Annotated in this window: 115 protein-coding genes and 1 pseudogene (2 of these 116 running past the window's edge); 46 read left to right on the plus strand and 70 right to left on the minus strand. The window is 68.7% G+C overall.

Annotation, left to right across the window (positions count from 1 at the left end; translation table 11 throughout):
• Positions 1–480: the 3' portion of a DNA (cytosine-5-)-methyltransferase gene (gene dcm / locus LI334_RS09450; protein ID WP_227260461.1), read on the plus strand. Its footprint begins 894 nt before the window's first position; 480 of the gene's 1,374 nt are visible here — the last part of the coding sequence; its start codon lies beyond the left edge, outside the window; its stop codon occupies positions 478–480.
• 43 nt (positions 481–523) lie between these two features.
• Here dcm and LI334_RS09455 read toward each other — a convergent pair whose 3' ends face one another.
• Together LI334_RS09455 and LI334_RS09460 are read right to left on the minus strand one after the other, a co-directional pair.
• A complete protein-coding gene (locus LI334_RS09455) occupies positions 524–2,437 on the minus strand; it encodes a beta-CASP ribonuclease aCPSF1 (protein WP_227260463.1) in 1,914 nt (637 codons plus the stop codon).
• A 228-nt stretch (positions 2,438–2,665) separates the two neighbouring features.
• A complete protein-coding gene (locus tag LI334_RS09460) occupies positions 2,666–2,806 on the minus strand; it encodes a hypothetical protein (protein WP_227260465.1) in 141 nt (46 codons plus the stop codon).
• 118 nt (positions 2,807–2,924) lie between these two features.
• Between LI334_RS09460 and proS the strand changes: the two genes are divergently transcribed.
• From proS to LI334_RS09480, 4 genes are all read left to right on the plus strand, one after another.
• Entirely contained in the window at positions 2,925–4,388 is a 1,464-nt protein-coding gene (proS, locus tag LI334_RS09465; protein ID WP_227260466.1) for a proline--tRNA ligase, read from the plus strand.
• A 90-nt stretch (positions 4,389–4,478) separates the two neighbouring features.
• Positions 4,479–8,903, plus strand: a complete 4,425-nt coding sequence (gene gltB, locus LI334_RS09470) for a glutamate synthase large subunit (RefSeq protein WP_227260468.1) — start codon at positions 4,479–4,481, stop codon at positions 8,901–8,903.
• Positions 8,904–8,964: 61 nt separating this feature from the next.
• The gene (locus tag LI334_RS09475) at positions 8,965–9,954 is read left to right on the plus strand and encodes an NAD-dependent epimerase/dehydratase family protein (protein ID WP_227260470.1); all 990 of its coding nucleotides are present in this window, start codon (positions 8,965–8,967) and stop codon (positions 9,952–9,954) included.
• A 36-nt stretch (positions 9,955–9,990) separates the two neighbouring features.
• Entirely contained in the window at positions 9,991–11,049 is a 1,059-nt protein-coding gene (locus LI334_RS09480) for an NAD(P)-dependent glycerol-1-phosphate dehydrogenase (RefSeq protein WP_227260472.1), read from the plus strand.
• Here the strand turns inward: LI334_RS09480 and LI334_RS09485 are convergent.
• Positions 11,042–12,052: a flippase-like domain-containing protein gene (locus tag LI334_RS09485; protein ID WP_227260474.1), complete on the minus strand. Its 1,011-nt coding sequence runs from the start codon at positions 12,050–12,052 to the stop codon at positions 11,042–11,044. The two genes, LI334_RS09480 and LI334_RS09485, sit on opposite strands and share 8 nt — an antisense overlap.
• Before the next feature lie 38 nt (positions 12,053–12,090).
• Entirely contained in the window at positions 12,091–13,878 is a 1,788-nt protein-coding gene (locus LI334_RS09490; protein WP_227260476.1) for a S9 family peptidase, read from the minus strand.
• Positions 13,879–13,968: 90 nt separating this feature from the next.
• On the opposite strand from LI334_RS09490, the gene LI334_RS09495 reads away from it, so the two are divergent.
• Positions 13,969–15,021: a glycosyltransferase gene (locus tag LI334_RS09495; RefSeq protein WP_227260478.1), complete on the plus strand. Its 1,053-nt coding sequence runs from the start codon at positions 13,969–13,971 to the stop codon at positions 15,019–15,021.
• Here the strand turns inward: LI334_RS09495 and LI334_RS09500 are convergent.
• The 3 genes from LI334_RS09500 to purH form a co-directional block, all read right to left on the minus strand.
• Positions 15,012–15,626 carry a class I SAM-dependent methyltransferase gene (locus LI334_RS09500; RefSeq protein ID WP_227260481.1) on the minus strand — a complete coding sequence of 205 codons (615 nt, stop codon included), beginning with the start codon at positions 15,624–15,626 and terminating at the stop codon, positions 15,012–15,014. The two genes, LI334_RS09495 and LI334_RS09500, sit on opposite strands and share 10 nt — an antisense overlap.
• Positions 15,619–18,018: a dihydropteroate synthase gene (gene folP, locus LI334_RS09505; RefSeq protein ID WP_227260483.1), complete on the minus strand. Its 2,400-nt coding sequence runs from the start codon at positions 18,016–18,018 to the stop codon at positions 15,619–15,621. Before folP ends, LI334_RS09500 begins: the two co-directional genes overlap by 8 nt.
• Positions 18,019–18,185: 167 nt before the next feature.
• Positions 18,186–19,760, minus strand: coding sequence for a bifunctional phosphoribosylaminoimidazolecarboxamide formyltransferase/IMP cyclohydrolase (gene purH / locus LI334_RS09510; RefSeq protein WP_227260485.1), 1,575 nt, complete (start codon positions 19,758–19,760; stop codon positions 18,186–18,188).
• Positions 19,761–19,922: 162 nt separating this feature from the next.
• Here purH and purB point away from each other — a divergent pair, with 162 nt between their 5' ends.
• Positions 19,923–21,293, plus strand: a complete 1,371-nt coding sequence (purB, locus tag LI334_RS09515) for an adenylosuccinate lyase (RefSeq protein WP_227260487.1) — start codon at positions 19,923–19,925, stop codon at positions 21,291–21,293.
• Positions 21,294–21,395: 102 nt separating this feature from the next.
• Entirely contained in the window at positions 21,396–22,550 is a 1,155-nt protein-coding gene (locus LI334_RS09520; protein WP_227260489.1) for an acyl-CoA dehydrogenase family protein, read from the plus strand.
• Here the strand turns inward: LI334_RS09520 and LI334_RS09525 are convergent.
• Both LI334_RS09525 and LI334_RS09530 read right to left on the minus strand, forming a co-directional pair.
• On the minus strand, positions 22,547–22,738 hold the full coding sequence (locus LI334_RS09525) for a helix-turn-helix transcriptional regulator (RefSeq protein WP_227260491.1): 192 nt from the start codon (positions 22,736–22,738) through the stop codon (positions 22,547–22,549). The two genes, LI334_RS09520 and LI334_RS09525, sit on opposite strands and share 4 nt — an antisense overlap.
• Positions 22,735–23,148, minus strand: a complete 414-nt coding sequence (locus LI334_RS09530) for a DUF2178 domain-containing protein (RefSeq protein ID WP_227260493.1) — start codon at positions 23,146–23,148, stop codon at positions 22,735–22,737. The genes LI334_RS09525 and LI334_RS09530 overlap by 4 nt, the downstream gene beginning before the upstream one ends.
• 98 nt (positions 23,149–23,246) lie before the next feature.
• Between LI334_RS09530 and LI334_RS09535 the strand changes: the two genes are divergently transcribed.
• Positions 23,247–24,722, plus strand: coding sequence for an SLC13 family permease (locus LI334_RS09535; RefSeq protein WP_227260495.1), 1,476 nt, complete (start codon positions 23,247–23,249; stop codon positions 24,720–24,722).
• Here the strand turns inward: LI334_RS09535 and LI334_RS09540 are convergent.
• The 7 genes from LI334_RS09540 to dapA are packed head-to-tail and all read right to left on the minus strand — an operon-like array spanning position 24,719 to position 30,800.
• Complete coding sequence (locus tag LI334_RS09540; RefSeq protein ID WP_227260497.1) at positions 24,719–25,243, minus strand: VIT1/CCC1 transporter family protein; 525 nt, start codon at positions 25,241–25,243, stop codon at positions 24,719–24,721. The genes LI334_RS09535 and LI334_RS09540 overlap by 4 nt on opposite strands.
• A gap of 30 nt (positions 25,244–25,273) precedes the next feature.
• The gene (locus LI334_RS09545; protein WP_227260499.1) at positions 25,274–26,317 is read right to left on the minus strand and encodes a M20 family metallopeptidase; all 1,044 of its coding nucleotides are present in this window, start codon (positions 26,315–26,317) and stop codon (positions 25,274–25,276) included.
• Complete coding sequence (gene dapF / locus LI334_RS09550) at positions 26,314–27,138, minus strand: diaminopimelate epimerase (RefSeq protein ID WP_227260501.1); 825 nt, start codon at positions 27,136–27,138, stop codon at positions 26,314–26,316. The genes LI334_RS09545 and dapF overlap by 4 nt, the downstream gene beginning before the upstream one ends.
• On the minus strand, positions 27,135–28,355 hold the full coding sequence (gene lysA, locus LI334_RS09555; RefSeq protein ID WP_227260503.1) for a diaminopimelate decarboxylase: 1,221 nt from the start codon (positions 28,353–28,355) through the stop codon (positions 27,135–27,137). Before lysA ends, dapF begins: the two co-directional genes overlap by 4 nt.
• Complete coding sequence (locus LI334_RS09560) at positions 28,352–29,170, minus strand: 2,3,4,5-tetrahydropyridine-2,6-dicarboxylate N-succinyltransferase (protein WP_227260505.1); 819 nt, start codon at positions 29,168–29,170, stop codon at positions 28,352–28,354. Before LI334_RS09560 ends, lysA begins: the two co-directional genes overlap by 4 nt.
• Complete coding sequence (dapB, locus tag LI334_RS09565; RefSeq protein ID WP_227260506.1) at positions 29,167–29,928, minus strand: 4-hydroxy-tetrahydrodipicolinate reductase; 762 nt, start codon at positions 29,926–29,928, stop codon at positions 29,167–29,169. The genes LI334_RS09560 and dapB overlap by 4 nt, the downstream gene beginning before the upstream one ends.
• A complete protein-coding gene (gene dapA, locus LI334_RS09570) occupies positions 29,925–30,800 on the minus strand; it encodes a 4-hydroxy-tetrahydrodipicolinate synthase (RefSeq protein WP_227260508.1) in 876 nt (291 codons plus the stop codon). Before dapA ends, dapB begins: the two co-directional genes overlap by 4 nt.
• Positions 30,801–31,079: 279 nt before the next feature.
• Here dapA and LI334_RS09575 point away from each other — a divergent pair, with 279 nt between their 5' ends.
• Positions 31,080–31,721 (plus strand): metallophosphoesterase family protein, encoded by a 642-nt coding sequence (locus LI334_RS09575; protein WP_227260510.1) that lies wholly within the window; start codon positions 31,080–31,082, stop codon positions 31,719–31,721.
• Between the two features lie 29 nt (positions 31,722–31,750).
• Positions 31,751–32,248 (plus strand): LabA-like NYN domain-containing protein, encoded by a 498-nt coding sequence (locus tag LI334_RS09580; RefSeq protein WP_227260512.1) that lies wholly within the window; start codon positions 31,751–31,753, stop codon positions 32,246–32,248.
• Here LI334_RS09580 and LI334_RS09585 read toward each other — a convergent pair.
• The gene (locus LI334_RS09585; RefSeq protein ID WP_227260514.1) at positions 32,245–32,427 is read right to left on the minus strand and encodes a hypothetical protein; all 183 of its coding nucleotides are present in this window, start codon (positions 32,425–32,427) and stop codon (positions 32,245–32,247) included. The two genes, LI334_RS09580 and LI334_RS09585, sit on opposite strands and share 4 nt — an antisense overlap.
• An 85-nt stretch (positions 32,428–32,512) precedes the next feature.
• On the opposite strand from LI334_RS09585, the gene LI334_RS09590 reads away from it, so the two are divergent.
• The 3 genes from LI334_RS09590 (at position 32,513) to LI334_RS09600 (ending at position 34,175) form a co-directional block, all read left to right on the plus strand.
• Positions 32,513–32,974 carry a PUA domain-containing protein gene (locus LI334_RS09590; protein WP_227260516.1) on the plus strand — a complete coding sequence of 154 codons (462 nt, stop codon included), beginning with the start codon at positions 32,513–32,515 and terminating at the stop codon, positions 32,972–32,974.
• A 104-nt stretch (positions 32,975–33,078) separates the two neighbouring features.
• Positions 33,079–33,459, plus strand: coding sequence for a nascent polypeptide-associated complex protein (locus LI334_RS09595; RefSeq protein ID WP_227260518.1), 381 nt, complete (start codon positions 33,079–33,081; stop codon positions 33,457–33,459).
• Entirely contained in the window at positions 33,456–34,175 is a 720-nt protein-coding gene (locus tag LI334_RS09600) for a tRNA (adenine-N1)-methyltransferase (RefSeq protein WP_343750067.1), read from the plus strand. Before LI334_RS09595 ends, LI334_RS09600 begins: the two co-directional genes overlap by 4 nt.
• A 217-nt stretch (positions 34,176–34,392) precedes the next feature.
• Here the strand turns inward: LI334_RS09600 and LI334_RS09605 are convergent, their stop codons facing one another.
• From LI334_RS09605 to LI334_RS09620, 4 genes are all read right to left on the minus strand, one after another.
• Complete coding sequence (locus tag LI334_RS09605; protein WP_227260520.1) at positions 34,393–36,099, minus strand: acyl-CoA carboxylase subunit beta; 1,707 nt, start codon at positions 36,097–36,099, stop codon at positions 34,393–34,395.
• Between the two features lie 39 nt (positions 36,100–36,138).
• Positions 36,139–36,693 (minus strand): GAF domain-containing protein, encoded by a 555-nt coding sequence (locus tag LI334_RS09610; RefSeq protein WP_227260522.1) that lies wholly within the window; start codon positions 36,691–36,693, stop codon positions 36,139–36,141.
• 236 nt (positions 36,694–36,929) lie between these two features.
• A complete protein-coding gene (locus tag LI334_RS09615) occupies positions 36,930–37,751 on the minus strand; it encodes a class 1 fructose-bisphosphatase (protein WP_227260524.1) in 822 nt (273 codons plus the stop codon).
• On the minus strand, positions 37,751–38,539 hold the full coding sequence (locus tag LI334_RS09620) for a class I fructose-bisphosphate aldolase (protein ID WP_227260526.1): 789 nt from the start codon (positions 38,537–38,539) through the stop codon (positions 37,751–37,753). The genes LI334_RS09615 and LI334_RS09620 overlap by 1 nt, the downstream gene beginning before the upstream one ends.
• A gap of 90 nt (positions 38,540–38,629) precedes the next feature.
• On the opposite strand from LI334_RS09620, the gene LI334_RS09625 reads away from it, so the two are divergent.
• Together LI334_RS09625 and LI334_RS09630 are read left to right on the plus strand one after the other, a co-directional pair.
• Positions 38,630–39,490 carry a 3-hydroxyacyl-CoA dehydrogenase family protein gene (locus LI334_RS09625; protein ID WP_227260528.1) on the plus strand — a complete coding sequence of 287 codons (861 nt, stop codon included), beginning with the start codon at positions 38,630–38,632 and terminating at the stop codon, positions 39,488–39,490.
• Between the two features lie 30 nt (positions 39,491–39,520).
• Positions 39,521–39,697 carry a hypothetical protein gene (locus tag LI334_RS09630; RefSeq protein WP_227260530.1) on the plus strand — a complete coding sequence of 59 codons (177 nt, stop codon included), beginning with the start codon at positions 39,521–39,523 and terminating at the stop codon, positions 39,695–39,697.
• 16 nt (positions 39,698–39,713) lie between these two features.
• On the opposite strand, the gene LI334_RS09635 is transcribed toward LI334_RS09630, so the two are convergent.
• Entirely contained in the window at positions 39,714–40,754 is a 1,041-nt protein-coding gene (locus LI334_RS09635; RefSeq protein ID WP_227260531.1) for a phytoene/squalene synthase family protein, read from the minus strand.
• 89 nt (positions 40,755–40,843) lie between these two features.
• On the opposite strand from LI334_RS09635, the gene LI334_RS09640 reads away from it, so the two are divergent.
• The 4 genes from LI334_RS09640 to LI334_RS09655 all read left to right on the plus strand — a co-directional run bounded on the left by LI334_RS09640 (position 40,844) and on the right by LI334_RS09655 (position 44,196).
• Entirely contained in the window at positions 40,844–41,974 is a 1,131-nt protein-coding gene (locus LI334_RS09640) for an acyl-CoA dehydrogenase family protein (protein ID WP_227260533.1), read from the plus strand.
• Positions 41,975–42,174: 200 nt separating this feature from the next.
• A complete protein-coding gene (locus LI334_RS09645) occupies positions 42,175–42,447 on the plus strand; it encodes a DUF7111 family protein (RefSeq protein WP_227260535.1) in 273 nt (90 codons plus the stop codon).
• 223 nt (positions 42,448–42,670) lie between these two features.
• Positions 42,671–43,837 (plus strand): thiolase domain-containing protein, encoded by a 1,167-nt coding sequence (locus tag LI334_RS09650; RefSeq protein ID WP_227260537.1) that lies wholly within the window; start codon positions 42,671–42,673, stop codon positions 43,835–43,837.
• Positions 43,834–44,196, plus strand: a complete 363-nt coding sequence (locus LI334_RS09655; RefSeq protein WP_227260539.1) for a Zn-ribbon domain-containing OB-fold protein — start codon at positions 43,834–43,836, stop codon at positions 44,194–44,196. The genes LI334_RS09650 and LI334_RS09655 overlap by 4 nt, the downstream gene beginning before the upstream one ends.
• Here the strand turns inward: LI334_RS09655 and LI334_RS09660 are convergent.
• From LI334_RS09660 to LI334_RS09670, 3 genes are read right to left on the minus strand one after another with little or no spacing between them, the layout of a single operon-like run.
• Complete coding sequence (locus LI334_RS09660) at positions 44,173–45,108, minus strand: alpha/beta fold hydrolase (protein ID WP_227260541.1); 936 nt, start codon at positions 45,106–45,108, stop codon at positions 44,173–44,175. The genes LI334_RS09655 and LI334_RS09660 overlap by 24 nt on opposite strands.
• A gap of 25 nt (positions 45,109–45,133) precedes the next feature.
• The gene (meaB, locus tag LI334_RS09665) at positions 45,134–46,102 is read right to left on the minus strand and encodes a methylmalonyl Co-A mutase-associated GTPase MeaB (protein WP_227260543.1); all 969 of its coding nucleotides are present in this window, start codon (positions 46,100–46,102) and stop codon (positions 45,134–45,136) included.
• Complete coding sequence (locus tag LI334_RS09670; protein ID WP_227260545.1) at positions 46,103–46,516, minus strand: cobalamin B12-binding domain-containing protein; 414 nt, start codon at positions 46,514–46,516, stop codon at positions 46,103–46,105.
• Between the two features lie 126 nt (positions 46,517–46,642).
• Here LI334_RS09670 and LI334_RS09675 point away from each other — a divergent pair, with 126 nt between their 5' ends.
• Positions 46,643–47,242 (plus strand): DUF420 domain-containing protein, encoded by a 600-nt coding sequence (locus tag LI334_RS09675; RefSeq protein WP_227260547.1) that lies wholly within the window; start codon positions 46,643–46,645, stop codon positions 47,240–47,242.
• Between the two features lie 134 nt (positions 47,243–47,376).
• Here LI334_RS09675 and LI334_RS09680 read toward each other — a convergent pair whose 3' ends face one another.
• Genes LI334_RS09680 through cyoE form a run of 3 tightly spaced genes read right to left on the minus strand, consistent with a single transcriptional unit; the run spans position 47,377 to position 50,467 of the window.
• The gene (locus LI334_RS09680) at positions 47,377–48,123 is read right to left on the minus strand and encodes an ABC transporter permease (RefSeq protein WP_227260549.1); all 747 of its coding nucleotides are present in this window, start codon (positions 48,121–48,123) and stop codon (positions 47,377–47,379) included.
• Entirely contained in the window at positions 48,120–49,040 is a 921-nt protein-coding gene (locus LI334_RS09685; RefSeq protein WP_227260551.1) for an ABC transporter ATP-binding protein, read from the minus strand. Before LI334_RS09685 ends, LI334_RS09680 begins: the two co-directional genes overlap by 4 nt.
• Before the next feature lie 38 nt (positions 49,041–49,078).
• Positions 49,079–50,467, minus strand: coding sequence for a heme o synthase (gene cyoE / locus LI334_RS09690; RefSeq protein WP_406675857.1), 1,389 nt, complete (start codon positions 50,465–50,467; stop codon positions 49,079–49,081).
• Between the two features lie 107 nt (positions 50,468–50,574).
• Here cyoE and coxB point away from each other — a divergent pair, with 107 nt between their 5' ends.
• Both coxB and LI334_RS09700 read left to right on the plus strand, forming a co-directional pair.
• The gene (gene coxB / locus LI334_RS09695) at positions 50,575–51,357 is read left to right on the plus strand and encodes a cytochrome c oxidase subunit II (RefSeq protein WP_227260553.1); all 783 of its coding nucleotides are present in this window, start codon (positions 50,575–50,577) and stop codon (positions 51,355–51,357) included.
• 79 nt (positions 51,358–51,436) lie between these two features.
• Positions 51,437–52,078, plus strand: a complete 642-nt coding sequence (locus tag LI334_RS09700; protein ID WP_227260555.1) for an SDR family oxidoreductase — start codon at positions 51,437–51,439, stop codon at positions 52,076–52,078.
• A 129-nt stretch (positions 52,079–52,207) separates the two neighbouring features.
• Here the strand turns inward: LI334_RS09700 and LI334_RS09705 are convergent, their stop codons facing one another.
• Entirely contained in the window at positions 52,208–53,080 is an 873-nt protein-coding gene (locus LI334_RS09705) for a cytochrome c oxidase subunit 3 (RefSeq protein WP_227260557.1), read from the minus strand.
• 86 nt (positions 53,081–53,166) lie between these two features.
• Between LI334_RS09705 and LI334_RS09710 the strand changes: the two genes are divergently transcribed.
• The 6 genes from LI334_RS09710 (at position 53,167) to LI334_RS09735 (ending at position 57,761) form a co-directional block, all read left to right on the plus strand.
• Positions 53,167–54,537 (plus strand): hypothetical protein, encoded by a 1,371-nt coding sequence (locus tag LI334_RS09710; protein ID WP_227260559.1) that lies wholly within the window; start codon positions 53,167–53,169, stop codon positions 54,535–54,537.
• Positions 54,534–54,791, plus strand: coding sequence for a DUF7410 domain-containing protein (locus tag LI334_RS09715; RefSeq protein ID WP_227260561.1), 258 nt, complete (start codon positions 54,534–54,536; stop codon positions 54,789–54,791). Before LI334_RS09710 ends, LI334_RS09715 begins: the two co-directional genes overlap by 4 nt.
• Before the next feature lie 39 nt (positions 54,792–54,830).
• Positions 54,831–55,187 carry a DUF7541 family protein gene (locus LI334_RS09720; RefSeq protein WP_227260562.1) on the plus strand — a complete coding sequence of 119 codons (357 nt, stop codon included), beginning with the start codon at positions 54,831–54,833 and terminating at the stop codon, positions 55,185–55,187.
• Positions 55,188–55,223: 36 nt separating this feature from the next.
• Entirely contained in the window at positions 55,224–55,442 is a 219-nt protein-coding gene (locus LI334_RS09725; protein ID WP_227260564.1) for a DUF6684 family protein, read from the plus strand.
• Between the two features lie 58 nt (positions 55,443–55,500).
• Entirely contained in the window at positions 55,501–57,336 is a 1,836-nt protein-coding gene (locus tag LI334_RS09730; RefSeq protein ID WP_227260566.1) for a cbb3-type cytochrome c oxidase subunit I, read from the plus strand.
• A 164-nt stretch (positions 57,337–57,500) separates the two neighbouring features.
• Positions 57,501–57,761, plus strand: coding sequence for a DUF7520 family protein (locus LI334_RS09735; protein ID WP_227260568.1), 261 nt, complete (start codon positions 57,501–57,503; stop codon positions 57,759–57,761).
• On the opposite strand, the gene LI334_RS09740 is transcribed toward LI334_RS09735, so the two are convergent.
• Complete coding sequence (locus tag LI334_RS09740; RefSeq protein ID WP_227260569.1) at positions 57,758–58,423, minus strand: haloacid dehalogenase type II; 666 nt, start codon at positions 58,421–58,423, stop codon at positions 57,758–57,760. The two genes, LI334_RS09735 and LI334_RS09740, sit on opposite strands and share 4 nt — an antisense overlap.
• Positions 58,424–58,499: 76 nt before the next feature.
• Here LI334_RS09740 and LI334_RS09745 point away from each other — a divergent pair, with 76 nt between their 5' ends.
• Entirely contained in the window at positions 58,500–59,252 is a 753-nt protein-coding gene (locus LI334_RS09745; RefSeq protein ID WP_227260571.1) for a GNAT family N-acetyltransferase, read from the plus strand.
• Here LI334_RS09745 and LI334_RS09750 read toward each other — a convergent pair.
• The 19 genes from LI334_RS09750 to LI334_RS09840 all read right to left on the minus strand — a co-directional run bounded on the left by LI334_RS09750 (position 59,249) and on the right by LI334_RS09840 (position 78,916).
• Positions 59,249–60,952, minus strand: a complete 1,704-nt coding sequence (locus tag LI334_RS09750) for an acyl-CoA mutase large subunit family protein (protein WP_227260573.1) — start codon at positions 60,950–60,952, stop codon at positions 59,249–59,251. The two genes, LI334_RS09745 and LI334_RS09750, sit on opposite strands and share 4 nt — an antisense overlap.
• Positions 60,953–60,998: 46 nt before the next feature.
• On the minus strand, positions 60,999–61,790 hold the full coding sequence (locus tag LI334_RS09755) for an ABC transporter permease (RefSeq protein WP_227260575.1): 792 nt from the start codon (positions 61,788–61,790) through the stop codon (positions 60,999–61,001).
• On the minus strand, positions 61,787–62,773 hold the full coding sequence (locus LI334_RS09760) for an ABC transporter ATP-binding protein (RefSeq protein ID WP_227260577.1): 987 nt from the start codon (positions 62,771–62,773) through the stop codon (positions 61,787–61,789). The genes LI334_RS09755 and LI334_RS09760 overlap by 4 nt, the downstream gene beginning before the upstream one ends.
• A 48-nt stretch (positions 62,774–62,821) precedes the next feature.
• Positions 62,822–63,625, minus strand: a complete 804-nt coding sequence (locus LI334_RS09765) for a CBS pair associated ParBc domain-containing protein (protein ID WP_227260579.1) — start codon at positions 63,623–63,625, stop codon at positions 62,822–62,824.
• A gap of 34 nt (positions 63,626–63,659) precedes the next feature.
• A complete protein-coding gene (locus tag LI334_RS09770; protein WP_227260581.1) occupies positions 63,660–65,063 on the minus strand; it encodes a DHH family phosphoesterase in 1,404 nt (467 codons plus the stop codon).
• 50 nt (positions 65,064–65,113) lie between these two features.
• A complete protein-coding gene (locus tag LI334_RS09775; protein ID WP_227260583.1) occupies positions 65,114–66,580 on the minus strand; it encodes an NADH-quinone oxidoreductase subunit N in 1,467 nt (488 codons plus the stop codon).
• Complete coding sequence (locus tag LI334_RS09780) at positions 66,581–68,098, minus strand: complex I subunit 4 family protein (RefSeq protein ID WP_227260585.1); 1,518 nt, start codon at positions 68,096–68,098, stop codon at positions 66,581–66,583.
• Entirely contained in the window at positions 68,099–70,108 is a 2,010-nt protein-coding gene (gene nuoL / locus LI334_RS09785; RefSeq protein ID WP_227260587.1) for an NADH-quinone oxidoreductase subunit L, read from the minus strand.
• A gap of 1 nt (position 70,109) precedes the next feature.
• Positions 70,110–70,412, minus strand: coding sequence for an NADH-quinone oxidoreductase subunit NuoK (gene nuoK, locus LI334_RS09790; RefSeq protein ID WP_145843822.1), 303 nt, complete (start codon positions 70,410–70,412; stop codon positions 70,110–70,112).
• Positions 70,409–70,729, minus strand: coding sequence for an NADH-quinone oxidoreductase subunit J family protein (locus tag LI334_RS09795; RefSeq protein ID WP_227260589.1), 321 nt, complete (start codon positions 70,727–70,729; stop codon positions 70,409–70,411). Before LI334_RS09795 ends, nuoK begins: the two co-directional genes overlap by 4 nt.
• The gene (locus LI334_RS09800; protein ID WP_227260591.1) at positions 70,729–71,001 is read right to left on the minus strand and encodes an NADH-quinone oxidoreductase subunit J; all 273 of its coding nucleotides are present in this window, start codon (positions 70,999–71,001) and stop codon (positions 70,729–70,731) included. The genes LI334_RS09795 and LI334_RS09800 overlap by 1 nt, the downstream gene beginning before the upstream one ends.
• The gene (locus tag LI334_RS09805) at positions 70,998–71,459 is read right to left on the minus strand and encodes a NuoI/complex I 23 kDa subunit family protein (protein WP_227260593.1); all 462 of its coding nucleotides are present in this window, start codon (positions 71,457–71,459) and stop codon (positions 70,998–71,000) included. Before LI334_RS09805 ends, LI334_RS09800 begins: the two co-directional genes overlap by 4 nt.
• Positions 71,456–72,505, minus strand: coding sequence for a complex I subunit 1/NuoH family protein (locus LI334_RS09810; RefSeq protein ID WP_227260595.1), 1,050 nt, complete (start codon positions 72,503–72,505; stop codon positions 71,456–71,458). Before LI334_RS09810 ends, LI334_RS09805 begins: the two co-directional genes overlap by 4 nt.
• Positions 72,502–74,127 carry an NADH-quinone oxidoreductase subunit D gene (locus tag LI334_RS09815; RefSeq protein WP_343750116.1) on the minus strand — a complete coding sequence of 542 codons (1,626 nt, stop codon included), beginning with the start codon at positions 74,125–74,127 and terminating at the stop codon, positions 72,502–72,504. Before LI334_RS09815 ends, LI334_RS09810 begins: the two co-directional genes overlap by 4 nt.
• 67 nt (positions 74,128–74,194) lie before the next feature.
• Positions 74,195–74,902, minus strand: a complete 708-nt coding sequence (locus LI334_RS09820) for an NADH-quinone oxidoreductase subunit B (protein WP_227260599.1) — start codon at positions 74,900–74,902, stop codon at positions 74,195–74,197.
• Positions 74,895–75,293 (minus strand): NADH-quinone oxidoreductase subunit A, encoded by a 399-nt coding sequence (locus LI334_RS09825; protein WP_227260601.1) that lies wholly within the window; start codon positions 75,291–75,293, stop codon positions 74,895–74,897. The genes LI334_RS09820 and LI334_RS09825 overlap by 8 nt, the downstream gene beginning before the upstream one ends.
• 115 nt (positions 75,294–75,408) lie before the next feature.
• On the minus strand, positions 75,409–76,014 hold the full coding sequence (gene purE, locus LI334_RS09830) for a 5-(carboxyamino)imidazole ribonucleotide mutase (protein WP_227260603.1): 606 nt from the start codon (positions 76,012–76,014) through the stop codon (positions 75,409–75,411).
• Positions 76,011–77,135 carry a 5-(carboxyamino)imidazole ribonucleotide synthase gene (locus tag LI334_RS09835; protein ID WP_227260605.1) on the minus strand — a complete coding sequence of 375 codons (1,125 nt, stop codon included), beginning with the start codon at positions 77,133–77,135 and terminating at the stop codon, positions 76,011–76,013. The genes purE and LI334_RS09835 overlap by 4 nt, the downstream gene beginning before the upstream one ends.
• A 53-nt stretch (positions 77,136–77,188) precedes the next feature.
• Positions 77,189–78,916, minus strand: coding sequence for a flippase activity-associated protein Agl23 (locus LI334_RS09840; protein ID WP_227260607.1), 1,728 nt, complete (start codon positions 78,914–78,916; stop codon positions 77,189–77,191).
• A gap of 77 nt (positions 78,917–78,993) precedes the next feature.
• On the opposite strand from LI334_RS09840, the gene ribH reads away from it, so the two are divergent.
• The 3 genes from ribH to LI334_RS09855 all read left to right on the plus strand — a co-directional run bounded on the left by ribH (position 78,994) and on the right by LI334_RS09855 (position 81,521).
• Entirely contained in the window at positions 78,994–79,398 is a 405-nt protein-coding gene (ribH, locus tag LI334_RS09845; RefSeq protein ID WP_227260610.1) for a 6,7-dimethyl-8-ribityllumazine synthase, read from the plus strand.
• Positions 79,395–80,540 carry a pyridoxal phosphate-dependent aminotransferase gene (locus tag LI334_RS09850; RefSeq protein ID WP_227260613.1) on the plus strand — a complete coding sequence of 382 codons (1,146 nt, stop codon included), beginning with the start codon at positions 79,395–79,397 and terminating at the stop codon, positions 80,538–80,540. Before ribH ends, LI334_RS09850 begins: the two co-directional genes overlap by 4 nt.
• 78 nt (positions 80,541–80,618) lie before the next feature.
• Positions 80,619–81,521 carry a lysine exporter LysO family protein gene (locus tag LI334_RS09855; protein WP_227260615.1) on the plus strand — a complete coding sequence of 301 codons (903 nt, stop codon included), beginning with the start codon at positions 80,619–80,621 and terminating at the stop codon, positions 81,519–81,521.
• Here LI334_RS09855 and LI334_RS09860 read toward each other — a convergent pair.
• Complete coding sequence (locus LI334_RS09860) at positions 81,518–82,318, minus strand: endonuclease III domain-containing protein (protein ID WP_227260617.1); 801 nt, start codon at positions 82,316–82,318, stop codon at positions 81,518–81,520. The genes LI334_RS09855 and LI334_RS09860 overlap by 4 nt on opposite strands.
• A 326-nt stretch (positions 82,319–82,644) precedes the next feature.
• Positions 82,645–83,427 (minus strand): helix-turn-helix transcriptional regulator, encoded by a 783-nt coding sequence (locus tag LI334_RS09865; RefSeq protein ID WP_227260619.1) that lies wholly within the window; start codon positions 83,425–83,427, stop codon positions 82,645–82,647.
• A 177-nt stretch (positions 83,428–83,604) separates the two neighbouring features.
• Between LI334_RS09865 and LI334_RS09870 the strand changes: the two genes are divergently transcribed.
• Complete coding sequence (locus LI334_RS09870; protein ID WP_227260620.1) at positions 83,605–83,859, plus strand: hypothetical protein; 255 nt, start codon at positions 83,605–83,607, stop codon at positions 83,857–83,859.
• A 151-nt stretch (positions 83,860–84,010) separates the two neighbouring features.
• Here the strand turns inward: LI334_RS09870 and LI334_RS09875 are convergent, their stop codons facing one another.
• Positions 84,011–84,424, minus strand: a complete 414-nt coding sequence (locus LI334_RS09875; RefSeq protein WP_227260622.1) for a DUF371 domain-containing protein — start codon at positions 84,422–84,424, stop codon at positions 84,011–84,013.
• Positions 84,425–84,706: 282 nt separating this feature from the next.
• On the opposite strand from LI334_RS09875, the gene LI334_RS09880 reads away from it, so the two are divergent.
• From LI334_RS09880 to LI334_RS09895, 4 genes are all read left to right on the plus strand, one after another.
• On the plus strand, positions 84,707–85,606 hold the full coding sequence (locus LI334_RS09880) for a coiled-coil protein (protein WP_227260625.1): 900 nt from the start codon (positions 84,707–84,709) through the stop codon (positions 85,604–85,606).
• A gap of 101 nt (positions 85,607–85,707) precedes the next feature.
• Positions 85,708–86,706, plus strand: coding sequence for a signal peptide peptidase SppA (gene sppA / locus LI334_RS09885; RefSeq protein WP_227260626.1), 999 nt, complete (start codon positions 85,708–85,710; stop codon positions 86,704–86,706).
• 45 nt (positions 86,707–86,751) lie between these two features.
• On the plus strand, positions 86,752–87,870 hold the full coding sequence (locus LI334_RS09890; protein ID WP_227260629.1) for a DUF373 family protein: 1,119 nt from the start codon (positions 86,752–86,754) through the stop codon (positions 87,868–87,870).
• 44 nt (positions 87,871–87,914) lie between these two features.
• Positions 87,915–88,634 carry a diphthine--ammonia ligase gene (locus LI334_RS09895; RefSeq protein ID WP_227260631.1) on the plus strand — a complete coding sequence of 240 codons (720 nt, stop codon included), beginning with the start codon at positions 87,915–87,917 and terminating at the stop codon, positions 88,632–88,634.
• A 14-nt stretch (positions 88,635–88,648) separates the two neighbouring features.
• Here the strand turns inward: LI334_RS09895 and LI334_RS09900 are convergent, their stop codons facing one another.
• Complete coding sequence (locus LI334_RS09900) at positions 88,649–89,617, minus strand: sugar phosphate nucleotidyltransferase (RefSeq protein ID WP_227260632.1); 969 nt, start codon at positions 89,615–89,617, stop codon at positions 88,649–88,651.
• A 206-nt stretch (positions 89,618–89,823) separates the two neighbouring features.
• On the minus strand, positions 89,824–90,108 hold the full coding sequence (locus LI334_RS09905; RefSeq protein WP_227260634.1) for a transcriptional regulator: 285 nt from the start codon (positions 90,106–90,108) through the stop codon (positions 89,824–89,826).
• Between the two features lie 70 nt (positions 90,109–90,178).
• Between LI334_RS09905 and LI334_RS09910 the strand changes: the two genes are divergently transcribed.
• Positions 90,179–90,592, plus strand: coding sequence for a Rieske (2Fe-2S) protein (locus LI334_RS09910; protein WP_227260636.1), 414 nt, complete (start codon positions 90,179–90,181; stop codon positions 90,590–90,592).
• On the opposite strand, the gene LI334_RS09915 is transcribed toward LI334_RS09910, so the two are convergent.
• Genes LI334_RS09915 through LI334_RS09940 form a run of 6 tightly spaced genes read right to left on the minus strand, consistent with a single transcriptional unit; the run spans position 90,570 to position 96,070 of the window.
• A complete protein-coding gene (locus LI334_RS09915) occupies positions 90,570–91,403 on the minus strand; it encodes an aminotransferase class IV (RefSeq protein WP_227260638.1) in 834 nt (277 codons plus the stop codon). The two genes, LI334_RS09910 and LI334_RS09915, sit on opposite strands and share 23 nt — an antisense overlap.
• Positions 91,388–91,981: an anthranilate synthase component II gene (locus tag LI334_RS09920; protein ID WP_227260640.1), complete on the minus strand. Its 594-nt coding sequence runs from the start codon at positions 91,979–91,981 to the stop codon at positions 91,388–91,390. The genes LI334_RS09915 and LI334_RS09920 overlap by 16 nt, the downstream gene beginning before the upstream one ends.
• On the minus strand, positions 91,978–93,384 hold the full coding sequence (pabB, locus tag LI334_RS09925; RefSeq protein WP_227260642.1) for an aminodeoxychorismate synthase, component I: 1,407 nt from the start codon (positions 93,382–93,384) through the stop codon (positions 91,978–91,980). The genes LI334_RS09920 and pabB overlap by 4 nt, the downstream gene beginning before the upstream one ends.
• Before the next feature lie 24 nt (positions 93,385–93,408).
• On the minus strand, positions 93,409–94,086 hold the full coding sequence (locus LI334_RS09930; protein ID WP_227260644.1) for a helix-hairpin-helix domain-containing protein: 678 nt from the start codon (positions 94,084–94,086) through the stop codon (positions 93,409–93,411).
• Positions 94,087–94,112: 26 nt separating this feature from the next.
• A complete protein-coding gene (locus LI334_RS09935) occupies positions 94,113–94,916 on the minus strand; it encodes a shikimate dehydrogenase (RefSeq protein ID WP_227260647.1) in 804 nt (267 codons plus the stop codon).
• Positions 94,916–96,070 carry a sodium:calcium antiporter gene (locus LI334_RS09940; RefSeq protein ID WP_227260648.1) on the minus strand — a complete coding sequence of 385 codons (1,155 nt, stop codon included), beginning with the start codon at positions 96,068–96,070 and terminating at the stop codon, positions 94,916–94,918. Before LI334_RS09940 ends, LI334_RS09935 begins: the two co-directional genes overlap by 1 nt.
• 81 nt (positions 96,071–96,151) lie before the next feature.
• Between LI334_RS09940 and LI334_RS09945 the strand changes: the two genes are divergently transcribed.
• The 4 genes from LI334_RS09945 to LI334_RS09960 all read left to right on the plus strand — a co-directional run bounded on the left by LI334_RS09945 (position 96,152) and on the right by LI334_RS09960 (position 99,322).
• A complete protein-coding gene (locus LI334_RS09945) occupies positions 96,152–97,435 on the plus strand; it encodes a D-aminoacyl-tRNA deacylase (RefSeq protein WP_227260649.1) in 1,284 nt (427 codons plus the stop codon).
• Between the two features lie 61 nt (positions 97,436–97,496).
• Positions 97,497–98,648, plus strand: coding sequence for a cell division protein FtsZ (gene ftsZ / locus LI334_RS09950; protein WP_227260651.1), 1,152 nt, complete (start codon positions 97,497–97,499; stop codon positions 98,646–98,648).
• A gap of 64 nt (positions 98,649–98,712) precedes the next feature.
• On the plus strand, positions 98,713–98,883 hold the full coding sequence (locus tag LI334_RS09955; RefSeq protein ID WP_227260652.1) for a protein translocase SEC61 complex subunit gamma: 171 nt from the start codon (positions 98,713–98,715) through the stop codon (positions 98,881–98,883).
• Position 98,884: 1 nt separating this feature from the next.
• A complete protein-coding gene (locus tag LI334_RS09960) occupies positions 98,885–99,322 on the plus strand; it encodes a transcription elongation factor Spt5 (RefSeq protein ID WP_227260654.1) in 438 nt (145 codons plus the stop codon).
• A 277-nt stretch (positions 99,323–99,599) separates the two neighbouring features.
• Here LI334_RS09960 and LI334_RS09965 read toward each other — a convergent pair whose 3' ends face one another.
• The 4 genes from LI334_RS09965 to LI334_RS09980 all read right to left on the minus strand — a co-directional run bounded on the left by LI334_RS09965 (position 99,600) and on the right by LI334_RS09980 (position 103,403).
• Positions 99,600–99,857, minus strand: a complete 258-nt coding sequence (locus LI334_RS09965; protein ID WP_227260656.1) for a hypothetical protein — start codon at positions 99,855–99,857, stop codon at positions 99,600–99,602.
• Positions 99,858–99,900: 43 nt separating this feature from the next.
• Entirely contained in the window at positions 99,901–100,191 is a 291-nt protein-coding gene (locus LI334_RS09970; protein ID WP_227260658.1) for a DUF7565 family protein, read from the minus strand.
• A gap of 161 nt (positions 100,192–100,352) precedes the next feature.
• Positions 100,353–101,504 carry an acyl-CoA dehydrogenase family protein gene (locus LI334_RS09975; protein ID WP_227260660.1) on the minus strand — a complete coding sequence of 384 codons (1,152 nt, stop codon included), beginning with the start codon at positions 101,502–101,504 and terminating at the stop codon, positions 100,353–100,355.
• A gap of 30 nt (positions 101,505–101,534) precedes the next feature.
• Entirely contained in the window at positions 101,535–103,403 is a 1,869-nt protein-coding gene (locus tag LI334_RS09980) for an ABC transporter ATP-binding protein (RefSeq protein ID WP_227260662.1), read from the minus strand.
• 94 nt (positions 103,404–103,497) lie between these two features.
• Between LI334_RS09980 and LI334_RS09985 the strand changes: the two genes are divergently transcribed.
• Positions 103,498–104,253, plus strand: a complete 756-nt coding sequence (locus LI334_RS09985) for a PHP-associated domain-containing protein (RefSeq protein WP_227260663.1) — start codon at positions 103,498–103,500, stop codon at positions 104,251–104,253.
• Here the strand turns inward: LI334_RS09985 and LI334_RS09990 are convergent.
• Both LI334_RS09990 and LI334_RS09995 read right to left on the minus strand, forming a co-directional pair.
• Positions 104,250–104,738, minus strand: a complete 489-nt coding sequence (locus tag LI334_RS09990; protein WP_227260665.1) for a metal-dependent hydrolase — start codon at positions 104,736–104,738, stop codon at positions 104,250–104,252. The two genes, LI334_RS09985 and LI334_RS09990, sit on opposite strands and share 4 nt — an antisense overlap.
• Positions 104,735–105,241 (minus strand): CinA family protein, encoded by a 507-nt coding sequence (locus LI334_RS09995; protein ID WP_227260667.1) that lies wholly within the window; start codon positions 105,239–105,241, stop codon positions 104,735–104,737. The genes LI334_RS09990 and LI334_RS09995 overlap by 4 nt, the downstream gene beginning before the upstream one ends.
• Positions 105,242–105,335: 94 nt before the next feature.
• On the opposite strand from LI334_RS09995, the gene LI334_RS10000 reads away from it, so the two are divergent.
• Positions 105,336–106,436 (plus strand): pyridoxal phosphate-dependent aminotransferase, encoded by a 1,101-nt coding sequence (locus LI334_RS10000; RefSeq protein ID WP_227260670.1) that lies wholly within the window; start codon positions 105,336–105,338, stop codon positions 106,434–106,436.
• On the opposite strand, the gene sfnG is transcribed toward LI334_RS10000, so the two are convergent.
• From sfnG to LI334_RS10020, 4 genes and pseudogenes are all read right to left on the minus strand, one after another.
• A complete protein-coding gene (gene sfnG / locus LI334_RS10005; RefSeq protein WP_227260672.1) occupies positions 106,433–107,530 on the minus strand; it encodes a dimethylsulfone monooxygenase SfnG in 1,098 nt (365 codons plus the stop codon). The two genes, LI334_RS10000 and sfnG, sit on opposite strands and share 4 nt — an antisense overlap.
• Positions 107,531–107,614: 84 nt before the next feature.
• Positions 107,615–108,199 carry an NADPH-dependent FMN reductase gene (locus tag LI334_RS10010; RefSeq protein ID WP_227260674.1) on the minus strand — a complete coding sequence of 195 codons (585 nt, stop codon included), beginning with the start codon at positions 108,197–108,199 and terminating at the stop codon, positions 107,615–107,617.
• A gap of 106 nt (positions 108,200–108,305) precedes the next feature.
• Positions 108,306–109,193, minus strand: a pseudogene (locus tag LI334_RS10015) (formate/nitrite transporter family protein); the annotation flags it as partial.
• 47 nt (positions 109,194–109,240) lie between these two features.
• Positions 109,241–109,423: a hypothetical protein gene (locus tag LI334_RS10020; protein ID WP_227260678.1), complete on the minus strand. Its 183-nt coding sequence runs from the start codon at positions 109,421–109,423 to the stop codon at positions 109,241–109,243.
• Between the two features lie 85 nt (positions 109,424–109,508).
• On the opposite strand from LI334_RS10020, the gene LI334_RS10025 reads away from it, so the two are divergent.
• Positions 109,509–109,731: the 5' end (the start) of an ArsA family ATPase gene (locus LI334_RS10025; RefSeq protein ID WP_227260680.1), read on the plus strand. 797 nt of this gene lie beyond the right edge of the window; 223 of the gene's 1,020 nt are visible here — the first part of the coding sequence; the start codon lies at positions 109,509–109,511; its stop codon lies beyond the right edge, outside the window.

The raw sequence follows: 109,731 nt of genomic DNA on the forward strand, positions 1-109,731 counted from the left end.
CACCGCTCCCGGAAGGACTTCCGGATGAACGGGAAGTCCGTCGGCGCGGTCCCCGACCACCTCATCGCCGACCACCTCGAACACGACGACGACAGCGTGTACGACGCCCTCAAACGACTGCACGCGGACGGCTGGATTCGCACCGACGAGGAGGACGGCACGCTCGGCTACGACCTGAACACGAAGTCGGGCATCCGCCCGCGGTACATGCGCCTCACGCCCGACGGCCAGTCGAACACGATTCTCACCACCGACTTCAACCCCCGCGACAAGCTCCACCCGACCGAGAACCGCGGACTCTCCCTCCGGGAGGGCGCGCGCATCCAGAGCTTCCCGGACTCCTTCCGGTTCACGGGGTCGTTCGACGACATCGCCACCCAGATCGGGAACGCGGTGCCGCCGCTGATGGCGCAACGCCTCGCGGAACACCTCCTCGACGTGCACGAACACGGAAACCCGCACGTCACGGCGAGCGACTGAACGCAGGAATCGGATCGCGTCGGGTTCGCGCCCCGGAGTCGGCTCAGAGGAAGCGGAAGGTTTCGAGGTTCTTCGGCGCGAACGTCCGCATGTTGTAGTCGTGGTAGAGCGCGCTGGAGAGGTCTTGCGCGGAGCGCTCGTCGCCGTGCACGCACAGCACTTTCTCGGGCCGCGGGTTCATGGTGCGCACGAAGTCTTCGAGGCCCTGGCGGTCGGCGTGCCCGGAGAACCCGTCCACGGTGTCCACGTCCATCCGGAGTTTGAGGCGGTCGTTCCGCCCGCGGTCGCCGGGCATCGCGATTTCGTCCCGTCCGGACTGGATGCGTCGGCCCATGGTTCCCTGCGCCTGGTAGCCGACGAACACGAGTCGGTTGTCGGGGTCGGGCGCGAGGTGTTCGAGCCAGCTCATGATGGGGCCACCGGTGACCATGCCGGACGTGGAGAGAATGATGCACTGGTCGCCGTCCGCGACCTCCTGACGTTCGTCCTCGCCGGCGTCGATGTGGTTGAACTGGTCGGCGAGGAAGGGGTTCGCGTCCTCGTGGAAGATTCTGTCACGGAGTTCGTCCCGGAGGTACTCGGGGTAGGTGGTGTGGATGGCGGTCGCCTCCCAGATCATGCCGTCCAAGTGGATGGGCATCTCGGGGATGTCGCCCTCCCGCATCGCCTCCTCCAGGACGAGCATGATCTCCTGACTGCGGCCGACCGCGAACGCCGGAATCACGACCTTCCCGCCGCGCTCGTACGTGTCGTTGATGACGCGCTTGAGTTTCTCCTCGGAGTCCTCCTGGTCGGTCTGGTAGTCGTTCCGCCCGCCGTACGTGGACTCCATGACGAGCGTTTCGACGCGCGGGAAGTCGTTCACCGCGCCGTTGAACAGCCGCGTGGGTTCGTAGTGGATGTCGCCGGAGAACGCGACGTTGTAGAGGCCGTCACCGATGTGGAAGTGGGAGACGGCGCTTCCGAGGATGTGGCCGGCGTTGTGGAGCGTGAGCTTCACGTCCGGCGCGATGTCGGTCACGTCGCCGTATTCGAGGGGGATGCAGTGCTTGATGGCCTCCCGCACCATCTCGGACTCGTAGGGCGGGTTCCGGCCCTCCTTCGCCGCCACGTCGAGGTAGTCGAGCGTCAGCAGACCCATCAGGTCCCGGGTGGGTTCGGTGCAGTAGATGGGGCCGTCGTAGCCGTACTTGAACAGGAGCGGGATGAACGCGGAGTGGTCGAGGTGGGCGTGCGTCAGCACCACCGCGTCGATGGAGTTCAGCGGCACGGCCTCGGGAGCCTGCAGGTAGGGCACTTCTCCCTCGGCACCGGGCTTGTCGCCGCAGTCGATGAGGATGCGGGTGTCGGGCGTCGAGAGGATGAAGCTCGCGCGTCCGACCTCCCGGCAGCAGCCGAGCGTCGTGATGCGGACGTACTCGTCGTCGGAGAGTTCCTCGCGGTGGATCTGGCGGCCGACCTTTTCGAGGATGTCGCGTCGCTCCTCGCGCTCGTGCTTGAGGAAGTTCCGGACGTTCGACACCGTCGAGGACTCGATGGGAGGCGTGCGAACGACCTCGGGCGTCCACCCGGAGGTCTGCGTGATTTCGCGGAGCGTGCTCCCGTGGCGGCCGATGACCATCCCGGGTTTCTCGGCTTCGATGACGACCTCGCCGGTGTCCTCGTGGAAGTCGAGGTTGGTGACGCCGGCGTCGTCGGGAATCACGCCCATCACGTCGTCGCGGGCTTTCTCCGGGCGCGTGAGCACGTCCGGGTCGGGGCGGACGGTGATGCGCTTTCGGAGCTTGCTCGCGAGGTTCCGGATGAGGTCGCCGTTCTGCGCGAACTTCTTCGGGTCGCGCGTGTAGACGACGAGCTCGGGGCCCTCGTACTTGACTTCCGTGACGGTGATGTCCGGCGGAATCTCGTTCGTTATCGTTTCGTGCAGGTCTTCGAGTTGCTGGTCTACCGTACTCATGGTGCGCGAACTGCGGGTTCCGGATCCCGGCCACCCCACGGTACTGCGCCCGAATCGGCGCGATACTGACGTGGGGTCACTGACCGGAGGTGTGGTATCATCGTGAGAGAGCGGTGCGTCCGGCCGATCCGGCGCGTCCGCGGGAACAGTGTCTGGAAAACCCGCTTGCTATCTTCTATTCGACGCTGATTATAAAAGACTTCGCAATAGGTGTTCGCTGAGTAATAGTTACTCGCCGATGCGGAGCTCCTCGTCCTCCATCGACGGCGGTTCGTCGTTCGCTTCGAGTTCGCGCTCCTCGATGCGGAGGCGGCGCTGGGTCTGCTTGTTCATGCCTTTCCGCTCGCGACCACGTTTCGTGTCGCCCATACTGTGCGAGACGTTCTCATACCACATAAGTTTTCCCGCCGGGTCGCTGACGCGTTCGCGCCGCCCGGGCCGGCGGGCTTCACGGGATTTAAGGCTGCAAGCGGCGACTCTTCGCGTAATGAGCGACAACGAGCAGGAGCTCGGCATCACCGAGAGCAAGGAGCACAGCCCCGGGGAGTGGTACTCGGAGGTCGTGCGGAAGGCGGGTCTCGCGAGCTACGGCCCCGACTCGATGGGCGGGTTCATCGTCACCCGCCCCCGCGGGTACGCGCTCTGGGAGAAGGTGCAGGAGAACCTCGACGAGTGGTTCAAGGGGACGGGCGTGGACAACGCCTACTTCCCGATGTTCATCCCTGAGTCCTACCTCGATAAGGAGTCCGAGTTCGTGGAGGGCTTCGACCCCGAGGTGGCGTGGGTGACCGAGGGCGGGAATCAGGAGCTCGAAGAGCGCCTCGCCGTCCGCCCCACGTCGGAGTCCATCATCACGCCGTACATGAGCCAGTGGACGCGGAGCCACCGCGACCTCCCGCTTCGACTGAACCAGTGGTGTTCGGTGGTTCGGTGGGAGGCGACGGAGACGAAGCCGTTCTTCCGGACGAAGGAGTTCCTCTGGCAGGAGGGGCACACGGCCCACGAGTCCGCGGAGGAGGCGTGGGACGAGACGGTGACGCGGCTCGGGCAGTACGAGAAACTGTACGAGGACGTGCTGGCGATTCCGGTGATGCGCGGCCGGAAGCCCGAGCACGATAAGTTCCCGGGCGGCGAGACGACGACGACGGTGGAGGCGCTGATGCCGGACGGGAAGAGCCTGCAGGGCGCGACGAGCCACGACCTCGGGCAGTCGTTCGCGGAGGCGTACGACCTGACGTACGTGGACGAAGAGGAGGAGGAGCAGGTCGCGCACACGACCTCGTGGGGGCTGTCGTGGCGCGCGCTCGGCGGTCTCATCATGACGCACTCGGACGACCAGGGGCTCGTGCTCCCGCCGACGGTCGCGCCCGAGCAGGTCGTCATCGTCCCCATCTGGCAGGAGGACACGCGGGAGGACGTGCTCCAGTACTCGACGGAGGTCGCGGCGGAACTGGAGGAGGCGGGCGTGCGCGTCCACCTCGACGACCGCGACGAGCGCAACCCCGGGTTCAAGTTCAACGAGTGGGAGCTGAAGGGCGTGCCGCTCCGCATCGAAATCGGCCCGAACGAGGTCGAGGACGAGGAGCTGACGTTCGCGCACCGTCCGGACGGCGAGCAGTCCGTCGTCTCCCGGGACGGGCTCGTGGACTCGGTGGATGCGCACCTCGACGCCGTGCAGGAGAAGCTGTACGAGTCCGCGGAAGAGCGCCTCGAAGAGAACGTCCGGGAGGCCGATTCGCCCGAGGAGATTCTGGGCACCATCGGGAAGCACGGCGGGTACGTGAAGACGCCGTGGTGCGGCGACGAGGCGTGCGAGCAGGTCATCAAGGAGAAAATTGCCGCGGAAATCGTGATGGTTCCGTTCGACGAAGAACACGAGCCAGACGCGGACGAATGTACACTTTGTGGCGATGAGGCTACGAAAACCGCGTACTTCGCCAAGACATATTAGGCCATAATACGTCCTTCTACAGGTCTAATATAGCGTAATACTATCAGGGGTGGGTTTTTCCCTGCTCGTGGCAACTGATGGCATACACCTATGGGGAACAATGAGCTTCTCGCAGACCCCTCTGACGCCAGCGCGAACTGCGGCGTCGGGGTAGTAATGGACCTCGACGGAGGGCGAAGCCACGACGTACTCGCGGACGGCATCGACCTCCTCGAAAACCTCGAACACCGCGGCACCACCGGCGCAGAGGAGAACACCGGCGACGGCGCGGGCGTCCTCCTCCAGACCCCCACCGCGTTCTTCGACGACGAACTCGACCTCCCCGACGACTACGCGGTCGGCCAGTTCTTCCTCCCCCAGGACGAGGCCGAGCGCGAGTCCGTCGTCGAGACCGTCGAATCCGTCTTCTCCGACTACGGCCTCGACACCGTCGCGTGGCGGGACGTCCCGACCGACAACAGCGACCTCGGCGCGACCGCCCTCGACTCCGAACCCCACGTCGCGCAGGCGTTCGTCGCCGGCGACGCGAACCTCTACGTCGCCCGGAACGCCGTCGAGGACGCCGTTGACCACGAGCGCTTCTACGTCTGCTCGCTCGACGAGGACACGCTCGTCTACAAGGGCCTCCTCAAGAGCACCCAGCTCCGCGACTACTACCCCGACCTCCGCGACGACCGCATGAAGACGACGTTCGCGATGGTGCACGCGCGATTCTCCACGAACACGCTCGGCGCGTGGCACCTCGCCCACCCCTACCGGAACATCATCCACAACGGCGAGTTCAACACCATCAAGGGCAACGTCAACTGGATGCGCGCCCGGGAGGCCGACCTCGAATCCGACGCGCTCAGCGACGAGGAACTCGACACGATTCGCCCCATCATCGACGACCCCGAGCAGTCCGACACGGCGAGCGTGGACAACGCGCTCGAACTCCTCACCGAGACGGGCCGCAGTCTCCCGCACGCGCTCCGGATGCTGATTCCGGAGGCGTGGCAGGGCGACGACGCGATGGACGACGCTCGCGAGGAGTTCTACGACTTCCACGCCTCGCTCGTCGAACCCTGGGACGGCCCCGCGCTCGTCGTGGGGACGGACGGGGAGCGCATCGCGGCGGCGCTCGACCGGAACGGCCTGCGGCCGTGCCGGTACGAGGTGACGGAGGACAACCGGCTCGTGATGGGGAGCGAGGCCGGCGCGCTCGACACCCCGGCGAGCGAAGTCGAGGAGCGCGGCCGCCTCACCCCCGGACAGCTGTTCGTCGCCGACCCCGAGGAGGGCCGCGTGATCCCCGACGACGAGGTGTTCGCCGACCTCACGGACGAGAAGTACGGCGAGTGGGTGGACGCCGAACAGGAGCACGTCGCCGGCGACGACCCGCTCCCCCAGGAGCCCGTGGAGAAACTGCGGGCGCGCCAGGCGGCGTTCGGGTACACGCACGACGAACTCGACGAACTCGTGGAGCCGATGGCGGTGGACGGCGAAGACCCGGTCGGCTCGATGGGTGACGACACGCCGCTCGCGGCGCTCTCCGAGTTCAACCGTCCGTTCTTCACGTACTTCCGGCAGCTGTTCGCGCAGGTGACGAACCCGCCCATCGACTACCTCCGCGAGGATCTCGTGACGAGCACGGAGACCCGGCTCGGCCGCCAGCGAAACCTCCTCTCGGAGTCGAAGGCGCACGCCCGCCAGGTAGTACTCGACTCGCCCGTGCTCACGGACGACGACCTCGCGGGCGTCCGGGACAGCCGGCGGGAGGTCCGCACTCTCGACACGACGTTCGACATGGACGGCAGTCTCGACGACGCAATCACGCGTCTCCGCGAGGACGCCGAGGACGCCATCGCCGACGGCGCGGACGTGCTCGTGCTCTCCGACCGCGAACTGGGGCCGAACCGCCTGCACGTCCCGAGCCTGTTGGCGACGGGCGCGGTCCACCACCACCTCGTCCGCGAGGGCCTGCGCTCGCGCGTCGGATTGGTCGTGGAGTCCGGGGACCCGCGGACGGTCCACCACCTCGCGACGCTCGTCGGGTACGGCGCGGGCGCGGTGAACCCCTACCTCGCCATCCAGTCCGTCACCGACCTGATGGACGAGGACGCGGACATGAACCGCGCCATCGAGTCCTACGTCTCCGCGATGGAGAAGGGCCTGCGGAAGGTGATGGCGCGGATGGGTATCTCGACGGTCGCGTCCTACCAGGGCGCGCAGATTTTCGAGGTCGTCGGGCTCGACTCCGCCCTCGTGGAGGACTGCTTCACGGGGACGCCGAACCGCACCGAGGGCGTCGGCGTGGACGAAATCGAGGCCGACCTCCGGAAGCGGCACGCGACCGCGTACGACGACGACGTAGACCTCGACCGGCAGGGCGAGTTCACGAACCGCTCGAACGGCATCTTCCACCAGTGGAACCCGGAGACCGTGCACACGCTCCAGGGCGCGGTGCGCTCCGGCGATTACGAGCAGTTCGAGGAGTACGCGGAACTCATCAACACCCAGAACGAGCAACTGCAGACGCTCCGCGGCCTCCTCGACTTCGACTCCGACCGGGAGTCGATTCCGGTGGAGGACGTGGAGCCAGTAGCGGACATCGTGAAGCGGTTCTCGACGGCGGCGATGAGCCTCGGGAGTCTGAGCCCGGAAGCCCACGAGAACAACGCTCGCGCGATGAACGAAATCGGCGCGAAGGCGAATACGGGCGAGGGCGGCGAACCCCCGGAGCGCTTCGGCACCGACCGCGAGTGCCGCATCAAGCAGGTAGCGTCGGGCCGGTTCGGCGTGACGTCCGAGTACCTGTCGTCGGCGGACGACCTCCAGATCAAGATGGCGCAGGGGTCGAAGCCCGGTGAGGGCGGCCACCTTCCGGGGAAGAAGGTGAACGAGATGATTGCTGACGTTCGGTGTTCGACGCCGGGCGTCGGCCTCATCAGCCCGCCGCCACAGCACGACATCTACAGCATCGAGGACCTCAAGCAGCTCATCTTCGACCTGAACGCGAGCAACCCGGACGCCCGCGTGCACGTGAAACTCGTCTCCGAGGCGGGTATCGGCACGGTCGCCGCGGGCTGTGCGAAGGCCAAGGCTGACTGCATCCACATCTCCGGGCACTCGGGCGGAACGGGTGCGTCCCCGAAGACGTCCATCAAGCACGCGGGCCTGCCGTGGGAGCTCGGGCTGGCGGAGGCGAACCAGCTCCTCCGCGAGACGGGGCTCCGGTCGCGCGTGACGCTCCGCGCGGACGGCGGTCTGAAGACGGGGCGGGACGTGGCCATCGCGGCCCTGCTCGGCGCGGAGGAGTTCGCGTTCGGCACGGGGTCGCTCGTCACGTCGGGCTGCGTGATGGCGCGGCAGTGCCACAACAACACGTGCCCGGTCGGTATCGCGACCCAGGACCCCGACCTCCGCGAGCGGTTCGCGGGCGAACCCCAGCACGTCGTGAACTACATGTGCTTCATCGCGCGCGAGCTCCGCGAACTCATGGCCGACCTCGGGTTCGAGACGGTGGACGAGATGGTCGGGCAGGTGGACGTGCTCGAACAGACCGAGACCGACCACCCGAAGGCGAAGCACATGGATCTCTCCCAGGTGCTCGCCGAGCCGTCCGGGGACGACCGGTACAAGACGATGGAGCAGGACGTGTCGTTCGACGACCACCTCGACACCGCCATCGCCGCGGAGGCCGAGGAGGCGCTCGCGGGCGGCGAGCCGACCACGGTTTCGACCGAGGTGACGAACGAGGACCGAACCGTCGGCGGGCGGCTGTCCCACGAGGTGTCGAGCCGGCACGGCGGCGACGGCCTGCCGGACGACAGCGTTCACGTCGACTTGACGGGAACCGCGGGCCAGTCGTTCGGCGCGTGGCTCGCGTCCGGGCTGACGCTCGACCTGGACGGCGCGGCGAACGACTACGTTGGGAAGGGCCTGTCGGGCGGCCGCGTCGTCGTCTCGACGCCCGCGGACGCCGGGTTCGACCCCGCGGAGAACACGCTCGTCGGGAACGTCGTGCTGTACGGCGCGACCGACGGCGAACTCTACGTGAACGGCGTCGCCGGCGAGCGCTTCGGCGTCCGGAACTCGGGCGCGAAGGCCGTCGTGGAGGGCGTCGGCGACCACGGCTGTGAGTACATGACGGGCGGATTAGTCGCCGTGCTCGGGGACACGGGGAAGAACTTCGCCGCGGGAATGAGCGGCGGCGTGGCGTACGTCTTCGACCCCGACGACGACCTCGAAGCGCAGACGAACACGGGCATGGTGAGCCTCGAATCCGAATTGGACGACCGCGACCGGACGGTGCTCCGGCGGCTCGTGGAGAACCACGCCGCGCACACGGACTCGGAGCGCGCCCGCGAACTCCTCGACGACTGGGACGCGGCGCTCGCCGGGTTCACGAAGGTGATGCCGGACGCGTACCGGGCGGCCATCGAGGAGCGCCCGGAGGCGGACGCCCGCACCGACCTGCCGGCGTCCGTGGAGAGCCTGGACGGCCACCTCGGCGCGGCGGGGAGCGCGGACTGACCGAGCCATCAGCTCATTGCGGGCCACCCACACTTAACTCGCGTCCGCTGGTTTTTCAGGTATGGATTCGGCGCTCGTCGTCGGCGGCACGCGGTTCATCGGCCGCCACACGGTGGAGGAGCTCGTAGAGCACGACTACCACGTGACGCTGTTCAACCGCGGGAGTCACGAGAACCCGTTCGTGGACTACGCGGACGTCCACCACGTCCGCGGAGATAGAGGAAACGACGAGGAACTGCTGTCCGCGAAGCGCGAGGTCGAACCGGACGTGGTGTTCGACTTCGCGGCGTACCACCCCGAGGAGGTGCGGTCGGCGGTCGAAATCTTCGCCGACGTGGACGCCTACGTGTACGTGTCGTCGGGCGCGGCGTACGACCGCGACGACATCCCGAAACGCGAGGACGAAACCCCGATTAAGGAGTGCACGCCCGACCAGGCCGTGGACGACTCCTACGACACGTACGGAAACCGGAAGGCGGAGGGCGACCGCGCGGTGTTCGAGGCCGCCGACCGCGGCGTGAACGCGATGAGCGTCCGCCCGACCGTGGTGTACGGGCCGTTCGACTACACGGAACGCCTCGACTACTGGGTCTCCCGGGTCGAAGAACACGACCGGGTGGTGGTGCCGGGCGACGGGACGAACGTCTGGCAGCGCGTCTACGTCGAGGACGTGGCGAGCCTCCTCCGACTGGTCGCGGAGAACGGCACACCAGGAAACGCGTACAACGCGGGCGACCAGAACTCGCTCACGCTCGAACGCACCATCGAGGAAGTGGCGAGCGCGCTCGACACGGACGTTGAGGTCGTGCACGCGAGCGAACGCGAACTCTCCACGGTCAACCTCGACCTCGCGGACTTCCCGCTCTATCGGCCGTACCCGCACGTCCTCGACACCCACCGCGCGGAGAGCGTCGGCTGGGAGTCCACGCCGGTGTCGGAGGCGATGGAGCGCACGGTCGGCGAGAGCGCGGAGAGCGACCGCGACGGCGCGGACGTGGGGCCGGCGCGCGAGACGGAGGAGCGCCTGCTGGACGTGCTGGACACGGTCTAGGAAAAGGCGTATAGGGGTTCGTGGTGACTGGCCGGTATGTTCGAGAAATCGTCGTGGATTCGTCTCCCGCGGAACGTCGTCATCGGGCACGGCGTGCTCGGGGAGACGCGCGCGGTGCTCGACGACGTGCACCTCACGGGCGACCCGCTGGTGGTGACGAGTCCGACGCCGCGCGAGGTGGCGGGCGAGCGAATCGTCGCGCAGTTGGAGGACGCGGGGCGAAGCCCGTCCATCGTGACGGTGTCGGAGGCGTCGTTCGACGCCGTCCAGCGCGTCATCGAGCGCGCGGAGGACACCGACGCGGACTTCCTGATGGGGGTCGGCGGCGGGAAGGCCATCGACATCGCGAAGATGGCGAGCGACACGCTCGACCTCGGGTTCGTCTCCGTACCGACGGCGGCGAGCCACGACGGCATCGTCTCCGGGCGGGGGAGCGTGCCAGAGGGCGACACCCGACACTCAGTGTCGGCGGACCCGCCGCTCGCGGTCGTCGCGGACACCGGCATCGTCGCGGACGCGCCATGGGAGCTCACGACCGCGGGCTGCGCGGACATCATCTCGAACTACACCGCGGTGAAGGACTGGCGGCTCGCCAACCGATTGCGGAACGTCGAGTACTCGGAGTACGCGGCGTCGCTCTCGGAGATGACGGCGGAGATGCTCGTGGACAACGCGGCCTCCATCAAGCCCGGGCTGGAGGAGTCCGCGTGGGTGGTGGTGAAGGCGCTCGTCTCTTCCGGGGTCGCGATGAGCATCGCGGGGTCGTCGCGGCCCGCGAGCGGCGCGGAGCACCTGTTCAGCCACCAGCTCGACCGCATCGCGCCCGGGAAGGCCCTGCACGGCCACCAGGTCGGCGTCGGCGCGATTCTCTGCGAGTTCCTGCACTCGGGCGAGCGCGGGGATTGGGTGGCGGTGCGGGACGCGCTCGCGTCCATCGACGCGCCGACGACGGCGGAGGAACTCGGCGTGAGCGACGAGGAGGTCATCGCGGCGCTCACGTCCGCCCACGAGATCCGCGACCGGTACACGATTCTCGGCGCGGGCATCAGCGAGGACGCGGCGCTCGAAGTCGCGGCGAAGACCGAGGTCATCTGACCGTCAGGGGTACCGGCGCGAACGCGACGGAGACGGCGGAGAGCGCGAAGTGCAGCCAGAACCCGACGAGTCGGTAGAGGAGCGCGGCGGCCGCCGCGACCGGAGTGGGTGCGCCCGTGGTGAGTGCGAGCAGGCCGAGGAGCGCGGCGTCCACGCTCCCGATGCCGCCGGGGAGCGGGACGATGGCGGCGAGGCCGGCGAGCGGGACGACGGCGAGCGCGACGGAGACGGGCACCGAGAGCGCGACCGCGGCGGCGGCGTAGTGGAGCGTGGCGGCGAGCGCGCCCCAGCCGAGCAGGCCGAACCCGACCATCGCGGCGAGGCGGCTGCGGTCGGCGGCGATGGCGCGGAGCGTGCGGTCGAACCCGGTGAGGCGCGCGGAGACGTTCTCGGCGTCGAGCGCGGCCGCGGCGCGCGGGCTGACGCGGGCGGCGAGGCGCTGGAGGCGGTCGGTGACGGCGGTGACGGCGGTGAGGAGACGGCGGGGGCGGGCGCGCGCGACGGCGACGACGAGCGCGGCGACGAGCAGGCCGGCGACCGCAACGGCGGCGGCGACCGCGGCGAGGTCGCCCGTGCCGCCGGTGACGGCGAACCCGGCTCCGACCGCGACGGCGACGAACGAGGTGGCGGTGGCGACGTACTCGTCGGCGGCGACGGCGGCGAGCGCGCGCTCGTAGCCGGTGCCTGCGTCCCGCGCGATGGCGTACGTGACGAACGTGGCGCTCGCGACGTTCCCCCAGGGGAGGAGGTTACGCGCGAACGACCCGGCGAGGTAGGTGGCGCGGGCGCGCATCCGGCGGGTTTCGACGACGGCGACGGCGCGCACGAACGTCTCCACGAAGCACGCGAGCGAGACCAGTGAGGTCGCGACGGCGAGCGCGACGTACCACGGGTCGGTGCCGGCGAGGGCGTCCAGGACGCGTCCGCCGCCGGCGGCGTACGCGACGGCGGCGAGCGCGAGGAGCGAGAGCGCGAACCGGACGCCGACCCGTCGCGTGTCCATGCTCGGTGTGAACGCGGACGCGTAAGAAAAGTATCGCCCTACACGTGCTCGTCGAGGAACTCGACGGTCGTCCGGTAGGCCGTGATGCGGTTCTCCAGCTTGCTGAAGCCGTGGCCCTCGTCCTCGAAGACGAGTTTCTCGACGGGGACGTGTTCGCTCGCCTCGTCGGCGACCTGTTCGGCCTCGCCGACGGGGACGCGAGGGTCGTTCGCGCCGTGCATGACGAGCAGGGGCGCGCGAATCGACGAGATGTTGTTGATCGGACTGATGGATTCGAGGAACTCGCGGTCGTGTTCGAGACTGCCGTACTCGGCTTCGCGGTGTTCGCGACGCCACTCGCCCGTGTTTTCGAGGAAGGTCACGAAGTTCGCGATGCCGACCACGTCCACGCCGGCCGCCCAGAGGTCGGGGTACTCGGTGAGCGCGGCGAGCACCATGAACCCGCCGTAGGAGCCGCCGTAGGCGACGACCCGGTCGGAATCGACGTCGCCGCGGCCGGTGAGCCACTCGACGCCCGCGGCGATGTCCTTCACGGAGTCCATCCGCTTCTCGACGTTGTCGAGGTTCATGTACTCCGCGCCGTACCCGGAGCTTCCGCGGACGTTCGGTTCGAAGACGGCGTAGCCGTTGTCCACGAAGTACTGGCGGAGGGAGAGGAAGTAGGGGCGGCGCTGGGCTTCGGGGCCGCCGTGGATGTCCACGATGACGGGGTGCGGGCCGGGTTCGTCCGGGAGGGTGAGGAACGCGGGAACCTCCAGGCCGTCGAAGGACTCGAAGTGCACGAGGTCGGGCGTCGTGAACGAGTCCTTGGGGATGCCGGCGGTGGCGGCGTCCGTCCACCGCGTGCTCTCGCCGGTGTCGGTGTCGAAGACGTGGACGTTCGTGTTCTCGGTCGGCGCGGAGACGGCGACCGCGACCTCGTCTGCGCCGGGGCCGAAGCTCAACCCCATCACGACGCCGTTCGGGAGGTCGGGGCTCGCGTGCTCGGTCCAGTCGGGGAGGTCGTAGAGGGTGAGTTCGCTGTAGCCGTCCACGTTCCGAATCGCCGCGAGCGTCCCGGAATCGTGGTCGACGGCGAGCGATTCGACGTTCCAGCCGTCGCCCTCGACGCGGGTGTCGAGGTCGAGGGTGTCGAGGTCGAGTTCGGCGAGGTAGCGCGTGTCCGCGCCGTGGTCGGTGGAGACGAGGAGTGAGTCGCCGCTCGGGTGCCAGGCGACGCTCCCGTACCGCACGTCGCCGTCGTGGGGCGTGACGTGCTCGTAGTCGCCGGTGTCGAGGTCGAGGACGTAGAGGTCGTGGTCGCGGTTCGAGTGCATCTCGTGGACGACGAGGCGGTCGTCCGAGGGGCTCCAGCCGGCGACGGTGAGCCAGTCCATGCCGCGGCCGTCGAACACCAGCTCGGCGTCCTCGCCGGTCTCGTCGCGGCGCTGGACGTACGCGTCGAAGTCGGCTTCCTCGCGGCGGTTCGCGGTGAACGCGAACCGGTCGCCGTCGTGGCTCCAGCCGCCCCACTGGTGGATGCTCTCCGGGTCGTCCGTGAGGGGAACGTCCTCGCTGCCGTCCGCGCTCAGTCGGAACAGCTGGGTCTTCTCGTTTCCGCCCTCGTCCATCCCGTAGACGAGTTCCGCGCGGGTGGGCGAGTAGGAGGCGAAGGAGACGGACTCCTCGTGGAAGGAGAGCTGGTCGGGCCACGATTCGGGGTCGTCGAGTTGCCAGACCTGGTTCGTTCCCGTGGTGTCCATCAGGAACGCGAGTCGGCCGTCCGGGCCGAAGGAGGGGCCGCCGGCGCTCCGGATGTTGAGGTAGCGTTCGATGTCGTACGCCATACCGGTGGGTGCGGACCGAGGGGGAAAGCCGTTCGGGTGGCGGAACCCGAACCGTGAAACCTTTTATGCGCACCTCGAATCCTCTCCTGTATGCGCGTGGCGTTCGTCGCGGACCACACCGTCCACCACGACAGCCGTCCGGAGTCCGCCGAACGCCTCGACCGCCTCGCCGGCCTGCTCACCGAGCGCGGCCACGACGTGTCCGTTCTCTGCAGTCAGTGGTGGGAGGGCGACGTAGACGAGTTCGAACACGACGACATCGACTACGTCGCCGTCACCGACGACCCCGGCGACTGGAAGTTCCCCGTGCGGGTGCCGGGCGCACTCCACGAGGTCGCCCCGGAGGTCGTGCACGCGTTCGGGCCGCCGAGCCACCTCGCCGCCGCCCGCGTCGGCGCGCTCGGCGACACCGCGTTCGTGAGCGACGTGTTCGACGCGCCCGACCGGGGCGTGCTCGCCGACCGCTGTCTACGAGTTGCGGCGGGCGGCGGCCCCGTCGTCGTCCCCGCGCGCACCGTCGCCACCGCGCTCCGCGAGGCCGGCGTCCCCGCCGCGGCGCTCACGACGCTCGGGAACCCCATCGAGATGGAGCGCATCCGAACCACCGACCCCGAGCCGTGCGGCGACATCGTCTACTCGCGGCGGCTGGACGAGGACGCGAACCTCGAAAGCCTCCTGCTCGCGCTCGCGGAGTTCCGCGAGTACGACTGGGGCGCGACGATCGTCGGGGACGGCCCCGAGCGCGCGAACTACGAGCGCCAGGCGCGCGACCTCCGCATCGACGACCGCGTCGAGTTCGTCGGCGAGAAGGACGTATCGGAGCGAATTGCGCTGTTCAAGGACGCGCACGTCTACGTGCACACGGCGCGCCGGACGACGTTCGCGACCGACCTCCTGCGCGCGCTCGCCTGCGGCTGCGTCGGTATCGTGGAGTACCACGCGCAGTCGAGCGCGCACGAACTCGTCGAACAGGAACCCCGGGGGTTCCTCGCGACGAACGACGAGGAGATAACGGAACGCCTCGCGGAAGCCGCGGACATCCCCCGCGAGGACGTGTCGGAGCGGTTCGCCGACCACGACGAGACGACCTTCGCGGAGACCTACCTCGACTTCTACCGCGCGGGCGGCGCGGGCTACGACTGACGCAGGCGGAGGTGGCGGAACTCCCCGCCGAGCGAGTCGCCAACGTCTTCTTCCGCCCGGATTTCGAGTCCGGCGTCCCGAACCAGGTCTCGCGTGTCTTCGAGGTCGGGCCAGCTCCACGCCATCTCGACGCCCGCGTCGAGCCAGTCCGCGTTCGCGCCCGTCCACGCGTCGTGGCCGGTGACGACGACGGCGTCGCCGCCGGGGCGGAGGACGCGCGCGAGCTCCGCGTAGAACTGTCCGTGGTCGCTCGCGGGGACGTGAATCACCGAGTACATCGCGGTGGCGGCGTCGAACGCGGACGAGGGGAACGGCAGACGAGTCATGTCGGCGCGAGCGACGGCGGCGTGCTCGCGCGCCCGCTCGACCTGCTCGCGGGAGATGTCGATGCCGACGCCCGTCGCGCCCGCGGGAAGCGAGTCGAGGACGAGGTCGCCCGCGCCGCAGCCGGCGTCGAGGACGCGCGCGCCCTCGGGGAGGTCGGAGAGCAGGCGGGCGAGCAAGTCCGGGTCGTCCGCGCCGGCGTCGCGCTGGGCGGCGTACGCGTCGGCGAGGCCGTCGTAGCCGTCCATCACGCGCCGCCGGAGGTCGTCTTCCTCAGGCATCGTCGCTCCCCCGGCGAACCGCGTCCGCGACCCGGACGGCGGCGACGTTCTCGGCGGCGTCGTGGACGCGAACGATGTCCGCGCCGCGGTCGGCCGCGAGCGCCGTCGCGGCGACGGTCGCGTACCCGCCCTCGTCGGGATACCGGTTCACGCGGTCGAACATGGACTTGTGGCTGTGCCCGACGAGGACGGGACAGCCGAGCGCGCGGAACTCCGCGGTGCGGTCGAGAATCTCGAAGTTCTCGCCGACGGACTTCCCGAACCCGATGCCGGGGTCGACGATGATTTTCTCCCGCGGCAGACCGGCCTTCTCCGCGAGCAGGACGCGCTCGCGGAGTTCGTCGAGCACGTCGTCCACCACGTCGTCGTACGCGACGGATTCGCCCGGCTCGACCGGCGCGTGCAGCGAGTGCATCACGACCAGCGGCGCGCCGTACTCGGCGGCGACGAACCGCATCTCGGGGTCGCCCAACCCGGTCACGTCGTTGAGGATGTCCGCGCCCGCCTCCAGGGCGGCGCGGCCGACTTCGGCCTTCATCGTGTCCACGCTCACGAGCGCGTCGAGGTCGCTGATGCGCTCGATGACGGGGACGATGCGGTCGATTTCCTCCGCGGCGGGCACGGGCTCCGCGCCGGGCCGCGTGGACTCGCCGCCCACGTCGATGACGTCCACGCCGGCGGCCACGAGTTCCTCGGCGCGCTCGACGGCGTCCGCGACGGCCTCGTACTCCCCGCCGTCGTGGAAGGAGTCCGGGGTGACGTTCAGGATGCCCATCACGGCCGTGCCGTCGCCCCAGGGATACCCCGAGAGTTCGTTCTCGAAGGAGTCCCGGAGGTCGTCGGCGACCGCGGGCAGGCCGTCGCCGGCCGATTCGAGGCGCTCGCAGAGCGCGTCGAACGTCGCACGCGACCCGGAGAGCGTCACGGCGAGGTAGTTCCCGGGCTGGCTGCGGAGCGCGGACACCGAGCAAGAGCCGCCGACAGCGGTCATCTCGGTCTCGACGCGCGCCGCCCGCTCCTCGCGGAGCCGAACCGTTCGGGTGGCCGCGACGTGGTCGTCCGGAGTTCCGTGCGGGGCGTCGCCGGCGTCGAGCGCGCGGCGGGCGTCCCCTCGGTCGCGGACGACGCGGGGCGTGGCGGTGCGCGTCCAGCGCCGCCGCGCCTCCGCGACGGCGTACAGCGACCCCGTGAGGAGCACGAGGTCGGCGGCGTCGGCGGCGTCGAGTCCCGTTTCGAGCGCGGCTTCGACGTTCTCCACGACCCGCACGTCCTCGCTTCGGGACTCGAAAACGCGGGCGAGCACGTCCGGGTCTTCCGCGCGCGGCGTCGCGGGTTCGCACGCGACGACGGTGGCGGGGTCGGGGAGCGCGTCCGCCATCCCCGCGTGGTCTTTGTCGTTCATCGCGCCCACCACGAGCACGAGGTCGTCGTAGTCGTACTCCGCGAGAACGTCGGCGAGCGCGTCGCACGCGCCGGGGTTGTGCGCGCCGTCGAGCACGGTCAGGGGCGCGTCGTCCAGCACCTCGAACCGCCCCGGCCAGTGCGCGCCCCGGACGCCGCGCGCGATGGTCGCGGAGTCGGCGTCCGCGAGCTGGCGCGCGAGCACCGCCGCGACGCCCGCGTTCTCCGCCTGATGGCGACCCGGGTGGGGGAGGCGCGCCGACACCGACCAGTCCCGCCCCTGGATGTCCACGGCGGCCTCCGCGAGACCGACCCGACCGCCGTAGGAGACGGTCACGTCCTCGCCCACGACGACCGTCTCGCCCGCCTGGTCGCGAACCGCGCGCAGGGCGTCCCCGGTGGCCGCGGTGACGAGCGCGCGGTCGGCGGGCGCGACGTGCGCCTTGTCCCGCGCTATCTCCTCGACGGTGTCCCCGAGCACGCTCTGGTGTTCGAGCGTCACGCTCGTCACCGCCGACGCCGCGGGGTCGACGACGCTCGTCGCGTCGTACTTCCCGCCGATACCGACTTCGAGCACCGCCACGTCCACGTCCTCGCGTCCGAAGTGCCAGAGCCCCATCGCGGTCACCGCCTCGAAGAACGTCGCCGGGTCGTCGGCGGCCGCGCGCTCCACGAGATGGGGTTTCGCCGCCTCCACGAACGCCGCGACCGCCGACTTCGGCATCTTCCGGCCGTTCACGCGAACGCGCTCCCGCACGCTGTCGAAGTGCGGGGACGTGTACAAGCCCACGTCCAGGCCCGCCTCCCGGAGGACGGACTCAAGCATCCGCGCCGTGCTCCCCTTCCCGTTCGACCCCGCGATCTGGACGTACGCCGGCCCCTCGTGCGGGCTATCGAGCGCGTCCAGGAGGTCGGCCGTCGAGTCCGTCCCCGCGCGCGGCCGATACCGCTGGAGGTCGAGCAGGAAGTCCGCAGCCTCGTCGTAACGCATACACCGAGACCTCACCGGGCGGCCGCAAAGGCCTGTCGAACCACGCCCTCAGCGACCACCGAAACGCAAGAACTAGTCGTGGCGGAACGCCCGGTTGCCCGTGAACACCCAAGCCCTCGCTCCCGCTGGTCGCTCGCCCTTGGAGAGTCCGCCAGGCCGCCAGAGCGCTAGTCGTGGCGGAACACCCGGTTGCCCGTGAAGACCATCGCGATGTCGTGGTCGTCGGCGGCCTCGATGACGTCGTCGTCGTTCACGCTACCGCCGGGCTGAATCACCGCTTCGATGCCGGCGTCTGCGGCTTCCTCGATGCCGTCCGGGAACGGGAAGAAGGCGTCGGACGCCATCACCGCGCCGTCGGCGGACTTGCCCTCGGCGTGTTCGTCGGCCTTCATCGCGGCCAACCGGACGGCGTCCACGCGGGAGACCTGGCCCATGCCGATGCCGACGGTTTCGGTTCCCTGCGCGAACAGGATGGCGTTCGACTTCACGTGCTTGATGGTCTGCCACGCGAACAGCATCGACTCGATCTGGTCGTCCGTGGGTTCGCGGTCGGTGACGATGTCGAGGTCGTCGGCGGTGAGGGACTGGCGGTCGCGTTCCTGGACGAGTCGGCCGCCCGTCAGGGGTTTCTCGGTGAAGCGCTCGCTGTAGCCGTCCAGACTCCCGACGTCGAGCACGCGGAGGTTCTTCTTCCCCGTGAGCACGTCGAGCGCCCCGTCAGTGTAGCCGGGCGCGACGACGACTTCCTTGAAGGAGTCCACGATCTGTTCCGCGGTGTCGGCGTCGCACTCGCGGTTGAGCGCGACGATGCCGCCGAAGGCGCTCATCGGGTCGGTGGAGAGCGCGTCGGCGTACGCGTCGCTGAGGGTGTCGGCGGTCGCGCAGCCGGCGGGATTGGTGTGTTTGATGACGGCGGCCGCCGGTTCCTCGAACTCCTTGATGAGGTCGAGCGCGCCGTCCGCGTCGTTGTAGTTGTTGTAGGAGAGCGCTTTCGCGCCCTCGTTCAGCTGGGGTGCGCCGACGACGCTCGCCTCGCTGGTGGTGCGGTCGCGGTAGACGGCGGCGTCCTGGTGGGGGTTCTCGCCGTACCGGAGTTCGCTGTAGCGGTCGTCGGAGGCGAGTCGGCGCACGGGGAAGTCGCCGTCGGCGTCCGCGGGGATGCTGACCTCGCCGTTCTCGACGGTGAGGTCGCCGTCGTGGAACCACTGCACGGCGCGCGGGTACGCCTCGAACTCGGCCTCGTGGAGTACGCGCTCCTTCAGGGCGTGCGCGTCGTCGTCGTCGAAGACGGGGACGGGTTCCTGGGTGACGATTGGGCCGCCGTCCACCTCCTCGGTGACGACGTGGACGGTGCAGCCGGTGACGCGGACGCCCGCGTCGAGCACTTGCTGGTGGGCGTTCATGCCGTCGAAGGCGGGGAGGAGGCTCGGGTGGACGTTCAGCGTCAGGGGCGCGGCGTCGAGGAAGGTGTCGGTGAGGACGCGCATGTAGCCGTCGAGGCAGACGAGGTCGAAGTCGTAGTCAGAGAGCGCGTCGAGCACGCGTTCCTCGTGGGATTCGCGGGACTCGCCGTCGTCGCGTTCGACGACTTCGGTGGGGATGCCGCGGTCGGCGGCGGCGTCGAGGATGGGCGCGTCGGCGCGGTTCGTGAGGACGACGCCGAGTTCCACGTCGTCGAGGGTGTCCGCGATGTTCCGGAGGTTGCGGCCGCGGTTCCCGGCGAGACCGGCGATGGTGGTCATGGGTGAGTCCGGGCGCGCGCGCCGCAAAGTAATTGCGATTCCCCGCCGGCGAGTATGCAGGGACGCGGATAGAAACACCGCCACTTCCGCGCTTTCGCGCCCGGTGTATGCACTCCCGTGATGTTTCGACACGCCTTTGGCGGGCGGGCGTCACCCTCCGCCATGAACCCGCTGTACGCCGTCAGTCCCCTGGACGGCCGCTACGCCGGCCGAACCCGCCCGCTCGCCCGGTACGCGAGCGAAGCCGCGCTGATGCGCGCCCGCGTCGAAGTCGAAGTCGAGTACCTGCTCGCGCTCGCCGACCTCGACGCGGTGCCGCTCGACTTCGCGGACGACGAGACGGCGGCGCTCCGCGACCTGTACGACGCGTTCGACGAATCGGACGCGGAGCTCGTGAAGCAGATCGAGACCGAGGGCTACGGCGAGTATTCGGCGACGAACCACGACGTGAAGGCCGTCGAGTACTTCGTCCGCGAGGGCGCGCCGGAGCGCGCGCACGCCTGGATTCACTTCGGCCTCACGAGCGAGGACGTGAACAACCTCGCGTACCGCATCCTGGTGCGGCCCGCGGTCGAGGACGTCCTCCTCCCCGAACTCCGCGACGTGCGGGACGAACTCGTGGAGATGGCGCACGAGCACGGGGACGTGCCGATGCTCGCGCGGACGCACGGCCAGCCGGCGACGCCGACGACGTTCGGGAAGGAGATGGCGGTGTACGCGAGCCGGCTCGGGCGCGCGCTCGGCCGCGTCGCCGACGCGCTCGAAGGACTGGAAGGCAAGCTCGCTGGCGCGTCCGGAACCTACGCCGCGCACCGCGCCGCCTACCCCGACGTGGATTGGCGGGCGTTCAGCAGGGAGTTCGTGCACGAACTCGGCCTCCAGCACGCGAGCCACGTGACGCAGGTGAACCCGAGCGACGACCTCTCAGAGCTGTTCGACGCGCTCAGTAGTGTGAACGACGTGCTCCTCGACCTCGACCGGGACGCCTGGCGCTACGTCTCCGATACGTACCTCGGGCAGGACGCCGCCGAGGGCGAGACCGGGAGTTCGACGATGCCGCACAAGGTCAACCCCATCGACTTCGAGAACTCCGAGGGCAACCTCTCGAAGGCGAACTCCGACCTCGACTTCCTCGGGGACTACCTGACGAAGAGCCGCCTCCAGCGCGACCTCTCCGACTCCACGGCGAAGCGGAACATCGGGGCCGCGTTCGCGCACTGCCTCATCGGCTACCTCAAGCTCTCTGACGGCCTCGGAAAGGTCGTGCCGAACCCCGACGTGATGCGCGCCGACCTCGATGACACGCCCGAGGTCATCGGTGAGGCCGTCCAGACGATTCTCCGCCGGGAGGGCCACAGCGACGCCTACGAGCGCGTGAAGGCGCTGACGCGCGGCCGCCGCGTGACCATCGAGGACTTCCACGAGCTGTTCCGCGACCTCGACGTCTCCGAGCCCGTGCGGGAGGAACTGCTCGCGCTCACGCCCGCCTCGTACACGGGGTACGGCGCGGAGCTGGCGCGCGACGTGGAGTAGGCGACCGCACGCGAGCGGCCGTGAACCCGCCGGGGAATGAACTCCGTGTCCGTTTCCGGTAGTTCCGGAGCGCCTAAGCCCGCGTGTGGGAAGAACTCTCGTATGGATTTCGAGCTATCCGACGAGCAGGAAGCGATTCGGGAGGAGGTTCGGCGGTTCGCGGAGAACGAAATCGCGCCCGTCGCCACCGAGTACGACGTGGAGGAGAAGTACCCCCACGAGGTCATGGAGAAGGCCGCGGAGATGGGGCTGACGGGCTCCGGCATCCCCATCGAGTACGGCGGCGCGGGCTACACGCCCCTGGAGAACGCCATCATCATCGAGGAACTGTTCAGTTACGACCCCGGTATCGCGCTCTCCATCACGAGCGCGGCGTTCGGCGCGGACGCCATCCGCGAATTTGGTACTGAAGCACAGAAAGAGGAGTACCTCACGCCGATTGCGGAGGGCGACGCCGTGATGGGAACCGCGATTTCGGAGCCCGATACGGGCAGTGACGTGTCCGCCGTCTCCACGCGCGCGGAGAAGGACGGGGACGAGTACGTCCTCAACGGCAACAAGATGTGGATCACGAACGGCTCCGTCGGGGACTACTTCGTCGTGATGTGCAAGACGAACCCGGAGGCCGACGACCGGTACGCGGGCTTCAGCCAGATTATCGTGGAGTCCGACCGCGACGGCTTCAGCGCGGAGAAAATCACGGGCAAACTCGGGATTCGCGCGAGCGACACCGCGGAACTCATCTTCGACGACGTGCGCGTCCCCGAGGAGAACCTCGTCGGCACGGAGGGCATGGGCTTCCTCCAGTTGATGCAGTTCTTCGACGAGACGCGGACGATGGTCGCCGCGCAGGCGGTCGGCATCGCGAAGGGCGCGTGCGAGCGCGCGCTCGACTACGCGCAGGAGCGCGAGCAGTTCGGGAAGTCCATCGGCGAGTTCCAGGCAATCCAGCACAAGCTCTCCGAGATGCACACGAAGACCGAGGCCGCGCGCAACCTCACGTACAAGTCCGCGTGGAGCGTGGACAACGCGGACGACCAGCTCACCGCGCTCGCGTCGATGGCGAAGGAGTTCGCGTCGAAGACCGCGGTCGAGTGCGCGGACGAGGCCGTTCAGATTCACGGCGGCGCGGGCTACGTCAACGACTTCGACGTGGAGCGCCTCTACCGCGACGCGAAAATCACCCAGATTTACGAGGGAACCACGGAAATTCAGAAGAACATCATCGCCCGCGAACTGATGGGGAAGGGCTTCTAGTCGGGCGTGAAGATGTCCTCTATCCGGCAGTCGAAGTGGGCGGCGAGTTCGAACGCGAGGTCGAGCGACGGGTCGTAGCGGTCGCGCTCGATGGCGTTGATGGTCTGACGGGTGACGCCGACCGCCTCGGCGAGGTCGGCCTGACTCAGGCCCGCGCGCTCGCGTCGGTCGGGGAGGTCGTTTTTCATCGGCGGCGTTGGACGACGCCGAAGCAGACGCCGTAGAGCAGGAAGAGCGCCGACGCGACCCAGACGCCGCCCCAGACGGTGGCGGTGAGTTCGACGTAGCCGCCGGCGTCGAGGACGTACAGCGCGGGGATGACGCTGATTCCGACCAGCATCGCGATGCGCATGGTGAGGCCGCTCGCGTGGTTGTGTAGGTCGTTGTCGCGTTCGTCCTGGAGAGTCGCGTCGGTGAACTTCGGCGCGAGGACGGCGATAGCGCCGCCGACCCAGCAGCCGACCAGGTAGACGGCGGTGCCGGCCACCTGCTGGTCGAGCAGGAGGCCGGCGAGGAGGCCGAATATTCCGACGCCGACGACGGCGTAGACGGTTCGTTCGTAGGTTTGACGGGTGAATCCCGTTTGTGACACCGACATTGTGTAAAGCACCCTTTACAGTAAAGCGTACTTTACACTTCGTGGTAAGTCTTTCGCCGCCACGGGGTTTTTCCCGATACCCGGAGACGAGGGAGGTGATGAATCAGCGGAACGCGCTCACCGTCCTGGGGGCGCTCGCGCTCACGGGACTGGTGGCGTTCGGCCTGTCGCCCGAGGGGTTGTCCACGACCGGCCGGTACGCGCTCGCGACGGGCGTGTTCGCCGCGGTGCTCTGGGTGACCGGCGCGCTCCCGCTGTCCGTGACGGCGCTCTGCGTCCCGGTGCTCCTCGCCGGACTCGGCGTGTCCTCGCTTGAGGGCGCGCTCTCCGGGTTCGCAGACCCCGTCGTCTTCCTCTTCCTCGGGACGTTCGTGCTCGCCGGCGCGCTCCGCGAGCACGGCATCGACCGCGTCGTCGCGTTCGCGCTCCTCCGACGGGTCGGCTCCACGCCCCGCCGCACCGTGTTCGGCGTGATGCTCGCCACCGGCGTGCTGTCGATGGTCATCTCGAACACGGCGACGGCGGCGCTGATGGCTCCCGTCGCGCTCGGCATCGCGGAGTCCGCGGGCGGCGGGCGGAACTTCCGCGTCGGCCTCCTGCTCGGCGTCGCGTACGCCGCGTCCGTCGGCGGCGTCGCCACCCTCATCGGCACGCCGCCGAACGCCATCGTCGTCGGCCAACTCGACGAACTGCTCGGCGTCTCCGTGTCGTTCGCGGACTGGCTCCTCGTCGGCGTCCCGCTCGCCGCCGTGAGCCTCCCCGTCGTCTGCGTCGTCCTGCTCGCCGTCTTCCCGCCCGACCTCGACGCGGACGCGCTCGCCCCCGCCGACCACCCCGAAGCGCCCGCACTCGACAGCGAGGGGCGGCGGGTCGCCGCCGTGTTCGCGCTCGTCGCCGGCCTCTGGGTCGTCGGCGGCCTCGGATTCCTCCTCGACGGCGTGCTCCCCGCGGCGTGGCTCGTCACCGTCTTCGGCGGAACCGGCGAATCCGTCCTGGAGACGCTCGGCCACCAGGGACTGCTGTACTACGCGCTCGTCGGCCTGCTCGCCGTGCCGCTCCTCGTGCTCGCGGGCGCGGCGGACGAGGGAAGCCTCCGGAACGTGGACTGGCCGACGCTCCTCCTGTTCGGCGGCGGTATCAGCCTCGCGGACGCGCTCGGAGAGACCGGCGCGACCGAGTGGCTCGCCGGCGCGCTGTTCGGCGACCTCGCGCTCCCCTCCATCGTCCTCCTGCTAGCCGTCGTCGCGCTCGTCACGGTCGCGCTCTCCGAACTCGCGTCCAACACCGCGACCGCGGCCGTGATGGCTCCCCTCCTCATCGGCGTCGGGCTCGCCGTCGGCCCCGCGTTCGGCATGCCCGGCCCCGAGGCCGCGACCTATCTCGCGGTCGGGAGCGCCGCCGCCGCGAGCTTCGGGTTCGCGCTCCCCGTCGCCACCCCGCCGAACGCCATCGTGTACGGCACGGGCGAGGTCACTCGCGCGGAGATGCTTCGCGCGGGCGTCGTCCTCGACCTCGCGCTCGTTCCCGTGCTCACCGCCGTCCTCACGCTCGTCTTCGGCGTCGTCGCGTTCTAGGCGACGCCCCGGAGGAGTTCCCCGACGGCGAACGCGACCGCCGCGGCCGTCATCCCGACCGCGAACATCTCCGCGCCCGCCCAGTACCACCGGCGGTCGGTGACGAGCGCGCGCGCCGCGCCGACCGCGAAGAAGGCGACCGCGGTGAGCGCGACCGACACCGAGAACGACCCCGCGAACCCGAGGAGGTAGGGGATGAGCGGCGCGGTTCCGGCGACGACGAACGCGCCGAACGTCGCGAGCGCCGTCCGCGCCGGCGACTTCGCGTTCGAGACCGTGTGGCCGAGCGCGTGCTCGTAGTCGCGCTCGGAGCGCTCGCTCAGGAAGTTACTCATCCCCATCGAGAAGCCGTCCGCGAGCAGGTTCGCGACGCCGAGCACGACCACGATTCCGGGGTCGAGCGCGGCCCCGGTGACGCCCGCGACCACCGCGAACGTCGTGACGATGCCGTCGTTCGCGCCGTACACGAACTCCGGGAGGTACGACCCCACGTCGTTCACGTCGTCCAGGGCGTCGAGCATACGGGAGAATCAGCCGACCGCGCCTTAACGCTATCCGACGAGTTCAGAGAGCGCGCCTTCGAGGATGTCGGCGGCGCGTTCCACGTCCGGGAGTTCGACGTGTTCGTCGCTTGCGTGGGCGACGGCGAGGTCGCCGGGGCCGAAGACGACGGTCGGCGCGTCCGCGGCGAAGTAGGAGGCCTCGGTGGCCGCGCCGAACGGCCGCGGACTACCCGCGCCGGCCGCGACGAGCGCCCGAACGACGCTCGCGTCGCTCGGGGTGTGGAAGGCTTCGAGGAACGGCGTGTCGCGCTCGGCGCGCGCGACGGTCGCGGTCACGTCGTCGGGGACGGCGACGCCGACGCGGTCTGCGAACCCGGCGAAGAACTCGGCCTCGGTCTCGGGCGGGACGCTCCGCCGGTCGAACGTCACGGTGGCCTCGCTCGGGACGCGGTTCGTCGCCTCGCCGCCCCGAATCTTGGTGGCGACGAGCGTCGGCGGCCCCAGTTCGTCGTGTCTGCTCGGCCCGCGCTCGGCGTCGTAGGCGTCGATGGCGTCGAGGACGGGCGCGGCGGCCCGAATCGCGTTCACGCCCTCGTTCGGTTGGGCGGCGTGCGCGCCCTCGCCGTCGAGTTCGACGGTGCCCTGGAAGCGGCCGCGGGCGCTCGTGCAGGCGTTCAGGCTCGTGGGTTCGCCGACGATGTATCCGTCCACGTCGTCGAGTTCGAGGGCGTGCGCGCCGGTGGAGTCCGTCTCCTCGTCGGGCGTGACCGCGAGCGTCACCCGGCCCGAGTCGGGCTGGACGCGGTCGAACGCCGCGACCAATGCGGCGAGCGGCCCTTTCGCGTCGCACGACCCCCGTCCGTGGAGGGTGTCGCCGTCGCGATTGGCGGGAACGTGCGGCGGCACGGTGTCGATGTGGGTGTTCAGGACGACGTGCGGCCGGCCCGACCCCCGGGAGGCGAGCACGTTCCCGGCGTCGTCCACCGCGGGGTCGTGGTCGACGAGTTCGTCCAGGAGGAGGTCGCGCATCGCGTCCACGCTCTCGTGGGAGGGCGTGCGAACCGCGCGTTCGAGGAAGTCGATAGGTGTCACGTGTCCACCTGTCGGGCGGGCGTCGCGTCGGCCTCGCCGTCCCCGACGACGGTCGTGGGGCCGTGGAGCACGGCGGTGTCGCCGTCCAGTTCGATGGTGAGCGTGCCGCCGGGCGGGGAGACGCTGACGGTTGCGTTCTCGGGGACGCGGCCCTCGCGGGCGGCGACGACCGCGACCGCGACCGCGCCCGTGCCGCAGGACTGGGTTTCGCCCTCGACGCCGCGCTCGAACGTCCGCTGGCGGAATCCCGTCTCGGTTTCCTCCGCGAACGTCGCGTTCGCGCCCTCGGGGAAGCGGTCGTGGTGGCGAATCGGGGGCGCGTCCGCGGCGATGTCGATGGCGTCCACGTCGTCCACGAACGCGACGGCGTGCGGGACGCCGGTGTTCACGGCGGTGACGGTGTAGCCCGCGATGTCCTCGCGAACCAGCGGGCTGTCGCCAGTAACGGGGACGGCCGCGGGGTCGAACGCGGGCGCGCCCATCTCGACGGCCACGTCGTCGCCGTCCACGACGGTGCGGCGGGTGCCGGCCTGGGTGTCGAGCATCACCTCGTCGGCGTCGGTGCGCGCGGCGACCCAGCGCGCGGCGCAGCGCGCGCCGTTCCCGCACATCGCGGCCGTACCGCCGTCCGGCTGGACGAGCGTCATCACCGCGCGCGGCGGGCGGGTGGCGTCGTTTATCGCGAGGAAGAGCACGCCGTCGATGCCGAGGTCGGCGCACAGCGACGCCGCGAACGCGCTGCGGTCGGGGACGTGGTGTGCGTTCGCGTCGACGATGGCGAAGTCGTTGCTGGTGCCGTGGTAGAGGTCGTAGGGAATCATGCTTCGTGAGTGGTGAGGTCGGCGAGGGTCTCGCGCCGACGGACGAGGCGTTCGTCGTCGCCGGCCAGCGCGACGACCGCGGGCCGGGGTCGGGAGTTGTACGTGCTCGCCATCTCGACGCCGTACGCGCCGGCGTTCCCGACGGCGAGCAGGTCGCCGCGCTCGACGCGCGGAATGTCGCGGCCCTCGGCGAGCACGTCGGCGCTCTCGCAGACGGGGCCGACCACGGAGGTCGGTACAGGAACGCGGTCGGCGGCGTCGGGCGCGAGGCTGCGGACGGCGTGGTAGGCGTCGTAGAGCGCGGGTCGAATCAGCGTCGTCATCCCGGCGTCCACGCCGGCGAGCAGGTCGCCGTCGGTCTCCTTCGTGGTGTTGACGGTGGCGAGGAGGACGCCGGCGTCCGCGACGAGGTAGCGGCCGGGTTCGATGGCGAGCTCGACGTCGAGGCCGGCGAGGGCGTCCCGTGTCGCGGTCGCGACGGCGTCGAGGTCGAGCGGGGGTTCGGACTCGCGGTAGGGGACGCCGAACCCGCCGCCCACGTCCACGCGGTCGAGCGCGACGGGGCTCTCGGCGACGAGTTCGGCGAGCGTCTCGACGACGGTGCGGTGGTCGTCGCGGTCGCTCGCGGTCAGGAGGCCGCTTCCCGTGTGGGCGTGGAGGCCGCGCACGTCGAACCCGCGGTCGTCGGCGTCCGCGAGGACGCCGTGCACGCGGTCGCGGGGGACGCCGAACTTGGCGTCCGCGCCGGTGGCGACTTCGGCGGAGTGGCCCGCGCCGACGCCGGGGTGGACGCGCACCAGCACGCGGCCCGTGAAGCCGCGCGATTCGAGGCGGTCGAGCGTGTCCGCGGAGCCCACGGTGACCGTGGCGTCCGTACCGGCGAGGCGATCGCCCGCGTAGTCGAGGTCGCGCGCCGGCGGATTGACGGGCGTGTAGTGAACGTCCTCCGGGGCGAAGCCGGCGTCGAGCGCGCGCTTCAGTTCGCCGGCGCTCGCGCACTCCGCGCCCGCCCCCGCCTCGCGGAGCGTGTCGAGGACGTGGCGGCCGGCGTTCGCCTTCACGGCGTACAGCACGTCCGCGTCCGGGAACGCCCCCGTGAGCCGCCGGTAGTTCTCGCGGACGCGGTCGTGGTCGTGGACGTAGAGCGGCGTGCCGTACTCGTCGGCGAGCCGGCGGAGCCGGGTGTCCGACCAGTCCGCGAGCCGGCGGACGCTCACCGGAGTTCGTCCTCCCGCTGGCTGGCCTCCAGCGTCTCGTTCTCCAGTTCGGTCGCGACGACGGCGGGCTTGTACGCCGCGCCCGGGATGAGGTCGTTGTCGCTCACCGAGGACTCCACGAACCGCGCGAACGCCCGTCGCTCCGGCGGGAGTTCGCCGTACAGCACCTCGTCCTCCACGAGGTCGTAGACCGGGATTCGGGGGGAGAGCAGGGTGTTCTCGCCGACGACGGAGTTCTCGCCGACGACGAACCCGGATGTGACGCGACAGCCCGCGCCGAGGCTGACGCCGTCCTCGACGACGACGGGCGCGCTCTCGACGGGTTCGAGGACGCCGCCGATGAGCGTGTTCGCGCCGAGCTTCACGTCGCTCCCGATTTGCGCGCAGGAGCCGACGGTGTCCGAGGAGTCGACGAGCGTGCCGTCGCCGACGTACGCGCCGATGTTCACGAACGAGGGCGACATCATGATGGCGTTCGCGCCGACGTGCGCGCCGCGGCGGATGACGGTACCATCAGGGGTGTTCCGGGTGCCGCGGTCGCCGAGGTCGGCGGTGTCGCGGAGCGGGAGCACGTCGTGGTAGGTGACGCCGCCGTACTCGCGGGCCTCGGTCGCGCGCAGGCCGAAGTTCAGGAGGATTCCCTGCTTCACCCACTCGTTCGCCTCCCACGACCCATCGGTCTTCTCGGCGGCCCGAACCTCGCCGGCTTCGAGCGCGTCGAGGAAGGCGTCGAGCGTCTCCTCGGCCTCACCGAAGGACGCGTCGTCGGTCTGGTGGCGCTGCCACAGGTCGGAAATCTCTGTTTCGAGTGTCATAGGTCGGCTGCGATGTCGGAGAATCGGTAGTAGGCTGGTTCCGCGTTCTGTACGAAGCGGGCGGCGTCGAGCGCGCCGGCGGCGAACACGCCGCGGTCGCCCGCGCGGTGCGTGAGCGAGAGCGACTCGTCGTTGCCGGCGAGCAGGAGTTCGTGTTCGCCCGTGATGTCGCCCGCGCGGCGGGCGTGCACGCCGATTTCGCCGGGCTGTCGGGGCGCGTCGCCCTCGCGGCCGTGCACGCGCTCGCCGGCGTCCTCGCGCTCGGACTCGACGGCGTCGAGGATGCGCTTCGCGGTGCCGCTGGGGGCGTCTCGCTTCCCGTTGTGGTGGGTTTCGGTGAGTTCCACGTCGTACTCGGGGAGCGCCGCGACGGCCGTGCGGGCGACGGAGAGGAGCGCCTGCACGCCCCGGGAGAAGTTCGCGCCGCGCACGACCGGAATCGCGTCGGCGGCGTCCCGGAGCGCGGCCTCGTCGGCCTCGCTGAATCCGGTGGTGCCGGTGACGATTGGAACGCCCGCGTCCGCCGCCGTCTCGACGTACTCGACCGCCGCGTCGGGGACGGTGAAGTCCACGACGGCGTCCGGGTCGTGTTCGGCGAGCGCGTCCGCGAACTCCGCGGGCGCGACGACGGGCGCGTCGGTGTCGGCGTCGTCGGGCGTGCGGGAGACGGCGAACGCCACCTCGACCTGGCGGTCGCGGGCGGCGGCGAGGACTTCGCGGCCCATGCGGCCGGTCGCGCCGGTGACGCCGACTCTCATAGCTCGGCGAGGACGGATTCGAGTCGGTCGATGGTCTCCTCGCTCGCGGGGGAGAGCGGGTCGCGGAAGGTCGCGGTGCCGTGGCCGCGGAGTTCGAGTGCGTGCTTTACGGGCACAGGGTTGGTCTCCGCGAACAGCGCGCGGAAGAGCGGGCCGAGTTCGTGGTGCACGTCGCGGGCGGCCGCGTACTCGTCGTCGCGGGCGCGCTCGACCATCTCGACGACGCGCTCGGGTTCGACGTTCGCGGCGACGCTGATGACGCCAGTGCCGCCGGCGGCCATCGTCGGGAGCGTCATGGCGTCGTCGCCGGAGAGCACGTCGAACGCCTCGTCTCGGGTGCGTTCGGCGACTTCGCCGATGCGGCCGAGGTCGCCGCTCGCGGCCTTGTACCCGACGATGTTCTCGTGTTCCGCGAGCGACACCGCGGTCTCCACGGCGATGTTTCGCCCGGTGCGCCCGGGGACGTTGTAGATGATCTGGGGGATGTCGACTTCGTCCGCGATGCGTCGGTAGTGCGCCTCCATGCCCGCGGGTTCGGGGCGGTTGTAGTACGGCGAGATGAGGAGGAGGGCGTCCGCGCCCGCGTCGGCCGCGCGCCGGGAGAGCGAGACGGCTTCGTGGGTCGCGTTACTCCCCGCGCCCGCGATGACGGGCACATCCACCGCGTCGACGACGGTCTCGATGACGTCGATGTGTTCGTCGTGCGTGAGCGTCGCGGACTCGCCCGTCGAGCCGACGGGAACGAGGCCGTCGACGCCCGCGTCCGCGAGTCGGCGGGCGTCCGCCGCGAGTTGGTCGTGGTCGATACTGCCGTCCGCGTCGAAGGGCGTCACCATCGCCGGGAAGACGCCGGATGTGAGGGTTCGTGTCATGTGTCTCGGGAGTCTGTGGTTGGAGCGTGGTTCAGGTCGGGAACGGCCCGGCACGAAATGTCAGTCCGCGCGGAGCCACTACTGCGCGCGTTTGCGTTTCGTACCCGAGGAGAAGACGACGCCGGCGCTCCCCGCCGCGGACGACCGAGTGGAGCGCGCCTGGCACATACTCCACGTTGGGAGAGCGCGTCGTAAAGCGTTGTCGCCGTGCGCAACCTCTGCCGTCCGCGGAACGCTGCCGCCCAGGTTTATGTGAACCGCGGCCCGACGGTGACGTGAATGCTCGTTCTCGGAGACGCACACGCGAACACACCCGACCGCCGGACGGCCCTCCTCGCCGCGTACCGCGCGAGCGACGCGGACGTGGCGCTCCAGGCCGGCGACATCTTCTACTACCGCCTCCCGATACCGACCTACTTCATCGCCGGAAACAACGAGGACTTCGACGTCATCGACGCGCTCCGCCACGGCCGCATCGAGAGCGACCGCGTGAAGAACGCCCGCCTGCTCGCGAGCGACGCCGCGGACGTGCAGGGACTCCGCGTCGCCGGGCTCTCGGGGAACTACGCGCCCTCCCGGTACAACTACGCGCGCCGCGACCTCCGCGACGACCGCCGCCGTCACTTCGTCCGCGAGGACGTGGCGGCCGCGAAGGAACTGGAGGACGTGGACGTCCTGTTGACGCACGAAGCCCCGCACGGCACGCCCGTCGAGGAGGACTACGAGGTCGGCTGTCAGTACATCGACGAACTGCTCGACGCGCTCGAACCCGACCTCTGCCTCGTCGGCCACCACCACCAGCACACGAAATCGACGTACGGTTCGACGCGGGTCGTCACGCTCGCGCCCGCCTGGGAGTCTTACTACGACCTCGACCCCGACACGCTCTCCCTCACTCGGTTCGAGACGCCGGACGCGTAGTTTTTAGGACTGGACGGCACAGACCCGGTATGACGGACATCCACGCCGACCAGCGCGTCGCCGTGCTGGCGGACGCGCAGAACCTCTATCACTCCGCGCACAGCCGGTACTCGCGGAACGTCGACTACGCCAGCCTCCTCTCCGAAGCCGTGCAGAACCGCCGGCTCACGCGCGCCATCGCGTACGTCATCCGCGCCGACAGCCCGAACGAGGAGTCGTTCTTCGAGGCGCTCGTCGACATCGGGTTCGAGACGAAAATCAAGGACATCAAGACGTTCGGCGACGGGTCGAAGAAGGCCGACTGGGACGTGGGGATGAGCCTCGACGCCGTCACGCTCGCCGACCACGTGGACACCGTCGTGCTCTGCACGGGCGACGGCGACTTCTCTCGATTGTGCAGTCACCTCCGCCACGAGGGCGTCCGCATCGAAGTGATGGGGTTCGCGTCCAGCACGGCGGACGAACTCAAGGAGAGCGCGGACACCTTCGTCGACCTCGGCGACCGCGAGGACACATTCCTGCTCTAGACGGAGCGCCCGCCCTCGCTCGTGCCCATGAGGAGGCTGCCGGCCGCGAGGAGCATGGTGGAGAGCGCGGCGATGCCGAGCGAGACAGCGCCGCCGTTCCAGTTGATGCCGGTCCAGAGGATGAGGACGGTTCCGACCGCGAGGAGCGCGCCGCCGGAGAGGACTTTCTGGTTTGCCATCTTACCCTCGGGTTCTCCCGCGGGCCATATAAGCCATTCTCCATCGGTTCGACGGGGTTTTGCGGGTCGCGGCCCCTGGACGGGTATGGACGAGTTCGCGGTATTGCGGCGGATGGCGGTCTACCAGTTCGGTCGCGGAGCGGACGACGCGCTGTTCCCGGACGGCGAGGAGTTCCACGTGGAGCGCTCGGCGTCCGGACGGCCGCGCCAGGTCGTGAGCGACGACGGCCGCCTCGTCTCCGTCGGGATGGACGGCCGGTTCACGCTCGGCCTCGCGGGCGGCCGCCGGCTCTACGACGCCATCGACGGCTACCGCGTCACCGTCGGCGACGAGAGCGAGCCGTTCGTCCGCGACGGCCGGAACGTCTTCGCGAAGTTCGTCGCCGACGCGGACGACGCAATCCGGCCCGAGGACGAGGTCGTCGTCGAACACGAACGCGGCGAGGTCATCGCCGTCGGCCGCGCGGAACTCGACGCGCAGGGCATGCTGGACTTCGACTCCGGTATGGCCGTGAAAGTCAGAGAGGGCGCGAGCGACGGCGACTGAGCGGCCGCGGGGAGGTACGTGAGGGCGCAGGTGGCGGGAGAGTGGGCGCGTGTTCTGCGGTTCGACCCGCCATGTTTTTTGCCGCGCGGCGTAACTCTCCGGGTATGTTTGGAGGAGGCGGCGGGATGAATCCGCGTAAGATGAAGCAGATGATGGAACAGATGGGGATCGACGTGGACGAACTCGACGCCACGGAGGTCGTAATTCGGCTCGAAGACGGATCCGAGCTCGTGTTCGACGACGCGGACGTGACGCGGATGGACGCGCGCGGCCAGGAGACCTACCAGGTCATCGGCGAACCCGAGGAGCGCGAGAGCACCGCGGGCGAAGTCGAAGCCGGCGAAACGGACGGCGAGTCCGGCGGGATTCCCGAGGACGACGTGGAACTCGTCGCGGCGCGCGCGGGCGTGAGCGCCGAGGAAGCGCGCGAGGCGCTCGAAGCGACCGGCGGCGACCTCGCGGCCGCTATCGACCGCGTAGAGTGATACTGGTCGTTCGAGGCGACCGCGAGTTCCTCTGCGAACCCGGGGAGGAAGTCCACACGGACCTCGGCGTCATCAATCTCCCCGAGGACGTGGAACCCGGTGACACCGTCGAGACGCACCTCGGCGAGGAGTTCCGGGTGCGCGCCCTGCGCGGCCCCGACCTCTTCGACCACCTCGAACGCACGGGCGCGCCGATGATGCCGAAGGACATCGGCCTCGTCGTCGGCCACACGGGCGCGGCGCGCGGCGACCGCGTGCTCGACGCCGGCACGGGCACGGGCGTCTTGGCGGCCTACCTCGGCCGCCTCGGCGCGACCGTCACCACGTTCGAGCGGAAGCCGGAGTTCGCCGAGGTCGCCCGCGAGAACATGGAACTCGCGGACGTAGCCGACACCGTGGACGTTCGAACCGGCGACCTCACCGACGAACTCGACGACCTCGGCGAGTTCGACCTCGTCACCCTCGACACCCCGAACGCGCCCGAACTCGTCGAACGAATCCCCGACCACCTCGCCGGCGGCGGGTTCCTCGCCGTCTACTCGCCATTCGTCGAGAACGCCCGCGAGTCCGAACTCGCCGCCCGCGACGCCGGCCTCGTGGAAGTCGAAACCCGCGAGACCATCCAGCGCTACATGGACTTCGACGACCGCGGCAGCCGCCCAAGCACGGGCGGCGTCGGCCACACCGGCTACCTCCTGTTCGCCCGGAAAGAGTAGGACTCCGGTATCAATAGACGTTCGCGCGGACGAGCGGCTCGGAGCGCCCGGTAGTCCGCGCGATTCGCTCGCGGCTTCGCCGCGAGTCTTTTTCGTCCAGGTTTTTCCTCCGAGCGGTTTGGTTCGAGAGGGCCTCGCTCTCTCGTCATCACGAAAGAGCGCAAAGCGCTCTTTCGAATGACGCCAGCGGCGAATCCGAGGTGGAAAAACGTGGGTTCTAGATGATGGTGCCGTGTTTCTTATCGGGGATGTCCTTCTCGACGGTTTCGTAGAAGTCGAAGCGGTTGGTGAGTTCGTCGCGGAGCGTGCTCGGTGGGACGATGTCGTCGATGACCACGTCGCTCGCCATGCGGTGGACATCGATGTCTTCTCTGTACTCCTCGCGGAGTTCCTGTTCGCGCCGTTTGCGTTCTTCGGGGTCGTCGATGTCGTTGAGTTTGTTGGCGTAGACGGCGTTGATGGCGGCTTCGGGGCCCATGATGGCGATTTCGCCGGAGGGGAGGGCGATGGTGGATTCGGGGTCGTAGGCGGGGCCGCTCATGGCGTAGATGCCCGCGCCGTAGGCCTTCCGGACGACGACGCACTGCTTGGGGACGGTGGCGGCGGAGGTGGCGTAAATCATCTTCTTGCCCTTCTCCAGGATGGCGTCCTTCTCGACGCCGGAGCCGGCCATGAACCCGGGAGTGTCGGCGAGGTAGAGGAGGGGGATGTTGTAGGCGTCACAGGTCCAGACGAACTCGGCGGCCTTCTCGGCGGCGTCCGGGAAGATCGCGCCCGCGCGCTCGTCGGGCTGGTTCGCGACGATGCCGACGGGACGGCCGTCAACGCGCCCGAATCCGGTGAGGATTTCCTTCCCGTAGGACGCCTTGAGTTCGAAGAAGCTCCCCGAATCGACGACGCGCTCGATGACGTCGTGCATGTCGTAGGCGCGGTTCGGGGCGTCGGGGATGACCGCGTCGATGCCCTTCGGGGACTTCGCGGGCGGTGTGCCGTCCGTCTGCGGGGGTTTCTCGTCGCTGTTGTTCGGGAGGTAGCTCGTGAGTTGCGCGACGAGTTCGCGGGCGTGCTCCTCGTCGGTGGCGACGAGGTCGGCGCTCCCGGACTCCTCGGCGTGCATGCGCGCGCCGCCGAGTTCCTGCATGTCGATGTCTTCGCCGGTCACCATCTGCACCATCCGCGGGCTGGCGATGGCCATCGCGCTCATCCCTTCGACCATCACGGTGAAGTCCGCGAACACGGGCGTGTAGGCCGCACCGGCGATACACGGCCCGTACAGCACGCATATCTGGGGGACGCGGCCCGACAGCTGGGAGTGGTTGTAGTAGTACTTCCCGATGCCCTCGCGGTTCGCGAAGAACCCGGACTGCTGGTCGATGCGCCCACCGGAGGAGTCCATCAGGTAGAGCACGGGCTTCCCGGTCTTGAGCGCGCGCTGCTGCATCCGGAGGAACTTCTCCACGCCCTTCTCCGCCATCGACCCCGCCTTCACGGTGAAGTCGTTCGCCATGAAGTGGAGGTCGCGGCCCTCGAACTCGGCCGCGCCCGTGATGAGCCCGTCCGCGGGGAGCTGGTCGTCGGAGTCCCACTCGGCGAACCGGCCGTCCTCGAACTTCAGTCCATCTTCACCGAACCAGAGGTCGAGGCGGTCGCGGACGAACAGTTTCCCCTGCTCGGAGAGGCGTTCTTTGTACTTCTCGGGGCCGCCGTCGAGGATTTCCTCGATTTCGTCCCACAGGTCGTCCTCGCGCTCGGTGGGTTCGTACTCCTGTTCTGGTTCCGACTCGTCGGGCCCGTCGCGGGTCGCGGCGGGCGCGTCGCTCTCCCCGACGAAGACCTCGACGTCGTCCCGGTAGTGTTCGGCGAGCGCGGCGGCCACCGCCTCCGCCTCCTCGGCGGTAGCGTTTGCACCGATGCGAACCTTCATACTGGCCCGTTCGGCGAACCGGCTTGAAACAGTTTCCCCTTACGCGCCCCGGCGTTCGACGTGCGAGACGACTTGGTCGGCGAACCAGGAGAGCGCGCGTTCGTCGTCCGCGTCGAACTCGCGGGTGTCGGCGTCCAGCACGCACACCATCCCGAGCCGGTGGCCGTCAGAGGTGGTGAGGGGCGCGCCGGCGTACGCCGCGGGGTCGAACCCGTCGAGGGGGTTGTTGGGGAAGCGAACGTCCCGGGAGAGGTCGGGGATGCAGACGGGAGCGTCGGCGAGCAGGCCGTGCGCGCAGACCGCGTCGGCGCGCGGGATGTCGGCGAAGTCCGCGCCGGCGACGCTGAGGAAGCGCTCGGTGTCGGCGTCGAGCACGCCGACGAACCCCACGTCGGCGTCGAGCGATTCGCGGACGGCGGTGGCGAGCGCGTCGAGGTGCGCGGAGAGCGTTGGCCGGGAGAAGTCGTAGCGGGCGAGCGCGCGGAGGCGCTCGGACTCGGCGACGGGAACCGGGTACGGACGGGGTGTGTGACCGGCGGCGTCGTGGAGCGCGGCCGCGAGGCGCGCGTACCGGTCGGGGCGGTCGGCGTCCACGACGGCGGTCGCGCTGGCGGGTTCGACGCCGTAGCCGACGACGGGCGCGGACGCGTCGCTCGCGGCGCGGTCACCGGTGGCGACCGCGTCCGGGGCGTCCTCGACGAGCGTGAACGCGGCGTTCCGGGAGAGCCACGCGCGCGCGTCCTCGTGGAGCGCGGCCGCTCGAACGCGCGTCGTCGGAGATGGAGATGAGATATCGGGTCTTCGGCGGGGTCGCTAAAGAAAATACCGGCCTACAGGGACTGCACGCGCGAGACGTACTCGTCGTTCCCGACGAACACGGGCGTGCGCTGGTGGAGTTCCGTGCAGGGCGCGTCGAGGAGGCTCCGCTCGCCGTCGGTGGACGCGCCGCCCGCGGCTTCGACGACGTACGCGATGGGCGCGCCCTCGAAGAGGAGGCGGAGTTTGCCCTCGGGGCGGTCGCGGAGGCCCGGGTAGCCGAAGACGCCGCCGTACGTGAGCACCTGGCTCACGTCGGCTATCATCGCGCCGCCGTACCGGAGTTTCAGTTCGCCCTCGACCTCGCGGACGAACGCCTCGAACTCCGGCGTCCAGTCGGGGACGCGGCCGCCGAACCCGTACACCGTCGGGTCGTCGGGGAGTTCGACGGGCCCCACGTCGCGCGGCGTCCCGTCCTCCACGACGTACTCGGTCGCCTCGCCGCCCTCGGCGACCACCATCGTCGTGATGGGGCCGTAGAGCACGAACCCGGCCGCGACGAGGTCGGTGCCGGGCGCGGGGAGCGGCGCGTCGTACACGCCGACGACGGTTCCCATCGGATTGTTCGACTTGAGGTTCGAGGAGCCGTCGAGCGGGTCGACCGCGACGGAGACGCCGTCGCCGGCGTCCACCACGCCGTCGCGTTCCTCGCTCGCGTACGCGCCGACGGCGTCGAGAGCGGTGAGGCGTTCTTCGAGCAACTCGTCCGCCCACACGTCCGCCGCGAGCTGGGTCTCCCCGCTCGCGTTCTCCGCGTCGGTCTTCCGGCGGCGACCCGGGAGGCCCGCGCGGATGTCGGGCGCGGCCGCCGCGACCGTCTCGAAGACCTCGTGCATCAGAGGTAGTCGAGCGCGTCCTCGACGCTCGCTTCCTCGAAGATGACGGCTTCGAGCGCGTCCAGCATCTCGCGGGGGTTCTCGCGCTGGAAGACGTTCCGCCCGACCGCGAGCCCGACGGCACCGGCGTCGATGGCGTCGGAGACGGTGGTGAGGAAGTCCTCGTCGCTCGTCTTCGAGCCGCCGGACATCACGACCTTCGTCGGGCCGGCGGCCTCGACGGCGTGCTCCATCGCTTCCTTGCTCCCGGGGTACTTGACCTTCGCCACGTCAGCGCCGAGTTCGAGCGCCTGGCGCGCCGCGTACGCGATGGTGCCCGGCGACGTGTCGTTCTTCAGGCCCTGGCCGCGCGGGTACGACCACATCACGACGGGGAGGTCGTGTTCGCGCGCCGTCTCCTGGGCGTCTCGGAACTCCTCGGCCATCTCGATTTCGTTGTTCGACCCGCCGTACAGCGTGAAACCGACGGAGGACGCGCCGAGTTCGGCGGCGTAGTCCACGCTGCAGTTCACGGCGGAGTCGGGTTCGCCCATCCAGAGGTTCGACGTGCCGTTGAGCTTCAGGAGGAGGTTCACGTCGTCGTACTGGTCGGCGTAGGCCTCCGCGACGCCCTTCTGCACCGCGAACCCCGTAACGGCGTCGTGGGTCGCCACGTCCCAGACCGTCTCGGGGTCCATCGTTTCGGGAACGTCCTCGAAGTCCACGGGGCCGTGTTCGAGGCCGTGGTCGTACGCGAGGATGAGCACTTTGCCGTCACGCGAGAGGGGAGTGTCGTCGAACGGTCGCATACGCGACTGTCCGGCGCGCCCGACTATAAAACCAGTCAAGACGCGTCGGAGTCCGCTACCTTTAGGCACGACTCGCGTCGAGAACGCGGTATGCGTGGATTCGACGAGATAGAGACCGTCGGCGTGGTCGGCGCGGGAACGATGGGGAGCGGTATCGCGCAGGTCGCGGCGACCCACGGCTACGACGTGGTGATGCGGGACGTGGAGGAGGAGTTCGTGGAGTCCGGCTTCGACACCATCCGGGACAGCCTCGCGCGGTTCGTGAAGAAGGAGAAACTCACCGAGGACGAGAGCGACGGAATCGTGGAGCGCATCACGGGAACGACGGCGCTCTCCGACCTCGCGGACGCCGACCTCGTGGTCGAGGCCGCGGTGGAGAACATGGACGTCAAGCAGGACATCTTCGCCGACCTCGACGCGACCGTGGACGAGGACGTGGTGCTCGCGACGAACACCAGCACGCTCTCCATCACCACCATCGCGTCCGCGACCGACCGCCCGAGCCAGGTGGTCGGCCTGCACTTCATGAACCCCGTGCCAGTGATGACGGGCGTCGAGGTCGTCGCGGGCGAGAAGACCGACGACGACGTGACCGCGCTGGCGCACGAGTTCGCGGAGTCCCTGGAGAAGGAGACCTGGGAGTCCGACGACAAGCCCGGATTCGTCTCGAACCGCATCCTGATGCCGTGGATAAACGAGGGCGTCCGCGCGTTCGACGAGGGCGTCGCCACGAAGGAGGACATCGACACGGGCATGAAACTCGGCACGAACGTCCCGATGGGTCCGCTGGAACTCGCCGACCACATCGGCCTCGACGTCTGCCTCGACGCCACCCAAACCCTCCACGAGGAACTCGGCGACCGCTACAAGCCCGCCTACCTCCTCAAGCGCAAGGTGGACGCGGGCGACCTCGGGAAGAAGACCGGCAAGGGGTTCTACGAGTACGACTAGGTTTTTCGGCGTCGAGCGACGATACCGCGTATGGAGAACACGGCCTCCGTCCTCACGACCGCGGTCGCCGTCGCGTGCTTCGCGTTCGGCCTCTACGCCTACCTCGTGCTCGGCTGGCGGTTCGGCGGCGACGGGAACACGGCGGGAACAGTCATCGGCGCGGCGGTCGCGGTCGGCGCGGTCGCGCTCACCCTGCTACGGCGATAGGCGTCGCCGACGAGTATCAGTACGTGTAGGGGTTGTCGGCGATTTCGTCCCGGAGCTGGTCGATGTCGTCGCGGCGGACGCCGTCGCTGAACCGCTGGAGGAGCGAGAACACTTCCGTCTTCGAGACCTTCGCGTCGCCGGTGCGGAGCACGTCTCGGGGGCGTTCGCGGAGTTCGCGCATCGTCCCGACCGCGAGCAGGTAGGGGATGGCCCACGCGGCGAGCGTGTTCCCGTACTTGAGCGGGAGGTGTTCGAGGTAGGTCTGCGCGCCGTCCGCGTAGCCGTCCGCGTGCCCGACGAGGCGTTCGATGACGGCCGCGACCTCGGCCTCGTTCGCGGGGTCGTTCACGGCGTCCTGGTCGATTCCGGCTTCCGCGAGCCACTCCGCGGGGAGGTAGACGTTGTCCTCGCTCTCGTAGTCGTCCCGGACGTCCTTCGCGACGTTCACGAGCTGGAGGAGGAGCGCGAAGTCCTCGGCGTTCTCGCGGAGCACGCGTTCGCGCTCGGGGGACGTGTGGCGGACGAGGAGGTTCGTCACGAGGTCGCCGACGGTGCCGGCGGCGTACCAGCAGTACTCTTCGAGTTCCTCGACGGAGTGGATGCGGAGGCCGCCGGTGCCGGCGTGGCGCGCGACGAACTCCGCCATCCCCTCGACGAGTTCGCGGACGGGCGGCAGCATCGCCTCGCGGTCGCTCGCGGGGAGGCTCTCGAACGCGGCGGCGGCGCGGTCGGCGTTCGCGACCACGTCCCAGTCCGCGTTCCGGTCGTCGGGAATCCAGGGATGGACGGCGACCGCGAAGTCCGCGACGGTCGTGTCGCTCTCGGGGTCGAGCGCGTCGGCGTACGTCCGCAGAACCGCGGCCTTCTCGCTCGCGGGGATGTGTCCCGCGTCCTCCACGGTGTCCGCGACCCGACAGAGGAGGTAGCCGACGCAGATTCGGGACGCCATCGGCTCCTCCAGTACGTCGACGGTGATGGCGAAGGTTCTCGAAACACCGTCGACTGCGTCGAAACACCACGCCACGTCGGCGGTTCGGCCGCTCGCACGCTCGCGCATTACCCCCATAGACGGGCCGCACGACCGAAAAGCCACCGGGCGAGACCCGCGAACGGAACCCCTAAGGATTGACACTCGAAGCCTAGCGTATGGATTTCAGCCCGAGCGCGGAACAACAGCAGATTCGGGAGATGGTCGCGGAGTTCGTGGACGAGGAAGTGAAACCGCGCGCGGCGGAGATAGACGAGACCGACGAGGTTCCCTGGGACCTCATCGAGGAGATGGGCGAACTCGGCCTGATGGGGATGCCGTTCCCCGAGGAGTACGACGGCGCGGGCCTCGACTACCACTCGTACGCGCTCGCGCTGGAGGAAATCGCGCGAGGGAGCGGCGGTCTCGGCACCGTGGTCGCGGCGCACACGAGCCTCGCGGGGAACGTCGTCTACCACTACGGCGACGACGACCAGGTCGAAGCGTACCTGCCGGCGATGAACCGCGGGGAGGACATCGGCGCGTTCGCGCTCTCCGAACCCGGCGCGGGGAGCGACGTGCCCGCGATGCAGACCACCGCCGAGAAGGAGGGCGACGAGTACGTAGTGAACGGCGGGAAGCTCTGGATATCGAACGGCTCCGTGGCGGACACCGTGACGCTGTTCGCGAAGACCGGCGACGAGGAGATTTCGACGTTCGTCGTCCGGCCCGAGGCGGACGACGGCTTCATCGTCGAGGGCACGGAGGACAAACTCGGCGACAAGGGCTGTCCGACCGCCGAACTCCGGTTCGACGACATGCGCCTCCCCGAAGACCGCCTGCTCGGCGAGGAAGGCGACGGGTTCCGGCACGCGCTCGAAACCCTGAACGGCGGCCGCATCACCATCGCCGCGCGCTCCATCGGCATCGCGCGCGCCGCCCTCGAAGACTCGCTCGCGTACGCCCAAGACCGCGAGCAGTTCGACCAGCCCATCAGCGAGTTCCAGGCCATCCAGCACAAACTCGCGGACATGGACACGAAAGTCGAGTCCGCCCGGATGCTCATGCACAAGGCCGCGGACAAGAAAATCCGGGGCGAAGACTACATCAAGGACGCCGCACAGGCGAAACTCTACGCGAGCGAAATATCTCGTGAAGTGGCGAACGAAGCCATCCAGATCCACGGCGGCTACGGCTACACCAAGGACTTCGACGTGGAGCGCTACTACCGCGACGCCAAACTCAACGAAATCTACGAGGGCACGAGCGAAATCCTCCGGAACACGATTGCACGGCGGATGCTGAAGTAGTGGCGTTCCTGGCGGACACGAAAAGGGCGACGAGCGCCCCGGCGCGAGGAGGGCTTTCCGGAACACGATTGTGCGGCGGCTGCAGTAGACGGAGCGGCGCGGTGCTGTGCGGTGGTGGGGCATTGAAAGGGGCGAGCGAGCGAAGCGAGCGCGGGGCGTTCGACCAAAACACCCGTAATCGTTCGGGGAGTGGTCGGGGTATGACCGACACCGCCGAGGCGAACGGCATCACCGCCCGGTACTACGAGACCGACGAGGAGCGCGTCCTCGAATTCGAGAAGGACGGCCACACGGCCGCCATCGCCCAGAACATCGAGGGGTACGCGATGCTGAAAGTCCGTCCAACCCCGGAGGGCGACGAACTCGAACGCTACTACGGCTTCGACATGGCGCTCGACCACGCCGCCGAACTCCTCCACGCCGACCCCACCGACCTCCCCGTCCCCGAGCGCGCGGACGACATGGGAATGTGAACGCACCTTTTTTCGCTTCGGGTCGCGCTTCGCGCGACCGCTCAGCCAAAAAATCTGCACCAAAAAACACCGCGAGCGCCGCCGGCGCTCGCGGTTCAAGTCAGTTCCGCACTGCCAGCCGCCGGATACGCAACTCCGCCACCGCGAACCCGTGTTTCGTCAATCGTCGAGTTTCTTCGCCGGTTTCGCGCGGTTTTTACAGGCGGTATCTGTATGATTAGGCATGATAGACCCCCGGGTCGCGGGTGTGGGACTCACTCACTTCGGGTCGCATCCCGCGCGGACGAGTCGTGACCTCTTCGCGGAGGCCGGGTTGGCGGCGCTGGACGACGCCGGCGTCGACCCCGCGGACGTGGAGGGCGTGTTCTACGGGAATTTCATGGGCGAAATCGCCGAACACCAGGGCCACCAGGGGCCGCTGATGGCGGAGGCTATCGGCGTGGACGCCCCGGCGACGCGCTACGAGTCGGCGTGCGCGTCCAGCGGCGCGGCGCTCCGGCAGGCCGTGCAGAACGTCCGGAACGGCGAGGCGGACGTGCTCGTCGTCGGCGGCGCGGAACGCATGACCAACCTCGACACCGCGGAGACGACGGAGGCGCTCGCCATCGCGGCGGACGACCTCTACGAGGTTCGCGCGGGCCTGACGTTCCCGGGCGCGTACGCGCTGATGGCGGCCGCGTACTTCGACGAGTACGGCGGAGAGCGCGAGGATCTCGCGGAAATAGCGGTGAAGAACCACGCGAACGCCGTGGGGAACGAGCACGCGCAGTTCCAGCGCGAAATCACGGTCGAGGACGCGCTGGACGCGCCGATGGTCGCAGACCCGCTCGGACTGTACGACGCCTGCCCCATCACGGACGGCGCGAGCGCCGCGGTGCTCGTGAGCGAGTCCTACGCGGACGAGCACGACCTTGACGCGGGCGTCGCCGTCACCGGGACGGGCCAGGGCGGCGACAAGATGGCGCTCCACGACCGGGACGCGCTCGCGCACACGCCGGCCGCGAGCGACGCCGCCGACGAGGCGTTCGCGGACGCCGGCATCGGCACCGAGGACGTGGACGTGGCGGAGGTGCACGACTGCTTCACCATCGCCGAGGTTCTCGCGCTCGAAGGCATGGGCTTCTTCGACGCTGGCGAGGGCATCCGGGCGGCCGCAGAGGGCGTCACCACCCGGGACGGCGACCTTCCGGTGAACCTCTCCGGCGGCCTGAAGGCGAAGGGACATCCGGTGGGCGCGACGGGCGTCAGCCAGCTCGCGGAGCTCACGAAGCTGCTCCGCGGCGACCACCACAACAGCGAGCACGTCTCCGACGCCCGCGTGGGCGTCGCGCACAACGCCGGCGGCACGGTCGCATCGGCGACTGTTCACGTTCTGGAGATCCAAGAATGAACGACGGACACGACGAGTTCCTCGACGCGCTAGAATCGGGCGACGGCTACTACCTCGAATGCACGGACGGCCACGGGAGCCTGCCGCCGCGCGTGGTCTGCCCGCACTGCGGCGACCGCGACCTCACCGAGACCGCACTCCCCGACACGGGCAGCATCGACTCCTACACGGTGGTTCACGTGCCGACGCCGGCGTTCGCGGACGAAGCGCCGTACGTGACCGCTGTCGCGGACTTCGGGCCGGTGCGGCTGACGGGACGCGTGCTCGCGGACGAAGAATCGGTGGAAATCGGCGACGAGGTGTCGGCGTCGGTCGGCGGCGCGGACGAGTCGCGGTCAGTCGTCTTCGAGCCGCGGTAGTTCGCGCGAGAGCGCGTCGAGGAACACGTCGGGGTGTTCCGCGTGCGGCGTGAGGCGGGCTTCGTTCACGACGACGAGGCGCGTGTCGCCTTCTTCTGCGAGCCGCCGGCCCTCGGTGAGCGTGGTGAGTTCCGCTTCGCGCCCCCAGACGAGCGTGACGGGCGCGTCGAGGGCGGCGAGTTGGCTCCCCAGATCGACGACGGGGTCGAGGTAGCCGCCGAGGAACGACGCGGGCGCGAACCGCGCGTTCGCCTGGTGGCTCGTCCGCCACTGGTAGTCTACGGTCGCGGAATCGACGTTCTGCGGGTGGTAGTAGGCGTCGCGCTGGTCGAAGTACTCGATGCCGGGCTTGGAGGCGAGGAGGTTGAACAGGCCGGTGCCGACGACGGGCGCGCGGACGAGCGCGCGCAACCACGGGCGCTCGACAGTGGTGTCGGCGGCCGGGCAGACGAGGACGAGGCGGTCGAAGTCAGCGGCGTCGGCGGCGATGGCGGCGTGCGCACCCGTGAGCGAGGACGCGAGGCAAACCGCGTCCGTGGTCTGGTCGCGCGCGAAGTCGCGGACGAACGACTCGTAGAGGTCGGTCGTGTACGCGACGGCGGGCCGGTCGCTCCGCCCGAACCCGGGGAGGTCGGGCGCGAGCACGTGGTACTCCTCGGCGAGCCGGTTCGCGATGCCGCGGAACTCGCGAGTGCTCGCAGCCGCGTGAATCCCGTGGAGGAGGAGCACGTCGGGGTCGCTCGGGTCGCCGCGTTCGGTGTACGCGATGTCGAACCCGCGCCAGCGGTACGTGCGCTGGTCGCCGTCCAGGCCGGGGTGGAGGGTACCGGCGCGCGCGGTGAGCAGTCGGTTCACGGCCGCCGTGCCGGCGAGACCGCCGGCCGCGCCGGCGAGGAGTCTGCGGAGACGCATACGGAAAACGGGGGTCGCGAGTCGCTTAGTCGTTGTGTCGGACGGCGTCCCGGAACGGTTCGAGCACGTCGTCCGCGACCGAGTACGGGTCGGTCTCCCGTCGGACGACGCGCTCCACGAGGTCGTCCATGCCGCCGCGCCGCTCGACTTCGTCCTCCACGAGCGCGCCGGCGTCGTTCCGGAGGAGCGTCCGAATCTCCTCCGCGTACCGCTTTCGCTCCAGTTCGTCGCGCTTACCCGTTCTGTCCAGCCAGTCGGCGTGCGCGTCGAACACGGAGAGGAGTTCCTCGACGCCCTCGCCCGTGTTCGCGACCGTCTCCACGATATCGGCCTCCCAGTCGTCCGGGTCGCGCTCGCGCATCTCCAGCATCCCCCGGAGCTCCTGTACCGTCTTGTCGCTCCCGGCGAGGTCGGCCTTGTTCACGACGAACACGTCCCCGATTTCGAGGATGCCGGCCTTGAGCATCTGCACGTCGTCGCCGCTGCTCGGCGGCACCAGGACGGCGACCGTGTCCGCGGTCTTCACGATATCGACCTCGTTCTGGCCCGCGCCCACGGTCTCGATGAGGATTTTGTCCTTCCCGAACGCGTCGAGCGCCTTCACGGCGTCCGAGGTGGCGGTGGAGAGGCCGCCGAGGGTGCCGCGCGCGCTCATCGACCGGAAGAACACGTCCATGTCGCCGACGTTCGACCCCATGCGGATGCGGTCGCCGAGCACCGCGCCGCCCGAGAAGGGACTGGACGGGTCGACCGCGATGATGCCGACGGTGAGGCCGCGCTCGCGGTACTCGGCCGCGAGCTTGTCCACGAGCGTGGACTTGCCCGCGCCGGGACTGCCGGTGATACCGACGACGTCGGCGTGCCCGGTGTGTTCGTGGAGCGCGGCGACGATGTCGCGGTAGCCCTCGCTCCGGTTCTCGATTTTGGTGATGGCGCGCGCGAGCGCTCGGTGCTTCCCGTCGAGGAGGTCCGCGACCAGTTCTGGGGGAGCCATCTAGCGTTCGGGCGCGTGTTCGCGGATGAACTGGATAGTCTCTTCCATCGGCGTGCCGGGGCCGAAAATCGCATCGACGCCGGCGTCTTCGAGTTCGGGGCGGTCTTCGTCGGGGATGATACCGCCGACGAGCACGAGCGTGTCCTCGAACGCGCCGTACGCTTCGAGGCCCTCGATGACCTTCGGGACGAGCGTGTTGTGCGCGCCGGAGAGGATGCTGATGCCGACGACGTCCACGTCCTCCTGCACCGCGGCCTGCACGATGTCCTCGGGTGCCTGGTGGAGGCCGGAGTAGATGACCTCGAACCCGGCGTCGCGGAAGGCGCGCGCGATGACGTGCGCGCCGCGGTCGTGGCCGTCGAGGCCGACCTTCGCGACGAGGCAACGGATCTTGCGTTCCGAACTCTCGCTCATGCCCGGAGAATCACCGGTAGTGGGTTTCACTCTAACGGAACCCTATTACACCTTAATTGTACTTTGGCAACCAGAGTTGTAGACGGGAAGCGAAACACCGTAGACGCCGCCGGACGAACCCCGGGTATGGCAGGCTTCCGCGACTGGGCCCGGGAGAACCCGCGCACGCTCACCATCGCCCTCTCGATTCTGGGGTACGCGCTCGTGTTCGGCGCGTTCGGCGGCGTCCTCCCCGTCCCCACCATCGGCAAGGAGACGGTCGACCTGTTCAGCCACCTCATCGCCGTCGTGAACACGCTCGCGCTGAGCGCGCTCCTCCTCGGCGTCTACCTCGTGAAACAGCGCCGTCTCCGCCAGCACCGCGCCGCGATGCTCACCGCGTTCACGCTCATCATGGTCTTCCTCGTCCTCTACCTCTGGAAGGTCGGGGGCGGCTACGAGAAGGAGATCGTCATCCGGCAGGGCCAGTTCCTCGCGGACTACGAGTCCATCGTGTACGGCGCGTACCTCCTGATGCTCGCCGTCCACATCTTCCTCTCCGCGGTGTCGGTGCCGGTCGTCCTGCACGCGGTCGTGCTCGGCCTCACCCAGCCCATCGACCGCCTCGGCGACACCCTCCACCCGCGCGTGGGCCGCATCGCCGCCGCGGCGTGGTCGCTCAGCCTCTTCCTCGGCGTCGTCACGTACTGGATGCTGAACCACGTCTACTCCGCGGTTCCGCGGTAGCTGTCGCTCGCGAGTAGTTAGAGTAGACGGGGTAGGTCGGCCGGTGCGTGACCCGCGAGGCGGGCTGAAAGGTGACCGACAGACCGTGCCGTCTACTCCATGCTGAGAGTGTGGGACGGATAACCCCTCCGATGCTAGGTCTCGCGCCAGGGGAGCGCGTACACGCCGACGGCGAACGCGACGGCGGCGAGCGCGAGCACGGCGGCGAACGCCGGAACGGGACTCCCGCCGGCGTAGGTGGCGGTGCGGACGCCGCGCGCGAAGTACGTGAGCGGGCTGAGGTTGAGGAGGGGGACGAACCACTCGGGGAGCGCCGCGGGCGAGACGAACGTGTCGGAGAGGAAGAGGAGGGGGAGCGCGACGCCGTTGGACAGCGAAATCGCGCCGTCCTGCGAGTCCGCGAGACTCCCGAGCACCGCGCCGACGCCGCAGAACAGCACCGACGCGGTGGGGACGAACGCCGCGAGCCACGGGCTGAGCGCGAAGTCCGCGCCGGTGGCGGCGAGCGCGCCGACGAGCACGGCGCACGCGGCGGCGATGAGCGCGACGTTCACGAGCGTGTGCGCCGCGAGCCACTCCCAGGAGCGCAGGGGCGTCGTGGAGAGCTTCTCGAAGCGCGCGCCCTCGCGGTGCCGGGCGACCGTGCTCCCCACCCGGGAGAGCGGCGTGAACAGGACGACGGTGGCGAGGTAGGCGGGGACGTAGTAGCCCGGCGGCTGGGAGAACAAGCCCGTTCCGCCGCCTCCGGTTCGCACCAGGCCGGCGAAGATGACGATGAGGAGGACGGGGAAGAAGAACGTGAAGAACACCGCCGTCCGCCGCCGCAGGAACGACTTCAGGGAGGCGCGCGCCTCCGCGCGGACGCGGGCGAGCGAACTCACCGAACCACCTCCGCGTCGCCCGCATCCGCGGGACTGGCGTCGTCGGCGAGCGCGAGGTAGACGTCTTCGAGGTCGGGGTCGCGCCACTCCACCGCGCCGAACGCGAGACCTCGGGACTCGAACGCCGCGACGACGCCGCCGATGTCCGTCGCGGGCACGCCCTCGAAGACGAGGGCGTTCTCGGTCGCTCGCGGCGCGAACTCGCTCTCGGCGAACGCGCCGGGGTCGGCGTCGGTTTCGACGACGACCCGGCTCTCGCCGCCGTACTCGGCGACGAGGCCCGCGGGGTCGCCCTCCGCGACGAGGCGGCCGTCCGCGAGCAGGCCGACGGTGTCAGCGAGGCGCTCCGCCTCCGCCATGTAGTGGGTCGTGAGGAAGATGGTGGTGCCGGCGTCCGCGAGGTCTTCGAAGACGCTCCAGAGGTCGCGGCGGCCGGCGGGGTCGACGCCCGTGGTCGGTTCGTCCACGAACAGCACGTCGGGGTCGTTCACGAGCGCGCACGCGACGGCGGTGCGGCGCTGCTCGCCCCCGGAGAGGTCGCCGTACCAGGTGTCGGTATCCGGCTCGACGCCGACCTCGCGGAGGGCGTCCGCGGGGTCGCGGGCGTCCTCGTAGAGACCGGCGTAGTACGCGACGAGTTCCCTGGGCGTGAGGCGGTCGGGCGGGTCGAAGGACTGCGGGAGCAGGCCGAGGCGTTCGCGGCCCGACTCGCGTGGCGACTCGCCGAGCAGCGACACCGACCCGGCGTCGGGCGTGGCGGTGCCGGTGAGACACCGGACGAGCGTCGTCTTCCCCGCGCCGTTCGGGCCGATGAGCGCGAACACCTCGCCCCCGGGAACGGCGAGGGAGACGCCGTCGAGCGCGCGCGTCCCGTCGTACGACTTCGACACGTCGTCCGCGGCGACGACCGGTTCCATGCGCGAGGCTAACGCGAATACGGCACTAAGGGTTCCGATTAGATGACGAGGAGGGCGTCCGCGGCGACGGCGACGAGCACCGCGCCGAGGTAGGCGTTCGACGCGTGAAACGCCCGCATCGCGGCGGAGCGGTCGCGCTCGCGGTGGAGGCGGACGACCATCCAGAGGAAGAGCGCGCCGAGGCCGAGGCTGGTCGCGGCGAACAGGAAGCCGAGGCGGGACACCCACGCGAGCACGGCGGCGGCCATCAGGGTCGCGCCGAGGTAGTAGACGATGTGCTTGCGGGTGGGGGCGTCGCCGCGCACGACGGGCATCATCGGGAACCCGCCGCGGGCGTAGTCGTCCTTGTAGGCGAGCGCGAGGTTGTAGAAGTGCGCGGGCGTCCAGAGGAAGATGACGCCGGCGAGCGCGAGCGCGGGGACGCCGAGTTCGTTCGTCACCGCCGCCCACCCGATGAGCGCGGGGAGCGCGCCCGCGAGACCGCCGATGACGGTGTTCTGCACCGTGTTCGGCTTGAGGACGAGCGTGTACACGACCGAGTAGAAGAGGATGGCGGCGACGCCGAGGCCGGCGGCGAGGAGGTTGAGGTGGAGGAACGCCCACACCGACGCGGCGGCGAGGAAGACCCCCCACGCGACGGCGTTCCGCACGGGCACCTCGTCGGTGACGGTCGGGCGGTCGTTCGTGCGGTTCATCTTCTCGTCGATGTCGCGTTCGAGCACGTGGTTGAACGTCCCGCTCGCGCCGATGGAGAGCACGCCGCCGAGGAACGTCCAGAACACGGTCTCGATGCTGAGGCCGGGCCCGGCGGCGAGCGCCATCCCCGCGCCGGCGACGAGACACAGCAACCACATCAGCCGAGGTTTCATCAGCCGGAAGTAGGCGTACGCGGTCGCGACGGGCCCGGACACCGTAATCGCGGGGTCGGGGTCGGCGTCGCCCTCGCGGGGTTCGGACTCACAGGAGGGGAGGTCGGCGGTCTGGGCTTCGAGCGTCCACGCGAGCGCGAGCACGAGCCCGGCGAAGATACCGAGGCCGACGACGAGGTGGAGGGCGGAGACGGTCGCGGGCGTCCCCGTGACGGCGGCGAACGCGCCGATACCTATCTGGACGGGGTAGAGGAGGGCGGCCGCGGCGACGGCGGCCTGGACGCGCCGCGGTTCGTCGTTGCGCCACGCGAACGCGAGCGTCGCGAGCACGAGCACGGCGACCAGAACGGCGGTCAGCCGGTGTCCCCAGACGATGGCGAGTTCGAGCGAGGACACCTGGAGCCACTGGCCGCCGCACGCCGGCCACGTCGTGCACGACCGCGCGGCGTCCGTGATGGCCGTCGTCGCGCCGACGACGACGAGCGCGTACACGCCCATCGTCGCGGCGACGAGCAGCCGCGTGAACCGAACGCGCGCGTCCGACGGAGTTAGGGACACGGTTCTCGTCTAGTGGTTGCGCGTCCCCGTACTTGTACTGTCCGCTTGCGTCCCAGGGCCGGAAGACAGCAGTATTATTAACCCAGTTCCCGAACCATAGACGTATAATGAGAGGAAAGCGGTTGGTGTCCCTGACGGTGGCGGGGCTCGGGTTGCTCGCGCTCGCGGTCGCGCCCGCGGCGGCAGCCCCCTCGAACTCCCTCGACGCGATCAACGGCGTGAGCAACGTCCTGCTCGCGGCCGCGCTCCCGATTACGATCCTCGTCGAGGCCGCGCTCTTCTACACCGTCTGGAAGTTCCGGAAGTCGGACGAAGCGAAACCCACGAAGGAGAACCGCCGACTCGAAATCACGTGGACGGCCGCGACCGCGGTCGTCCTCCTGTTCGTCGGTCTCGCCGCGTACGGCGGTCTCGCCGCGCCCGGCGTCACCACGACGGGCGACACGGTGAACGACACGATGGCCCAGGAAGACCCGGTCGTCGTGGACGTCATCGCCTACCAGTGGGGCTGGCGGTTCGAGTACCCGGTCGGTAACGAGACGGTGACCGTCAACGGCACCGAACAGACCCTCACGAACTTCACGGTGAACAGCCAGATGGTGCTACCCGACGACCGCACCGTCGTCCTCCGCCTGCACAGCGAGGACGTCCTGCACGCGGTGCACGTGCCCGATCTCGGCCTGAAGCAGGACGTGATGCCGTCGCGCGTGAACGTCATGCAGACCACGCTCGACGACGCGGAGCGCGACCAGCCGTACGTGCTCTACTGCGCCGAGTTCTGCGGCGCGGCGCACTCCCAGATGCTCGGGTCGGTGCAGGTCGTCAGCGACTCCGAGTACCAGCAGTTCCTCGCGGAGAACGGCGCGACGAACACCACCGCCGACGCGTAACGCGAACGCACGCCTCGTTTTTCCCGCGGTTCCCGCCCTCGACAGTAGGCACTTGTCCGTGGCTCGACTAGCCGCGGGTATGCGTGTACTCGTCGCCGGCGCACACGGACAGGTCGGACGACACGTCGTGAAACTGCTCGCGAACCACCCGACGCACGAGGCAGTGGGCCTCGTCAGGAAACCCGCGTACGCGGACGACATCGCGGAGTGGGGCGGCACGCCGGTTCGGGGTGACGTGACGAACCGGGAGAGCCTCGACGACGCGCTCGCGGACGCGGACGCCGTCGTGTTCGCCGCGGGGTCGAGCGGCGAAGACGTGTGGGGCGTCGACCGCGACGGCGCGGTGGCGTGCGTGGACGCGGCGGAAGCGGCGGGCGTCGAGCGGTTCGTGATGCTGTCCGCGATGAACGCCGACCGGCCCGCGGAGAGCCCCGAGGAACTCCGCGAGTACTTGCGGGCGAAGGCGGAGGCCGACGACTACCTCCGGGACAGCGAACTCACGTACACGGTCGTGCGCCCGGGCGCGCTCACGGACGACCCCGGAACGGGACGGGTGCGCGTGGGCGACGACCTCGACCGGACGGCGGCGACGATTCCGCGCGAGGACACCGCCGCGACGCTCGTGGAAGCCATCACCGTCCCCGAGACGCACGGCGAGACGTTCGAACTCCTCACGGGCGACACGCCCGTCGAGGCGGCGCTCCGCGGACTCGACGACTAACCCCAGCCAGTCAGTTCTTCTCGACCGGACGCACGCGTAGCGGCGCGCGAAACGAAATAGCCCTGCAGTACGAGCGTGGCGCGTGGCTCGCGCTATCGGAACGTGATGACGGGGAGAAGGGAGGCGTGATTAGAGGCTGACGCCGAGGCCGGTGCCGAGCTGGCCGCCGACGTAGAGCGCGAGCACGAGGAAGATCCAGACGGCGTCGACGAAGTGCCAGTACCAGGAGACGGTGGTGACGGCGGCGTGGCGTTCGCTGGAGAACTGGCCGCGGACGGCGCGGAAGAGGACGATGGCGATGAGGAGCGCGCCGAGCGTCACGTGGAGGCCGTGCAGGCCGGTGAGGCCGAAGAACGCGCTACCGAAGATGCCCTCGCTGAGCGTGAAGCCCTCGTGGACGATGAACTCGTAGTACTCGTACACCTGGCCGCCGAGGAAGACGATGCCGAGGAGGAGTGTGACGGCGAGGCCGGCGACGAACCCGCGGTGGTCGTCCTTCGCGAGGCGTTTTTCCGCCCAGTGGAAGGTGAAACTGGAGAGGATGAGGAGGAGGGTGTTCGCGACGACGAGCGACCCGAAGATGCCGCCGTGCGGGAGCGTTCCCTCGCCCCACGCGCCCGAGCGGATGAAGAAGTAGTACGCGAACCCGGAGCCGAAGGTGGCGATGTCCGTGGAGAGGAACAGCACCATCCCCCAGCGCAGGCTCTTGCCCTCGTTGTGCGATTCGTTCTCCCAGAACTTGTAGGCGAACGCGTGGTACATCCAGCCGAACAGGCCGATTACGAACAGGACGGCGGAGACGCCGAACACGGCGAGTCCCGGCGTGGTGCTGCCCATGAGGTCGTTCTCCCCGTGCGCGAACACGTACAGCATCGCGCCGAGGTAGAGGCCGCTCGCGCCGATAGCGCCGATGAACGGCCACCAGCTCGCTTCGCCGTACCCGCGCGGGAAGTCGCGGACGGCTGGCAGGAAGCCGTGTCCACCTGACTCGTCTGCGGTCATATAGCCGGCTGTTGTTCGGCGACCACCAAAAAGCCTCCCAACCGCGTTTCGAAACCGACAGTACCCGGGCGGGCGAACCCCCGGGTATGAGTCGCCGGCTTCGCGCCGTCGTCAGGACTGCCGCCGTGACGAGCGCCCTCGTCGCGTGCACGGGAACGGCGCTCGCGCACGCCGGCGGGCTGTCGGGCGCGGCCCCGGAGCGGATGGCCGTCCCGACGTGGCTGTTCCTGTTCACGGGCGGCGGCGTCGTCGGCGCGTCCTTCCTGCTCGCGAGTTTCGCGACCGACCGCGCGTTCATCGAGCACGTCCACGAACTCGGCCGGCGCGTCGAGGTTCCCGAGGCCGCGCTCGCGTGGGCTGGACGGCTCGTCGGCCTCGGCGGACTGTTGCTCGTCGTCGTCTCCGGCGTTCTCGGGCCGACCGCGCCGATGGAGTCCGCCGCAATCGTGGTGGTGTGGGCGGGCTGGTGGGCGGGGTACGCGATGACGACGTACCTCGTCGGGAACACGTGGCCCGCGGTCGACCCGTTCCGCACGCTCGCCCGCCCGCTCGGCGACGGCGTCCGCGAGTACCCCGATCGACTGGGCGCGTGGCCGAGCGTCGCGTTCCTCCTCGTGCTCGTCTACGTGGAGGTGACGAGCCCGCTCGCGGACGACCCGCGCGTCCTCGCCGCCGTCGCGCTCGCCTACCTCGGCGTCGCGCTCGCCGGGAGCGCCGCCTTCGGCGTCACGGACTGGTTCGAGCGCGTCGACCCCATCGCCCGCATCTTCCGACTGTACGGCGCGGTCGCGCCCGTCACGCGCACCGACGACGGACTCCGCCTCCGCCTGCCGGGCGCGGGCCTTGTCGAAGACGTGCTCGCCGACCGCTCCGAGGTCGGGTTCGTCGTCGCGCTCGTCTGGGCGACCACGTTCGACGGCTTCACCTCCACGCCCGTCTGGACGACCCTCGCGGACGCGGTCGTGCCCGCGGGCGTCCCCGCGCCCGTCCTGTACGCGGGCGCGCTCGTCGCCGGCTACCTCGCCTTCCTCGCCGTCTACCGGGCGTCCGCGCGGGTCGCGCGCCGAACCGCGCCCACGTACCTGTCGAGCGCGGACATCGCGCGGCTGTTCGCGCCCTCCCTGCTCGCCATCGCCGCCGCCTACCACCTCGCGCACTACCTCACGTACTTCCTCGCGCTCTCCCCCCTGCTCGTGCACGCGCTCGTCACCCCATTGAGCGCGGGAACCGTCCCGGGCCTCACGATTCCGGGCTGGCTCCAGGCCGTGCCCGTGGCGTCCGTGCTCGCCGGCCACCTGCTCGCCATCTGGGTCGCGCACAGCATCGCGTTCGAGACGTTCCCCAGCCGGATTCAGGCGCTCAGGAGCCAGTACGCGGTCACGCTCGTGATGGTACTGTACACGATGACCAGCCTCTGGATAGTCACCCAGCCCGAACTCCCCACCCCCTACGTATGACCGACACACACGTCCCCGACGACGCCGACGCCGCGTCCTGTCCGCACTGCGAGCGCGCGTTCCCGACGGAGACGATTCGCGACCTGCACGTCGGCCGCAGCCACCACGACGCGATGAACGACGCGGAACGCGACGCGTACGAGGACGCGTACCGCGCGGACGCGGACGACCTCCGGCTGTTCCAGTACAAGGCGCTCGGCGCGCTCGTGCTCGTCTACTTCTTCTTCCTCATGACGTACGCCGTCGTCGCGTAAACGATGGCTTTTCTAAGCCGCACGGCACAATTCTAGGGCATGGAAGAACAACCCGGACTGAGCGACCAGTACCGGCGGTCGAGTCCGTGGCCGGTGTTCATCGCGCTCGGGTTCGCGCTCTCCGAACTCGGCATCCTATTCGGCGGCGTTCTCGTCCCCGTCGCCGTCGGCGGAGTCGTGCTCCTCGAAGCCAGCGTCATCGGCATCCTCCGGGAGTCCGAGTACGCGTCCTCGCTCTGGGCGCCCGCCATCGGCGTCGGCGCGCTGTTCGCGCTCGCCGGCGGCGCGCTCCTCTACTGGGGACTGCGCATCCGCGCTGCCACCGTGCTCGGCGCGGGCGTCATCGCGGTTCTCGCGGGTATCGGGTTCTGGCTCGGGGAAACCGGACGGTTCTGAAAAGATATTTCCGTCGGCGGCGCGCACCACCGACTAATGACCGCCAACCTGTTCGACAAGGACGTCCTCCTCGACCTGACGGTCAACATCATCCCGCTCGCCATCATCGCGTTCTTCACCGCGATGTTCGTCGTGTTCAACCCCTGGGCCGACGAGGGCCTGTTCGGGCTTGTTCTCCAGTACACGCTGATGGTGTTGCCGTTCATCGCGCTCGCCGTCCTGACGTACGCCGCCGCGAAACGCATCGAAGACTAAGTCGTCGCACGCGGGCGGAACCTAACCTTTCTTTACGCTCCGGTTCGCAGTTTCGAGCATGGAACTCACCCCGCAACTGGTGCTCACCGTGTTGATGGGGGTGCTCCTCGTGGCCGTGGCCGGCTGGCTCACGCGTCTCGAGGATTGGCGCTCCTACTCCCCCGTCGGCGGCGGCGCGCACGGCGAGGGAACCGCACACGGTCACGCGGAGAAACCGGGCGGCATCACCCGGTGGCTGACGACGGTCGACCACAAGGACATCGGTATTCTCTACCTCACGTACAGCATCATCACCCTGCTCTGGGGTGGTGTGACGGTGATGCTGATGCGGTTCGAACTCATCACGCCCGAGATGGACTTCCTGAACACCGTCGGCGGACTGCTCGGCGGTATCGGGGGGGCGACGCTCTACAACGGCCTCCTGACCTCGCACGGGCTCACGATGCTGTTCCTGTTCGCGGCCCCGATGATTTTCGCGTTCGGGAACTACGTCATCCCCCTTCTCGTTGACGCGGACGACATGGCGTTCCCGCGCGTGAACGCCATCGCGTTCTGGATTCTGCCCTTCGCGACCTTCCTCATCTGGGCGGGCTACTTCCTGAAGCCCATCGGCATCGACGTCATCCCGGCTCCGACGAGCTGGACGATGTACCCGCCGATCACGGGGAAGGCGGCGGCCGAAGGGTCGCTCTACATGCCGAACCCCGGCGTCGACCTGATGTTGCTCGGTCTCCACCTCTCCGGTATCTCGACGACGATGGGCGCGATTAACTTCATCGCGACAATCGTCGCCGAGCGGGACGTCGCGTGGAAAGACCTCGACATCTTCAGTTGGACGATTCTCACGCAGGGCGGCATCATCCTGTTCGCGTTCCCGCTCCTCGGCGCGGCGATCATCATGCTCCTGCTCGACCGGAACTTCGGCACGACCTTCTTCACGGTCGAGGGCGGCGGAACGATACTGTGGCAGAACCTCTTCTGGTTCTTCGGCCACCCAGAGGTGTACATCCTCGTGCTGCCGCCGATGGGCGTGCTCAGCCTCCTCATTCCGAAGTTCTCGGGTCGGAAGCTGTTCGGGTTCAAGTTCGTCGTCTACTCGACGCTCGCCATCGGCGTCCTCTCCTTCGGCGTGTGGGCCCACCACATGTTCACGACGGGGATGGATCCGCGGCTCCGCGCGAGCTTCATGGCCGTCTCGTTGGCTATCGCGATACCGAGCGCGGTGAAGACGTTCAACTGGATTACGACGATGTGGAACGGGAAGCTCCGGCTGACCGCGCCGATGATGTTCTGTATCGGCGCGCTCCAGAACTTCATCATCGGCGGCGTGACCGGCGTGTTCCTCGCCGCCATCCCGTTCGACCTCCTGATGCACGACACCTACTACGTGGTCGGCCACTTCCACTTCATCGTGTTCGGGATGATCGGGTTCGCGCTGTTCGCCGCGGCCTACTACTACTTCCCGCTCCTGACGGGCCGGCTGTACAACAAGAAGCTCGCGCAGTGGCACTTCTGGCTCTCCATCATCGGCGGGAACATCACGTTCATCGCCATGCTCATCCTCGGGTACGGCGGAATGCCGCGCCGGTACGCGACGTTCGACCTCTCCATCGTCGCGGGCAACCAAGAGGCGCTCCAGAGCCTCTTCGTCAGCGGACACGGCATCGCGACGCTCGGCGCGGTCATCATGGCCGTCGGCCAGGTCATCTGGCTGTGGAACATGGTGCAGTCCTTCCGCAGCGGGAAGCGCGTGGAGGACGGCGACCCGTGGAACCTGAAGGAGACGGGCCAGTTCACGCCCGAGTGGGCGTGGTTCGAGCAGAAACTCCAGACGAAACTCGCTGACGGCGGCGAAGAAGACGCGGAGGCGGACGCGGCGCAGTCCGCCGACTGAATTCCGGTTCAGTTTTTTCTCAGTTCAGTACGAGTACGAAGCCCGTGACGAACATGAGGAGTGCGACGCCGACGAGCGTGACGAAGAGGATGTCCGTCTCGTCCATACCGGTTCTGCGGGGCGAGAGCGCAAAAGCCTACTCACTCCGCCCTGAAGGTCGTGGTGTGCGCGAAGAAACGTCCGGTCGGCGGGTGATTCAGGTGATGTACGTCGTGACTATCGCGGTCATCGGCGTGTTCGGCTACCTCGTCGGTATCGCGATTCAGCCTCGGTTGGAGGAACTCGGTGTCACGTCTGTCGGCGTGGGGCCGTTGATGTTGCCGATGTCCCCCGTGAACCTCGCCGTCATCGGGATGGTGCTCGTGGGCGCGGGGTTGACGGTGGCGTTCGGTCTGGTGGCGGTCGTCTCCCGGTACGCGGATTAGAGCGCGTCGGGGAGCGCGGCGAGCGATTCGACTTCGACGGTCGCGCGCCCGCCGACTCGTTCTTCGGGGTCGTTCTCCCGGTTCACCCACGCGGCGTTCATGCCGGCGTTCGACGCGCCGGCGACGTCCCAGGCGTTCGAGGAGACGAGCCAGCAGTCCTCGATGGGTCTGTCGAGTTCGTTCGCGGCGTGTTCGTACACCGCGGGCGTGGGTTTGAAGGTGGAGACGGCGTCCGCGCTCAGAATGTGGGAGACGCGTTCGTCGATGCCGGTGGTGGCGGCGAGCGTGTCGAGCATCTCGGGGTTGCCGTTGGAGAGGACGGCGAGTTCGAACTCGTCTCGGAGGGCGTCGAGCGCGCCGAGCGCGTCGGGGAACGGGTCGAGGGCGTCGTAGGCGTCGAGGATGCGGTCGCGGGTCGCCGCGCTCGGGGTTTCGTTGTGGCGGGCGAGCGCGTAGTCCAGGGCGTCCCCGGTGACCGCGTGAAAGGTCGCGTAGTCGTTCATCTGGGAGCGTTGCTGGGCGTATTCGAGCTGTCGGCGTCGCCACGTCGCGTCGATGTTCGCCGCGTGCGCGGCGCTCGCGTCGAGTTCGCGGCGGAGCGCGGCCGTGACGCTGGACGTGTCGCAGAGCGTGCCGTACATGTCGAAGCAGAGCGCGTCCATACGGGGGCGTTCGGGCGGGCGCGTGAAAGTCGTGTCCGCCGTCCGGATTATGTACCTGGGCGTGCTATCGACCCGCATGGATGTTCGTGCTGCGGCCGAGGCCGACGCGGACGGGATTCGAACAGTCGCGCGGGCGTCCCTCGACGCGTCCTACGCCGACGCGCTCGGAGATGACGCCATCGCGGGCTTGCTGGACGAGTGGTACGACCCGGCCAGGCTCGCAGACCGCATCGACGCTGAGAGCGTGTTCTACGTCGTCGCGGCGGTGGACGGCGAGGTCGTCGGGTTCGCGGAGGTCGAACTGGACGAGCCGAACGAGTCCGCCGCCGAAATCCAGTGGCTCCACGTCCACCCCGACCGTCGCGGCGAGGGCGTCGGCGTGGCGTTGCTCGAACGCGCGGAGGAACGCGCGCTCGAACGCGGCGCGAACCGCGTCGAGGGCGTCGTGCTCGCCGCGAACGACGCGGGCAACGAGTTCTACCGGTCGCACGGCTACGAGCGCATCGGCACGCACACGGTCGAGGTCGGCGGGGAGTCGTTCGACGAGCACGCGTACGGGAAGCGCCGGGACGCCGACGGCCCCGGGGACTTCCTCGAAGCACACGACCTCGACGGCGACACCGTGTACGTCGCGCTCGACGAACGCGAGCGCGGGAGCGCCGCCCCGTTCTACGTCGCGTACACCGACCGGGAGCGCGAGAACAGGTACGGCTACTACTGTTCGAACTGCGGGAGCTTCGACACCGTGATGGACTCGATGGAGCGCGTGGAGTGCGGGGACTGCGAGAACAGTCGGAAGCCGAGCCGCTGGGATTCTGCGTACCTTTAGGCGACGCCGACCGTCTCCTGGTAGGAGCCGTGTTCGGCCTCGAACACGTCCATGATTTCGCCCATCGTCGCGTACGCCTTCACGGCGTCCACGACGTACGGCATCGTGTTCTCGTCGGACTGCACGGCGTCCGCGAGCGCGTCCAGGGCGTTCGCGACCGCGTCGTCGTCGCGTTCGTCCTTCACGGAGTCGAGCCGCGAGAGCTGTCGTTCCCGGGCGGCCTGTTCGTCCACGTGCAGGAGGTCGAGTTCCTCGTCGTCGTCGCTCGAATACTCGTTCACGCCGACGACGACTTCCTCGCCCGCGTCCACGCGCTCCTGGTACTCGTACGCGGACTCCTGAATCTCCCGGTGGAAGTAGCCCTCCTCGATACCGCGGAGCACGCCGTCCCGAATCGACCCGTCGCCCATCTCCTCGATTTCCGCGAGGTATTCGAGGACGGTCTCCTCCATCTCGTCCGTGAGGGCTTCGACGGCGAAACTCCCGCCGAGCGGGTCGACGATGTCCGCCGCGCCCGACTCCTCCGCGAGAATCTGCTGGGTGCGTAACGCGACCCGCACCGCGTCCTCCGAGGGGAGCGCGAGCGCCTCGTCGTAGGAGTTCGTGTGCAGGCTCTGCGTGCCGCCGAGCACGGCGGCCATCGCCTGGATCGTCACGCGAATCACGTTGTTCAGCGGCTGTTGGGCGGTGAGGCTCTGTCCAGCGGTCTGCGTGTGGAACTTGAGCTTCTGGGAGGCCTCGTCCGTCGCGCCGTACTCCTCGCGCATCGTGCGGGCGTAGATGCGGCGGCCGGCGCGGAACTTCGCCACCTCCTCGAACAGCGAGTTGTGGCTGTTGAAGAAGAAACTCAGCGTCGGCGCGAACGCGTCCACGTCGAGGCCGCGCTCGATGGCGTCCTCGACGTACGCGAACCCGTCCGCGAGCGTGAACGCCAACTCCTGGGCGGCCGTGCTCCCGGCTTCGCGGATGTGGTAGCCGGAGATGGAGATGGGGTGGAACTTCGGCGTCTCCCGCGTGCAGAACTCGACGGTGTCCGTGACGAGGTCGAGGCTCGGCTCCGGCGGTATCACCCACTCCTTCTGCGCGATGAACTCCTTGAGCATGTCGTTCTGGAGCGTCCCGCGGAGTTCGCTCCGGTCGATTCCCTGCTGGTCGGCGAGCGCGACGTACATCGCGTACACGACGGGCGCGCTCGGGTTGATGGTGAAACTCGTCGAGACCTCGCTGAGGTCGATGCCGTCGAACAGTATCTCCATGTCGCGGAGGGTGTCCACGGCGACGCCCTCCTTCCCGACCTCCCCGAGGCTCATCGGGTCGTCGGAGTCGAGGCCCATCAGGGAGGGCATGTCGAACGCCGTGGAGAGGCCGGTCTGGCCGTTCTCGATGAGGTAATGGAAGCGCTCGTTCGTCTCCTCTGCGGTGCCGAAGCCCGCGAACTGCCGCATCGTCCACGTCCGCCCGCGGTAGCCGGTCGGGTAGACGCCCCTGGTGTAGGGGTACTCGCCCGGATAGCCGAGGTCGTCCGCGTAGTCGAGGTCGTCCACGTCCGTGGGGTCGTAGAGCCGGTCGACTTCGAGGTTCGAGACGGTGGCGAAGCGGTCTTTGCGCTCGCCGTACGCCTCCAGCACCGGGTCGAGCGTGTCGTCATCCCACTCCGCGCGCGCCGCCCGAATCTCCGATAACTCCTCCTCGTCGAACATACCACAAAATTTGCCGGAGTCGTCATTAAGGTTCCGCGTACCGGCCTCAGTAGTGCCCCATCACGCCGGCGCGGCGCGCCCAGCGCTGACAGTAGTGGAAGGCGGCGTACCCGACCGCGAGGTAGCCGACCGCCGTCGCGACGAGCACGCCGAGTTCGCCCGCGGACATCCCGGTGAGGGGGACGCCGTCCGCCATCGCGCGCTGGAGGAGGTGACTGCCCTGCGCGAGCGGCAGCCACTTGAGGAGCGGGTAGTCCCCGACGGGCGCGGCGATGAGCGCGATGAAGACGAACTGGAGGAGCTGGAAGGCGTTCTCCACGCGCTTGAACCGGATGGCGAGCCCGCCGAACACGAACCCGATGCCGACTGCTGGCGCGACGGCGAGCGCGCCGAGCGGCAGAACAGTAAGGGGGTCGAGCGCGAGCGACCGCCCCGTCACGGCGAGCATCACGGCGAGCGTGACCGCGCCCCAGAGGAAGGCTTCGAGGACGTTCACGACCGTCTTCGTCGCCATCACGCGCCCGAACCCGAGCGGGGACATGAACAGCTGTTCGAGCGTTCCCCACTGGGCCTCCCTCGTCACGGCCCAGGAGAGCCCGCTGTACGCGGCGATGGCCATGCTCCAGAGGAGGTAGCCGACGATGATGCCGGAGAGCGAGTCGTCGATGGCGGCGGGCGCGACCGCGCGGCCGCCGTAGAAGATGACGAAGAACACGAGAATCAGCGTCCCGACCTGCGAGAGCGTGTTCACGGGGTAGCGCACGAGCAGGAGGACGGTCTTGCGCGCGGACGCCCGGAAGAACCGGGCGTAATCCGCGAGCGATACGTCCGTCGTCATCGCGCGTCCTCCGTGACGGAGAGGAAGACGTCTTCGAGGTCGGGGTCGTGGCTGTCCACGTCGGACAGCGCGAGGCCGGCGTCGCGAAGCACGTCGAGGACGTCGTAGAGCGACGCGTCGCCGGTGAGCGTCACGTCGAACGCGACGCGCTCGCCCCGAGTCATCCAGTCCGCGGCGTCGAACCGGGCTTCGAGCGTTCCCCGCACGGACTCGGACACCGCGCCCTCGACCTCGACGCGGTAGGCCTGCGTCTCGAACACGCCGACGAGTTCCTCGACCGGGTCGTCCGCGATGACCGACCCGTCGGAGAGGATGACGACGCGGTCGCAGACCGCCTCCACCACGTCCATGTCGTGGCTCGACAGGACGACCGTGATGTCCTCTTCCTCGGCGAGCCGGCGGAGTTCGCGGCGGAGTTCGAGGGACGCCTCCACGTCCAGTCCCAGCGTGGGTTCGTCGAGGAACACCACGTCCGTGCCGCGGGCGAACGTCGCGGCGAGCGATACCTTCTGCTTCTGTCCCCGGGAGAGGTCGTTCACGGGGTCGTCCGCCTTCTCCAGGAGGCCGAACTGGGAGAGCAAGCGGTTCTGGCGCTCGCGGGACGCGGGGTTCGCGCCGAGCGCCGCGAAGTAATCGAGGTTCTCGCGGACGGTGAGCCGCCAGTAGACGTTCCGCGCGCCCTCCAGCATCGCGCCGACGTGCCGGTACACCTCCCGCGGACGCTCGTGCGCGTTCACGCCCGCGATTTCCACGGTTCCCGACGTGGGGACGACGAGGCCGAGAATCGACTTGATGGTCGTGGTCTTCCCCGCGCCGTTCGGCCCGAGCACGCCCACGACTTCGCCCCGGGACACGTCGAAGGAAACGTCCTCGACCGCGGTGACGGCGTCGTCGCCCTCGCCGTACGTCTTCCGGAGACCGTTTACGTGGAGGACGGTGTCGGCGGTCGCGTCCGCGTTCGCTCGCGCCTGCGTTCGCTGCATGCACGAACCCTCCCCGTGTCGCGTGGTAAAGGTTTCCAGACCCGGGCGTTACTGGAGGCGTTCGGTGCTCTCGACGAGCGGGTGACGGGCGTAGTCCACGACCTCGATGTCCGCGACGGACTCCAGGCCCTCCTTCGCCGCGGTCTTCGCCATCCCCAAATCGACGCGGCGGTCGAGCACGATGACGTACGCGTCCATCTCCTCGATGCCGGCCTGTTCGGCGGCTTTCACGCGGTGGTGGCCGTCCGCGAGCAGGAGGTCGCCCTTGTTGTCGATGACGACGAGCGGTTCGGTGAGGCCGCGTTCGAGTTCGTACTGGCGGCCTTCGAGTTCGTCCGCGTACACGCGGTTCTGGGTCGGGACGATTTCGCTGAGGCGGACGGTGCGGCGTTCCTCGCCGGCGTCCACGCCGTGGATGGATTCGAGCGTCCGCATCAGCTTCCCGACCTTCTCCGGGGTCGCGCGCTCTATCTGGGAGCGGATGAAGTCCGCGTTCGAGATGATGCCCACGAGGTGGCCGGCGTCGTCCACGACGGGGAGTTTCTGGATGCCGGAGCGGAGGATGACGCGCGCCGCGTCCGTCACGTCCATGTCGGGGTGAGCGACGATGAGGTCGTCGCTCATCACGGCGAAGATGGCGGCGTCCTCGTCCGCGCGCAGGAGGTCGCGCGCGCTCACGAACCCCTCGACGCGACGGCCGTCCGTGACGGGGAAGCCGTTGTGGCCGTCGCTCGTCGCGATGCGTTCCGCGACCTCGGCGACGGTGTCGTCGGGCGAGACGGTCTGCACGTCCCGCGTCATGTACTCGCTGACCTTCGGTTTCCCGGGGCCGCCGTCGAACGCCTCGTCCATACGAAATCTAGCGCGCCGGGGAGGAAAAGCCCTGCTACCGTACCGCGTCGAAGAAGCGGTTCGCGATGGCGTCTTCGAGGACGCCCTGGAGTTCGTCCGCGGCGTCCCCTTCGAGCACGTCGAAGACGCCCATCGGTATCTGCGCGCCAGCCATGTCCGCGTGTCCGCCCGCGCTCCCGAGGTCGTCGAACGCCTCGCGGAGCGCGCTCCCGAGGTCAACGTCCGCGCCGCGGGCGCGCGCGGACGCGTACACGGTGCCGTCCATGAACCCGTAGACGAACGTGACGGTGACGCCCTCCATCGCGAGCAGGCGGTCGGCGGCCTGCGCGAGCGTGTCCCGGTCGTTGATAGCGCCGACGCACGACGACAACACGGAGCCGTTCAGCTGGCGGTTTCCGATGCCGCGCGCGATGACGTCGAACGTGTCCGCGCTCACGTTCGGGCTCTCCACGCGCTCCAGCACGTCCACGTCCGCGTACGCGAGGAGTTCCGCGGCGGCCTCGAAGTCCGCGGTCGTTATCTCCCGGGAGAAGTCCTTCGTGTCCACGCGAATCCCGTAGAGGAGACCGGTCGCGACGGACGTGTCGAGGTCGACGCCGAGCTGGCTGAGGTACTCCACGAGAATCGTGCTCGTCGCGCCGACCTCGGGCCGCACGTCCACGAAGTCCGCGTCGATGTCGCCCTCGGAGGGGTGGTGGTCGATGACCACGTCCACGTCGGTGTCCGGAGGGAGTTGGTCGTTCACGCCCGGCCGCGAGTGGTCGACGAGCGCGACGCCCGCGTAGTCGTCCAGGCTGGCGTCCGGGTCGAGGTTCACCAGGTCGAGGTCGAGGAGGTTCACGAACGCCCGGTTCTCCTGGTGGCTGATTTCGCCGAAGTAACAGGCGTCCGCGGGCGTGCCGACGCCGTCCGCGATGCGGGTGAGCGCGACCGCGGCGGCGATGGCGTCCGGGTCGGGGTTGTCGTGCATGAACACCGCGAGCCGTCCCTCTACGGCCTGCAGGGTGCCGCGGAGGTCGTGCACGCGCCCGGAGTCGCCGCGCGCGGCGGTCTCCGCCACGTCGTCGAGGACGGCGGCCCCGGCGTCCACCACGCGGTCGGCGACCCCGGCGAGCGCGTCCCGCGTGGAGCGCGTCGCGCCGACGCCAGTGAACGCGACGACGTACGCGTCGGGGTGCGCGGCCGTCACCGCGCGGGTGGCGGCGAGGTTCGTCTCCGGGTCGTCCGCGCCGACGAACACCACGTCGGGCGCGCGCTCGCGGTCGATGCTCGCGGGGTCGGTGATGTCCGCGGTCTCCGCGGGCACCTTCTCGTTTCGGAGGGATTCGACGCGGCTCGCGTCGGCGTCCAGGACGAGCAGGTCGCCGGACTCGCCGCCGAGTTCGTCCACGACGGCGTGGCCTGTCGTCCCGCACCCGAGGACGAGCCGAAATACCATCACGTCCGGCTATCCCGCCGCCGGCCTAAAACCTACCGTCTACCGGGCGACTACCCGAGAAGGGCGGTCGCGGCGGAGACGGCGGTGTCCGCGACGGGGTCGAACGCGACGAGGAGGAGGACGGTGACGACGCCCGCGGCGACGACGGCGGCGTAGAGGCCGGCGGGCCGACTGCGGATGTCGAAGTCGCGCTCGGACTCGCCCCAGAGCGAAGTCACGACGCGCGAGTAGAAGTAGAGGGAGAGCGCGCTGTTCACGAGCGCGATGGCGACGAGCCAGACGAACCCGGCGTCCACGGCGGACGCGAACAGGAAGTACTTCGAGAGGAAGCCCGCGCCGACGGGGAGGCCGGCGAGGCTGAACACGAACACGGTCATCGCCAGGGAGGCGACGGGTGCGCGGCGACCGAGGCCCTCGTAGTCCTCGAACGTCTCGCCGACGCCCCAGTGTTCGGCGAGCGCGACGAACAGGAACGCGCCCGTGTTCATGAAGCCGTACGCGAACAGGTGCATCATGCTCGCGCCGAGGACGAGGCCGTCGGCGTCACCGGCGAGCGCGGCGAGTCCGATGAGGACGTAGCCGGCGTGGCCGATGCTGGAGTAGGCGAGCATGCGCTTGACGGCTTCCTGGCGGGCGGCGGCGAAGTTCCCGAGCGTCATCGTCACCGCGGCGAGCACGGCGAGGACGAGCGCCCAGTTCACGGTGGACGCCACCGCGTCGAGCGGGAACGCGACCGTGAACACGCGGAACGCCGCGGCGAACCCGGCGGCCTTCGACGCGCTGGAGAGGAACGCGCTGATGGGCGCGGGCGCGCCCTCGTAGGCCTCAGGTGCCCAGAAGTGGAAGGGGACGCTCGCGGTCTTGAACAGGAATCCGCCGAGCACCATCAGCACGCCGACGCCGAACACGCCGCCGAGCGACTGCTCGGACGCGGCGGCCGCGACCTCGGGGAGCGCGAGCGACCCGGTCGCGCCGTAGACGAGACTGAGGCCGTACAGCATCACCGCGCTGGAGAGCGCGCCGACGAGGAAGTACTTCATGCTCGCCTCCACGCTGTCCTTGTTCGACTTCAGGAACCCCACGAGAACGTAGGAGGGGATGCTGACGAGTTCGAGCGCGACGAACACGGTCGCGAGGCTGTTCGCGGCGGCGAGCGCGCTCATCCCGGTCGTTGCGAGCAGGACGAGCGCGTAGTACTCGGCGGCGTGCGCGTGCTCGCGGACGTAGTCGTAGGACGCGACCACGACGAGCGCCGCGACCGATCCGACGAGCACCGTGAAGAACAGCGCGAGGTCGTCCACGACGAGCGCTCCCTCGAACGCGGTGAGGGCGTCGCTCCCGGTGCCGGCCCACGCGAACCAGACGGCGAGTCCGGTCGCCGTGAGCGTGCCCGCGGCCGCGATGGCGGCGAGCAGGCCGTCCTTGCGGTCGCCGGGCGAGAGCGTGTCCACGGCGAGCACGAGCAGGGCCGCGAGACCGAGGACGTACTGCGGGGAGAGCGGTGGGAGTTCGACCATCTATACACCACCTCCGAGAATCGCGTTGATGGAGTCCTGAATCATACCCATGAAGACGTCGGGGGCGACGCCGAGTCCGATGGCGAGGAGGACGAGCGCGACGCCGGGCGCGAGCGCGCTCCGCGCCGGGTCGGCGACCGCGGCGTCCGTGTCGACCGCGTACGGGCCGAAGAGGACGCGCTGCATCGTCCACAGCAGGTAGCCGGCGATGACGACGATGCCGAACATCGCGACGGCCGTGATGAGCGCGGCGTTCGCGTACGCGGCCTGGAAGGAGCCGGTGAAGATGAAGAACTCCGCGGCGAACCCGCTCATCAGCGGGAGTCCCATGTAGCCGAACGCGCCCGCGACGAACAGGCTGGCGGTGACGGGCATCTCCGACGCGACGCCGGAGAGCTTATCGACCATCCGGGTGTCGGTGGAGCGCTCGATCGCGCCGACCGCGAGGAACAGCAGGCCGATGAGGACGCCGTGGCTCACCATCTGGAACGTCGCGCCCGAGAGGCCGTACGTCGTGTACGTGACGAGGCCGAGGAGCACGAAGCCCATCGAGGGAATCGACGTGTACGCGACGATGCGCTTGAGGTCTTGCTGGCTCACCGCGACGAACGACCCGTAGAGGACGGTGACGACGGCGAGCGCGCCGAGGAGCGGCGCGAACTCGCGCGTGGTCTCGGGGAACATCGTGACGTTGAACCGAAGCAGGGAGTACGTCCCCATCTTCGTCACGACGCCCGCGAGCACGAGCGTCACCGGCGTGGGGGCTTCCGTGTACGCGTCCGGGAGCCACGTGTGGAACGGGACGAGCGCCGTCTTCACGGCGAACCCGAAGAACAGCGCGAAGAACGCGATGGTCGTGACGGTGTCGGGCGCGAGCCCGTAGAACGTCGTGAGTTCGTCGCCGCGCACGGCGGCCGCGACGGCCGCGAGGTCGAAGGACTCGACGGGCGACGCGAACACGACGAGCATGAACCCGACGAACAAGACGAGGCTCGCGACGTTCGTGTACACGAAGAACTTGATTGCGGCGTACGACCGCCGGGGGCCGCCCCAGACCGCGACGAGGAGGTAGAGCGGGACGAGCACGAACTCCCAGAACACGAACCAGACGAAGAAGTCGAGCGCGGCGAACACGCCGAACAGGCTGGCTTCCGTGAACAGGAGGAGCGCGTAGAACTCGGAGCGCCGGTCGTCGATGTAGTTCCACGCGGTCACGACGGCGAGCGTCGTCATCACGGCCGTGAGCGCGACGAGCGGAAGGCTCACGCCGTCCAATCCGACGTGCCACTGGAGCGCGTACTCGCCGAAGGATATCCACTGCCGCGTGGTCTCGAAGGCGGGCGTGCCGCTCTGGAGGAGGGCGTTGCCCGCGCCGTCGTAGCGACTGTACAACAGGAGGCTGCCCGCGAGGGGCAGGAGGCTGAGCGCGGCCGCGAGCTTCGCCGCCCACTTCTCGGGCGCGGCGAGCACGGCGACGGCGCTCAGGAACGTGACTGCGAGTAAGGCTTCTATCAACATCTAGAACCACCCCCCGAGGAACCCGACCACGGCGAGGATGACGACGAGGCCGAGCGTGAGGAACGTGATGTAGTTCGACACCCGTCCGGTCTGCAGGCGACGGGTCTGCGCGCCGCTGAAGAGGGTGACGCTCGATGCGCCGTCGACGACGCCGTCCACGATGCCCTGGTCGAACTTGCTCGTGCCCCGGGAGACGGGGAGCGCGACGCCGGTCGCGAGCCAGTCCTGGAACTCGTCCTGGTAGTAGTTGTTGTAGAGCAGGGTCTTCACGGAACCGAGTGTCTCCGTGTGCTCGCTGGGTTCGGGGCCGCGGTAGAGCACCCACGCGAGCAGGACGCCGGCGAGCGCGAGCGCGAGGGAGACGCCCGCGGTCAGCACGCTACTGACCTCGGTCGCGGTAAACGCGGCGTTCGCGACGACGAGGTCGTGGTAGTGGTGCGCGGCGGTCGCCTCGATGGGGCCCTGGAGCCACGAGTCGAGGAACGTCACGCTCGCGCCGGTGAGTTCGTGAATCAGGCCGGGGTTGACGAACCCGACGACGGTCGCGCCGACGCCGAGCACGGCGACGGGGAGTTTCATGCTCCACCCCACGTCGTGCGCGGACTCGGCCTCGCTCGTCCGGGGTTCGCCGTGGAAGGTGAGAAGCACCATCCGAATCGTGTAGAACCCGGTGAAGAACACCGCAATAAGGCCGAGGACGGCGGCGACGAGCACGGCGGTGTTGCCGCCGAGGCCGAACACGAGCGCCTCGTGGAGGACGGCGTCCTTCGACCAGAAGCCCGCGAAGGGCACGATGCCGGCGAGCGCGAGCGACCCGGCGAGGAACGCCCAGTAGGTCACCGGGAGTTTGTCCTTCAGGCCGCCCATGTTCCACATGTCCTCGTCGTGGTGCATCGCCACGATGACGACGCCCGCGCCGAGGAAGAGGAGGGACTTGAAGACGGCGTGCGTGAGCAGGTGGAAGACGCCCGCGACGTACCCGCCCGCGCCGAGGCCGAGCATCATATACCCATATTGGCTGATGGTGGAGTACGCGAGCACCTGCTTGATTTCGCGCTTCACGAGCGCCATCGTCGCGGCGAACAGCGCGGTAAACCCGCCGACGAGCGCGATAATCGCGAGCACGGTCGGGAGTTGCGCGTACACGCCGTACATCCGCGCGACGAGGTAGACGCCGGCCGCGACCATCGTCGCGGCGTGGATGAGCGCCGACACGGGGGTCGGGCCTTCCATCGCGTCCGGGAGCCACGTGTGCAGGGGGAACTGCGCGGACTTCCCGATGACGCCGCCGAGGACGAGGAGTCCGAGGACGGCGAACCAGTTCTGCGCGCTCAGCCCGAAGTACGTCGTCGCGCCGCCCTCCAGTCCCGTGGCGACGAGTTCGGGGAGTTCGGTGAACGTCGCGGTGCCGAACGTCCCGAGGATGCCCACGAGACCGAGGAGGAGGAAGTAGTCCCCGAAGCGCGTGACGAGGAACGCCTTCTTCGCGGCGCTCGCGGGGCCGGGCCGACTGTACCAGTGGCCGATGAGCCACCACGAGCAGAAGCCGACGAGTTCGAAGAAGACGAAGCTCATCAGGAGGTTGTCGGCGAGCGTGAACGCGAGCATGCTCGCGGTGAACAAGCCGAGGCCGGCGTAGTAGCGCGGCCGGCCGGGTTCGTTCTCGGCGTTCATGTAGCCGAGGCTGAACACGTGAACCGCGAGCGCGACGACCGACACCAGGACGGCCATCATCGCCGACAGCGGGTCGACGAGCAGGCCGAAGTGGAGGCTGAAGGTGCCGTCGCCGGCGACCCACGTGTAGAGTTCTTCGTTCAGCGTTTCGCCGCCGCTGACCGTGAAGAAGACCCACACGGACAGCAGCAGCGACCCTGCGGTCGCGAGGATTCCGGGAATCGCGCCGTCCCTGGGGAGGACGCGCGGCGCGTAGTGGCCGACGAGAAGCGCGACGAGGAATCCGGCGAGCGGCAGGGCGGGAATCGCCGCAGCGTAGTCGAGTGCACCCGCCATCTTACCACCTCATTGACGTAGGAATCGTCACATCGACGCCTTTGAAGTTCCGGTACAGGGTGAGCACGATACCGATGCCCACGGCGACTTCCGCGGCCGCGAGCGCCATCGCGAACAGGCTGAACGTCTGTCCGACGAGGTTGCCGTGCATGTGGCTGAACGCGATGAAGTTGAGGTTCGCGGCGTTCAGCATGAGTTCGACGCTCATCAGGAAGACCAATGCGTTCCGCCGGGTGAGCACGCCGAACACGCCGATGCAGAAGATGCCGGCGGACAGCAGGAGGAAGTACTCGGTGGGAATCATTCGTCGTCACCCCACTGGAGCGGGTTCCCGATGCTGCCGTCCTCGCGCTTCGCGAGGAGCACCGCGCCGACGAGCGCCGCGACGAGCACGAGGTCGATGAGTTCGAACGCGGCGAGGAAGCCCTCGGTCGGGACGCCGCTCTCCCCCGTGAAGTCGAAGAGCGCGTACCCGATGTCGGTGATGAGGGCGGCGTCCGCGGGGTAGCCCGCGGGGTCGGGGAGGCTCGCGCCGAGGAACGCCGCGGCCATCACGGCGAACAGCGCGACGGCGACGAGGCCGGGGAGGAGGTCGAGGTCGGCGAAGCGCGAGCGCGCCATCAGCCGGCCACCTCCGGTTCTTCCTCTTCTTCTGCGCACGTGAGCATCACCGCGAACGCGATGAGCACGAGCACGCCCCCGACGTACACGAGCACCTGCATCGCCGCCGGGAACTCCGCGTTCAGCCACACGAAGTGAACGGCGAGCGAGAGGAGCGCGCCGCCCAGCATCAATGCGGAGTGCCAGACGTCACGCATCAGCACGACGCCGAGACTGAACGCGAGCGTGACGAGCGCGAGCACGGCGAACGCGCCGGTTTCGACGAGCGTCACTGGTAATCCACCTCGCCTTCGCCCTCGCCCACCCACGCCGACCGGTCGGGTTCGCGGGCCGCGAGCGGGTCTACGTCCTTGTACCACGGAACGTTCTTCAACTGCTCCTTGTTGTACGCGAGGTCGTGTTTGGTGTCCCCGGTGAACTCGAAGTTCTGCGTCAGCAGAATGGCGTCCACGGGACACACCTCCTCGCAGAGCCGGCAGTAGATGCACTGGCCGACGTGGAGGTTGTACTGTTCGCCCTGTCGCTTGTCGTCAGTGACGATGTGGATGGTGTCGTTCGGACACACCTTCTCGCACTGCCGACACCAGATACAGCGCTCCTGACTGAACTTGTGAATCCCGCGGAAGCGCGGGCTCACTTCGGGCGCGGTATCCGGGTACTCGACGGTGAACGTCTTCCCGTCGAGCGCGTGCTTCATCGTCGTCGCCATGGATTTGAGTACGCCTATCATGCGATCACCCCCACGATGACTGCGGTGAGAACGAGGTTCGCGAAGGAGAGCACGAGCATGCCCTTCCAGCCGACCTCGATGAGCTGGTCGACCCGGATGCGGGGAACCGCGGACCGACACCACTGCGTGAAGAGGAACACCGCCCAGATTTTGGCGATGAACCAGACGATACCGGGGAGCCACGGGCCGGCGGGGCCGCCGAGGAAGAGCGTGGCGATGATTGCGCCGCCGAGGAAGATGTGCAGGAACTCCCCGAGGTAGAAGAGAACGAAGTACACCGAGGAGTACTCGGTCTGGTAGCCGGCGACGAGTTCGCTCGGCGCGTCAGCGAGGTCGAACGGGTTGCGTCCGACTTCGGCGAGGTTCGCGAGGACGAACAACGCGAACGCGAAGGGGTTGACGAACCCGAACCACATCGGGATGTGAACGCCGGCGATGACGGCGAGCGTCTCGGACTGCGCGGCGACGATTTCGCTCACCTGGAGCGACCCCGCGAGGAGCACGACCGACGCGGCCGTGACGACGAGCGGAATCTCGTACGCGATGCTCTCGGCGACGGCGCGCATGCTCCCGAGGAACGAGTACTTGTTCGAGGACGCGTAGCCGCCGGCGACGATGCCGAGCACGGAGAGCGAGGAGACGGCGAAGACGAACGCGATGCCGACCTCGGGGTCGGCGAGCTGGATGCCGTTCCCCATCGGAATCACCGCGAACCCGAGGAGCGCGCTGAACGGCAGAAGGAATGGTGCGAGGTCCCACGCGGGGCGGTCGACGCCCTCGGGGACGATGCGTTCCTTCGAGAGGAGGCGGACGGCGTCCGCGACGATGATGAACAGGCCGAACGGCCCGACCTTGCTCACGGCGATGCGGTCGGTGAACGCCGCCGTAATCTTCCGTTTCGCCCACGGGCCGGCGATGGCGCTCAGCGTCAGCAGGAGGGTCGCGACGAACGCCGCGCCGACCAGCGCGCTCAATACTTCCACCCAGAGCGGGGGGGTCGCGCCGTACCCGAGCAGTTCGCTGATCGTGACCGGGAGCGTGCTCATCTGTCCACCTCACCCAGGATGATGTCGAGGCTGCCGAGGGTCGCGATGAGGTCGGGGATGTACTCGCCGTTACTCATCGCGGGGAGCGCCTGCAGGTTCGAGAAGCAGGGGCTCCGAATCTTGAAGCGCGCGGGCTGTCCGGTGCCGTCCGAGCGGATGTAGACGCCGAGTTCGCCCTTCGCGCCCTCGACGGCGCGGTACGTCTCGCGGTCCTCCTCGGGGTTGAGGGTGCGCGGGACGTTCGACTGAACCTCGCGGTCGTCCTCGGGCCAGTCTTCGAGGAGGTCGACGCACTGTTCGATGATGCGCGCGGACTGCTCGACCTCCCGCATCCGCACGAGGAGGCGGCTGTAGTTGTCGCCGCCGGACTCGGTGACGACGTCCCAGTCGAGGTGTTCGTAGTAGCCGTAGGGGTCGTCGCGGCGGAGGTCGTAGTCCACGCCGGACGCGCGGGCGACCGGGCCGGTGACGCCGAAGTCCTTCGCGGTGTCGGCGTCGAGGACGCCCGTGTCGATGCAGCGCAACTGGAAGAGTTCGTTGTCCGTGATGAGGTCGTGGTACTCCTCCAGGCGGTTCGGGAGGTCGTCGAGGAATTCACGGACGTTCTCGAAGAACGTCTCCCGGGGTTCGGGGATGTCCCAGACGACGCCGCCGAGGCGGAAGTAGTTGAACATCATCCGCTGGCCGGTGAGGTCTTCGAGGAGGTTCTGGACGTTCTCCCGGTCGCGCATCGCGTACATGAAGATGGCCGTGAACTCGCCGTAGATGTCGAGACAGAACGTCCCGAGCGCGAGCATGTGACTGGCGATGCGGCAGAGTTCCGCGCCCATCGTCCGGATGACCTGCGCGTACTCCGGCACCTCGATGTCGTTCAAGTCCTCCGCGGTGCGGGCGTACGCCCACTCGTTCAGGAGGCCGGCCGAGGCGTAGTCCCACCGGTCGGGGTACGGCATGATCTGATAGCGGTAGTTCCCGTTCTGCGCCATCTGCTCCTCGCAGCGGTGGAGGTAGCCGATGTCGGGTTCGACGTCCACGACCTGCTCGCCGTCGAGGACGGTTTCGAGGTGGAGGACGCCGTGGGTCGCCGGGTGGTGCGGGCCGATGTTGAGGAACATCGTGTCCGACTCCTCGTCCCGGAACTTCCCTTCGAGGGGGTTCTTGTTCTCCTCGAACGTCACTATCTGGGGTTTGTTCTGGTTGTAGTCCCGGCCGAGCGGGTGGCCCTGCCAGGTCTCGGGCAGGAGGATGCGGCGGAGGTCGGGGTGGTCGTCGTACTGGACGCCGACGAGGTCGTACGCCTCGCGTTCGTGCCACTCCGCGGTCTTGAACACCGAGGACGCGGACTGACTCACGGGGTCGTCGCGGCTCGTCGGCACGACCACGGACACCTCCTCCGTCGGGTCGTTGTACTTCTTCAGGTGGTAGATGGACTCGAAGCGGTCTTCGTACTCCTGGCTCGTGACCGCGGAGAGGTGGTCGAAGCCGGCTTCCTCCTTCAGCGCGCTCAGCGACTCCTCGACGCGGTCGGCGCGAACCACGAACCCGTCCGCGTTCAGGTGGCTCTCGCGGCCGACCACGGCGTCGCCGAGCAGGTCGGAGAGCGCGTCGTAGTCGACGCCCATCGGTTCCACCGACGGTTCGGGCTCTTCGTCGGGGGTGTCGTCTGCCTGACTCATCTGTCTCCCTCCGTCATGGCGAGTCAGCCCAGTTGTACCGCATGACGAGCGTGTCCTCGTCTATCTCGTCCGCGAGTTCCTGCACGAGTTCGTCCCGGTCGAGGTCGCCGAACTCCTCCAGTTCGTACGGCTTGACCGTGACGGGCGCGCTCTCGCCGTTCATCACGCGCTCCTGCAGTTTCACGACGCCGTAGACGAGCGCCTCGGGGCGGGGCGGACACCCGGGGACGTGGATGTCCACGGGGATGACTTCCTCCGCGCCCTTGAGGACGTTGTAGCCCTCCTGGAACGGCCCGCCGGAGATCGTACAGGAGCCCATGCCGACGACGAACTTCGGCTCCGGCATCTGGTCGTAGACGCGCTTCATGCGCGGCGCGAACTTCGAGACGATGGTTCCGGGGACGATCATCACGTCGGCCTGCCGCGGACTGGCGCGCGGCACGCCCGACCCGAATCGGTCGAGGTCGTGCTTGACCGCGTACGTGTGCATCATCTCGATGCTGCAGCAGGCGATACCGAACTGCAGCATGAACATGGAGTTCCCGCGAACCCAGTCCATGAACTTATCGAACTTCGTGAGGATGAACGGGGACGTGCCGAGCGCTTCGCGCAGTTTCGAGTTGAAGCGGTCGTCGACGCCCTCGCCCATGCGGGCCTCCCGTGTCTTGGTCTGTGGCGCTGTGCTCTCCCGTATCGCGTCCCGTGGCGTGTCACTACTCATGCTTGTACTCGTACCGTGGGTTCCGCACCCAACTCACCGCGCCGTTCCGCCACGCCCACACGAGTCCGACGACCAGAACGCCGATGAAGACGAGCATAGGTGCGAGCGCGGCAACGAGGCCCTGACTGTCGACCGCGGACCGATAGATGACGGTCCAGGGGAAGATGAGCACGGTCTCGATGTCGAAGACGACGAACAGCAACGCGACCATGTAGTACTGGATGTTGAACCGAAGACGCGTGCTCCCGGTCGGAACCTCGCCGCTCTCGAACGCGGCGCGTTTCCCTTGTTCGGGCACACTGGGACGTAGCAGGGTGGAGACGGCCACCATCGAGAGAGGGATGATGACGCCGACAGCCGCCAGCGCGCCGATGGCGATCCAAGTATTCATAACTCCGTATCGTCCGTCGATTCATCCGCCACACCTATAAACGTTGATTCTTGTGTCGGCGGCCGAACGACAGGGTCTACGGGCGTTTCGGGGCGTCTCGAAGGAGCGGGTTCGGTCAGTCGTCGCGCCGGTCGCGGAAGCCTTCGACGCCGCGGTCGTGGAGGTCGCGGGAGACCTCGGCGACGCCGGCGCGGCGGTCGTCGTGCAGGCGTTCGAGACGTGCTTCGAGGTCGCTGTCGGAGCGCGCGAGCACTTGCGCGGCGGAGAGGCCGGCGTTGTAGGACTTCCCGGCGTCCACGGCCGTCAGCGGCGCGCCGGTCGGCATCCCGATGACGGAGTCCACGGACTTCTCCTGGACGGGCACGCCGATGACGGGAACGGGGTAGGCGATGGACGCGGTCATGTTCGGGAGGTCGGCGGACTTCCCGCCCGCGCCGGCGATGACGACGTCGAGGCCGCGGTCGCCGGCGGTGTCGGCGTACGCGTACATGAGGTCGGGCGTCCGGTGCGCGGAGACGACCCACGTCTCGAACGAGTAGCCAGCGGGCGGGTTCTCGGGGTCGGTCTCCTCCGTGAACCCGAGGTCGGTGAGGGCTTCGGCGGCCCCGGCCATCGTGTCGAGGTCGGAGTCCGACCCCATCACGATTCCCACGTCGGGCGTCTGGTCGCGGTTCGATTCGGCGTCTGCTTCGAAGAAGTCGATGAGGTCTTGGACGGTCATTGGAAGTCGAGGGCGTCGCGGGCGGTTCGCGCGCGAGTGAGCGCGGTGTCGGTGTCGTCGCCGCTCGCGGTGACGTGCCCCATCTTCCGCAGGGGCCGCACCTGCGCCTTCCCGTACCAGTGGAGCGCCGCCGTCGCCACGGAGAGCGCGTCGTCCGCGCCGGCGAGACTGGCGGGGCGCTCCGCGCCCGAGCCGAGGAGGTTCGCCATCGCCGTCGGCCCCCGGAGTTCGGTCGAACCGAGCGGGAGGCCGAGCACGGCGCGCACGTGCTGTTCGAACTGCGAGGTGTGCGCGCCCTCGATGGTGTAGTGCCCCGAGTTGTGGGGGCGGGGCGCGATTTCGTTCACGAGCACGTCCCCATCCAGTTCAAACAGCTCGATGCCGAAGACGCCGCGGCCGTCGAGGGCGTCGAGCACGTCGAGCGCGACCTCGCGGGCGCGTTCGACCGTCTGGTCGTCGGTGCGGGCGGGCGCAATCGTCTCGCGGAGGATTTCGTCCTCGTGGACGTTCTCCACGACGGGGAAGGCGTCGCGCTCGTCGTCGCCGCGGACGCCGATGACGGAGAGTTCGCGCTCGAAGTCCACGAGTTCCTCGGCGACGAGGCCGGTGAGGTCGTCGAAGTAGCCGACGGCGTCGGAGACGGTGGCGGCGACGTGGTTCCCGCGGCCGTCGTAGCCGCCGCGGCGGGCTTTCAGCATGAGGGGGCTGCCGAGGTCGTCGAACGCGTCGCGGAGGTCGGTCTCGGCGTGAACCTCGCGGAAGGCGGGGACGGGGAGGCCGGCGTCGGCGAGCGCGCGCTTCTCCGCGAGTTTGTCGCCCGTCGTGCGCAGGGAGTCGGGTGCGGGGTGGACGGGCGCGTCGAGCGATTCGAGCGCGTCCGCGTCCGCCAACTCGATTTCGTAGGTCACCACGTCCGCGCGTTCGGCGAGCGAGGCGAGCGCGTCCGGGTCGTCGAAGTCCGCGACGAGCTGGTCGGCCGCGGGCGGGCAGGCGGGACAGTCTGGCGTGGGGTCGAGGACGACCACGTCGACGCCGAGCGGGCTCGCGGCCTCCGCGAGCATCCGGCCGAGTTGGCCGCCGCCGACGACGCCGAGCGTGCCACCGGGGACGAGCGAATCCATCACCCGATAAGTACCCTCACTCCTGCATAAGAGTTGTCGAACTCGTTCGAGAATTAGGCAGGTTCGTGCGTATCGTTCCGTATCCAGAACACCGTCGGGGTGTCCGTCGAGGTCATGCGGTACGTGTAGGCCGTGTAGTTCTCCAGCACGGGGTTCAGGTCGTCGTACTCGTCGGCGAGCGCGACGACCACGGGCGGCTGCTGGGACGCGACCGCGTTCGCGGAGAGCGTACTCTCCGAGTCAGCGCCGAAGCGTTCGAGGTACCAGGGGAGGGGGAGGCGGTACGTCCAGTGCTGTGGTTCGCGAGTCCCGTCCACGAGGTAGGGCGAGGGGTCGGTCGTGGTGTAGAAGTGCTCGCCGTAGAACAGGACGGTGTTCTCGCTCCCGCTCACTGCGGCGTCGAGGTCGGCGAGAAGGGCGTGGTCGAGGCCGGGCTGGCCGTACTGGACGAGCGGGTTGTCGGCGGACGCGGGGTTCTCGTACGAGGTCTGATAGGCGGTCGCGCCCGCGTAGCCGGCGACGGCGAGGAGGACGACGACGGCGACGGTCGCGCCGACGCGGTCGTCGCGCCGCCAGAACGCGACGCCCCTCTCGGCTATCCAGCCGACGCCGACGGCGGCGGGGACGGCGAGCGGCACCATCGCGTGGACGAGCGACCAGTGCGCGGCGATGTCGGTGACGATGGGGTAGCCGACGACGCTGAACAGCCCCCAGTACGCGCAGAACTCCACGAAGTCGCGGCGGCCGAGCCAGTAGCGGTCGTAGACGAACCCGGCGATGGCGAGCGCGCTGAGCGGGAGCGCGACCGCGGCGTGCGCGCGGACGGCGAGTTCGAGGTACTCAACGTAGCTGTGTTCGTGGCCGCCGCCCCAGACGGAGAACATCTCCTCGAACGCGCCGAGGGTCGCGGCCTCGAAGCCGTCGATGCTCGTGAACGCGTGCAGGAGGCCGGGGCGAGGCGCGAAGAAGAACGCGGTGACCAGCGAGAACAGCAGGCCGAGGCCGACGGCGCGGGGGAGGTACTTGCCGAGCGCGCCGTCCGCGAGCGCGTCGAACCCCGCGACGAGGTGGTCGGGGAGAGAGCCGTCGCGCCGGTCGGGGTCGCGGAGGCCGTCGAGCCAGGCGACGGTGGCGTCCGCGGCGTTCCACAGCCAGGCGCGGACGTCGGCGACCCAGCCCTCGTCGCCGCCGAGGACGCGGTGGTCGGCGACGAGGAGGAGCGCGCCCGCCCAGCAGACGAGGTAGAGGAGGGCGTTCGCCTTCGTGGTGAACGCGAGGGCGAGCGCGACGGTGGCGGCGGGCCAGTACCAGCGGCGGCCGGTGGCGAGCGCGCGGACGACCAGGCCGAGCGCGAGCAGGCTGAACGCGGCGACGAGCACGTCGTTCCGCATGAAGCGGCTGTAGTAGACGAGGACGGGATTGATGGCGAGGAAGCCCGCGAACCCGAGGACTTCGGTGTCGGTGAGGTGGTCGCGGAACAGCCACGCGGCGAGCGGGAGGAGGCCGCCGACGAGCGCGACGACGGCGCGGGCCGTGGCGTCGCTCGCGCCGAACAGCCCGAAGACGTACTTGTTGACGTGGTAGAGGAAGGGGCCGTGGATGATGGGTTCGTAGTCGTAGTGTCCGGTCTCGACGTACCGGAGTATCCAGTAGCCGACGCGGCCCTCGTCCCAGTGGAAGACTCTGAGGCCGAGCGCCCAGAACCGCACGAGGAGGGCGGCCGCGGTGAGGGCGAGGAGGCCGGCGACGACGCGTCGGCGGCCGAGGCGGGACGGAAGCATACCGAAGGCACGTGTGGGGCGGGGCAAAGACTTTCCGAAGACGGTAGCACTAAGCCCCGTCCCGCGCTCTCTCCGGCATGGTCTCTCTCGGCCTCGTGGTCGCACAGTTCAACAGCAGTGTCACCGACGGGATGGCGGAGGCGGCGCGGGACGCCGCCGCGGACGGCGGCGCGGACGTCGTCGAGACGGTTCCCGTGCCGGGGGCGTACGACGCGCCGCTGGCCGCCGACCGCCTCGCGCGCCGGGACGACGTGGACGCCGTCGCGGTCGTCGGCGCTATCGTCACCGGTGACACCGACCACGACCAGGTCATCGCGCACGCGACCGCCCAGAAGCTCACGGACGTGAGCCTGGAGCGGGACACGCCGGTCGCGTTCGGCGTGAGCGGCCCGGGAATGAGCGGTGCGGAGGCCCGGGAGCGCGTGGAGAAGGGTCGGGAGGCCGTCGAGAGCGCGATTCACCTCGCTGAGGAACTACAATGACCGAGTACGCAGACCGCGTCGAACGAGTCGAACCGAGCGCCACCCTCGCGGTGTCGAACCTCGCAAGCGAACTGGAAGCACAGGGAGAGGACGTCGTCGACCTCTCCGTCGGCGAACCCGACTTCCCCACGCCCGAGAACGTCGTGGAGGCCGCGGAGGACGCCCTCGAAGCCGGCCACACGGGCTACGCGCCGTCGAACGGGATTCCGGAACTGAAGGAGGCTATCGCGTCGAAGCTGAACGACGACGGCCTGCCGTACGAGCCGAGCAACGTCATCGTCACGCCCGGCGCGAAGCAGGCGCTGTTCGAGACGTTCCAAGCGCTCGTGGACGACGGCGACGAGGTCGTCCTCCTCGACCCCGCGTGGGTGTCCTACGAGGCGATGGCGAAGATAGCGGGCGGCGACCTCACGCGCGTGAACCTCGCGCCGCACGACTTCCAGCTCGAACCCGCGCTGGACGAACTCGCCGACGCCGTCTCCGACGAGACGACGCTCCTCGTCGTGAACAGTCCGAGCAATCCGAGCGGCGCGGTGTACTCCCGGACGGCGATGGAGGGCGTGCGCGACCTCGCGGTCGACCACGACATCACCGTCATCTCGGACGAGATCTACCAGCACATCAACTACGGCGCGGAACACGTGTCGCTCGGCGCGCTCGACGGGATGTTCGAGCGCACGGTCACAGTCAACGGCTTCTCGAAGGCGTACTCGATGACGGGCTGGCGGCTCGGCTACCTCGCCGCGCCCGAGGGCACGGTGTCGCAGGCGGGGAAAGTGCACTCGCACTCCGTCTCCTCCGCGACGAACTTCGTCCAGCACGCGGGCGTCGAAGCCCTCGAACACACCGAGGAGGCCGTGACCGAGATGGTCGAGGCGTTCGAGGAGCGCCGCGACCACCTCGTCGAACTGCTCGCGGAGCGCGGCGTGGACGTGTCCGTCCCTGCGGGCGCGTTCTACATGCTCCTCCTCGTGGACGAGGACGACCAGGCGTGGTGCACGAACGCCCTGGAGGACGCGCACGTCGCCACCGTCCCCGGGAGCGCGTTCGGCACGCCGGGGTACGCGCGCGTCTCCTACGCCGCGAGCAAAGACCGCATCGAGGAAGCCGTCGAGCGACTCGCGTCCGAAGGCTACCTCTGAGGACGGTTCGCACGCGAAACCGCCACACTGCGGCCGGCTGAACGACGACTATTTCCTTCCCATCGACCTCGGACGAGTATGTTCACCGTGTTCGCCGCCCTCCTCGCCGGAGTGGCGACTGGGCGACTGGGAGGCGCTCGCGCCGCGCGCCAGGCCGGCCGCCTCCTCTCGATTGGTCTCGTGGTTCTCCTCTTCCTGATGGGCGTCCGCCTCGGCGCGAGCGACGCCGTCCTCTCGAACCTCGGACGAATCGGCCTGTACGCGTTCGTACTCGCGCTCGGGAGCGTCGTCGGGAGCGTCGCCTGCGCGTACGCCATCCGAGGCTACCTCCCGTCGTTCGACGCGCCCGGCGACGTGGAGTCCGGTGACGGGGACTCCCGGACGCTCACCGCGCTCGTGCTCGGCGCGCTCGTTCTGGGCGCGGTCGCCGGCGCAACCGTTCTCCCCGCCGGGTCGCTCCCATTGGTCGAGCGCGCGACGACGCTCGCGCTCGCCGGCCTGCTGTTCGCGGTCGGCGTCGGCCTCGGCGCGGACGGCGCGCTCCTCGCGCAGGTGAAGCGCCTCGGCGTCCCCATCCTCGCGCTCCCCGCGTCCATCGCCGTCGGGAGCGTCCTCGGCGCGCTCGCCGTCGGCGTCGCGCTCGGAATGAGCGGCACTGCGGCCGCCGCGGTCGGCGCGGGCTTCGGCTGGTACAGCCTCTCCGCCGTCCTCATCACTGACGCCGCCGGCGTCCACCTCGGTTCGCTGGCGTTCCTCGCGAACGTCTTCCGGGAGGCGCTCGCGCTCGCCAGCCTCCCGTTCGTCGTCCGGCACTTCGGCCGCGCGGCCGCCATCGCGCCCGGCGGCGCGACCACGATGGACGTGACCCTCCCCGCCGTCAAGGACTCTGCGGGGAACGGCGCGGTCGTTCCCGCGTTCGTCAACGGCGCGGTGCTCTCCTCGCTCGTCCCCCTCCTCGTCCCCGCCTTCCTCGGGTTCTAGGTCTCGCTCGGGTCGATAACGTCGCCGTCGTGCGGATACACGCCGACCTGGTCGCAGATGTCGCTCATCGGGCACGCCTCCGGGCCGTCGAGGCACGCTGGCTTGCGCGCCGTGCAGAACTCGCGGCCGAACTGAATCATCGCCGTGTGCCCGAACCCGCACTTCGACGCGGGCACCTCGGCCTCCATCACCTCGCGCACCTGCTCGTGGTCGGCATCCGGGGGCGCGAACCCCATCCGGCGCGCGATGCGGTGGACGTGCGTGTCAACGGGGAAGACGCCGTCCCGGCCGCCCGCGAAGAGGAGGACGCAGTCCGCCGTCTTCGGGCCGACGCCCTTCATGTCGAGGAGCGCGTCGCGAACGTCGTCGGGCGACTCGGATTTCACGAACTCGTCGAAGGCGTCCGCGCCGCCGTACTCCTCGACGACGCGGGTCGCGAGGCGGATGATGGTCTCCGACTTCTGGTTGTAGAGGCCCGCGGACGCGATGGCGTCCGCGAGTTCGTCCTGCTCGGCGTCGGCGAGCGCGCGAGCGAGGTCGCCGTCCTCGGTCGCGTAGCGCGCCATCAGTTCGTCGTGGGCGGGCTGGCTCGCCTTATCGGAGGTGTTCTGGCTGAGAACCGTGCGGACGAGGCACTCGAAGGCGTCCTGGCCGCCGTACGTCTTCTGCCAGTAGCGCTCGCCGAGGCGGTCGATGAACACCTCGACGCTGGAGGCGGCGTCGCCGGGGTCGAACGCGGCCGCGCGGCCGCCGCCCGCGGTGCCGCCGGAGATGTTCTCCGCTGGCTCGTCGCTCATACCCACGTCTTCGTGGGCGGCGAGGAAAGTGATTCGGGAGTGTCGTCGAAATCCGAGTGGCTCGACAATTCCCCCGCTGAAACAGCTGTCGGGTAGGTGCGCGAACCGACCGCCAGTTTAGTGTTATCGAACTATAGTGAGGTACCGAGCCGCGGTTGATTGACGCAGTACAGCTCGAAGAAAAAGACCACTGAGTATAGCGATACCACTCCCAGCCGATCGGACGAGAGTCGCTACTGGCGATCCTGTCAGTGTACACTCGGAAAGAAACGAACCCATGCGAAAAGTGCAACCAATATTGAGACATCCCGCGCGCTCAGGAGTTGCTACAACTCAGCTGTCGAGATTTCGTCCGCCTCCGCTCTATACTGCGCGTAGTGGTCTTCGGCCCACTGTACGGCCGCATCTGTCTCGTTGATGAGTACGCCAGCGACACCGCCCCCGTCGTAGGCGGTGATACCGGCGTAGCTCGATTCCGGCGTGTCCATTATCCACAGTGCGTAGGGGAGTTCCTGATCGCTCTCGTAGACCTCTAATCCGTCCGCTTCGGAGAGGGATGGCGTCCCGAATTCCGGAAGCGATGGAAGGGCTTCGAGCACGTCCGGCTCGGCGATGATCTCAACTGTCAAATCGCCTTCGCCGAGTCGCTCCGCGATGAGACTCGGGTAGAAGCTGAGCACGACCGGTGCAAGCCCCCGCATCCGTGTCGCGCGCTCAAACAGTTCGTTGCTGGGTTTGAGCGCCTGATCCGGTGCGTGGGCCGCGCTCATCGTGACGGACGCACCCTCCAACAGACTCGTGGAGACGGGTGCGTCACGCGGAAGGTGATTGACGAACGCAGTCGTCGACGAAACCGCATCCGTCGCCCGCTCGTACGCCCGGTACTCCCGAAGTGCGAGCCGACCGGCGGTCGTCACCGCGTACTCCGAGCCGTCTTTTTCGACGAGGCCGGCCTCGGTGAGTTCGGCGATTGCGCGGTCAACTGTCGAACGCGAACTCTCGAGTTCGGCGACGAGCTCCGGTTTGCGAGCGGGAGATGCCTGTAAGGCGGCGAGTACGGGAGAGCGCCGTTCGAGAAGGCGTCGCATCTCTGCATCACTCTCTGGCATATTCCGGTCGTATTCGCGGGGTACGTATAATCAGTACTACATTCATCGCAACGAAGTCCGTACTCACGCTCCGGGAGAGTCACCGCGCTGTGAACGTACTAACAAGGAGTGAGGGTATACGAACGGGAACACAAGTTGGAGATGTCCCCGCTGACGCATCGAGGGACGCTTGCTAATATGAGTTCCAAGATGCTCCTGAACGAAGACCACTGGATCACGCTCGTCGCTGCGATTGTGACGGTGGGCGGGCTCGGACTCCTGTCCGACCTTCCGTGGTTCTGGCTGTTAGTCGCGGGAATGGTCGTCTCAGGGATGGTTGAATTCGTGATTCGAGAGATACCCCCTGATAGGGATGACTACGACCCGGAAGCGTACCGACTGTGGGACGCTGGATACGGTCGAGACTCCGAAAGCAGCAGTGATACCGAGTGAAATGGCGCTGTTGAAATCCGTTAGGAGTCCGTAAATCACGCCCCCGGTATACTCCGTATGCGCTGGTCGTCACCGGTTTCGTAGCCGTGTGGTAACGGCTGTTTCACCGATACAAATGGGGGCGATAAGAGGTCGATAGAGCCGTTCGGGGTTACTCGACGCGGAGCGTCATCGTGAGCGGCGCGCCGTCTGCGAGTGAGGTGACGTAGTCGCGGGGGAGGTCGGCGGCCGCGGCGTCGGCGTCCACCATGATGGTGCGGTCGTCGACGTACGTGCTGGTGCGGCCGACGTGCCCGCGCTGGTTCTCGAACGCGAGGTCGGGGTGGCCGCTCCCCGTGATTGTGACGCGTTCGTCGGGGGTTTCGAGGATGGCGGTGATGGTGGCGCTCTCGTCCCGGCAGGCATCGACGAACTCGCGCGAGAAGTCGCTGGGGGCGCGGTCGGCGTCGATGGCGAGGATGCAGTCGCCGGCGGGCGTGAGGTAGTCGTCGGTCGTGACCTCGAACGTGCTCGCGTGTTCGGCGGAGACGTTCTCGTGGCCGCGGGCGTGCACGACTTCTTCCATACCCGCGTTCGGCCCCTCTCGCACTTGAAGGTCTTTATGTGTGCGCGGATTCGCCGAAATCGTGCTAGAGTCCCGCAACCGGCTGCGTGGTAGCTGTTTGCACACCCCGGCCGAGGGCAAATTTTAAATGTCTATGGGAGGTACTAGGTGATACCTGAACGCCCCAGCGTTCACCAGCACCGCTCGAGAATGACAGGCCGTTCTCACTTACGACGATCCGAAGGGACTGGCGAGCGACGCCTGTGTGGCGCACAGCGGCGGAATGGAACCGAGGTTTGAACAATGGTAGAACAAGAAACTATCGACGTGTCGTCCGCGGACGAGCTGATTACTGACGAAGAACTCGAGAGCAAATCCAAGGGCCAGCTTATCAAGAAAGCCGGCCAGTTCCGTGACCGACGGAACGAGCTCAACCAACTCGCGTCCTCGCGCGCCTCCAAGCGCGACGAGCTGAACGCGAAGACGCGCGAGAAGGTCGACGCGGCGCAGGAACACCGCGAGGACCGCGACGAACTGAACGAGCGCGTGCAGGAGCACAAGGAGATTCGAAACGAGCTCAACGCCGAAGCGAACGAGCTCTTCGAAGAGGTCGAAGACCGCAAGTCCGACCTCGAACTCGACGAGGGCAAAGACCTCGAAGAGCTGAAAGAGGAGATCGAACAGCTCGAGTTCAAGCAGCAGACCGAAGTCCTCTCCACGGAGGACGAGCGCGAGCTCATCGAGAAGATCGAGCAGAAGCGCGAGGAGTACCAGACGCGCAAGGAGAAGCTCGACCAGACCGAGGGGCTCGACGAGCTCGTCGAGGAAGCAGAAGAGGTTCGCGCCGAGGCGTCGAAGCACCACGAGAAGGTGACGGAGCTCGCAGACCGCGCGCAGAAGCACCACAACGAGATGATCGAGGCCTACCGGGAGGCCGACGACATCCGTGACGAGGCCGACGAGAAGCACGAGGCGTTCGTCGAGGCCCAGGAGGCCGCCGACGCGCACCACGAGGCCTTCGTTCGCGTGCAGAAGCGTCTGCGCGAGCTCGATAAGGAAGAAGAAGAGGAGAAGCAGTCCCAGCGCGAAGCGAAGCGCCAGGAAGCGAAGGAAGAGGCCGAGGACATCTACGAGCGGTTCCAGGAGGGCGAGACCCTCGACACCGAGGACCTCCGGAAGCTCCAGAAGTCCGGTCTCCTATAGTCGGCGTTCTCTCTCCGGTATTTCTCCGTTTTCGAGTCCGCGTAGCCCCTGGCTCGCCGGGACTGGCGAGTTTTTAACACGTCCGGGCGTGTCGTGTGCGTATGGATACTGCAGTGAAGCGGTTCGGGCGGCTGTTCGTGTTCGTGCTCGCGCTCGCGGTGGGCGCGGCCGCGGGCTGGCTGGTGTTCGTCGGAGCCGCGGACGGGAGTCTCGCGCGCCTGCTGGGTATCGTGCTCGCTATCGGCGTCGCCGTCGCGGTGGGCCGGCTGGGCGCGAACGTGGCGGGGTCGGTGTTCGCGCCGTACAACGTCGCCGAAGTGGGCGTCGAGGGCCCGATATCGCGGGACGGCGGGAGTTCGGTGCCGATGCAGCCGGGTTCGACGCCCGCGGACGCCATCGTGGAGCAGATGGAGCGCGCGGACGCGGACGGGAACGTGGACGCGCTCGTCGTCCGCCTCAATACGCCGGGTGGCGAGGTCGTGCCGAGCGACGACATCCGGAACGCCGCCGAGAAATTCGAGGGGCCGACGGTGGCGTACGCGACGGACACGTGTGCGAGCGGCGGGTACTGGATCGCGTCGGGCTGTGACCGCATCTTCGCGCGCGACGGCAGCATCGTCGGCTCCATCGGCGTGGTGGGGTCGCGGCCGAACGCGTCCGGGTTGATGGAGAAGCTCGGGTTGTCCTACGAGCAGTTCACGGCGGGCGAGTACAAGGACGCCGGCGTCCCGCTGAAGGAGATGGAGGAGAAAGACCGGGAGTACCTCCAGGGCATCGTGGACGGCTACTACGACGAGTTCGTGGAACGCGTGACGGACGGCCGCGACCTGGACGAGGACGAAGTGCGGGACACGGAAGCCCGCGTCTACCTCGGGGAGGACGCGAAAGACCTCGGCTTGGTGGACGAACTCGGGACGCGGGACGCCGTGGACGACTACCTCGAATCGGAGCTCGGCACCGGCGTGGAGACCCGGGAGTTCGAGCCGCAACGCGGGCTCGCGTCCCGGGTGCGGTTCGGCGCGCAGTCGCTCGCGTTCGCGTTCGGCGCGGGGCTCGCGAACGCGGTCGGCGCGGACGATATCGGCTTCGAGTTCACGTAGACGGGAGAGTTTTTACTGCGGGGTGTGCATCCTCTACGTACCCGAATGCACACGCTGGTTCTCTGTCTCGACCGGTCGGGCGCGGTGCCGCGCGCGACCGGCGTCACACCCCCGGTCGCCGGCTGGGAGGCCGTGCAGTCCCTCGTGGTGGAGTACGGCGTCACCGACCCCGAGGACTCGGCGGTGAACTGCCTGCTCGAAGGCCTGCGGGTGAGCCGCGACCTCCGGGACGACGGCGAGGAATCCACGGTCGCGGTGGTGTCCGGGAACGCGGACTCCATCGTCGGCGCAGACCGCACCATCGCCGAGCAAGTGGACGCCCTCCTGGAGCGCTTCGACCCGGACGCCGCCATCCTCGTCGTGGACAGCGCGGACGACGAGCGCGTCGTCCCCATCGTGGAGAGCCGCCTCCCCGTCGATTCGGTCGATCGGGTCGTCGTGCGGCAGGCCCGCGACATCGAGTCCACGTACTACCTCCTGAAGCAGTTCCTCGCCGACGAGGAACTCCGCGGCACCGTGCTCGTCCCGCTCGGCGTCGTCCTGCTCGTCTTCCCGATACTCCTCACGCTCACGAACAGCCTCGCCGTCGCCATCGCCGCAATCACCGCCGTCATCGGCGTGTTCCTCCTCTACAAGGGCCTGAACATCGACGAGTCCGTGAGCGGCCTCCCGAGTCAGGCCCGGGACGCCCTCTACTCGGGCCGCGTGAGCATCGTCACGTACGTCGTCGCCGCCGGTCTCGCGCTCATCGGGGTGTTCGCGGGCGCGCTCGGCGTCTCCGACATGGCGTCGATGGACGGCGAGTTCGTCGCCGCGATGGCGTTCGCGTTCTACAGCGTCCCCTGGCTCGCGCTCGGCGCGCTCGCCGCGAGCACCGGCCGCCTCATCGACGAATCCATCAGGGAGGACGAGGTCGGCGCGAACTACGTGAACCTCCCGTTCGGCGTCGTCGCCGTCGGCCTCGTCGTCCGCGGGTTCGCCGGCTACTTCCTCGAACGCGCGAGCGTCCTCGACCCCGTCACCGTCGGCGGCGTGGACTTGGGCGCGCTCTCTCTCGCACCCGTCGTTCTCTCCGCGGAGGAACGCCTCGCCGTCTTCGTCGTCGCGGGCGTGCTCGTCAGCCTCGTCGGCATCCGCGTCGGCGGAATTCTCGGCGACGAGTAGCGTGAGTCCGCGACCCCTATAGCCCCCGAGCGCGAACCCCGGGTATGACCGACGGCCAGTGGGTGGGGTTGTTCTCCGGCGGCAAGGACTCGAACTGGGCGCTCTACCGCGCGCTCGAAGACGGACTCGACGTCGGCCGCCTCCTCACCGTCCACCCCGAGGAGGACTCCTACATGTACCACGTGCCCGCGACCAGCCTCACCGAACTCGCCGCCGAGAGCATCGGCATCCCGCTCGTGAACGTCGACCCCGGCGACCTCGACGCGCTCGACGCCGAGGACTCCGGCGCGCAGGGCGACCGCGAACTCGAACCCCTGGAGGCCGCGCTCCGCGACCTCGCACCCAGCCTCGACGGCGGCCTCGCCGGCGTCACCGCCGGCGCGATCGAGAGCGAGTACCAGACCAGCCGCATCCAGGCGATGGCCGACCGCCTCGGCTGTGAGGTGTTCGCGCCGCTCTGGCAGGAAGACCCCGAAGCACTCGGCGAGGCGATGCTCGACGCCGGCTTCGAAATCACCATCCTCCAAGTCGCCGCGTACGGCCTCGACGAATCCTGGCTCGGCCGCACCCTCGACCACCAGGCGCTCAGCGACCTCCGAGAACTCAACGACGAGTACGGCGTCCACCTCCTCGGCGAAGGCGGCGAGTTCGAGACGTTTGTCACGGACGGCCCTCACTTCGACCGCGCCATCGAACTGGAGTACGACACCGTCTGGGAGGGAAATCGCGGGCACGTCGAAATCACGGACGCGCGGCTGGAATAACCGCGGTAGAACTGTTAGTTCCCGTTCGATATCGTGGTGTGTGCGCCGATGAGCGCGCCGGCGAAGTCGATGTTCTCGACGTGGGTCTGCTCGTCGATGATGGAGTCGCGGACGTCGCAGTCGCGGACGGTGGCGTCCGGGAAGACGACGGAGTTGTCGAGGCTGGAGTTGACGACTTCCGCGCCGTCCATCACGTGAACGTTGTCGCCGAGCGTGGTGTTCTCGACGGTGGCGGAGTCCGCGACGAGGGCGTCGCCGTCGAGCGTCCACGCGACCGCGTCCAGGTAGGACTCGGGCGTGCCGATGTCGAACCACGCGCCCTCGAACGTGAACGCGTGCACGGACTGGCGCTGCTGGAGCCACTGAATGAACCACCCGGGCTCGTCGGGGTTCTCGCCCGCGTCGAGGTACTCGCCGAACGACGGGATGGTGTCCGCGGGGAACGCGTAGCACGCGATGGAGACGAGCGTGCTCTTCGGATTCGCGGGCTTCTCCTGGAAATCCACGACCTCGTCCCCGTCGAGACTCACCAGCCCGTACGACTTCGCGCGCTCCTTACTCCCCACGTCGTACGCCGCCAGCGACGGCGCGTCCTTCGCCTCGAAGAAATCCAGGAACTCGGAGACCTCGAAGCTGATGAGGTTGTCGCCCGCGATGACGAGCGTGTCCTCCGCCACGCCCTCCCGCTCGAACAACTGATTCAACGCCCCCACCACGCCGAACTTCTCGTCCTCCTCGGTGGTGTCCTCGATGGAGAGCGTCGTCTTCTCGTACCCCTGCTCGTCCAGGTGTTCCGCGAAATCGTCCGCGAACCGCTCGTTCGTCGACACGAACACCTCACTGATGCGGTCGTCCGCCTCCAACTCCGAGAAAATCCGGTCGATAACAGTAGACTCACCGACAGGCAGGAACATCTTCGGCCGATGCTTCGTAATCGGCCACATCCGCGTCGCGTACCCGCCAGCCAGCACGACAGCTTTCATACCCCACCGATACCCCGGCCGCGGTAAGGTCTTTTTCCTTCCACTTCCACCGTTTTCCGGCTCGGGTGCGCCGGCGGCGCACCACTCGCCGCAAAACCCTGGAGGGAAAAAGCCCGAACGCGCTCCGCGCGTTCGGTCGAATACGAGGGACATCTACAGCGCCGCCACCCGCGGTCGCACCGCCGCACCGCGACAGCACCACCCCGCTACGCTATCTTGAACGCGGGTTCCTCGATGCCCTCGTGCTTGCATTCGGGGCAGCGCGAGGGGAGGTTGAGCGGGTCGTCGAAGTCGTTGAACCCGCACTCCTCGCACTCGGGCGGGCGGACGAGGAGTTCGTCGTCCGTGCCGTCGAGGGATTTCGCGACGTGTTCGACGTGCCGGAGCGCGGCGTGCGCGGTGATGGCGAACTCTGTCGCGAGCGAACTCGGGGTGGCGGGTTCCTCGCGGAGGGCGTCGGCGATGCGTTCGCGGGTCGTCCGCTCTGGCATACCCGGGCTTGGACGGGCGACGCTTAGTGTCCATCGGTGGACGTTAGTTCGCGCGACGGCGAGCAGTCGTATGAGCGACGGCGAACGAATTACGGGAACGGAAAACGTGCCCGCGGATTCGACGTTCCTGTTCACGGTCGAAACCGACGACGGCGAGGACGAGGCGGTGCTCACGCGCGCCGAAGACGGCGTCGAGGGGTACGTGAACCGCTGTATGCACTTCACGCACATCCGCATCGACAAGGGGAGCGGCGCGCCCGTCCGGAACGGCGAACTCGTCTGCGCGAACCACGGCGCGATGTTCGAGCAGGACACGGGCGTCTGCACGTTCGGGCCCTGTGAGGGCGCGCAGCTCGACCGCATCGACATCGACGTTCGCGACGGCGGCGTCTACCTCGTGGACGACGACTACGCGTTCGTGCGGACGGGCGGTATCGAGTCCGACCCGGCCGACCTGGGGTCTACGTCGAACGTCGAGTTCTAGCCCGGTAGGCGTCGTGCAGGCGCTCCGTCACGGGGAACTCCTCGTACGTGGTGTCGTCGTATCGGCGGACGGGGCGGAGTTCCCACGTGGAGTTCGTGAGGAACACCTCGTCCGCCCGGCGGAGCGCCGCGGGGTCGTAGCGACCGGTCTCGACCGGAATATCGCGTTCGCGAGCGATGTCCAGAACGACCTCGCGGGTGATGCCGGGGAGTATCGGGCCGTCGAGGCTCGGCGTGCGGAGGACGCCATCGCGGACGAAGAAGACGTTGCTCGTCGCGCCCTCGGCGAGCGACCCGCTGGCGTCGAGGAGGAGGGCTTCGTCGGCGTCCACGCTCCGGCGCGCGAGGACGCCGTTGAGGTAGTTGTGGGTCTTCGCGGCGGCGGGAATCGCCTCGCTCGGGACGCGCTGGACGGACGAGGTTTCGAGCGTGGCGGGCGCGTCCCACGCGGGGCCGCGGTCGAGTTCGCGCACCTGCACGACGACGGTCGGGTCGGTCGCCGGGCCGGGGTCGAGTTTGCCGGGCTGGACGCCCCGTGAGACGCTGAGTTTGACGTACGCCTCCGCGAGGTCGTTCGCGTCGAGCGTCTCCCGGACGCGCTCGCGGAGGGTCTCGGCGGAGAGTTCGTGGTCGATTCCGAGGAGCGAGCAGGAGTTCGCGAGCCGATCGAGGTGGGCGTCGAACCGGAAGACGCGGCCGTCGTAGGCGCGCATCGTCTCGAAGACGGCGTCGCCGTACTGGAACCCGCGGTCGCGGACGCTCACGGTGGCGTCGTCGGCGGGGACGAGGTCGCCGTCTACGCTGTATAACATGTCTGGAGGAAGGTTCGAATCAGCTGTTTTCCGCCGTCGGTGAGGATGCTCTCGGGGTGGAACTGGACGCCGACGTGCGGTTTCTCGCGGTGGCGGACGGCCATCACGAGGTCGCGGTCGTCAGTGGTGTGCGCGGTCGCCTCCAACGCCCGGGGGAGGTCGCCGGTCGCGGCGAGGGAGTGGTAGCGGCCGACGGAGAGCATGTCGGGGAGGCCGGCGAAGACGCCGCGGCCGTCGTGCGCGATGGTGGAGGGTTTGCCGTGGACGACGCTGGGGGCGTGGCCGACCCGCCCGCCGTTCGCGGCGACGAGCGCCTGGTGGCCGAGGCAGACGCCGAGCGTCGGGTAGTCGAGCGAGAACACGGCCGTGGAGACGCCGGCGTCCGCGGGCGTTCCCGGCCCCGGGGAGACGACGATGCCGTCCGGGTCGATGTCCCGCACGTCGGCGAGAGTGAGGGCGTCGTTGCGCTCGACGCGGAGTTCCTCGCGGGGGTCGCGGCCCGCGTCCGCGAGCGCGTCGCCGACGTACTGGACGAGGTTGTAGACGAACGAGTCGTAGTTGTCCACGACGAGAATCACGACTCCACCCCCAGCGACGCCTCCAGAGCGTCGTCCAATGCGGTGACGAGCGCGCGAGCCTTCGCGAGCGTCTCGTCGTACTCGGCGTCGGGGTCGGAGTCGTGGACGACGCCCGCGCCGACCCGGAGGTGGTACTCCTCGCGGTGGCGGACGAGCGTGCGGATGACGATGTTCAAGACCGCGCGGCCGTCGAACCCGACGAGGCCCATGCTTCCGGTGTAGGGGCCGCGGCGGGTGGCTTCGACCGCGTCGATTAGCTCCATCGTTCGCGGTTTCGGCGCGCCCGTGATGGTGCCGCCGGGGAAGACGGCGGCGACGGCGTCCGCGAGCGACTGGTCGTCGCGGAGCGTGCCGGTCACGTCGCTCACGAGGTGCATCACCTCGGAGTACCGGTCGACGCGGCGGTACTCGGCGACCGCGACGCTCCCGTACTCGCTGACTTTCCCGAGGTCGTTGCGTTCGAGGTCCACGAGCATCGCGTGTTCGGCGCGCTCCTTCTCGTCGCCCCGGAGTTCCGCTTCGAGCGCGTCGTCCGCGGCGGGCGTGTCGCCCCGCGGGCGGGTGCCGGCAATGGGTTCCGTCCGCAGGCGGTCGCCGTCGCGTTCGAGCAGGAGTTCGGGGCTGGCGGAGACGAGGTCGACGCCCGGGAACTCCACGAGTCCGGAGTAGGGCGCGGGGTTCACGTCGCGCAGCGCGGCGTAGACGGTGACGGGGTGGACGCTCGCGGGCGCGGCGAGGCGCTGGCTGACGTTCGCCTGGAAGGTGTCGCCGTCGCGGACGGCGGCCTTCACGTCGCGCACGCGCTCCGCGAACGCCTCGCGGCCGCACTCCGAGACGAACGGCCCCGGGGACACGGCCGGGTCTGTCACGCCGGGGTCGCCCGTTCGGATGCGTTCGACCAGTTCCTCTGCGCGAGCGACGGCCTCGTCGAAGGTGGCGTCCCGGGGGGCAGCGACGACCCGGAAGTCGCCGTCGAATGGTTCCGGCCACGCCGCGAGCGCGTCGTACCGGCCGAACTGGAGGCGGGGGAGACCGCGGTCGTCCGCGGCCGAGTCGGGGAGGGCTTCGAGTTCGCGCGCGACGTCGTAGGACAGCCAGCCCGCGTACCCGCCGGGGAACGGCACGTCACAGCCCGCGCGGGCGAGCGCGTCCGTCTCGAACTCGCGGAGGGTTTCGAGCGCGCCGTCGTCCGTTTCGAGGAACGCGTCCGGCTGGACGCCGAAGTACCCCCAGCCGTCGCTCCCGCCCGTGGTCTCGTAGAAAAATCCGGGGTCGTCGCCGCGGGCGCGCCGGTACGCGTCGAACGGTTTCACGCCCTCGACGCGGAGTTCGACGGGGACGCGAACGCCGTCGCCGGCGGCGCGCTCGAAGCGCTCGCGGTCGGTGACGACGGCGGAATCCATACGGGAGAATCGGGGGCCGCGAACTTAGGGTAGTCGCTCCTGCGCGCGGTCAACCCAGCGCTGGACGCGCGAGGGCGACACGTCGATTTCGTCGCCGAGGACGTCCGCGTCCGCGTCCGCGAGGTCGGCGACCGTCTCGATACCGGCGTCGTGGAGGCGCTCAGCGTACGCGGGGCCGATTCCCTTCAGGAGTTCCACGTCCTCCGCGCCCTCCTCGTCGGGTTCGGACTCGCTCTCCGCGTCCGGTTCGACCGCGTCGATGTCCGTCGTCTCGTCCTCGGCTTCCGGCTGACCGGCACCCGCCTCGGCCGGTTCGGCGCGCTCTGACTCCGCGACCTTCTCGCCCTCCTCCACGTGGTCTTCCACGAGCGACTCCGTGGAGGCTGAGGCGTCCGTCGCCTCCGCAATCGGTTCCTCCTCGCTCTCGTCGAGGTCGGGTTCGACCGCGTCGAGGCTCTCGTCCTCGGCTTCCGGCTGGCCCGCGCCGGCTTCCGCGGGTTCGGCGCGCTCGGACTCCGCGACCTTCTCGCCCTCCTCCACGTGGTCTTCCACGAGTGATTCGGTGGACGCCGACGCGTCCGTCTCTTCGGCCACGGGTTCGTCCTCGCGTTCGCGTTCGACGGTCACGTCGACGCTCCCGTTGCGCCCGGACTCGTCGGAACCGAGGCCGAGCATCGACTTGAGTGCGGATAGCAGTCCCATGAATCGGGCGTAAGCCCGGCTCTCACTTAAAGCCGTGCCCGCAGTGCGGCGTTCATCGCGTCCACGGGGGCGTCCCGGCCCGTCCAGCGCTCGAACGCCTCGACGCCCTGGTAGAGGAGCATCCACGCGCCGTCCACGGTGTCCGCGCCCGCGCGGAGCGCGTCCCGGAGGAGGCGGGTGTCGAGCGGGCTGTACACGGCGTCCATCACCGTCAGGTCGGCGTGGAGGGCGTCGGCGGGGACGGGCGAGGCGTCCTCGTCCATCCCGACGCTCGTCGCGTTCACGAGCACGTCCGCGCCGGCGATCAGTTCGGGGAGGGCGTCGAGTCCGTGCGCGCTCGCGGCGTCGCCCACGTCGCCGGCGAGCGACTCGGCGGTCTCGACGGTGCGGTTCGCGACGGCGACCGACGCGCCGGCGTCGGCGAGCGCGAACGCGACGGCGCGACCCGCGCCGCCAGCGCCGACGAGCACGGCGTCCGCGTCCGCGAGTTCGACGCCGTGGCTGGTGAGCGCGCGCCGCGCGCCCCCGGCGTCCGTGTTGTGGCCCGTCGGGGCGTCCCCGGAGAAGTCGATGGTGTTGACCGCGCCGATGCGCGCGGCGAGCGGGTCGGGGTCGACGAGACCGAGCACGTCCTGCTTGAACGGGATGGTGACGTTCAGGCCCGCGATGTCGAGCGCGTCAGCGCCCGCGACGGCGTCCGCGATGTCGGCTTCCGCGGGTTCGAACGTGACGTACCGGGCGTCGATGCCGAGTTCGTCGTACGCCGCCTCGTGCATCGGCGGGGAGAGCGAGTGGCCGACCGGATTCCCGAGGAGTCCGTAGACGTCCATCAGTGGCCTCCGGTGGTGATGCCGAGGAACACGACGAAGTAGACGAGCAGTGCGATGAACGCCGCGTAGAACACGCCGCCGACGAGGAACGGCTTGTAGTTCATCGGGTCTTCGTGGGCGCTCCGGGCGCGAGCGTACAGGATGCCGCCGGAGATGACGGCGAGGATGACGGAAAAGGCGTTCAGGAAGCCCGTGGTTCCCCAGGCGAGCGTGAGGTCCCAGTCCGTGTAGACGATGCCGAGCGTGACGGGGAGCGTCCCCTGGAACGCCATCGCGCCCGTGATGTTCCCGAGGGCGAGCGTGTCCTTATCGCGGCTTATCCAGAGCACGCTGTTGAACTTCTCGGGGAGTTCGGTGGCGAGCGGCGCGATGAGCAGCGCGACGATGGCGACGGGGATGTCGATGACTTCCTTCGACACCCACTCGATTTCGGTGACGAAGAGGTGCGCGCCGCCGATGATGATGCCGAGCGCGAACAGCGTCTGGAACGCGACGAAGAAGAAGTGCGGGTTCTCGCCGTGCTCGCGGGGATTGTAGCCGAGGCGGGCGGCGAACCGCTCGACGATGAGACCGAAGTGGAGGGCGTCGAGGTCTTCGGACTCCACGAGTTCGCCGGCCTGCAGGGAGCGGTAGAGGTAGAACACGTAGAGGAGGACGAGCGCGGCCCCGAAGACGTACTGGACGGTCTCCTGGCCGAGGCCGAACCCGCCGTCGGGGACGAACGCGGCGCTGAACGCGATGACGTACCCGACGAGGAAGAAGGAGAGGTCGCGGCGGGTCGTCGCCTCGTTGAAGTGGAGTTGGGGGCCGTGAACGCGGCGTTCGCGGAAGTAGTAGACGCTCACGCCGACGAGGAACATCGCGATGGTCGCGAGCATGAAGGGCGCGCCGAGAATCGCGCCGACGCCGACGTGGGACGCGGACTCGCCGCCCTGGATGATGGCGATGACGGGAATGAGGGTCTCGGGGAGTGCGGTGCCGACCGCGGCGAGAATGCTCCCCGTGGCGGACTCGGAGACGCCGAGTCGGTGGCCGAGCCACTCGACGCTGTTCGTGAAGACTTCCGCGCCGAGCAGGAGGAACGCGAACGAGAGGACGAGGAGGATGCCGCGTTCGACCCCCGCAGGGAAGGGAAGGAGGGGAATAGCGCTCATGCGCTCGACTTACCGGAGGGCGCTGTTAAGCCCTTCCAAACTTCGACGCGCTCAAATCCGCGACGCCCGAGGGATAGCACGATGATAGGCGTGGTCGTCAGTCGCGCGGACGAGGCGTCCGTCGCTATCGGCGAACAGCTCAGGGCGCTCGCGGACTGGACGGACGACGGTGACGCGCTCCGACGAGACGGGTTCGAGTTGCGGGAGTTCGAGGACTGGCACGTCGAACTCGACGGGGTCGCCGAGGCGTTCTCCGACCCCGACCTCGTGGTGTTCGCGTCCCGGCACTCGGGCGACACCGGCCCGCTCCTGACGGCGCACCACACGGGGAACTTCGGGCCGGGCGAGTTCGGCGGCGAGGACTACGCGCTCGCCGAGACCGCGCCCGAGGCGCACCGCCGACTCCTCGACGGCTTCCGCGAGCACGCGCCCGACGGCTACGAGGTCGGGATGGAGTGCACGCACCACGGGCCGACCGAGGTGGGCGCGCCGTCGCTGTTCGCGGAACTCGGGAGCGGCGAGGACGAGTGGCGGGACGACGCGGCGGCGCGAGCGGTCGCGAAGGCAATCCTCGGCCTGGAGGGCGTCGCCCCTCGGGGCGGGCGGTCGCTCGTCGGGTTCGGCGGCGGGCACTACGTTCCGCGCCCCACCAGAATCGTCGCGGACACCGAGTGGGGGTTCGGGCACGTCGCGGCCGAGTGGTGTCTCGACGACATGGGCGCGCCCGCCGACCACACCGAGACCATCGACCGGGCGTTCGCGGCGACCGACACCGCGTACGCCGTGGTGGACGGCGAGAAACCCGACCTCGAAGCCGTCATCGACGACCTCGGATACCGGGTCGTGAGCGAGACGTGGGTGCGGGAGACCGACGGCGTGCCGCTCGACATCGTGCAGTCGCTCGAAGACGAACTCGCGAGCGTCGATAACGGCCTTCGGTTCGGCGAGAACGCCAGCCGAGAGTACGTCGTCGTGGAGTTGCCGGACGACCTGTGGGCGGACGCGCACAGCGTCAGCGCCGAGCGCGCCCGCCGAATCGCGCGGGAGACGACGGTCGGGTACGAGACGACGGAGAACGGGAACCGCGTCGAGGGACGGGGCGCGTTCCCCGACCGCGACGCCTACGACGAGTACGTGCGGCGGCTCGCCGGACTCCTCCGCGAGAAGTACGACGCCGTGGAAGTCGAGGAGGGCGCAGTGGTCGTCACCGACACCGCGTTCGACCCCGACCTCGCGCAGGCGGCGGGCGTCCCCGAAGGCCCGAAGTTCGGGCGGCTCGCCGGCGGCCAGTCAGTGGAGGTCGATGGGGAGACCGTCACCCCCGCAGAGGTGGCCCGCGAGCAGACCGTCCGCTACGGCGTCTGACGGCCGTCGGACGCGAGGGGGAAAGGTAATTAAACCTCGTTCGTTTACCCAACACCCAACTATGGACTCTATCGTAGAGGACGCGATCGACGAGGCCGAGGAGGAACAAGAGGCCTCGAACGCGGCAGCTGAGTCCGCCGCGAACGCGTCCGGTCGGATGAGCGACGAGGAACTGATGGACGTCCTCGAAGAGCTACAGACGAACATCACCGTCGTCGGCTGCGGCGGCGCGGGGTCGAACACCGTGAACCGCATGGCCGAGGAGGGGATTCACGGCGCGAAGCTCGTCGCCGCGAACACCGACGTTCAGCACCTCGTGGACACCGACGCCGACGTGAAAATCCTCATGGGCCAGGAGAAGACGAAGGGCCGCGGCGCGGGCTCACTCCCCCAGGTCGGCGAGGAAGCCGCCATCGAAAGCCAGGACGAAATCAGCGAAGCGCTCGACGGCAGTGACATGGTGTTCGTCACCGCCGGCCTCGGCGGCGGAACGGGAACGGGAAGCGCGCCCGTCGTCGCGAAAGCCGCCCGCGAAATCGGCGCGCTCACCATCAGCATCGTCACCACGCCGTTCACCGCCGAAGGCGAAGTCCGCCGCACCAACGCCGAAGCCGGCCTCGAACGCCTCCGCGACGTGTCCGACACCGTCATCGTCGTGCCGAACGACCGCCTCCTCGATTCGGTGGGGAAACTCCCCGTCCGGCAGGCGTTCAAGATTTCTGACGAAGTCCTCATGCGCTCCGTGAAGGGAATCACGGAACTCATCACGAAACCCGGCCTCGTCAACCTCGACTTCGCCGACGTCCGCACCGTCATGGAGAAGGGCGGCGTCGCGATGATCGGCCTCGGAGAAGCCGACTCGGACGCGAAAGCCGTCGATTCCGTGAAATCCGCGCTCCGCTCGCCCCTCCTCGACGTGGACATCTCCAGCGCGAACAGCGCGCTCGTCAACGTCACCGGCGGCCCCGACATGAGCATCGAGGAGGCCGAAGGCGTCGTCGAGGAGATCTACGACCGCATCGACCCCGACGCCCGCATCATCTGGGGAACCAGCATCGACGAGGAACTCGACGGCACCATGCGAACGATGGTCGTCGTCACCGGCGTCGAAAGCCCCCAGATTTACGGCCGGAACGGCGGCGACGCCGGCGAACCCGCGGAACCCGAAGGCAACGCGGACGGCGGCATCGAGGACATCGACTACGTCGAATAGTCCCGTTTTCACTCCTCGGAGCGCGCATCAATAGATAGAAAAGAGATGACGCCGAATCGGGGGTATGGACGTTCCCTTAGAGCCTTCCGCGTACACGCGGGTGCTCAAACTCGCGAGCACGCCGTCGTGGAACGAGTTCTCCCAGATCGCGCTCATCGCCGGCGCAGGCATCCTCCTCGTCGGCCTGATGGGATTCATCATCGGCGTCACGATGGGTATCATTCCGGGTGTCTGAGATGGGCGTGTACGCAGTCAAAACCACGGCCAGCCAGGAGCAGACGGTCGCGAGCATGATCGCGAACCGCGAGGAACCCGAAATCCACGCCGTCCTCTCCCCGGAATCCCTCACGAGCTACGTGATGGTCGAAGCCGACGGCTCCGCCGTCCTCAACCGCGTCATGGAGGAAATCCCGCACGCCCGCAGCCTCGTCCCCGGCGAATCCTCCATCAGCGAAGTCGAACACTTCCTCAGCCCCAAACCCGACGTCGAAGGCATCGCCGAGGGCGACATCGTCGAACTCATCGCCGGCCCGTTCAAGGGCGAGAAAGCCCAGGTTCAGCGCATCGACGAAGGCAAAGACCAGGTCACCGTCGAACTCTACGAAGCCACCGTCCCGATTCCGGTCACCGTCCGCGGCGACCAGATTCGCGTCCTCGACTCCGAGGAACGCTGACGCGTTCTTCTAATCCGCCACTCGCGTCGCTCGCGGCGACTCTGAGGAACGGTAGCGCGGTTTTTCCTCCAGGTTTTCCGGGCGAGCACCGCGAGCGCGGAAAAAGTGGGCGACAGCAGATTCGCGTTCTCGACTCCGAGGAACGCTGACGCGTCCCTCTGATCCGCCGCTCGCGTTTGCTCGCGGCGACTCCGAAGAACGATAAATCGGCCTCCTACTCCGCCACGTTCACTTCGACTCCGACGAGCGCTAGAAGTCTCGTGGTTCGTTTTCGCGGTTAGTCGATGTAGCCGGGGGCCTCGTCGCCGAACTCGGTCTTGACGTAGTCGCGGCCGTGGTCGGTGATGCGGTAGTGGGTGTCGTCGATGGGTCGGACGTAGTTCTCGGCTTCGAGCGCGTCGAGGGCGTCCGCGACCGCCGCGTCGTCGATGTCCCTATCGGAGAGTTCGCGGAGGTTCGCGGCGATACCGCCCGGGGAGACGGCGATTCCGGCCTGTGAGAGCACGCGCAACACGGCCTCTGAAGGCTCACGCATACCCGGAATCGAGAGCGCGCGACCGGAAAAACGGCGTGGCCGCCTACAGGTCGAGGCGCTCCCGGAGCGCACCGACCTCCACCTCCTCCTCGATACGGTTCTTCACGTCCTCGCGCTCGCGGATGTCGTCCGAGTCCGCGTCGTACGCCCGCACGAACTCGGCGCGCGTGTGCTCGTCGAACACGTGCCGAATCGCGAAGAAGCCGTCCGGCACGACCGTCCCGCAGACGGCGCACTCGTGACGCTCGTGCTCGGTCGCCTGATGCGCGAGCAGCGACTCCACGTCGCCGAACACCGCGTCACAGCCACCGATACCGCACGCCCAGCCAGTCATCACCCGAGAATAACCGAAACTCCGGGATAAGCCTTGCCGTCCCCCCGAACCGCAGAATCCGAGATTCGCTGGAAAGCGCCTCGCGCTACTCGCCGCGTTCCTCTCGTTCGCTCCGCTCACGAGACTTGCGCTGAGCGAAGCTCAGCTGAGTCCGGGTCGTTTCACTCCCCGGACTGCCGATACACGAGGTTGCGCTGAATCTCGTTCGCGCCCTCGTAGACGACGGGGATGCGGACGTCCCGGTAGACGCGGGCGATGCGGCGGTCGGTGAGGATGCTGCGGCCGCCGTGGAACTGCATGCCCTGCTGGGCGTTGTCCCGCGCGACTTCGGTGGATTTGGTTTTCGCCATCGCGGCCCAGAGGCCGGGGTTGTCGTAGTCCCGGACTTTCTCGGCGGCGCGGTAGTTCAGGGCGCGCGCGGCCTCGAATTCGAGGCGCATGTCCGCGAGTCCGTGCTGGACGGCCTGGAAGTCGCTGACGTGGCGGCCGAACTCCTCGCGTTCGTGCACGAACTCCCAGGCCTCCTCGAACGCGGCGGCGGCCAGTCCGAGGCCGTGCCCGCCGACGACGATGCGGCCGTGGTTGAAGAAGTCGGCGAGCATCATGAACCCGCCGCCCTCGGTGCCGATGAGGTTCTCCTCGGGGATTCGGCAGTCGTCGAAGACGATGTGGGCCTGTTTGGACGCGCGCATCCCCATCTTCTCCGGGATGTGTTCGGCGTCGTACCCCACGGCGTCGGTGGGCACGATGAACAGCGAGTAGTTCATGTAGCGGTCGTCGGTGTCCGCCGTCTTGGCGTACACCGTGATCCAGTCGGCTTCCACGCCGTTGCCGATCCAGTACTTCTCGCCGTTCAGCACGTACTCGTCGCCGTCCTTCTCCGCGGTGGTGTGCATGCCGGCGAGGTCGCTCCCCACGTCGGGTTCGGACACCGCGAGCCCCGAAATCTCCTCGCCCTCAGCGAGCGGCCGCAGGTACTCCTCCTTCTGCTCGTCCGTGCCGTACTGTTCGAGCATCTCCGCGCCGAACGACGCGAGCTGGAGCGTGAGCGCGATGCCGGCGTCCGCGCGGTAGAACTCCTCCGCCATCGCGAGCATCTGCACCACGTCGAGGCCGCGGCCGCCGTACTCCTCGCCGATGTCCTGCGCGACCAGTCCGGCGTCCTGGCCGGCCTCCAGAATCTCCCAGGGGTAGTCGCCGGCTCGGTAGTACTCCTCGGCGTTCGGCGCGATGTGCTCCTGCGCGAACTCCCGGGCTTCGTGTTTCACGTCGCGGGCGTACTCGGGGACGATGTCCTCGGAGAGCAACTCCATACCGGACGTACGGACGCCTCCCGCATAAAGTCACTCGACCGCTCCGACCTGGACGTTCCAGAGGTCGGCGTACAGGCCGTCGCGGGCGAGCAGGTCGTCGTGTGTGCCGCGTTCGACGATTTCGCCGTCCTCCACGACGAGAATCGTATCGGCGTCCCGGACGGTGGAGAGGCGGTGCGCGACGGCGAACGTGGTTCGGTCGGCGACCACGTCCGCGAGGTTGGTCTGGATGACGCGCTCCGTCTCGTTGTCCACGTGGCTCGTCGCCTCGTCCAGCACGAGGAGTTCGGGGTCGCGGAGGAGCGCGCGGGCGAGCGCGATGCGCTGGCGCTGGCCGCCGGAGAGCTTCACGCCGCGCTCTCCGACCATGGTGTCGTAGCCGTCCGCGAGGTCGGTGACGAAGTCGTGCGCGCCCGCGGTCTTCGCGGCGTCCCGGAGCGCGTCCTCGTCCGCGTCGTCCAGGCCGTACGCGATGTTCTCCGCGACGGTGCCGTAGAACAGGTAGGGGTCTTGGTTGACGTACCCGACGGACTCCCGGAGGCTGTGGAGGCTGACGTCGCGAACGTCGTGGCCGTCCACGCGAACCGCGCCCTCGTCGGGGTCGTAGAACCGGAGGAGGAGTTTCATCATCGTGGACTTCCCCGCGCCCGTCGGCCCGACGAGCCCCACGTAGTCGCCGGAGTCGGCGTCGAAACTGACGCCGTCCAGCACGGTCTCCTCGGGTTCGCCGTCGGCGTCCGTGTACGCGAACGACACGTCGTCGTACTCAACGCGGCCAGCGACGTTCCGGAGGTCGGTCGCGTCCGGCGCGTCGCTCACCCGGGGTTCCATGTCGAGCAGGCCGACGATGCGTTCGCCCGCGGCCTCCGCGTACTGGTAGCCGTTGATTATCTGGCCCATCTGCCGCATCGGGTAGACGAACCGCCGCGAGTAGTTGAGGAAGAGCACGAGCGTCCCCGCGGTGAGCGTCGTCCCGGCGAAGAACGGATGGGGCGGACTGCCGGTGACGACCCACCAGCCGCCGACGAGGAACACCGCGACGTACGCCGCGGCGGTGGTCGCCTGGAGGCTGGGGAAGAAGAGGATGCGGGTGGTGATTGCGTCCCACTGCGCGTCGAGGTAGTCGCGGGACGCGCCCTCGACGCGGTCGGTCTCGAAGGACTCGGTCGTGAACGCTTTCACCGTCTCGATGCCGCCGATGTTGTTTTCGAGCCGGCTGTTGAGCGCGCCGACCGACGACCGCACGTCCTGGTACTTCGGGTGGATGGCGCGCACGAACCAGTGACTGATGTACCCGAGGACGGGGATGGCGGCGACGGGGATGAGCGCGAGCCGCCAGTTGATGAGTAACATCACGGCCCCCATCCCGCCGACGCGGACGACGATTGCGATGAGGCTGTTGAGGTTCGTGGTGAGGAAGTTCTCCAGCTGGTTCACGTCGTTGTTCAGCACGCTCATCACCTCGCCCGTCTGTTTGTTGTCGAAGAAATCGACCTCGCGGCGCTGCATCGCGTCGTAGGTGTCGACGCGGACGGCGTGCTGGAACTCCTGGCTGAACTTGTTCCAGAGGTAGCTGTTCGCCCAGCCGAGCACGGAGTTCAGGGCGTACGCGGCGGCGATGAGGAGTGCGGCGAGGAGGAACTGGTCGCCGGCCGCGGTCGGGAGCCAGGCGTCCGGGACGACCGGGAGCGAGAAGTCCCGGGTGTCGAAGAACAGGGAGTCGATGGCGACGGCGAGCACGAACGAGGGGACGAGTTCCATCAGCATCTGGAGGACGCTCGCCGCGCCGCCGGCGGCGAACGTCCCGGCCTGCGCGCGGCCGTACTCGCGGAACAGCCGCCAGATGGCGTTCACGTCCGTCTTCCGTACGTCCGCGAACTCGTCCGAGTCGTCTGGCACGCGCTAGCGGAACCCGGGGACGGACTAAAAACGGCGGGAAGCGGAAAACCGCGGAACCGCAAACCGCTAAACCCTCCGCCGAGAACACGGAGTCGTGACAGCCTGCCGGGTCGATCTGCACGTGAAAGTCCTCGACGAGGACGTGGTGGCGCGCGCGAAGTCGCGGGGACTGGACGCGCTCGTGTACGCGCCGCACTTCGAGCGCGTACCCGATATTCGGGAGCGCGCGGCGGCGTTCAGCGACGACGACCTCGCGGTGATTCCAGGGCGCGAGGTGTTCACGGGCGACTGGCGCGACCGCCGCCACCTCCTCGCGGTCGGCCTCGACGACCCCGTTCCGGACTTCATCACGCTGGAGGGCGCGCTGGACGAGTTCGAGCGCCAGGATGCGGCCGTGCTCGCGCCGCATCCGGCGTTCCTGACCGTGTCGCTGTCGTCCGCGGACGTGGAGCGCTACCGCGACCGCATCGACGCCGTCGAGACGTACAACCCGAAGTTCCTCGCGCACCACCGCCGCCGGGCGAAACGCCTCGCGCGCGCCCAAGACCTCCCGGCGTTCGGGTCGTCGTACGCCCACCTCCCCGGGACGGTCGGGGAGGCGTGGACGACGTTCAGCGAGGACGTGACGAGCGAGGACGCGCTCGTCGAGGCGCTCCGGTCGGGCGCGCGCCGCGTCGTCGACCACCGGTCGGGTCTCGCGCACGAGGCGCGGTGTTACGCGGAGTTCGCGCACCTCGGCTGGGAGAACACGTACGAGAAAATCGACCGCATCCTCCTCTCGGGGATGGAGCCGACGCATCCGCGCCACATCGCGTACGACGGCCGGTTCGACGACGTGCGCGTCTACTAGAGGGCGTTCACGGCCACGTCGAACCCGCTCGGGAGGTACTGGGGTGCGTACGTGATGGCCGCCCAGACGACGGCGAGTTCGAGCGCGGTGATGACGATGGTGACGACTGTCGCGTAGTTACTCACGGTGGTGACGCCGATGGGGAGGCCGTACTCCTTCTCGGAGAGCGGGTGGAAGAGCGCGATGCCGCGCTTGCTCCCGACCACGTCGAGCACGTAGTGGGTGAGCACGCCGACCCACACCCAGTGGAGGTTGTCGAACACGTAGGGGTACGCGACGAAAACCGCCAGAACTGGGAGGCTGTGCAGGGTCTTTCGGTGGCGGCCGAAGTCGGTGTCGACGTCGGGGAAGAGCGCGCCGAGCACGACCGGGATGGTGGCGGCGGCGACGGTGCGGAGCGTCTCCACGTCGCCGGCGGGGTGGAGGACGTAGCCCAGGCCGATGCCGAGGAGGAGGCCGTTGAGGACGTGGTCTTTCTTGTTCATTCGAGTTCGTTCTCGACGGTTCGGAGGGCGCGCCGGGCTATCTTCTCTTTGATGTCGCGGCGGTCGCCGTCGAACTCGTGGCGCGCGACGGTGGTGTACGTCTCGTCGCTCCCCCAGTCGCCGGCGTGCGCGACGCCGATGTAGACCGTGCCGACGGGCTTCTCGGGCGTGCCGCCGGACGGGCCGGCGATACCGGTGGTGGAGACGCCCCACGTCGTCCCCGCGGAATCCCGGACGGCTTGCGCCATCTGGCGCGCGACGGGTTCGCTGACCGCGCCGTGCTCGTCGAGCGCCTCGCGAGTGACGCCGGTGTCGAGTTTCGCGTCGTACGTGTACGTGCAGTACGTCCGGTCGAAGTAGTCCGACGACCCCGGAATATCAGTGAGGAGGGAGCCGACGAGGCCGCCCGTGCAGGACTCGGTGGTGGCGATGGTGTCGCCGCGCTCGCGGAGCGCGTCCCCGAGCGTCTCCTCGACCGGCGGGTCGCGGGCGTGATTTCGCATACCTCGGGTTTCCGCGCCCGGCCGAAAATAGGTGCCGGCGGCGGTGGCGGTGGTGCGCCGAAAGAGCGAGGGGGGTCGAGTCCCCAGTCGGGGTATGGAGTACGAGGAGCCGCTGTTCTTCGAGGTGATGTCGTACGCCCAGGAGGCCGACCGGGACGTGGTGGACATGGTGTCCGGGAACCCCGACTGGGGGTCGCCGGACGGCATCAGCGAGGGCTTACACGAGTACGCCGACCTCGGCGGCGACGACTTCCAGTACGCGCCGAGCGCCGGTCTCCGCGAGCTCCGAGAGGAAATCGCGGCGCGCAGGGGCGTCGATGCGGAGCGCGTCATCGTCGCGAACGGCGGCGGCGCGGCGAACTACCTCGCGATGGGGCGCGCGCTCGAACGCGGGAGCGGGAGCGAGGTCGTCCTCACCGACCCCGTCTACCCCTACTATCCGGGGAAGACGACGATGCTCGGCGGCGAGCAGTCGTTCGTGCCCGTGGCCGACGACGGCACGCTCGACCCGGCGGACGTGCGCGCGACCGCGAGCGACGACACCGCGGCCATCGTCGTGAACACGCCGAACAACCCCACGGGCGCGGTGTACGGCGAGGAGACGATGCGGGAGCTCGTCGCCGTCGCGGAGGAGTGCGACGCCATCCTCGTGAGCGACGAGGTGTACGACCACTTCGTGCTCGACGGCGCGTTCACGAGCGCCCTGTCGTTCGACTCGGAGCACGTCATCGTCACGAACTCCTACTCGAAGACCCACGCCATCACCGGATTCCGGGTCGGATACACGATTCTCCCGCGCGAGCACGTGCCCGCAGTTCGGGCGCGAAACATGCTGACGAACGTCTCTACGACCCGGCCCGGCCAGTACGCCGTCCTGCACGCGCTCCGGGAGACGAGTCCGGACTACCACGCCGAGAACAGAGACCGCCTCCGCGAGCGCGTCCAGACGTTCACCACCGCCTTGGACGCCGCGGGCGCGGAGTACACCGAACCGGACGGCGCGTTCTACGTGCTCGCGAAGTTCCCCGACTACCCCGGGACGCTCGAACACACGAGAGAACTCATCGACGAGGCCGGGGTCGCGGGGATGCCGGGGTCGGCGTTCGGGGAGTCGCGGAGCGAGTGGTTCCGGTTCGCGCTCGTCACGCCCCGCGTGGAGACGGCCGCCGAACGCCTCGCGGACTACTTCGGTTAGTCGTCGGCCAGCACGGGGTCGGCGTCGTCGAGCGGTTCCGCCTCTTCGACCGCGGGAATGACGGTCTCTCCGAACTGTTCGAGTTCCCAGTCGTAGTTCAGGAAGCCGGTGAGCACGATGTCGATGCCGATGGCGTCCAGTTCGCGGATGCGCTCCACGATCTGCTCCTCCGTGCCGATGAGACCGGTCTTGAAGCCGTCGTTGTACTGGACGAGGTCTTCGAACTCGGAGTCCGCCCACATGCCGTCGCCCTCCTCCGTGGACTGCCCGGCCTGCTTCACCTGCTCCTTGAACGCCTCGACGGCCTCGTCAGTCGCGTTCTCGATGATGTTCTCCAACTCCGCCTTGGCTTCCTGCTCGCTGTCCCGCTGGATGACGAACGCGTTCGCCGCGAACTTCGGCGGCTCCGTGTCGAACTCCGCGGCGTACTCGCGAACGTCGGCCATAATCTCCGCGAGTTCGTCCGGACTCCCGCCGTTCATGAACAGCACGTCCGCGTTCCGCGCCGCCATCTTCCGCGCGCGCTGAGAGTTCCCGCCCTGGAAAATCGTCGGATGTGGGTCGGCGGTCGGCTTCGGCTGAAGGGGCGCGTCGTTCAGCTGGTAGAACCGGCCGTCGTAACTGAACTCGTCTTCCGTCCAGAGACCTTTCAGCACCTCGATGAACTCCTCGCTGCGCTCGTAGCGCTCGTCGTGTTCGAGCCACGGCTCGCCGAATCCCGTGAACTCGCGCTTGAACCAGCCCGAGACGACGTTCAGGTGGAACCGGCCGTTGCTGATGTGGTCGCCGGTCGCCATGAAGTTCGCGACGGGGCCGGGATGCCAGAGTCCGGGGTGGACGGCCGCGATGAGTTCGAGTTCCTCCGTGTTCGCGACGAGCGCGTTCGAGATGCTGAGGGCTTCCAGTTGCTTGTCCGCGTTGTAGCTCCCGAAGAACCGGGCTTGCGCGAGCGCGTACCGGAACCCCACGTCTTCTGCCGTCTGTGCGAGGTCTTCGTTGTAGTCGTACTGCCAGTCGGTGTCCGCGGGCCAGTCGGTGATGACGAGGCCGCCGCTGACGTTCGGCACCCAGTACGCGAAGTCTACGTCTACCATACCCGAGTACACAGACCCCGATAAGAAGCCGTCTGGGGCCTCGCTAAGGCTTGGCGCGGCTTCCCGGTACCGGAAAGGCTTGCGCTAGAACTGGGGGCCGAGCGCGGCGAGCGCGTCCGACGCACCGATGGCCGCGTCGAGTTCGACGGTCGCCGCGCCGAGCGTCTCCAGGCGGGCTCCGATGTCGTCGTCCGCGAGGTCGTAGTCGTCGAAGTCGTCGTCGCTCGCGTACACCGCGCCGCCGACCGTGTGCGCGCCGAAGAACCCGAACAGCGGCCGGAGTTCCTGGTCGATGGCGAGGTAGTGGTGGTCGGTCGCGCCCGTCGCCACCAGCCCGACCGCAGCGTCCTCGAAGGGAGCCACGTCCGCCGCCCAGATGCCGCGCGGCACCATGTCGAGGAAGTTCTTCAGGAGACCCGAACACGACCCGCGGTAGACGGGCGTGCCGACGACGTACGCGTCCGCGTCCACGACCCGCTGGAGGGCGTCCGCCGTGTCTCCCGTGTAGTTTTCGAGGCCGCGGCCGTCCGCCGTGTCGAGGTCGTACTCCGCGAGGTGGAGCAGACTCGTCTCCGCGTCCGCGGGCGCGCCGCCGAGCGCGCGTTCGACCGCCGCCTTCGTCTTCGACTCCTCCGAGACGCTCCCGACGATACCGAGCACGTGCGTCATACCCCGGGATTCGCGGCCCGGGGAGTACCGCGTTCGGGTTCTCGCAAAACGTGCGCACACCTCGGAGTCAGTCGTCGTCGCCCGAGATGTACGAATCGTCGCTCCGGCCGAACAGCCAGTCGCGCGTCGAGAGCTGTCGATCCGCGGTGCGGCCGCGAGCGAGTTCGCGGCGTTCGGCGGTCGTCTGGAAGTAGTTCACCACGGTGACGAGGAGGACGCCGCCGACCGTGTTCCCGAGGAGAACGGGGAGGACGAATCCGACGAGCGAGTCGAAGAGCGCGGCCTGTCCGGCGGTGACGAGGTAGACGACTTCGGTGAAGGAAACGACGACGTGGAAGAGGTTTCCGAACGGAATGGCGAGAAAGGCGACGTACACGACGACGAACCGGGAGATGGTCTCGCGGGCGGCGTAGTCGAGCCAGACGACGCCGGCGACGATGAGCCCGGCGAAGCACGCCTTGAAGAACAGCGCGCCGAACGAGGTCTCGATACCCTTCCGGGCGATATCCGTCGCGGCGACCGCGGCGTCCGGTGAGAGGACGCCCGTGGTCGCGAGCACGACGCCCCCGATAGTTCCCCCGGCGAAGTTTCCGAGGAGGACGATACCCCAGATGCGGAGGAGTCTGGGAACGCTCGCCAGCCGCTCCAGGACGAGCACGACCGGCGGGAGCGTGTTCTCCGTGTAGAGCTGGTAGCCGCCGAGCACGATGTAGACGAACCCGAGCGGGTAGAGCAGCGCGCTCAGCACGGGGTCGCCGCCGGTGGACGCGGTGAGCGACGCGTAGAGCAGGAACGTCACGGTGATGGCGAACCCGGCCGCCAGCCCGCTGAAGAACAGTTCGCGGTCGCTCGTCGTCGCCTCCTCGTCCGCGGCGACGATGATTCGCTGGAAGACCTCGTGCGTCTCGAACCGGTCGCGGATTGTCGACCCGACCGCCGGCGCGCCGTGCGACGACCGCCGGTCCGCGGGGTCCGTCTCGTCGTCACCAGTCATTCGTCCCGGGTCTGCGGCCCGCCGGAAGAAGAAAGTTCTCGCCTCGGTCACGGGGTGTGTGCGGTTCGCGTCATGAACGACCCGACCGTCGCGACGACGCCGAGCGCGATGAGGGCGAGCGCGACCCAGTCGAGGCCGACGTGGAGTGCGGCGAGACCGAGCACGCTGAGTTGCGTGCCGAGCACCATCCGCTGCGTCATCGTCAGTTCCCGGTCTGTCTCGGAGGGCATACGGACGGCATTCGCCGGGAGCGACTTCAACGCTGGGTCGCGGGGAACCGACGGATTGACCGGAGCGTGGCGCGACGCCCCGGGTATGAGCGAAATCGAAGTCGAGGCGGTGGATTCGGCCGACCTCACCGTCGACGCCGGGACGGCCGAGTACGTGCTGTACGGCGGGAAGGGCGGCGTCGGGAAGACGACGATGGCCGCCGCGACCGGGCTCGCGTCCGCGAGCGACGGCACGGACACGCTCGTGGTGTCCACGGATCCCGCGCACAGCCTCAGCGACACCTACGAGACGGAGATTCCGACGCGCC

This window comes from Salarchaeum japonicum, from assembly GCF_020614395.1.
GTDB lineage: Archaea > Halobacteriota > Halobacteria > Halobacteriales > Halobacteriaceae > Salarchaeum > Salarchaeum japonicum.

Bases quoted from the DNA above. Each gene is read 5' to 3' on its own strand.
- LI334_RS09805 (WP_227260593.1), bottom strand. From the start codon at position 71,459: ATGATAGGCGTACTCAAATCCATGGCGACGACGATGAAGCACGCGCTC.
- LI334_RS09645 (WP_227260535.1), top strand. From the start codon at position 42,175: ATGACCGACACCGCCGAGGCGAACGGCATCACCGCCCGGTACTACGAG.
- LI334_RS09700 (WP_227260555.1), top strand. From the start codon at position 51,437: ATGCGTGTACTCGTCGCCGGCGCACACGGACAGGTCGGACGACACGTC.
- LI334_RS09580 (WP_227260512.1), top strand. From the start codon at position 31,751: ATGACGGACATCCACGCCGACCAGCGCGTCGCCGTGCTGGCGGACGCG.
- LI334_RS09670 (WP_227260545.1), bottom strand. From the start codon at position 46,516: ATGAGCGAGAGTTCGGAACGCAAGATCCGTTGCCTCGTCGCGAAGGTC.
- LI334_RS09655 (WP_227260539.1), top strand. From the start codon at position 43,834: ATGAACGACGGACACGACGAGTTCCTCGACGCGCTAGAATCGGGCGAC.
- LI334_RS09620 (WP_227260526.1), bottom strand. From the start codon at position 38,539: ATGCGACCGTTCGACGACACTCCCCTCTCGCGTGACGGCAAAGTGCTC.
- LI334_RS09860 (WP_227260617.1), bottom strand. From the start codon at position 82,318: ATGAGCGACGAGCCAGCGGAGAACATCTCCGGCGGCACCGCGGGCGGC.
- meaB (WP_227260543.1), bottom strand. From the start codon at position 46,102: ATGGCTCCCCCAGAACTGGTCGCGGACCTCCTCGACGGGAAGCACCGA.
- LI334_RS09910 (WP_227260636.1), top strand. From the start codon at position 90,179: ATGAGCGACGGCGAACGAATTACGGGAACGGAAAACGTGCCCGCGGAT.
- LI334_RS09740 (WP_227260569.1), bottom strand. From the start codon at position 58,423: ATGGACGCGCTCTGCTTCGACATGTACGGCACGCTCTGCGACACGTCC.
- LI334_RS09745 (WP_227260571.1), top strand. From the start codon at position 58,500: ATGGATGTTCGTGCTGCGGCCGAGGCCGACGCGGACGGGATTCGAACA.
- LI334_RS09720 (WP_227260562.1), top strand. From the start codon at position 54,831: ATGGAAGAACAACCCGGACTGAGCGACCAGTACCGGCGGTCGAGTCCG.
- LI334_RS09460 (WP_227260465.1), bottom strand. From the start codon at position 2,806: ATGGGCGACACGAAACGTGGTCGCGAGCGGAAAGGCATGAACAAGCAG.
- proS (WP_227260466.1), top strand. From the start codon at position 2,925: ATGAGCGACAACGAGCAGGAGCTCGGCATCACCGAGAGCAAGGAGCAC.
- LI334_RS09630 (WP_227260530.1), top strand. From the start codon at position 39,521: ATGGAGAACACGGCCTCCGTCCTCACGACCGCGGTCGCCGTCGCGTGC.
- purB (WP_227260487.1), top strand. From the start codon at position 19,923: ATGAACCCGCTGTACGCCGTCAGTCCCCTGGACGGCCGCTACGCCGGC.
- LI334_RS09615 (WP_227260524.1), bottom strand. From the start codon at position 37,751: ATGCACGAGGTCTTCGAGACGGTCGCGGCGGCCGCGCCCGACATCCGC.
- ftsZ (WP_227260651.1), top strand. From the start codon at position 97,497: ATGGACTCTATCGTAGAGGACGCGATCGACGAGGCCGAGGAGGAACAA.
- LI334_RS09725 (WP_227260564.1), top strand. From the start codon at position 55,224: ATGACCGCCAACCTGTTCGACAAGGACGTCCTCCTCGACCTGACGGTC.
- LI334_RS09760 (WP_227260577.1), bottom strand. From the start codon at position 62,773: ATGCAGCGAACGCAGGCGCGAGCGAACGCGGACGCGACCGCCGACACC.
- LI334_RS09770 (WP_227260581.1), bottom strand. From the start codon at position 65,063: ATGGTATTTCGGCTCGTCCTCGGGTGCGGGACGACAGGCCACGCCGTC.
- LI334_RS09595 (WP_227260518.1), top strand. From the start codon at position 33,079: ATGTTTGGAGGAGGCGGCGGGATGAATCCGCGTAAGATGAAGCAGATG.
- LI334_RS09520 (WP_227260489.1), top strand. From the start codon at position 21,396: ATGGATTTCGAGCTATCCGACGAGCAGGAAGCGATTCGGGAGGAGGTT.
- LI334_RS09935 (WP_227260647.1), bottom strand. From the start codon at position 94,916: ATGGACGTCTACGGACTCCTCGGGAATCCGGTCGGCCACTCGCTCTCC.
- LI334_RS09775 (WP_227260583.1), bottom strand. From the start codon at position 66,580: ATGGTCGAACTCCCACCGCTCTCCCCGCAGTACGTCCTCGGTCTCGCG.
- LI334_RS09685 (WP_227260551.1), bottom strand. From the start codon at position 49,040: ATGGAACCGGTCGTCGCCGCGGACGACGTGTCGAAGTCGTACGACGGG.
- LI334_RS09855 (WP_227260615.1), top strand. From the start codon at position 80,619: ATGTTCACCGTGTTCGCCGCCCTCCTCGCCGGAGTGGCGACTGGGCGA.
- coxB (WP_227260553.1), top strand. From the start codon at position 50,575: ATGAGAGGAAAGCGGTTGGTGTCCCTGACGGTGGCGGGGCTCGGGTTG.
- LI334_RS09560 (WP_227260505.1), bottom strand. From the start codon at position 29,170: ATGACACTCGAAACAGAGATTTCCGACCTGTGGCAGCGCCACCAGACC.
- LI334_RS09475 (WP_227260470.1), top strand. From the start codon at position 8,965: ATGGATTCGGCGCTCGTCGTCGGCGGCACGCGGTTCATCGGCCGCCAC.
- LI334_RS09650 (WP_227260537.1), top strand. From the start codon at position 42,671: ATGATAGACCCCCGGGTCGCGGGTGTGGGACTCACTCACTTCGGGTCG.
- LI334_RS10020 (WP_227260678.1), bottom strand. From the start codon at position 109,423: ATGCCCTCCGAGACAGACCGGGAACTGACGATGACGCAGCGGATGGTG.
- LI334_RS09590 (WP_227260516.1), top strand. From the start codon at position 32,513: ATGGACGAGTTCGCGGTATTGCGGCGGATGGCGGTCTACCAGTTCGGT.
- LI334_RS09530 (WP_227260493.1), bottom strand. From the start codon at position 23,148: ATGTCGGTGTCACAAACGGGATTCACCCGTCAAACCTACGAACGAACC.
- LI334_RS09795 (WP_227260589.1), bottom strand. From the start codon at position 70,729: ATGGCGCGCTCGCGCTTCGCCGACCTCGACCTCCTCCCCGGCCTCGTC.
- LI334_RS09705 (WP_227260557.1), bottom strand. From the start codon at position 53,080: ATGACCGCAGACGAGTCAGGTGGACACGGCTTCCTGCCAGCCGTCCGC.
- LI334_RS09895 (WP_227260631.1), top strand. From the start codon at position 87,915: ATGACCGACGGCCAGTGGGTGGGGTTGTTCTCCGGCGGCAAGGACTCG.
- LI334_RS09865 (WP_227260619.1), bottom strand. From the start codon at position 83,427: ATGCCAGAGAGTGATGCAGAGATGCGACGCCTTCTCGAACGGCGCTCT.
- LI334_RS09955 (WP_227260652.1), top strand. From the start codon at position 98,713: ATGGACGTTCCCTTAGAGCCTTCCGCGTACACGCGGGTGCTCAAACTC.
- LI334_RS09485 (WP_227260474.1), bottom strand. From the start codon at position 12,052: ATGGACACGCGACGGGTCGGCGTCCGGTTCGCGCTCTCGCTCCTCGCG.
- LI334_RS09765 (WP_227260579.1), bottom strand. From the start codon at position 63,625: ATGGACGAGGCGTTCGACGGCGGCCCCGGGAAACCGAAGGTCAGCGAG.
- LI334_RS09870 (WP_227260620.1), top strand. From the start codon at position 83,605: ATGAGTTCCAAGATGCTCCTGAACGAAGACCACTGGATCACGCTCGTC.
- dapF (WP_227260501.1), bottom strand. From the start codon at position 27,138: ATGATTCCCTACGACCTCTACCACGGCACCAGCAACGACTTCGCCATC.
- folP (WP_227260483.1), bottom strand. From the start codon at position 18,018: ATGCGTTACGACGAGGCTGCGGACTTCCTGCTCGACCTCCAGCGGTAT.
- LI334_RS09625 (WP_227260528.1), top strand. From the start codon at position 38,630: ATGCGTGGATTCGACGAGATAGAGACCGTCGGCGTGGTCGGCGCGGGA.
- LI334_RS09660 (WP_227260541.1), bottom strand. From the start codon at position 45,108: ATGCGTCTCCGCAGACTCCTCGCCGGCGCGGCCGGCGGTCTCGCCGGC.
- LI334_RS09480 (WP_227260472.1), top strand. From the start codon at position 9,991: ATGTTCGAGAAATCGTCGTGGATTCGTCTCCCGCGGAACGTCGTCATC.
- LI334_RS09710 (WP_227260559.1), top strand. From the start codon at position 53,167: ATGAGTCGCCGGCTTCGCGCCGTCGTCAGGACTGCCGCCGTGACGAGC.
- LI334_RS09900 (WP_227260632.1), bottom strand. From the start codon at position 89,617: ATGAAAGCTGTCGTGCTGGCTGGCGGGTACGCGACGCGGATGTGGCCG.
- LI334_RS09815 (WP_343750116.1), bottom strand. From the start codon at position 74,127: ATGGGCGTCGACTACGACGCGCTCTCCGACCTGCTCGGCGACGCCGTG.
- LI334_RS09640 (WP_227260533.1), top strand. From the start codon at position 40,844: ATGGATTTCAGCCCGAGCGCGGAACAACAGCAGATTCGGGAGATGGTC.
- dapA (WP_227260508.1), bottom strand. From the start codon at position 30,800: ATGACACGAACCCTCACATCCGGCGTCTTCCCGGCGATGGTGACGCCC.
- LI334_RS09490 (WP_227260476.1), bottom strand. From the start codon at position 13,878: ATGGCGTACGACATCGAACGCTACCTCAACATCCGGAGCGCCGGCGGC.
- LI334_RS09835 (WP_227260605.1), bottom strand. From the start codon at position 77,135: ATGGATTCGCTCGTCCCCGGTGGCACGCTCGGCGTCGTCGGCGGCGGC.
- pabB (WP_227260642.1), bottom strand. From the start codon at position 93,384: ATGGATTCCGCCGTCGTCACCGACCGCGAGCGCTTCGAGCGCGCCGCC.
- LI334_RS09750 (WP_227260573.1), bottom strand. From the start codon at position 60,952: ATGTTCGACGAGGAGGAGTTATCGGAGATTCGGGCGGCGCGCGCGGAG.
- LI334_RS09525 (WP_227260491.1), bottom strand. From the start codon at position 22,738: ATGAAAAACGACCTCCCCGACCGACGCGAGCGCGCGGGCCTGAGTCAG.
- LI334_RS10000 (WP_227260670.1), top strand. From the start codon at position 105,336: ATGGAGTACGAGGAGCCGCTGTTCTTCGAGGTGATGTCGTACGCCCAG.
- LI334_RS09890 (WP_227260629.1), top strand. From the start codon at position 86,752: ATGCACACGCTGGTTCTCTGTCTCGACCGGTCGGGCGCGGTGCCGCGC.
- LI334_RS09810 (WP_227260595.1), bottom strand. From the start codon at position 72,505: ATGAGCACGCTCCCGGTCACGATCAGCGAACTGCTCGGGTACGGCGCG.
- LI334_RS09970 (WP_227260658.1), bottom strand. From the start codon at position 100,191: ATGACTGGCTGGGCGTGCGGTATCGGTGGCTGTGACGCGGTGTTCGGC.
- LI334_RS09995 (WP_227260667.1), bottom strand. From the start codon at position 105,241: ATGCGAAATCACGCCCGCGACCCGCCGGTCGAGGAGACGCTCGGGGAC.
- LI334_RS09730 (WP_227260566.1), top strand. From the start codon at position 55,501: ATGGAACTCACCCCGCAACTGGTGCTCACCGTGTTGATGGGGGTGCTC.
- purH (WP_227260485.1), bottom strand. From the start codon at position 19,760: ATGACCACCATCGCCGGTCTCGCCGGGAACCGCGGCCGCAACCTCCGG.
- LI334_RS09455 (WP_227260463.1), bottom strand. From the start codon at position 2,437: ATGAGTACGGTAGACCAGCAACTCGAAGACCTGCACGAAACGATAACG.
- LI334_RS09990 (WP_227260665.1), bottom strand. From the start codon at position 104,738: ATGAACAAGAAAGACCACGTCCTCAACGGCCTCCTCCTCGGCATCGGC.
- nuoL (WP_227260587.1), bottom strand. From the start codon at position 70,108: ATGGCGGGTGCACTCGACTACGCTGCGGCGATTCCCGCCCTGCCGCTC.
- LI334_RS09930 (WP_227260644.1), bottom strand. From the start codon at position 94,086: ATGGGACTGCTATCCGCACTCAAGTCGATGCTCGGCCTCGGTTCCGAC.
- LI334_RS10010 (WP_227260674.1), bottom strand. From the start codon at position 108,199: ATGACGCACGTGCTCGGTATCGTCGGGAGCGTCTCGGAGGAGTCGAAG.
- LI334_RS09965 (WP_227260656.1), bottom strand. From the start codon at position 99,857: ATGCGTGAGCCTTCAGAGGCCGTGTTGCGCGTGCTCTCACAGGCCGGA.
- LI334_RS09880 (WP_227260625.1), top strand. From the start codon at position 84,707: ATGGTAGAACAAGAAACTATCGACGTGTCGTCCGCGGACGAGCTGATT.
- LI334_RS09635 (WP_227260531.1), bottom strand. From the start codon at position 40,754: ATGCGCGAGCGTGCGAGCGGCCGAACCGCCGACGTGGCGTGGTGTTTC.
- sppA (WP_227260626.1), top strand. From the start codon at position 85,708: ATGGATACTGCAGTGAAGCGGTTCGGGCGGCTGTTCGTGTTCGTGCTC.
- gltB (WP_227260468.1), top strand. From the start codon at position 4,479: ATGGGGAACAATGAGCTTCTCGCAGACCCCTCTGACGCCAGCGCGAAC.
- LI334_RS09755 (WP_227260575.1), bottom strand. From the start codon at position 61,790: ATGACGACGGACGTATCGCTCGCGGATTACGCCCGGTTCTTCCGGGCG.
- LI334_RS09960 (WP_227260654.1), top strand. From the start codon at position 98,885: ATGGGCGTGTACGCAGTCAAAACCACGGCCAGCCAGGAGCAGACGGTC.
- LI334_RS09540 (WP_227260497.1), bottom strand. From the start codon at position 25,243: ATGCTCGACGCCCTGGACGACGTGAACGACGTGGGGTCGTACCTCCCG.
- LI334_RS09605 (WP_227260520.1), bottom strand. From the start codon at position 36,099: ATGAAGGTTCGCATCGGTGCAAACGCTACCGCCGAGGAGGCGGAGGCG.
- LI334_RS09500 (WP_227260481.1), bottom strand. From the start codon at position 15,626: ATGCCTGAGGAAGACGACCTCCGGCGGCGCGTGATGGACGGCTACGAC.
- sfnG (WP_227260672.1), bottom strand. From the start codon at position 107,530: ATGGTAGACGTAGACTTCGCGTACTGGGTGCCGAACGTCAGCGGCGGC.
- LI334_RS09825 (WP_227260601.1), bottom strand. From the start codon at position 75,293: ATGAATACTTGGATCGCCATCGGCGCGCTGGCGGCTGTCGGCGTCATC.
- LI334_RS09905 (WP_227260634.1), bottom strand. From the start codon at position 90,108: ATGCCAGAGCGGACGACCCGCGAACGCATCGCCGACGCCCTCCGCGAG.
- LI334_RS09840 (WP_227260607.1), bottom strand. From the start codon at position 78,916: ATGCTTCCGTCCCGCCTCGGCCGCCGACGCGTCGTCGCCGGCCTCCTC.
- ribH (WP_227260610.1), top strand. From the start codon at position 78,994: ATGGTCTCTCTCGGCCTCGTGGTCGCACAGTTCAACAGCAGTGTCACC.
- LI334_RS09945 (WP_227260649.1), top strand. From the start codon at position 96,152: ATGATAGGCGTGGTCGTCAGTCGCGCGGACGAGGCGTCCGTCGCTATC.
- LI334_RS09820 (WP_227260599.1), bottom strand. From the start codon at position 74,902: ATGAGTAGTGACACGCCACGGGACGCGATACGGGAGAGCACAGCGCCA.
- LI334_RS09585 (WP_227260514.1), bottom strand. From the start codon at position 32,427: ATGGCAAACCAGAAAGTCCTCTCCGGCGGCGCGCTCCTCGCGGTCGGA.
- purE (WP_227260603.1), bottom strand. From the start codon at position 76,014: ATGACCGTCCAAGACCTCATCGACTTCTTCGAAGCAGACGCCGAATCG.
- LI334_RS09850 (WP_227260613.1), top strand. From the start codon at position 79,395: ATGACCGAGTACGCAGACCGCGTCGAACGAGTCGAACCGAGCGCCACC.
- LI334_RS09875 (WP_227260622.1), bottom strand. From the start codon at position 84,424: ATGGAAGAAGTCGTGCACGCCCGCGGCCACGAGAACGTCTCCGCCGAA.
- nuoK (WP_145843822.1), bottom strand. From the start codon at position 70,412: ATGATTCCCACCGAGTACTTCCTCCTGCTGTCCGCCGGCATCTTCTGC.
- LI334_RS09495 (WP_227260478.1), top strand. From the start codon at position 13,969: ATGCGCGTGGCGTTCGTCGCGGACCACACCGTCCACCACGACAGCCGT.
- LI334_RS09535 (WP_227260495.1), top strand. From the start codon at position 23,247: ATGAATCAGCGGAACGCGCTCACCGTCCTGGGGGCGCTCGCGCTCACG.
- LI334_RS09975 (WP_227260660.1), bottom strand. From the start codon at position 101,504: ATGGAGTTGCTCTCCGAGGACATCGTCCCCGAGTACGCCCGCGACGTG.
- LI334_RS09675 (WP_227260547.1), top strand. From the start codon at position 46,643: ATGGCAGGCTTCCGCGACTGGGCCCGGGAGAACCCGCGCACGCTCACC.
- LI334_RS09915 (WP_227260638.1), bottom strand. From the start codon at position 91,403: ATGTTATACAGCGTAGACGGCGACCTCGTCCCCGCCGACGACGCCACC.
- dapB (WP_227260506.1), bottom strand. From the start codon at position 29,928: ATGAGAGTCGGCGTCACCGGCGCGACCGGCCGCATGGGCCGCGAAGTC.
- LI334_RS09575 (WP_227260510.1), top strand. From the start codon at position 31,080: ATGCTCGTTCTCGGAGACGCACACGCGAACACACCCGACCGCCGGACG.
- LI334_RS09715 (WP_227260561.1), top strand. From the start codon at position 54,534: ATGACCGACACACACGTCCCCGACGACGCCGACGCCGCGTCCTGTCCG.
- LI334_RS09940 (WP_227260648.1), bottom strand. From the start codon at position 96,070: ATGAGCGCTATTCCCCTCCTTCCCTTCCCTGCGGGGGTCGAACGCGGC.
- LI334_RS09780 (WP_227260585.1), bottom strand. From the start codon at position 68,098: ATGTTGATAGAAGCCTTACTCGCAGTCACGTTCCTGAGCGCCGTCGCC.